Annotated in this window: 111 protein-coding genes, 2 tRNA genes, 1 other RNA gene and 1 pseudogene (2 of these 115 only partly in view); 68 read left to right on the top strand and 47 right to left on the bottom strand. The window is 54.4% G+C overall.

All coding sequences use genetic code 11. The annotated features are described in order from the left end of the window. Window positions 1-658, top strand: the 3' end of a protein-coding gene (locus GJ746_RS21680; protein WP_154682043.1) for an SLC13 family permease. It extends 731 nt beyond the left edge of the window; 658 of the gene's 1,389 nt are visible here — the last part of the coding sequence; the start codon falls outside the window, past its left edge; the stop codon is at window positions 656-658. 166 nt (window positions 659-824) lie between these two features. On the opposite strand, the gene GJ746_RS21675 is transcribed toward GJ746_RS21680, so the two are convergent. From GJ746_RS21675 to GJ746_RS21665, 3 genes are all read right to left on the bottom strand, one after another. After that, entirely contained in the window at window positions 825-992 is a 168-nt protein-coding gene (locus GJ746_RS21675) for a DUF4223 family protein (RefSeq protein WP_154682042.1), read from the bottom strand. A 737-nt stretch (window positions 993-1,729) separates the two neighbouring features. Beyond that, window positions 1,730-2,197, bottom strand: coding sequence for a lipocalin-like domain-containing protein (locus GJ746_RS21670; protein WP_154682041.1), 468 nt, complete (start codon window positions 2,195-2,197; stop codon window positions 1,730-1,732). Between the two features lie 45 nt (window positions 2,198-2,242). Further along, window positions 2,243-3,460, bottom strand: coding sequence for an alpha/beta fold hydrolase (locus GJ746_RS21665; RefSeq protein WP_195908767.1), 1,218 nt, complete (start codon window positions 3,458-3,460; stop codon window positions 2,243-2,245). Between the two features lie 492 nt (window positions 3,461-3,952). Here GJ746_RS21665 and GJ746_RS21660 point away from each other — a divergent pair, with 492 nt between their 5' ends. The 7 genes from GJ746_RS21660 (at window position 3,953) to GJ746_RS21630 (ending at window position 11,327) form a co-directional block, all read left to right on the top strand. Continuing rightward, on the top strand, window positions 3,953-4,372 hold the full coding sequence (locus GJ746_RS21660) for a winged helix-turn-helix domain-containing protein (RefSeq protein ID WP_195908766.1): 420 nt from the start codon (window positions 3,953-3,955) through the stop codon (window positions 4,370-4,372). A 245-nt stretch (window positions 4,373-4,617) separates the two neighbouring features. After that, window positions 4,618-5,178, top strand: a complete 561-nt coding sequence (locus GJ746_RS21655; protein WP_154682038.1) for a fimbrial protein — start codon at window positions 4,618-4,620, stop codon at window positions 5,176-5,178. Between the two features lie 48 nt (window positions 5,179-5,226). Further along, window positions 5,227-5,958, top strand: coding sequence for a molecular chaperone (locus GJ746_RS21650; protein WP_154682037.1), 732 nt, complete (start codon window positions 5,227-5,229; stop codon window positions 5,956-5,958). Between the two features lie 43 nt (window positions 5,959-6,001). Beyond that, window positions 6,002-8,512 carry a fimbria/pilus outer membrane usher protein gene (locus GJ746_RS21645; RefSeq protein ID WP_154682036.1) on the top strand — a complete coding sequence of 837 codons (2,511 nt, stop codon included), beginning with the start codon at window positions 6,002-6,004 and terminating at the stop codon, window positions 8,510-8,512. 112 nt (window positions 8,513-8,624) lie between these two features. Continuing rightward, window positions 8,625-9,323: a helix-turn-helix transcriptional regulator gene (locus GJ746_RS21640; protein ID WP_154682035.1), complete on the top strand. Its 699-nt coding sequence runs from the start codon at window positions 8,625-8,627 to the stop codon at window positions 9,321-9,323. Window positions 9,324-9,344: 21 nt separating this feature from the next. Continuing rightward, a complete protein-coding gene (locus GJ746_RS21635; protein WP_154682034.1) occupies window positions 9,345-10,517 on the top strand; it encodes a fimbrial protein in 1,173 nt (390 codons plus the stop codon). 108 nt (window positions 10,518-10,625) lie between these two features. Then, on the top strand, window positions 10,626-11,327 hold the full coding sequence (locus GJ746_RS21630; RefSeq protein WP_154682033.1) for a molecular chaperone: 702 nt from the start codon (window positions 10,626-10,628) through the stop codon (window positions 11,325-11,327). A gap of 659 nt (window positions 11,328-11,986) precedes the next feature. Here the strand turns inward: GJ746_RS21630 and GJ746_RS21625 are convergent. Together GJ746_RS21625 and GJ746_RS21620 are read right to left on the bottom strand one after the other, a co-directional pair. Then, window positions 11,987-12,916: a nucleotidyl transferase AbiEii/AbiGii toxin family protein gene (locus tag GJ746_RS21625; protein WP_154682032.1), complete on the bottom strand. Its 930-nt coding sequence runs from the start codon at window positions 12,914-12,916 to the stop codon at window positions 11,987-11,989. Next, complete coding sequence (locus tag GJ746_RS21620; protein WP_195908765.1) at window positions 12,903-13,685, bottom strand: type IV toxin-antitoxin system AbiEi family antitoxin domain-containing protein; 783 nt, start codon at window positions 13,683-13,685, stop codon at window positions 12,903-12,905. The genes GJ746_RS21625 and GJ746_RS21620 overlap by 14 nt, the downstream gene beginning before the upstream one ends. 400 nt (window positions 13,686-14,085) lie before the next feature. On the opposite strand from GJ746_RS21620, the gene GJ746_RS21615 reads away from it, so the two are divergent. After that, window positions 14,086-14,313, top strand: a complete 228-nt coding sequence (locus GJ746_RS21615) for a hypothetical protein (protein ID WP_413773420.1) — start codon at window positions 14,086-14,088, stop codon at window positions 14,311-14,313. Beyond that, window positions 14,310-14,516 carry a helix-turn-helix domain-containing protein gene (locus tag GJ746_RS21610; protein ID WP_154682031.1) on the top strand — a complete coding sequence of 69 codons (207 nt, stop codon included), beginning with the start codon at window positions 14,310-14,312 and terminating at the stop codon, window positions 14,514-14,516. The genes GJ746_RS21615 and GJ746_RS21610 overlap by 4 nt, the downstream gene beginning before the upstream one ends. Window positions 14,517-14,759: 243 nt before the next feature. Here the strand turns inward: GJ746_RS21610 and GJ746_RS21605 are convergent. Next, window positions 14,760-14,835, bottom strand: a tRNA-Phe gene (locus tag GJ746_RS21605). Between the two features lie 105 nt (window positions 14,836-14,940). After that, entirely contained in the window at window positions 14,941-15,657 is a 717-nt protein-coding gene (locus GJ746_RS21600) for a DUF554 domain-containing protein (RefSeq protein WP_154682030.1), read from the bottom strand. A gap of 431 nt (window positions 15,658-16,088) precedes the next feature. On the opposite strand from GJ746_RS21600, the gene GJ746_RS21595 reads away from it, so the two are divergent. Continuing rightward, entirely contained in the window at window positions 16,089-18,227 is a 2,139-nt protein-coding gene (locus GJ746_RS21595) for an ornithine decarboxylase (RefSeq protein ID WP_154682029.1), read from the top strand. 55 nt (window positions 18,228-18,282) lie between these two features. Here GJ746_RS21595 and GJ746_RS21590 read toward each other — a convergent pair whose 3' ends face one another. From GJ746_RS21590 to mutY, 4 genes are all read right to left on the bottom strand, one after another. Beyond that, a complete protein-coding gene (locus GJ746_RS21590; protein ID WP_154682028.1) occupies window positions 18,283-19,539 on the bottom strand; it encodes a nucleoside permease in 1,257 nt (418 codons plus the stop codon). Window positions 19,540-19,817: 278 nt separating this feature from the next. Next, window positions 19,818-20,900 (bottom strand): membrane-bound lytic murein transglycosylase MltC, encoded by a 1,083-nt coding sequence (gene mltC / locus GJ746_RS21585; protein ID WP_154682797.1) that lies wholly within the window; start codon window positions 20,898-20,900, stop codon window positions 19,818-19,820. A 50-nt stretch (window positions 20,901-20,950) separates the two neighbouring features. Continuing rightward, complete coding sequence (locus GJ746_RS21580) at window positions 20,951-21,226, bottom strand: oxidative damage protection protein (RefSeq protein WP_004105744.1); 276 nt, start codon at window positions 21,224-21,226, stop codon at window positions 20,951-20,953. A gap of 27 nt (window positions 21,227-21,253) precedes the next feature. Beyond that, window positions 21,254-22,312, bottom strand: coding sequence for an A/G-specific adenine glycosylase (gene mutY / locus GJ746_RS21575; RefSeq protein ID WP_154682027.1), 1,059 nt, complete (start codon window positions 22,310-22,312; stop codon window positions 21,254-21,256). A gap of 137 nt (window positions 22,313-22,449) precedes the next feature. Here mutY and trmB point away from each other — a divergent pair, with 137 nt between their 5' ends. Genes trmB through GJ746_RS21560 form a run of 3 tightly spaced genes read left to right on the top strand, consistent with a single transcriptional unit; the run spans window position 22,450 to window position 24,265 of the window. After that, a complete protein-coding gene (trmB, locus tag GJ746_RS21570) occupies window positions 22,450-23,169 on the top strand; it encodes a tRNA (guanosine(46)-N7)-methyltransferase TrmB (protein ID WP_154682026.1) in 720 nt (239 codons plus the stop codon). Then, window positions 23,169-23,495, top strand: coding sequence for a YggL family protein (locus GJ746_RS21565; RefSeq protein WP_154682025.1), 327 nt, complete (start codon window positions 23,169-23,171; stop codon window positions 23,493-23,495). The genes trmB and GJ746_RS21565 overlap by 1 nt, the downstream gene beginning before the upstream one ends. Window positions 23,496-23,545: 50 nt before the next feature. After that, window positions 23,546-24,265, top strand: coding sequence for a DUF2884 domain-containing protein (locus tag GJ746_RS21560; protein ID WP_154682024.1), 720 nt, complete (start codon window positions 23,546-23,548; stop codon window positions 24,263-24,265). Window positions 24,266-24,313: 48 nt separating this feature from the next. Here the strand turns inward: GJ746_RS21560 and GJ746_RS21555 are convergent, their stop codons facing one another. The 8 genes from GJ746_RS21555 to GJ746_RS21520 form a co-directional block, all read right to left on the bottom strand. Then, entirely contained in the window at window positions 24,314-25,615 is a 1,302-nt protein-coding gene (locus GJ746_RS21555) for a TRAP transporter large permease (protein WP_154682023.1), read from the bottom strand. Then, entirely contained in the window at window positions 25,615-26,118 is a 504-nt protein-coding gene (locus GJ746_RS21550; protein ID WP_154682796.1) for a TRAP transporter small permease, read from the bottom strand. Before GJ746_RS21550 ends, GJ746_RS21555 begins: the two co-directional genes overlap by 1 nt. A gap of 46 nt (window positions 26,119-26,164) precedes the next feature. Continuing rightward, window positions 26,165-27,151 carry a TRAP transporter substrate-binding protein gene (locus GJ746_RS21545; RefSeq protein ID WP_154682022.1) on the bottom strand — a complete coding sequence of 329 codons (987 nt, stop codon included), beginning with the start codon at window positions 27,149-27,151 and terminating at the stop codon, window positions 26,165-26,167. A 304-nt stretch (window positions 27,152-27,455) separates the two neighbouring features. Beyond that, window positions 27,456-28,592 carry a radical SAM family heme chaperone HemW gene (gene hemW / locus GJ746_RS21540; RefSeq protein WP_154682021.1) on the bottom strand — a complete coding sequence of 379 codons (1,137 nt, stop codon included), beginning with the start codon at window positions 28,590-28,592 and terminating at the stop codon, window positions 27,456-27,458. Continuing rightward, window positions 28,585-29,178: an XTP/dITP diphosphatase gene (locus tag GJ746_RS21535; protein ID WP_154682020.1), complete on the bottom strand. Its 594-nt coding sequence runs from the start codon at window positions 29,176-29,178 to the stop codon at window positions 28,585-28,587. Before GJ746_RS21535 ends, hemW begins: the two co-directional genes overlap by 8 nt. A gap of 12 nt (window positions 29,179-29,190) precedes the next feature. Next, window positions 29,191-29,481, bottom strand: coding sequence for a DUF167 family protein YggU (gene yggU, locus GJ746_RS21530; protein ID WP_154682019.1), 291 nt, complete (start codon window positions 29,479-29,481; stop codon window positions 29,191-29,193). Beyond that, a complete protein-coding gene (locus GJ746_RS21525; RefSeq protein WP_004105714.1) occupies window positions 29,478-30,044 on the bottom strand; it encodes a YggT family protein in 567 nt (188 codons plus the stop codon). The genes yggU and GJ746_RS21525 overlap by 4 nt, the downstream gene beginning before the upstream one ends. Window positions 30,045-30,061: 17 nt before the next feature. After that, window positions 30,062-30,766: a YggS family pyridoxal phosphate-dependent enzyme gene (locus GJ746_RS21520; RefSeq protein WP_154682018.1), complete on the bottom strand. Its 705-nt coding sequence runs from the start codon at window positions 30,764-30,766 to the stop codon at window positions 30,062-30,064. Between the two features lie 16 nt (window positions 30,767-30,782). Between GJ746_RS21520 and GJ746_RS21515 the strand changes: the two genes are divergently transcribed. Then, complete coding sequence (locus GJ746_RS21515; RefSeq protein ID WP_154682017.1) at window positions 30,783-31,763, top strand: type IV pilus twitching motility protein PilT; 981 nt, start codon at window positions 30,783-30,785, stop codon at window positions 31,761-31,763. Window positions 31,764-32,113: 350 nt separating this feature from the next. Beyond that, window positions 32,114-32,767, top strand: a complete 654-nt coding sequence (locus tag GJ746_RS21510; RefSeq protein WP_154682016.1) for a LuxR C-terminal-related transcriptional regulator — start codon at window positions 32,114-32,116, stop codon at window positions 32,765-32,767. A gap of 56 nt (window positions 32,768-32,823) precedes the next feature. Here GJ746_RS21510 and ruvX read toward each other — a convergent pair whose 3' ends face one another. The 8 genes from ruvX to metK all read right to left on the bottom strand — a co-directional run bounded on the left by ruvX (window position 32,824) and on the right by metK (window position 40,073). Then, window positions 32,824-33,240 carry a Holliday junction resolvase RuvX gene (ruvX, locus tag GJ746_RS21505; RefSeq protein WP_154682015.1) on the bottom strand — a complete coding sequence of 139 codons (417 nt, stop codon included), beginning with the start codon at window positions 33,238-33,240 and terminating at the stop codon, window positions 32,824-32,826. Further along, window positions 33,240-33,803 carry a YqgE/AlgH family protein gene (locus GJ746_RS21500; protein ID WP_154682014.1) on the bottom strand — a complete coding sequence of 188 codons (564 nt, stop codon included), beginning with the start codon at window positions 33,801-33,803 and terminating at the stop codon, window positions 33,240-33,242. The genes ruvX and GJ746_RS21500 overlap by 1 nt, the downstream gene beginning before the upstream one ends. Before the next feature lie 176 nt (window positions 33,804-33,979). Then, window positions 33,980-34,927 carry a glutathione synthase gene (gene gshB / locus GJ746_RS21495; protein WP_154682013.1) on the bottom strand — a complete coding sequence of 316 codons (948 nt, stop codon included), beginning with the start codon at window positions 34,925-34,927 and terminating at the stop codon, window positions 33,980-33,982. Window positions 34,928-34,947: 20 nt separating this feature from the next. Then, on the bottom strand, window positions 34,948-35,679 hold the full coding sequence (gene rsmE / locus GJ746_RS21490; RefSeq protein ID WP_154682012.1) for a 16S rRNA (uracil(1498)-N(3))-methyltransferase: 732 nt from the start codon (window positions 35,677-35,679) through the stop codon (window positions 34,948-34,950). 91 nt (window positions 35,680-35,770) lie between these two features. After that, entirely contained in the window at window positions 35,771-36,478 is a 708-nt protein-coding gene (gene endA / locus GJ746_RS21485; protein ID WP_154682011.1) for a deoxyribonuclease I, read from the bottom strand. 94 nt (window positions 36,479-36,572) lie between these two features. After that, complete coding sequence (locus GJ746_RS21480) at window positions 36,573-37,073, bottom strand: SprT family zinc-dependent metalloprotease (RefSeq protein ID WP_154682010.1); 501 nt, start codon at window positions 37,071-37,073, stop codon at window positions 36,573-36,575. A gap of 75 nt (window positions 37,074-37,148) precedes the next feature. Then, window positions 37,149-38,543, bottom strand: coding sequence for a sugar porter family MFS transporter (locus GJ746_RS21475; RefSeq protein WP_154682009.1), 1,395 nt, complete (start codon window positions 38,541-38,543; stop codon window positions 37,149-37,151). A gap of 375 nt (window positions 38,544-38,918) precedes the next feature. Further along, window positions 38,919-40,073 (bottom strand): methionine adenosyltransferase, encoded by a 1,155-nt coding sequence (gene metK / locus GJ746_RS21470; protein WP_154682008.1) that lies wholly within the window; start codon window positions 40,071-40,073, stop codon window positions 38,919-38,921. Window positions 40,074-40,775: 702 nt separating this feature from the next. Here metK and yqgB point away from each other — a divergent pair. The 4 genes from yqgB to speB all read left to right on the top strand — a co-directional run bounded on the left by yqgB (window position 40,776) and on the right by speB (window position 45,003). Beyond that, the gene (gene yqgB / locus GJ746_RS21465; RefSeq protein WP_075210876.1) at window positions 40,776-40,907 is read left to right on the top strand and encodes an acid stress response protein YqgB; all 132 of its coding nucleotides are present in this window, start codon (window positions 40,776-40,778) and stop codon (window positions 40,905-40,907) included. Window positions 40,908-40,915: 8 nt separating this feature from the next. Continuing rightward, on the top strand, window positions 40,916-42,892 hold the full coding sequence (speA, locus tag GJ746_RS21460) for a biosynthetic arginine decarboxylase (protein ID WP_154682007.1): 1,977 nt from the start codon (window positions 40,916-40,918) through the stop codon (window positions 42,890-42,892). Window positions 42,893-43,043: 151 nt separating this feature from the next. After that, window positions 43,044-43,775 (top strand): hypothetical protein, encoded by a 732-nt coding sequence (locus GJ746_RS21455; protein WP_154682006.1) that lies wholly within the window; start codon window positions 43,044-43,046, stop codon window positions 43,773-43,775. Window positions 43,776-44,082: 307 nt separating this feature from the next. Further along, on the top strand, window positions 44,083-45,003 hold the full coding sequence (gene speB / locus GJ746_RS21450) for an agmatinase (protein ID WP_004205166.1): 921 nt from the start codon (window positions 44,083-44,085) through the stop codon (window positions 45,001-45,003). Window positions 45,004-45,181: 178 nt separating this feature from the next. On the opposite strand, the gene GJ746_RS21445 is transcribed toward speB, so the two are convergent. After that, window positions 45,182-46,402: an MFS transporter gene (locus GJ746_RS21445; protein WP_154682795.1), complete on the bottom strand. Its 1,221-nt coding sequence runs from the start codon at window positions 46,400-46,402 to the stop codon at window positions 45,182-45,184. A 427-nt stretch (window positions 46,403-46,829) separates the two neighbouring features. Here GJ746_RS21445 and GJ746_RS21440 point away from each other — a divergent pair, with 427 nt between their 5' ends. The 14 genes from GJ746_RS21440 (at window position 46,830) to GJ746_RS21375 (ending at window position 59,545) form a co-directional block, all read left to right on the top strand. Then, on the top strand, window positions 46,830-47,153 hold the full coding sequence (locus GJ746_RS21440) for a Rieske (2Fe-2S) protein (RefSeq protein WP_004151769.1): 324 nt from the start codon (window positions 46,830-46,832) through the stop codon (window positions 47,151-47,153). Beyond that, complete coding sequence (locus tag GJ746_RS21435) at window positions 47,150-47,458, top strand: recombinase-like helix-turn-helix domain-containing protein (RefSeq protein WP_154682005.1); 309 nt, start codon at window positions 47,150-47,152, stop codon at window positions 47,456-47,458. Before GJ746_RS21440 ends, GJ746_RS21435 begins: the two co-directional genes overlap by 4 nt. 10 nt (window positions 47,459-47,468) lie before the next feature. Then, window positions 47,469-48,491, top strand: a complete 1,023-nt coding sequence (locus tag GJ746_RS21430; protein ID WP_154682004.1) for an aromatic ring-hydroxylating oxygenase subunit alpha — start codon at window positions 47,469-47,471, stop codon at window positions 48,489-48,491. Then, complete coding sequence (locus tag GJ746_RS21425) at window positions 48,491-49,240, top strand: SDR family oxidoreductase (RefSeq protein ID WP_154682003.1); 750 nt, start codon at window positions 48,491-48,493, stop codon at window positions 49,238-49,240. Before GJ746_RS21430 ends, GJ746_RS21425 begins: the two co-directional genes overlap by 1 nt. A gap of 13 nt (window positions 49,241-49,253) precedes the next feature. Continuing rightward, entirely contained in the window at window positions 49,254-50,042 is a 789-nt protein-coding gene (locus GJ746_RS21420; RefSeq protein WP_154682002.1) for an IclR family transcriptional regulator, read from the top strand. A gap of 87 nt (window positions 50,043-50,129) precedes the next feature. Further along, a complete protein-coding gene (locus GJ746_RS21415) occupies window positions 50,130-51,056 on the top strand; it encodes a VOC family protein (RefSeq protein ID WP_154682001.1) in 927 nt (308 codons plus the stop codon). Further along, the gene (locus GJ746_RS21410; protein WP_154682000.1) at window positions 51,053-52,249 is read left to right on the top strand and encodes an NAD(P)/FAD-dependent oxidoreductase; all 1,197 of its coding nucleotides are present in this window, start codon (window positions 51,053-51,055) and stop codon (window positions 52,247-52,249) included. Before GJ746_RS21415 ends, GJ746_RS21410 begins: the two co-directional genes overlap by 4 nt. Before the next feature lie 26 nt (window positions 52,250-52,275). Next, entirely contained in the window at window positions 52,276-53,532 is a 1,257-nt protein-coding gene (locus GJ746_RS21405) for an MFS transporter (protein WP_154681999.1), read from the top strand. A 10-nt stretch (window positions 53,533-53,542) separates the two neighbouring features. After that, window positions 53,543-54,073: a cupin domain-containing protein gene (locus GJ746_RS21400; protein ID WP_154681998.1), complete on the top strand. Its 531-nt coding sequence runs from the start codon at window positions 53,543-53,545 to the stop codon at window positions 54,071-54,073. A 9-nt stretch (window positions 54,074-54,082) separates the two neighbouring features. Beyond that, window positions 54,083-54,853, top strand: coding sequence for an alpha/beta fold hydrolase (locus GJ746_RS21395; RefSeq protein ID WP_154682794.1), 771 nt, complete (start codon window positions 54,083-54,085; stop codon window positions 54,851-54,853). Further along, entirely contained in the window at window positions 54,837-55,631 is a 795-nt protein-coding gene (locus tag GJ746_RS21390) for an SDR family oxidoreductase (protein ID WP_154681997.1), read from the top strand. Before GJ746_RS21395 ends, GJ746_RS21390 begins: the two co-directional genes overlap by 17 nt. A gap of 9 nt (window positions 55,632-55,640) precedes the next feature. Continuing rightward, window positions 55,641-56,405 (top strand): aspartate dehydrogenase, encoded by a 765-nt coding sequence (locus GJ746_RS21385; RefSeq protein WP_154681996.1) that lies wholly within the window; start codon window positions 55,641-55,643, stop codon window positions 56,403-56,405. A gap of 15 nt (window positions 56,406-56,420) precedes the next feature. Then, the gene (locus GJ746_RS21380; RefSeq protein ID WP_154681995.1) at window positions 56,421-57,890 is read left to right on the top strand and encodes an aldehyde dehydrogenase; all 1,470 of its coding nucleotides are present in this window, start codon (window positions 56,421-56,423) and stop codon (window positions 57,888-57,890) included. Window positions 57,891-57,904: 14 nt separating this feature from the next. Continuing rightward, window positions 57,905-59,545 (top strand): thiamine pyrophosphate-binding protein, encoded by a 1,641-nt coding sequence (locus tag GJ746_RS21375; protein WP_154681994.1) that lies wholly within the window; start codon window positions 57,905-57,907, stop codon window positions 59,543-59,545. A gap of 226 nt (window positions 59,546-59,771) precedes the next feature. Here the strand turns inward: GJ746_RS21375 and GJ746_RS21370 are convergent, their stop codons facing one another. Beyond that, window positions 59,772-61,040: an OprD family outer membrane porin gene (locus tag GJ746_RS21370; protein WP_154681993.1), complete on the bottom strand. Its 1,269-nt coding sequence runs from the start codon at window positions 61,038-61,040 to the stop codon at window positions 59,772-59,774. Window positions 61,041-61,419: 379 nt separating this feature from the next. Continuing rightward, window positions 61,420-62,178 (bottom strand): M48 family metallopeptidase, encoded by a 759-nt coding sequence (locus tag GJ746_RS21365; RefSeq protein ID WP_154681992.1) that lies wholly within the window; start codon window positions 62,176-62,178, stop codon window positions 61,420-61,422. A 278-nt stretch (window positions 62,179-62,456) separates the two neighbouring features. Here GJ746_RS21365 and tkt point away from each other — a divergent pair, with 278 nt between their 5' ends. From tkt to GJ746_RS21330, 7 genes are all read left to right on the top strand, one after another. Then, window positions 62,457-64,448: a transketolase gene (gene tkt, locus GJ746_RS21360; RefSeq protein WP_154681991.1), complete on the top strand. Its 1,992-nt coding sequence runs from the start codon at window positions 62,457-62,459 to the stop codon at window positions 64,446-64,448. Between the two features lie 499 nt (window positions 64,449-64,947). Next, complete coding sequence (gene epd / locus GJ746_RS21355) at window positions 64,948-65,967, top strand: erythrose-4-phosphate dehydrogenase (RefSeq protein ID WP_154681990.1); 1,020 nt, start codon at window positions 64,948-64,950, stop codon at window positions 65,965-65,967. Window positions 65,968-66,018: 51 nt separating this feature from the next. Then, window positions 66,019-67,182: a phosphoglycerate kinase gene (pgk, locus tag GJ746_RS21350; protein WP_154681989.1), complete on the top strand. Its 1,164-nt coding sequence runs from the start codon at window positions 66,019-66,021 to the stop codon at window positions 67,180-67,182. Between the two features lie 110 nt (window positions 67,183-67,292). Next, complete coding sequence (fbaA, locus tag GJ746_RS21345) at window positions 67,293-68,372, top strand: class II fructose-bisphosphate aldolase (RefSeq protein ID WP_008806452.1); 1,080 nt, start codon at window positions 67,293-67,295, stop codon at window positions 68,370-68,372. Between the two features lie 188 nt (window positions 68,373-68,560). After that, a complete protein-coding gene (locus tag GJ746_RS21340; protein WP_154681988.1) occupies window positions 68,561-69,418 on the top strand; it encodes a small-conductance mechanosensitive channel MscS in 858 nt (285 codons plus the stop codon). Between the two features lie 154 nt (window positions 69,419-69,572). Beyond that, complete coding sequence (argO, locus tag GJ746_RS21335; protein WP_154681987.1) at window positions 69,573-70,208, top strand: arginine exporter ArgO; 636 nt, start codon at window positions 69,573-69,575, stop codon at window positions 70,206-70,208. A 90-nt stretch (window positions 70,209-70,298) separates the two neighbouring features. Continuing rightward, window positions 70,299-71,066 (top strand): oxidative stress defense protein, encoded by a 768-nt coding sequence (locus GJ746_RS21330; RefSeq protein ID WP_154681986.1) that lies wholly within the window; start codon window positions 70,299-70,301, stop codon window positions 71,064-71,066. A gap of 54 nt (window positions 71,067-71,120) precedes the next feature. On the opposite strand, the gene argP is transcribed toward GJ746_RS21330, so the two are convergent. Continuing rightward, window positions 71,121-72,014 carry a DNA-binding transcriptional regulator ArgP gene (gene argP / locus GJ746_RS21325; protein ID WP_154681985.1) on the bottom strand — a complete coding sequence of 298 codons (894 nt, stop codon included), beginning with the start codon at window positions 72,012-72,014 and terminating at the stop codon, window positions 71,121-71,123. Window positions 72,015-72,182: 168 nt separating this feature from the next. Here argP and rpiA point away from each other — a divergent pair, with 168 nt between their 5' ends. Together rpiA and serA are read left to right on the top strand one after the other, a co-directional pair. Further along, complete coding sequence (gene rpiA / locus GJ746_RS21320; protein WP_004125006.1) at window positions 72,183-72,842, top strand: ribose-5-phosphate isomerase RpiA; 660 nt, start codon at window positions 72,183-72,185, stop codon at window positions 72,840-72,842. Window positions 72,843-73,111: 269 nt separating this feature from the next. Continuing rightward, window positions 73,112-74,344, top strand: coding sequence for a phosphoglycerate dehydrogenase (gene serA, locus GJ746_RS21315; RefSeq protein ID WP_154681984.1), 1,233 nt, complete (start codon window positions 73,112-73,114; stop codon window positions 74,342-74,344). 381 nt (window positions 74,345-74,725) lie between these two features. On the opposite strand, the gene GJ746_RS21310 is transcribed toward serA, so the two are convergent. From GJ746_RS21310 to zapA, 3 genes are all read right to left on the bottom strand, one after another. Further along, a complete protein-coding gene (locus tag GJ746_RS21310) occupies window positions 74,726-75,322 on the bottom strand; it encodes a 5-formyltetrahydrofolate cyclo-ligase (RefSeq protein WP_154681983.1) in 597 nt (198 codons plus the stop codon). A gap of 112 nt (window positions 75,323-75,434) precedes the next feature. After that, window positions 75,435-75,618, bottom strand: a non-coding RNA gene (ssrS, locus tag GJ746_RS21305) — 6S RNA. Window positions 75,619-75,659: 41 nt separating this feature from the next. Then, window positions 75,660-75,989: a cell division protein ZapA gene (gene zapA, locus GJ746_RS21300; protein WP_154681982.1), complete on the bottom strand. Its 330-nt coding sequence runs from the start codon at window positions 75,987-75,989 to the stop codon at window positions 75,660-75,662. Window positions 75,990-76,154: 165 nt separating this feature from the next. Between zapA and GJ746_RS21295 the strand changes: the two genes are divergently transcribed. From GJ746_RS21295 to GJ746_RS21260, 8 genes are all read left to right on the top strand, one after another. After that, window positions 76,155-76,733, top strand: a complete 579-nt coding sequence (locus GJ746_RS21295) for a YecA family protein (RefSeq protein WP_154681981.1) — start codon at window positions 76,155-76,157, stop codon at window positions 76,731-76,733. A 28-nt stretch (window positions 76,734-76,761) separates the two neighbouring features. Next, window positions 76,762-78,078, top strand: coding sequence for a Xaa-Pro aminopeptidase (gene pepP / locus GJ746_RS21290; protein ID WP_154681980.1), 1,317 nt, complete (start codon window positions 76,762-76,764; stop codon window positions 78,076-78,078). Then, the gene (gene ubiH / locus GJ746_RS21285) at window positions 78,075-79,253 is read left to right on the top strand and encodes a 2-octaprenyl-6-methoxyphenyl hydroxylase (protein WP_154681979.1); all 1,179 of its coding nucleotides are present in this window, start codon (window positions 78,075-78,077) and stop codon (window positions 79,251-79,253) included. Before pepP ends, ubiH begins: the two co-directional genes overlap by 4 nt. 10 nt (window positions 79,254-79,263) lie before the next feature. Next, on the top strand, window positions 79,264-80,466 hold the full coding sequence (ubiI, locus tag GJ746_RS21280; protein ID WP_154681978.1) for an FAD-dependent 2-octaprenylphenol hydroxylase: 1,203 nt from the start codon (window positions 79,264-79,266) through the stop codon (window positions 80,464-80,466). Window positions 80,467-80,886: 420 nt separating this feature from the next. Next, entirely contained in the window at window positions 80,887-81,981 is a 1,095-nt protein-coding gene (gene gcvT / locus GJ746_RS21275; protein WP_154681977.1) for a glycine cleavage system aminomethyltransferase GcvT, read from the top strand. A 22-nt stretch (window positions 81,982-82,003) separates the two neighbouring features. Next, entirely contained in the window at window positions 82,004-82,393 is a 390-nt protein-coding gene (gcvH, locus tag GJ746_RS21270; protein WP_154681976.1) for a glycine cleavage system protein GcvH, read from the top strand. 144 nt (window positions 82,394-82,537) lie between these two features. Continuing rightward, window positions 82,538-85,411: an aminomethyl-transferring glycine dehydrogenase gene (gene gcvP / locus GJ746_RS21265; protein ID WP_154681975.1), complete on the top strand. Its 2,874-nt coding sequence runs from the start codon at window positions 82,538-82,540 to the stop codon at window positions 85,409-85,411. Between the two features lie 60 nt (window positions 85,412-85,471). Beyond that, the gene (locus GJ746_RS21260; RefSeq protein WP_154681974.1) at window positions 85,472-86,215 is read left to right on the top strand and encodes an SDR family oxidoreductase; all 744 of its coding nucleotides are present in this window, start codon (window positions 85,472-85,474) and stop codon (window positions 86,213-86,215) included. Window positions 86,216-86,313: 98 nt separating this feature from the next. Here the strand turns inward: GJ746_RS21260 and GJ746_RS21255 are convergent, their stop codons facing one another. From GJ746_RS21255 to GJ746_RS21245, 3 genes are all read right to left on the bottom strand, one after another. Then, the gene (locus GJ746_RS21255; RefSeq protein ID WP_227852717.1) at window positions 86,314-86,802 is read right to left on the bottom strand and encodes a protein disulfide oxidoreductase; all 489 of its coding nucleotides are present in this window, start codon (window positions 86,800-86,802) and stop codon (window positions 86,314-86,316) included. Window positions 86,803-86,995: 193 nt separating this feature from the next. Continuing rightward, window positions 86,996-88,429, bottom strand: coding sequence for a 6-phospho-beta-glucosidase BglA (gene bglA, locus GJ746_RS21250; RefSeq protein WP_154682793.1), 1,434 nt, complete (start codon window positions 88,427-88,429; stop codon window positions 86,996-86,998). A gap of 121 nt (window positions 88,430-88,550) precedes the next feature. Beyond that, complete coding sequence (locus tag GJ746_RS21245; protein ID WP_154682792.1) at window positions 88,551-89,279, bottom strand: MurR/RpiR family transcriptional regulator; 729 nt, start codon at window positions 89,277-89,279, stop codon at window positions 88,551-88,553. Between the two features lie 50 nt (window positions 89,280-89,329). On the opposite strand from GJ746_RS21245, the gene yqfB reads away from it, so the two are divergent. Together yqfB and trhA are read left to right on the top strand one after the other, a co-directional pair. Next, the gene (gene yqfB, locus GJ746_RS21240) at window positions 89,330-89,641 is read left to right on the top strand and encodes a N(4)-acetylcytidine aminohydrolase (RefSeq protein WP_154681972.1); all 312 of its coding nucleotides are present in this window, start codon (window positions 89,330-89,332) and stop codon (window positions 89,639-89,641) included. A 162-nt stretch (window positions 89,642-89,803) separates the two neighbouring features. Continuing rightward, window positions 89,804-90,463, top strand: a complete 660-nt coding sequence (gene trhA / locus GJ746_RS21235; protein WP_154681971.1) for a PAQR family membrane homeostasis protein TrhA — start codon at window positions 89,804-89,806, stop codon at window positions 90,461-90,463. A 111-nt stretch (window positions 90,464-90,574) separates the two neighbouring features. Here the strand turns inward: trhA and ygfZ are convergent, their stop codons facing one another. After that, window positions 90,575-91,558, bottom strand: coding sequence for a tRNA-modifying protein YgfZ (ygfZ, locus tag GJ746_RS21230; RefSeq protein ID WP_154681970.1), 984 nt, complete (start codon window positions 91,556-91,558; stop codon window positions 90,575-90,577). Between the two features lie 244 nt (window positions 91,559-91,802). Between ygfZ and sdhE the strand changes: the two genes are divergently transcribed. Both sdhE and GJ746_RS21220 read left to right on the top strand, forming a co-directional pair. Beyond that, window positions 91,803-92,069, top strand: a complete 267-nt coding sequence (sdhE, locus tag GJ746_RS21225; RefSeq protein WP_154681969.1) for an FAD assembly factor SdhE — start codon at window positions 91,803-91,805, stop codon at window positions 92,067-92,069. Further along, a complete protein-coding gene (locus GJ746_RS21220; protein ID WP_154681968.1) occupies window positions 92,050-92,460 on the top strand; it encodes a protein YgfX in 411 nt (136 codons plus the stop codon). The genes sdhE and GJ746_RS21220 overlap by 20 nt, the downstream gene beginning before the upstream one ends. Window positions 92,461-92,468: 8 nt before the next feature. On the opposite strand, the gene fldB is transcribed toward GJ746_RS21220, so the two are convergent. Continuing rightward, the gene (gene fldB, locus GJ746_RS21215) at window positions 92,469-92,990 is read right to left on the bottom strand and encodes a flavodoxin FldB (protein WP_154681967.1); all 522 of its coding nucleotides are present in this window, start codon (window positions 92,988-92,990) and stop codon (window positions 92,469-92,471) included. Between the two features lie 121 nt (window positions 92,991-93,111). Between fldB and xerD the strand changes: the two genes are divergently transcribed. The 5 genes from xerD to lysS all read left to right on the top strand — a co-directional run bounded on the left by xerD (window position 93,112) and on the right by lysS (window position 99,194). Further along, complete coding sequence (gene xerD, locus GJ746_RS21210) at window positions 93,112-94,008, top strand: site-specific tyrosine recombinase XerD (protein ID WP_154681966.1); 897 nt, start codon at window positions 93,112-93,114, stop codon at window positions 94,006-94,008. A gap of 22 nt (window positions 94,009-94,030) precedes the next feature. Then, window positions 94,031-94,744 carry a bifunctional protein-disulfide isomerase/oxidoreductase DsbC gene (dsbC, locus tag GJ746_RS21205; protein WP_154681965.1) on the top strand — a complete coding sequence of 238 codons (714 nt, stop codon included), beginning with the start codon at window positions 94,031-94,033 and terminating at the stop codon, window positions 94,742-94,744. Window positions 94,745-94,749: 5 nt separating this feature from the next. Then, window positions 94,750-96,483, top strand: a complete 1,734-nt coding sequence (recJ, locus tag GJ746_RS21200; protein WP_154681964.1) for a single-stranded-DNA-specific exonuclease RecJ — start codon at window positions 94,750-94,752, stop codon at window positions 96,481-96,483. 85 nt (window positions 96,484-96,568) lie between these two features. After that, window positions 96,569-97,667, top strand: a protein-coding gene (gene prfB, locus GJ746_RS21195; RefSeq protein WP_154681963.1) for a peptide chain release factor 2 whose coding sequence is annotated in 2 segments (ribosomal slippage) — window positions 96,569-96,643 and window positions 96,645-97,667 — 1,098 coding nt in all. Because the reading frame shifts where the segments join, the coding sequence is not laid out codon by codon here. A 9-nt stretch (window positions 97,668-97,676) separates the two neighbouring features. Then, window positions 97,677-99,194, top strand: a complete 1,518-nt coding sequence (gene lysS, locus GJ746_RS21190) for a lysine--tRNA ligase (protein ID WP_154681962.1) — start codon at window positions 97,677-97,679, stop codon at window positions 99,192-99,194. Between the two features lie 106 nt (window positions 99,195-99,300). Here lysS and idi read toward each other — a convergent pair whose 3' ends face one another. Then, entirely contained in the window at window positions 99,301-99,849 is a 549-nt protein-coding gene (gene idi / locus GJ746_RS21185) for an isopentenyl-diphosphate Delta-isomerase (protein WP_154681961.1), read from the bottom strand. 419 nt (window positions 99,850-100,268) lie between these two features. Between idi and actS the strand changes: the two genes are divergently transcribed. From actS to GJ746_RS21165, 4 genes are all read left to right on the top strand, one after another. Then, on the top strand, window positions 100,269-100,994 hold the full coding sequence (gene actS, locus GJ746_RS21180) for an amidase activator ActS (protein ID WP_154681960.1): 726 nt from the start codon (window positions 100,269-100,271) through the stop codon (window positions 100,992-100,994). A gap of 80 nt (window positions 100,995-101,074) precedes the next feature. Further along, a tRNA-Gly gene (locus tag GJ746_RS21175) sits at window positions 101,075-101,148 on the top strand. A gap of 290 nt (window positions 101,149-101,438) precedes the next feature. After that, on the top strand, window positions 101,439-101,693 hold the full coding sequence (locus GJ746_RS21170) for a hypothetical protein (protein ID WP_154681959.1): 255 nt from the start codon (window positions 101,439-101,441) through the stop codon (window positions 101,691-101,693). Window positions 101,694-101,695: 2 nt separating this feature from the next. Beyond that, the gene (locus GJ746_RS21165) at window positions 101,696-102,316 is read left to right on the top strand and encodes a class I SAM-dependent methyltransferase (protein WP_154681958.1); all 621 of its coding nucleotides are present in this window, start codon (window positions 101,696-101,698) and stop codon (window positions 102,314-102,316) included. 233 nt (window positions 102,317-102,549) lie between these two features. On the opposite strand, the gene GJ746_RS21160 is transcribed toward GJ746_RS21165, so the two are convergent. Next, window positions 102,550-103,470, bottom strand: coding sequence for a LysR family transcriptional regulator (locus GJ746_RS21160; protein ID WP_154681957.1), 921 nt, complete (start codon window positions 103,468-103,470; stop codon window positions 102,550-102,552). A gap of 205 nt (window positions 103,471-103,675) precedes the next feature. On the opposite strand from GJ746_RS21160, the gene GJ746_RS21155 reads away from it, so the two are divergent. After that, on the top strand, window positions 103,676-104,650 hold the full coding sequence (locus GJ746_RS21155; protein ID WP_227852715.1) for an arylamine N-acetyltransferase family protein: 975 nt from the start codon (window positions 103,676-103,678) through the stop codon (window positions 104,648-104,650). 79 nt (window positions 104,651-104,729) lie between these two features. On the opposite strand, the gene GJ746_RS21150 is transcribed toward GJ746_RS21155, so the two are convergent. The 4 genes from GJ746_RS21150 to GJ746_RS21135 all read right to left on the bottom strand — a co-directional run bounded on the left by GJ746_RS21150 (window position 104,730) and on the right by GJ746_RS21135 (window position 109,379). After that, entirely contained in the window at window positions 104,730-105,521 is a 792-nt protein-coding gene (locus GJ746_RS21150) for a MoaF C-terminal domain-containing protein (protein ID WP_154681956.1), read from the bottom strand. Between the two features lie 25 nt (window positions 105,522-105,546). Next, window positions 105,547-106,323 carry an SDR family NAD(P)-dependent oxidoreductase gene (locus GJ746_RS21145; RefSeq protein ID WP_154681955.1) on the bottom strand — a complete coding sequence of 259 codons (777 nt, stop codon included), beginning with the start codon at window positions 106,321-106,323 and terminating at the stop codon, window positions 105,547-105,549. A gap of 88 nt (window positions 106,324-106,411) precedes the next feature. Further along, the gene (locus GJ746_RS21140; RefSeq protein ID WP_154681954.1) at window positions 106,412-108,145 is read right to left on the bottom strand and encodes an arylsulfatase; all 1,734 of its coding nucleotides are present in this window, start codon (window positions 108,143-108,145) and stop codon (window positions 106,412-106,414) included. Between the two features lie 46 nt (window positions 108,146-108,191). Beyond that, on the bottom strand, window positions 108,192-109,379 hold the full coding sequence (locus GJ746_RS21135; RefSeq protein WP_154681953.1) for an anaerobic sulfatase maturase: 1,188 nt from the start codon (window positions 109,377-109,379) through the stop codon (window positions 108,192-108,194). A gap of 538 nt (window positions 109,380-109,917) precedes the next feature. Between GJ746_RS21135 and GJ746_RS21130 the strand changes: the two genes are divergently transcribed. The 3 genes from GJ746_RS21130 to GJ746_RS21120 all read left to right on the top strand — a co-directional run bounded on the left by GJ746_RS21130 (window position 109,918) and on the right by GJ746_RS21120 (window position 113,024). Continuing rightward, the gene (locus GJ746_RS21130; RefSeq protein WP_154681952.1) at window positions 109,918-110,601 is read left to right on the top strand and encodes a LuxR C-terminal-related transcriptional regulator; all 684 of its coding nucleotides are present in this window, start codon (window positions 109,918-109,920) and stop codon (window positions 110,599-110,601) included. A gap of 117 nt (window positions 110,602-110,718) precedes the next feature. Continuing rightward, entirely contained in the window at window positions 110,719-111,912 is a 1,194-nt protein-coding gene (locus GJ746_RS21125; protein WP_154681951.1) for an MFS transporter, read from the top strand. Continuing rightward, entirely contained in the window at window positions 111,909-113,024 is a 1,116-nt protein-coding gene (locus GJ746_RS21120) for a class II histone deacetylase (RefSeq protein ID WP_154681950.1), read from the top strand. Before GJ746_RS21125 ends, GJ746_RS21120 begins: the two co-directional genes overlap by 4 nt. A 6-nt stretch (window positions 113,025-113,030) precedes the next feature. Here the strand turns inward: GJ746_RS21120 and GJ746_RS21115 are convergent. After that, a pseudogene (locus GJ746_RS21115) lies at window positions 113,031-113,623 on the bottom strand (DUF3156 family protein). After that, window positions 113,601-113,780 carry the 3' end of an APC family permease gene (locus GJ746_RS21110; RefSeq protein ID WP_154681948.1) on the bottom strand. 1,320 nt of this gene lie beyond the right edge of the window, so 180 of the gene's 1,500 nt are visible here — the last part of the coding sequence; the start codon falls outside the window, past its right edge — the gene reads right to left on this strand; the stop codon is at window positions 113,601-113,603. The pseudogene GJ746_RS21115 and the gene GJ746_RS21110 overlap by 23 nt, the downstream one beginning before the upstream one ends.

Below are 113,780 nucleotides of genomic sequence, written 5' to 3'. Positions count from 1 at the left end.
CAAAGGGACCTTTGAGATTAGTACTGAACAGGTCAACTGGGATAAAGGAAAAATAGTCACATCGGCTATTTTTGGACTGACAGTATTCTTTTGGATATTCAGCGGCCCAATTAATGAGCTGCTGGGCGGATTTAAGTCTTTTGATACTATTGTGGCCCTGGGCGCCATTATTTTAGTGAATTTTGCGCGAGTTGTTCACTGGAAGGATATAGAAAAAACGGCTGACTGGGGTGTGCTGTTATTATTCGGCGGCGGCATCTGTTTAAGTAATGTCCTCAAGGAAACCGGCACCAGCCTGTTCCTGGCGAATCAAATCAGCTCGATGGTCGCTCATATGGGGATATTTATCATTATTCTGGTCATTGTCGCATTCGTGGTATTTCTAACGGAATTTGCCAGTAATACGGCCAGTGCCGCTTTGTTAATTCCGGTGTTTGCCTCGGTTGCCGAAGCTTTCGGACTGTCGCCAGTGATTCTGTCGGTGTTAATTGCCATCGCTGCGTCGTGCGCTTTTATGCTGCCCGTAGCGACTCCACCAAACGCTATTGTTTTCGCTACCGGCCATATCAAACAGCATGAAATGATGCGTGCAGGCCTGTTTTTGAACATCGCTTGTATCATCGTACTGACCGGGTTCAGTATGCTGTTCTGGGTATGATTTTCGAAAGTTGAGCTTACATGCAGCACGGCGGTCATAGTTGACCGTCGTGCTGTATATAATAGATAGCACAATATTTTAATGTGATTAGCTACAGGTAACTCATTAATATGAGAAGGTTTTTTGGGAGCAGGGACCAGCATAATACCAGTTCCCTGACCTGATATTACTTATCTGCCGGGCCGCAACCACCGATCACTTTTGAAATCGAAACTGCCGGATGTAATAAGTAATCATAGTTGCAGTTTTTTTCTTTGTTATAAACGCTGCCGGTACAGCCGGTAACGGTAGCAACGAAGAAAGCAATCGCGATAATTTTTAACGAACTAAACATAATGGCTCCTTGGTAGAAAATAAACAGCATTAATCCTGGGTAAAACGATAGATTGCAATACACCTGCTTAAAAAGGCTCACGTAAATAACATGGCTTTTACATCATTTTTAGATACGGGTATTTGGGTTTTTATTGAAATAAGCGATGCTAATCAATATTTATCATACTGATTTTTAAAGTATTTTTTTATATTGGAAGTGAAAACAATGAATTCCATTTCCTTGTTATTCCCGTCTGATTCGTTCTGTAGAACGTCAGGTATAAATCCCCTATACGTTTTAGATAGTACCTTTATTTGAAATGAGAGATCAATAATCCTGTTTGCTAAGAATTTAAGGCTTTGATTTTGGTTTTTACTGAATATTAAATCTGGCTTTGAATTTATTTTTAGTTGAAAACTCTATTTTTGTCTGATTTTAGGATTTTTGTTTCTTTTAAATTGCGCATAAAACAATGAAGTTTAAAACTTTTATTTTTTATAATATGCAAGGATAATCTATTTCAATTTATACAAATTTCATTTGTATGATATTACAGAGTAGTGAATATGGCGCTGTTTAGCGGAATGATATGGCGCCATAGTTTTACGGCCCTGAAGAAGAGGTTGATAAACAATAAAATTCACAGAGGGATTATTTTAATTTATTGATCTACATAGCAAATGTGTTTTAGATGCATCAGGCCGAGCTCAGGAATTTGAGCCAACCTGACGCGACAGAGGAAATCTGAACGCCAGTTAATCTTGTTCAGGCTCGGTATGGCTCGGGTTTGCCACTCTTGCCCAGACCAGGGTGCCGGTTTGCGTAACGTCGTTCATCACGAAAGGTGGGGTGGATAAAAACAGCTTCTCATCCTCAAAGTGGAAATAACGCAGCTGCTTACCGCCAATCCAGTTAGGGAAAAGGCTTCCTTCGACAAAATGGATAATCGTCTGATTTTCCAGATCCAGCGTATATCGGCCAAAATAACATACCGATGATATGAAGGCGTCTTTGATCTCATTAGCAGTGGCTGCTGTCTGATCGTCATGAATAAAATTCTGCCGGTCGGCACGATAGAGCTGGGCACTCATGTTTCCGTGCGCATCATAGTTCAGCCTGCCAACGACTTCTTTACCTAACGGATAGCGTTTACTGCCATCGCTGAGTTTAAATTCGGCTGATACCAACCGCCAGGCGCCTAAAAAATGGGTTGTCTCGATCATTGGAGCCTCTACTGAAATGAAGAATGTCACCGAAGCATATATATACTAGCAAGTCTCCAGCCACTGCCGGATTTGCGCGGCGGTAATATCGCTATATTGATGAATCATGGAGAAATGATCTCCTGGAACATCGACCGTTATGGCTGCATTCGGCCATTGTGTTTGCCATGCGTTGCTATCAGACGTTTGCAAAGAAGGTAGAGGATCCCGACAGCGTATTAACATGGCTGGAGTACTAATTGGCGGCAGGCTCTGACCGGCCAGCAGCTGTTGATACCACGCGCTGGCTATCATCTGTTGATCGGCCGGCGGCATCGTCGACCACAGCGCGCCGAGGCTAAGCATTAGCGAATTCCTGAACTCAGGCGTCATGCTCCCGGAGGGATAACTGTCTATCAGAACCAGGGCGACAGGCTGAATGCTCTGAGACTCAAGGTGAGCGGCAAGAAGATGCGCCAGCACGCCGCCGCCGCTGTGTCCGACCAAAACGAAGGGGTGATGGTGCGAACTTTGCGCAATCGCATTCTGGTAATAGTCGAGCACCTGCTTGATTTGGCCCGGTAGCCTTTGTTCTGCGGCAAAACCGGGGTTAGGGAGTACCCAGACGTTTCTTTGCTGTTGAAACTGCGCCGCAAAATCTGCGTATTCAAATATCCCCATCGGTAAAAATGGCGCAACGCAATAAAGCTCCGGTTGATCCGGGCCGGTTGCTAGTTTGACGGCCGGGCTTCCCGCAAGCGGCAGACTGTCATGGGTGAGCCTGCCCGCCATAGCACCGATGATATCCAGCAATTGCTGACCATGCTCAAATTGCCGGGCGTTGAAGGCCCGGGCAACCTGTTGTGAAAGCATCCCTGCCTCAGGCGTCGGTATCCCGGTATCTTTCGTTGGCGTCGGGCGTTGGCTATCCGACGCAACCGGAGCGTGGTGCTTACCGGCAGCAGCTTGCCCGGTCTGCTGATAGAGATAGGCGATCAACGCATTCGGGGTTGGATAATCAAACAGCAGGGTTGGCGGCAATTCCAGATGGGTAACGGCCGCCAGGCGTTGTCGCAATATTACCGCCATCATCGAGTCCAGGCCTATTTCCTGTAACGAGCGGTCCGGGTCTATCGCGTGGCTGCTCTCAAGGTGCATGATTTTTGCGATGCCGCTATTTACGCTATCGGTTAATACCGCCCGGCGTTGTTCATCCGTTAATCCAGAGCGCCATGTGCTGCCATTCAGGATGAATATCAGCAGTACATCCTCCAGATATCTCATCTGGCTCGCCATCCTTCGGTGTCTGGCCTCTTTTTTAGTTTGTTATTCTTTTAATCTTATTTGTAATGGTTAATTAAACTGGTTTTTTAAATTTATTAGATTTCCATATTGGTTCTTGTCGACGGGTGTGGGGACTGAGCGTGGCTTAAACAAGGCAAAACGGATGATTCCTGAAACATTTATAGAGATTGCATTAAACAACTAATTAACAATCAGTCTAAGATTTTTCTTTATGAAGATAAAAAAAATTTACATCTTCATTGGGATTGGTCTTATTTTTCTGGAATTTTATTGAAATCAACCCGATTTTATTGAAGTTTTATTTTTTGTTTAAGATATTCAATGGAGTTTTATTTTGTTGCGGTTTGCTTTTTTGGCTTTTTTTACTTCACATATGTTTTTTTTATGACTTGGGTTCAATCAGAGTAACAAAAAGATATGATAAATATACAAAACGGAGCATCTGAATATGGAGCAGTTACGGACATGCATATGAATAAACTGTATGGATATCTTATCGATTCCTCTGTTCTTTATTTACCATTTCAACAGCAGCTTATTAGCCATAAGGGTAGCTCGTGCCAGCTAAGAAACACTATGGGCGAGCTGCTTTTTTATCTTATACAGCATGCTGGTAAAGGTGTTGTGACAGACGATGAAATCATTCTTAACGTTTGGGAAAAGAACGATCTCTCAGGTACCTATAATCGTCTGTGGCAGGTGATGCAGAATTTAAATAAAAAATTGAATAAGCTTGGTATTAAAAGCGAGTTATTTATGCGCGTCAGAGGGAAAGGGTACTACCTGATAAATGACAAGATAACGCCGCTGTATACGCGAAGCACCACAATAGATCGCGTTATTAATTTAACGGATGGTAAAAAGCAATTTAGTTATCGTAATGGTATTTAATTGCGCGTTTGATAGTTCATTAGGGTATTTTATCGATTAATGATAGATGTCAATATTATTTGACGCTGGGAACTATGGGGTGAGTTTTACTCCCGAAGCGTACCTGATATCGATAATAATACAGGGATGTCTTTAATTTAAATATGACCATCCACCATTTTTTGTATCAGCATTCATGATGCTGAGGCAGGGTTCTCTTTGCCTGAATCATGTAAAACCAAAAGTAATCAATTAAGGATAATTTTATGAAAAAGTCAGTCGTCAGTACCTCCCTCTTTGCTGTTTTCGCTCTCGCAGCATTTTCCGCCCAGGCAGCTTCCACCGGGACCATTACTTTTAACGGTGAGCTGACCGACACCACCTGCGAAGTGGATATTAACGGCCAGGGCTCCGACGCGACCGTCATCCTGCCGACCGTCGGCGTAAACCAGCTGACCGCCAGCGGCGACACCACCGGCCGTACTTCCTTCAACATGAACATCTCCGACTGCGTGATTGGCACCGAAGGCGGCCACTCTAAAGTCTCGGCGTTCTTCCAGCCGGGTAACACCGTTGATCTGAGCACCGGTCGTCTGAAAAACGTCGGCGGCAGCGCCACTAACGTTGACCTGCGCCTGCTGGATGCTTCCAACAGCTATGCGCCGATTAACGTAGGTAACACCGATCAGGTTGATGGCATGGCCTATGTCGACATCAACGCTGACGGTACCGCACTGCTGCCGTACGCCGTTGAATACTTCGCGAATGCCCAGACCACCCCGGGCACCGTCACCAGCAGCGTTGTTTACAACCTGCAGTACAAGTAATCCGTACCTCGGGGGGAGTCCGCTCCCCCCGCCATTCAGGAGTCCCGTATGGCCTTTTCAGCCCTTATCCGCACCCTTCCTGCCTCAGCCTGCCTGCTGGCTGCGGCCGTGTCCCTGCCAGCGTCGGCCAGCGTTATTATCAACGGCACTCGCGTGGTCTATGCCGGCCAGGAACGGGAAGTCGCCGTCCGTCTCACCAACACCGGAACTCTGCCGGTGCTGGTCCAGAGCTGGATAGACGACGGGGATATGAACGCCAGCCCCGACCGTATCCGTACCCCGTTCACCCTGATGCCTCCGGTGAATCGCATCAACGCCGACAAGAGCCAGACCCTGCGCATCAGCTACACCGGCGTCCCGGCCCTGGCACAGGACAAGGAATCGGTCTACTGGCTGAATGTCCTCGAAGTCCCGGCCCTGAAAAAAAATGAAAAAGATAACCGGCTTCAGGTCGCGTTTCGCACCCGTATCAAATTCTTTTACCGTCCTGCGGCCCTGGCCGATCGCGCTAAAGCCAGCGAGGCCGCCGATCGCCTGACCTGGTCCGTGTCGGGCAATAAGCTGACCGCCATCAATTCCTCTCCCTACTTTGTGTCGCTGGTCTCAATCTCCCTGAAAGGCGTCGGGAGTAAAGGCTCTGTGGAAGGCGAGATGGTGCCCCCGACGGGCCGCTACACCTTCACTCTGCCTGCCAACGTGCGCGCCGGGGCCGGCTCTGTCCTGACGTACGAGTACGTCAACGACTGGGGTGCCCTCAAGAAGGTCGATTACACCCTGTAACCCCGACAACCGTTTTATGGATCAGTCACAAGGAAAAAGCGTCATGCGTCTTCAGTGCGGATATTCATTTATTGCCCTTGCGGTCATGGCGGCCGTGATGAGCCCGACCCGGGCCGCTTTCGGGAGCGAGGACCTGACGTTCGATCCGGTCTTTCTGAACACCTCCGGTGAGGAGAAAATCGATCTGTCCCGTTTTGAAAACGGCGGCTCCGCCACGCCCGGAACCTGGTCAACGGATATTTTCGTTAACGGTGAATCCGTCACTCAGAGCCCGGTGTTATTTGCCGAACAGGCGGATAAAAAAGTGCGCCCCTGTATCACCGCGGACCTGATTAAAAATCTGAATATCAATTTCGATAAAGTCCCGGCCTCGTTTACCACCGCTCTCCGGGAGAACCGTGAGTGCTATAACCTTGAAGCATTATTACCCGGCGTCAGCATCATCTATGACTCCTCCACCCAGCGGCTGGATGTTGAAATCCCGCAGGCATTATTGCGTAATACCGCGCGGGGGTATGTCAGCCCGGCTTTATGGGATACCGGTATTCCGGCCGCCTTACTGGGCTACAACGCCAGCACCTACACCACCCGCTCACACGGCAGGGATTACACCTCTTCCTATATTGGCCTCAACGGCGGGCTGAATATCGGCGGCTGGTATTTCCGCCACGACGGTAACTACAGCCGTCAGCAGGGCAGCGGCGGCCACTATCAGTCCATCAACAATTACGTGCAAAAGGATATCTCATCCATCCTCGGCCGGGTGCTGCTGGGCGAAACCTCCACCGGCGGGCAGCTCTTTGACACGTTACCTTTTCGCGGCGTTGAGCTGGTCAGCGACGACCGGATGCTGCCGCAGTCCCGCCGCGGCTATGCGCCGGACATCCGCGGTATCGCGCGCACCAACGCCCGGGTCACCGTCCGCCAGAACGACCGCATTATCTATGAAACCACCGTGCCGCCCGGGGCCTTCGCGATTGAGGATTTATACCCCACCGGTTACGGCGGCAACCTGGATGTGACGGTCACGGAAGCCGACGGCAGCGTGCAGAGCTTCCGGGTGCCCTACGCGTCGGTGACCCAGCTGCTGCGTCCGGGCGCCCACCGCTATGACGTGGTGGCAGGACGACTGAACGACCCCGGCCTTTCCTTTAACCCGACGCTGTATCAGGCGACCTATCAGCGCGGGCTGTCGAATATCCTGACCGGCTACGCCGGTATTCAGGGCAGCGGCGCTGCCTACTATGCGGTGCAGCTGGGGATGGCTATCAGCACGGCTGTCGGGGCGTTTTCCGTCGATGTCACCCAGGCGCGGGTGCACCTGAATACCACGGAGGACACGGCGAACGGCGGCCAGAGCTACCAGGTCAGCTACAGCAAATATCTGCCCGATACCGACAGCAACCTGACTATCGCGGCGTACCGGTTCTCCACCGCCGGGTATTACGACTTCCAGACCGCCATGCGCGCCATTGATGAAGAGAAACGCGGTGGCCTGGCCTCCGGAATATGGCGTCCGAAAAACCGCCTGAACATCACCATGAACCAGGGGCTGGGGCCGGGACGGGGGCAGCTGTATCTCACCGGGTACACCCAGGATTACTGGAACAACGGCAAGTCTGACATTCAGTACCAGATGGGCTACAGCAATAACTTCGGCCGGGTGAACTATAACCTCAGCGCCGGACGCGTCAGAAACTACAGCGGGAAAATGGAAAACAACTTTCTGCTGAATATTTCCACCCCGCTGGGCGGATACGATAAGAAGCATGTGCCAATGCTGACCGCCAGTCTGAACAAAAGCGGCAACGGCCGCATGGGGGAGCAGCTGGGCCTTTCCGGCACCTACGGGGAAGACAACCAGTATAACTACGGTCTGACGGCGGCGAACTATAACCAGGGCACCGGCAGCAGCATGACCGCCAGCGGCGGATGGCGCACGCCTTACAGCCATCTGACGGCCAGCTATGGCGCCGGTCAGCATTACCAGAACAGCAGCCTGGCGGCCAGCGGGACGGTGATTGCCTGGCAGAACGGCGTGGTGGCCACGCCTTATACGGGGGACACCTTTGCCGTGGTCGAGGCGAAGGATGCGAAAGGCGCCAGAGTCGGCGGCTATCCGGGGCTGAAAATTGACCGCTTCGGGCACGCGGCTATTCCGTACCTGACCCCGTATGAAATGAACGAAGTCAGTATCGACCCGAAAGGGCTGTCACAGGACATAGAGCTCAGCAATACCACCGAGAAAGTCGCCCCGCACTGGGGCGCGGTCAGCAAGGTTGTCTTTAATACCCGCAAAGGGATACCGCTGCTGATTAACGCGCAGAATGCAAAAGGCGAACCGTTACCGTTCGGTGCAGAGGTGTTTGATGCCGCCGGCGCTAATGTCGGCAGCGTCGGGCAGATGGGGCAGATATATGCGCTGACGGAAGCCGCCGCCGGGCAGCTGACCGTCAGGTGGGGCAGCGGGGATAATGAACAGTGCCGGATAACCTATCGGGTTAACGAGGAGAAACCGTCCGGGTTCAGAAAGCTGACCGAAACGTGCAAATAAAAAGAAATGAAAAATCAGGGCCACGCTGCCAGGCCTGACTGTCACGGCGCCGGGCTCCTTGTTCATTCGCGCATAACGGTACGGCCGTTTAATTTCCGACAGGGATGACATTATGATTATCAATCACCTTACACAGACCACCGAAGTGAATATTCTGACCCTGAATATCTACCTGAAAAAGGCCCTCGAGTCGCTCATAGCGGAATGCCCGGCGGATGAAAAGCAGGCGCGCTCAGGGCCTCACCCTGCTTTTATTAACCAGCCTGAACATTTCAGGGTGGCCCTTATTGATACCGAATACATTTATACCCAAAGAGGGGCCTGGTATAAAATTTATAAAGAAATCATCAGGGCAGATTATTACGTTTTTATTTCCTTAACCGACATGAAGTTTGGCCGGGTTCCTTTCCTGCCGCTGTGCGGCCCGGTCGGTAAAATAAAGAAAGCGCTGCGGTATATTATCCACAGCGCCGGGCAGAAAAAGCACCCGTTAACCCGGAATAACCCGCTGGCCTCCCTGAGCCTTTCTGAAAAGGAGCTGTTCTTTTTTTTAATCTCGGGATACGACATGGATGAAATTTTTCTCGCGCTGGGCAAAAGCAAAAAAACGGTCTATCAGTCGAGAACCAGTTTAATGAAGAAGATGAGATTAACGAATAAAAAGGATTTGCATATGATGCTGAAGTTTTGTGAATTCGTTGAGTATTACACTTTCAGGGAAAGCACTCATGCCGCAGGCGATAATGCCTCTCTGGTTAACAATGGACGTTTACCGTTTCTCCCGAATCCGGTTGAACATGATATGCACTGACAGTAATTTATGAGGGTTTAAATGAAAGTGTCATTAACTATCACTCGTTTTTTTAATGCAAAAATACGACTAATAACGTGTCTGGGCATCGGTCTGGCCTGCCTGTTCACCTCTCAGGCCCGGGCTCTTCATTGTGAATTCACAGACCTTTTCACTGAGAACGTTTCAATTCCTGTTGTTGGTATTGGAATATCCACAGTCGGTGAAGATGTACCTGTAGGGAAAATTCTGTATAGTCAAGATTATTCTCCAATTCCCAGATACACAAATTATGCATGTACTGTAACCGTAGAAGATATAAGTAATGGCCCATATATGATGAACACCTATGCAACGGCGGAGGTTATGAGCACGCCTTCAGGGCCAGCAAATCGAGTTAATGGAAAGGATGTCTTTCCGACTAATGTTCCTGGAATAGGGGTGATTTTTTATACAAATGGTTCAAATTTTGACGTTAGCTCGTTTCCTGATACCTGGGAGCGCACTACGTCACTAGGTTATGGAACTCTGACTCAGGGGTTAGGTCAATTCAGTGCAGTAAAGATAGAACTTATAAAAACAGGGCCAATTCCGGTCGGCACACAGCAAGTCCAGGGGGCTTCATTTCCTTCATTCCGGTTTTCATCCGGGTCTAACTCCCCTTTTGTAGTAAATCATGTTTTTGTTAATCTTAATTTCACAGGAACGACAACCGTACATACAAAAACATGCCAGCTGGCAACATCGAATATTGAGGTAAATCTCGGCAACCATGCGGTCAGCGATTTTACTGGTCCAGGTACCGTTACTGAATGGAAAGATTTTGATATTGTATTAAAAGATTGCCCGCCGTTCTATGGTTATAGCAGTTATAGATACATGGAAAGTATCGACTATTTGAGCGGCTCAAATAGTAAAAACACTGTAGCAATTGGATTTAGAAGCGCTAACGGAGTTATTGAAGGTAACCCTGACCTGGCTAAGCTTGATAGTGGTATTGGTTCAGCTACTGGTGTCGGTATTGAATTATCACAAAGAAATGTATCCGGCAGCATACCGCTGGATGGTTCCGGCGAGTTTAACCTACCTAATCTTCTGCAGGAAGATAACGCCACCTATACCATCCCGCTGAAAGCTCGCTATGTTCAGTCTGATACCAGCGTCACGGCAGGGCCCGCGAACGGCTCCGTCGTTTTTACTATCACCTATCTGTGACCACGAGTTTATGAATATACCGTCATTTTATATGCAAATGAATTGAGTGGCTGGCTTATTAAACGTTCAGCCTGCCTGACCAGCGGGCCGACAAGGGAGAAATATACGATGCCTCGCAGCATATTTTACAGGCATATTGCCGTAGCGATTTTCGCTTTTTCTATGGTGTCTTCTGCTTTCGCGGATATCGTCATCACCGGAACCCGCTTCGTCTACCCGGAAAAAGAGCGCGAAGTAACGGTAAAAATTGATAATGTCGGAGATAAACCGGCTCTCGCGCAGGTCTGGATTGACGCCGGGGACCCTGATGCCACGCCGGAGACGGCCAGGGCGCCCTTTACGATTACTCCGCCGATTAACCGCATCAACGGCGGTAAAGGCCAGACGCTGCGCATGATATATACGGGAGAAAAACTGCCCGGCGATAAAGAATCCTTATTCTGGCTAAACGTGCTGGAAATTCCGGCGACAAAAAAAGAAAATAAAAACCAGCTGAAAATGGCGGTGCGTTCAAGAATTAAAATTTTTTACCGCCCCCAGGGACTTACTGGCAGCGCCAACCAGGCTGGAAAGTCAGTCGTCTGGAAAAAGGTCAATGGTGGAATTGAAGGCTCAAATCCTACCCCCTACTTTGTCTCCCTGGCGAATATCACTGAGGATAAAGAAGGGAAAACCGTGGTTGCCAACGGGGGAATGATTGCACCGGGAGGGAAGAGCGTTTTTCCCATGAAGAAGCGCCTTACGACGATTTATCCGTCCTATATAAACGACGAGGGCGCTATAGTGCCCGTAGCGCAGCAGATTAATTAGTCCCTGATAAAGGGCGATGATTAGCTTGAGCCCAGAATCCCTCATGTTGACGATGTAACTTGTATTGATGTCCGGTAACGACGAAGTTGAGGGCCGCATACGCGGCTTTAGCAGATACAGGAAGGGATAAAGCCGCTGTGCGGCGAATAATCGAACGTAGTGCGATGGAGAGTCCGGTCGCAGAAAAGCAAAAACCCAGCCATAGGCTGGGTTCTCTGAATAAGTGGTGCCGGACTTGGAATTATATCCACGATTAACGTACTGTTTGTATTTGGTTTTATTCACATTTCTCGTAAACAGCGCCCCCACGAAGGACCCCACAAAAAATCGCTTTGATTTTGTGAGGGTCATCGCGAAAAAAACGTCATTTTGAGAATGGGGGGGCGTTATATGTGGAGTCAAGTCCACATATAACGATTCGAGGTCCGCATATAACGGCGTGAAAAACATACTTACCTCACTCATGGGGTGTTGATTCGTTACCCCTGCACTGAGCTGTAAGTTGATATGTCGGATTAGGCACTTTTGAGATAATATTTGACAGTGTTAACTATTATTTATTGAATTACATAAATATTTTCATCAGTTTTTGAGATATAGCCATGAGGCCGTTGAGATAACCAAACATCATGGCTCAATCCATTCCCTCAGAACCAGAGCTAAAGGTACTGCTCCAGAACTCTCTCCAGCTTATTCACCGCCGCTGCATACTTGGCCGGATTCTTATCCTTCAGCACCTCCAGGTTACGCGACTTCCAGCGAATCGCTGGTAGGTGTTGAATTTCAGGATAGCGATACAGCGACCAGGCAGGGGTATTTTGCTTATAGCTGAGCAAGAACTGGCGATCTCTGTCCGTAAGATGCGATTTCAGCGCTTGTGGCAGCAAAGTCGTTACTGATAAAAGAGATTCCAGCGATGTTTCCTGCTGTGTCATGCCTGAAAATTCCTGTGCGTACAGGGTAGTGATCCGCGCTGTATCCCAGTTTGGTGCCAGCAGCTCGGTAATGGGGCGGGGATGCCCTGCCAGATAGCAAAGAAAACCGTCAAAGATCTCGCGCGTCAGGCCCGGCTTTTCCAGCATATTCAGCACGTCAAACAGATCGCGCGGATGCTGGCGGTCAAGCGCGGCGCAGATTTTACCGCCGTAAAGATCCGCCAGCGAGACGACATTCATGGTGGTGAAGCCATATTCCATTTCCACCTGTTCACATACCGGCATTTCTGTTGGTGGCAACAGTAGCCCACGCCAGACCGGACTCACCTCAATCTTTATCTTCGCATCGGCGGTATTGACGATGATGCGCTTTTCATCCGCTTTATTCTCCTGCCGGATCGCAGTGATCCCCGGTCTGCCGTTCAGCGATCCAGTAATACGCATCAAGGCGTCATTGATGGCAGCCAGATCGGTATCGCGATCCGCATAGGTCTTATACGCCAGATCGATATCTACAGACAGGCGAGGGAAATCCTGCACAAACAAATTGATTGCCGTGCCGCCTTTCAGCGCGAAGCAGGACTCCTTTGCCACATGCGGCAGGGCAGTCATTAATAGTCTGACCTGTCGGGCATAACTATCATGCAGATCCATCTTCGACTCCTTCCGGTTTAAATGCGCGGGGAACGGTGATTTGATAATCCGGCTCCAGCCAGCCGCCGGGAACGATTTGCCGCTTTCCCGAGCCTGTTTCTATACTGCTTTGATCGAGGTACTGAAAGTAAGGATGCTCATTGCGTCGGGCAAGATAGAGCATCACCCGGTTGGTTTTAACTGAATGGCTGGCACACAGCAAAGCCTGTAATTTTCGCGGGCTGAGAAGGTTCATCCCCTGAAACAGGGCGTCGGCATGTTCGAACGAGATTAGCGAAGGAACGCCGCAGGCGATCTCATACGCGGCCAGTTCAGGGACACTGCCTGCTAACAGTCGGTCACCGATTTTAAGTTGTGTCGTGAATGACGGTATATCAACGGTGAGGCCAGAGGTATACAACGTGACAAACGTCGCGGATTGTTCAAAGGTGACAAACCATCCCGGCAGTTTGACGTAAGCCGAGAGTGCGAGCCAGATTTGTTGTTTGCCCGGTTCGATATAGTGAGCGTGACCTTGTAGCACAAGGCTGGTCAGCCCCGCCACGCGAACCGGTTTTTCCCATTGCGTTTGCAGGCAGTAAACTGCATCCACCCAGTCCGGCTCACGGCCCGTCCTACAGTATACGCCGTGTGCGATCCGCCTGAGCCAGCCATTCTGGACATAGAGGTAAGAGAGCTTACGATCTATGCCGTTGCGGGCGAGCCATGACTGGAGCAACACCTGACCAGGTAGGGTATTCTGCATCAGCCAGTTTAGATAGTTTGGCAAATGTCGCCTCTTGATGGACAATTTTGAAAATTATTAAACCATTTTAAAATCATCAATCCAGCTTAGCAATATTAGGTTTGATTATTCTGTGATATGTCGCTTTTAAATCGACATATTCGTGAGAATATAAACTTCTGGTCGCGACAGGCAAGCGGACTCAAATGTATTCGGTCAGTTTAAGCGAAACGTGTAGCATAGACGCAAAGCTAAACAATAATCCCCCTACGGTTTTGCGAGGCGAATTCCAGATTAACATCACGCCTCGCTTGCCGTAATAAAACTGCTTACGGCCTGTAATTGATAGCGGTATCTTTTACCCGCACCTGCAAGTTCAGGTACCGGGTTTGAGGGCCTGACTATCAACGCAGACAGCCGCCGTTTTCCATAGTGCGGTTTTTTTGTGTCCTTCATACGCCCATATTATGGTGGGGCGTGTTCCGAATTACTTTGCGACTGCCCACTCACGCTGGCGCTGATTCTGACGGGGCGGGCGCTACTGCTGAAAATGGATCAGACGCTGACCGAATTAAAGTGTGAGCTGGTCTGGTGCTTTGCCGCTGAACTCAAGGCCCCGCGCTGGCTGCGTACCGCCAGCGGCGTAAAGTTTATTGATGGGGAGGGGGCATGATTCAACCAGACTGGCATTCCGCTGACATTATCGCTGGGCTGAGAAAACAGGGTACCTCGCTGGCCGCGCTGTCCCGTCAGGCTGGGTTGGCATCTTCCACATTGGCAAACGCCCTTAACCGCCATTGGCCCAAAGGGGAAAGGCTGATCGTCGAAGAGTTGGGCGTTGCGCCAGAGCAAATCTGGCCTTCACGCTATAACTAGCCAGATCAGGAATGGAAGCTCCATATTTCCATTCCTCAAAAAGCAAAAACCCAGCCATAGGCTGGGTTCTCTGAATAAGTGGTGCCCGGACTCGGACTAACGCCGGAGGCGTTGAACAGCGCGCTTGCCGCGCTGGCCCCGAAGGGGTGAGCCGCTGTGCGGCGAATAATCGAACGGAGTTCGATGGAGAGTCCGGTCGCAGAAAAGCAAAAACCCAGCCATAGGCTGGGTTCTCTGAATAAGTGGTGCCCGGACTCGGAATCGAACCAAGGACACGGGGATTTTCAATCCCCTGCTCTACCGACTGAGCTATCCGGGCAACGGGGCGCATTAAACCTGATTCACCGCACCTCGTCAACGAAATTTATTTTTTTCGCAGCAGACTGAGCAATCTATCACCACATTGAATCAAAAGCACGCATCTTCAGGCGAAAAATGCCGTCCAGGCCACTGAAATCGGCATGGCCAGCACCAGAGCCGGCAGCATATTTACCACGGCGAACATTTTAATTCCGCAGATGCGTAAACCGGTCGCGACCAGCAGCATTCCGCCTACGGAGCTGAAATCCGCCATCATCACCGGCGTGGTTAAAGGCATTATCAGCGATGAGCAGGCCACCAGCGTCAGCTGGATAGCCAGCATCGGCACGCAAATAGCGGAGACGGCCAGCCCCAGGGTGCAGGCGAAAATGATGGCGGTGAAGAAGTCGAGAAACGCTTTGGCAATAAGGATGCTGGGGTCGCCGGTCATCCCTTCGCGCATTGCGCCGAAAATTCCGGTTCCGCTGGCGCAGAACAGCACAATAATCGCGACGTAGCTTTGAATATAAGATTCATGTACCGAGGCCTTTTTCTGGCCCTTTTTTGGTGAAAGCAGCTGCTGGAGTTTACTGACCAGCGTATTAATGCCTTTTTCCATGTTGCACACTTCGCCAAGCAGCGCACCCACCAGCGTTGAAAGTACCATTACCGGCAGGTTAGCGCATTTGATCACCAGCAGAATGCCGATACCCAACGATGCCAGACCAAAAATAGAAGTCATTGATGTACGAATCCGTTCCGGCAATCTTTGACTTAAGAGTGCGCCGAGCAGGCCCCCCAAAAGGACCGCGCTGGCGTTAATAAATGGCCCTGTAACCAAAGCAAAACTCCTGTTAATTATCCCTAACGACTGCATTATTATGACGCCAAACAGGCTAAAAGGCTTGCGAATCCGTGGTATGGCTGCATAGGGAATTCATCTTGCGCGGTACATTTAAAGGTGACATGATTGCGCGAATTTTCTTCTCTCCTGAATGAGGCCGCCGGGATGACGACATCATCGCTACATAGCCGCTGCGAACAGATGCGCAGGCAGCCTCGTCTTGCTACCCTTACTTTGCCACTTCAGCCCGCCATGCGGTGAGCGTAACGCAGGCTCACTGCAGGACATCAGTAAGATCGGACGCGGTCTGCTTTTACTGATGTCTGGCGGTCGGAGCTGGGATCCAGCCAGACCCTGACATTTCGTTGGCCAGAGCCCATATGCCCTGGCCGAAGCCTTTTACTCTCCGGAAACGGGTATTCGCGCTCATGAAATCAATGCACATTGCCGCCAGCCGCGAGCTGGTATCCCGCCTGTCAACCCACCGTCGCGTGGTGGCCCTGGACAGTACTGATTTTACCGATGTGGCGGCAGTCGTCATTACCGTAGCGGACAGCCGCAGCGGCATCCTTGCGTTGCTGAAGCGCACGGGCTTCAATCTGCCGGTTTATCTGTTCAGTGAAGCTGACCCGCAAAAACCAGAAGGCGTGACGGCGATTGTTCGCGGCAAGGACCAGGAGTGGCTGGAGCTGGAAGCCGCCGCCTGCGCCTACGAAGAGAACCTGCTGCCGCCGTTCTTCGACACGCTGACCCAGTACGTCGAGATGGATAACAGCACTTTTGCGTGCCCCGGCCATCAGCACGGCGCGTTCTTCAGGAAGCATCCGGCGGGAAGGCAGTTCTTCGACTTCTTCGGCGAGAACGTCTTTCGCGCCGACATGTGCAACGCCGACGTTAAGCTTGGCGATCTGCTGATTCACGAAGGGTCAGCCAAACACGCGCAGAAGTTTGCGGCGAAGGTCTTCAATGCTGATAAAACCTATTTTGTTCTCAACGGCACTTCGGCGGCGAACAAAGTAGTGACCAACGCGCTGCTGACGCGGGGCGATCTGGTGCTGTTTGACCGCAACAACCATAAATCAAATCATCATGGTGCGCTGATTCAGGCGGGAGCGACGCCGGTTTATCTCGAAGCTTCGCGCAACCCGTTCGGTTTTATCGGCGGTATCGACGAACGCTGCTTTGATGAACAATACCTGCGCGATTTGCTTCGCGAGACCGCGCCGGACAAAGCCGATGCGCCGCGGCCGTTCCGCCTGGCGGTGATCCAGCTTGGCACCTATGACGGAACGATTTACAACGCCCGTCAGGTGGTCGATAAAATCGGCGGCCTGTGCGACTACATCCTGTTTGATTCCGCGTGGGTAGGCTACGAGCAGTTTATTCCGATGATGGCCGACTGTTCGCCGCTGTTGCTCGAGCTGACGCCGGAGGATCCGGGTATTTTTGTCACTCAGTCGGTGCATAAACAGCAGGCCGGTTTTTCGCAAACCTCGCAAATCCACAAGAAGGATGACCATATCCGTGGGCAGGCGCGCTTTTGCCCGCATAAGCGGTTGAATAACGCATTTATGCTCCATGCCTCGACCAGCCCGTTTTATCCGCTGTTCGCCGCGCTGGACGTCAACGCCAAAATTCACGAAGGGGAGAGCGGGCGCCGCCTGTGGGCGGAGTGCGTGGCGCTGGGTATCGAAGCACGTAAAGCGATTATCGCCAACTGCAAAATGCTCCAGCCGTTTATTCCGCCCGTGGTGGCGGGGCGTCCGTGGCAGGATCATCCCACTGAAGCTATCGCCCGCGAGCGGCGTTTCTTTAGCTTTGAACCGGGCGCGAGCTGGCACGGCTTTGAAGGCTATGCCAGCGACCAGTATTTCGTTGACCCATGCAAGCTGCTGCTGACGACGCCAGGGATCGATGCGGAGAGCGGTGAGTATACCGATTTTGGCATTCCGGCGACCATCCTCGCCCATTATCTGCGCGAAAACGGTATCGTGCCGGAGAAGTGCGATCTGAACTCTATTCTGTTCCTGCTAACGCCCGCGGAGAGCGCAGAGAAGCTGGCGCAGCTGGTGGCGATGCTTGCCCGGTTTGAGCAGCATATCGAATCTGATACGCCGCTGGCCGACGTCCTGCCGACCATCTTTAACAAGTATCCGGTGCGCTATCGGGATTACACCATTCGCGAGCTGTGTCAGGAAATGCATAACCTGTACGTCAGCTTTGACGTGAAGGATCTGCAAAAAGAGATGTTCCGCAAGAAGAGCTTCCCGCGTGCGGTAATGAACCCGCAGGACGCTAACCGCGAGTTTATCCGCGGCAACGTTGAACTGGTGCGCTTAAGCGAAGCCGAAGGGCGGATTGCTGCAGAAGGCGCGCTGCCGTATCCACCCGGCGTGCTGTGCGTCGTGCCGGGCGAGATCTGGGGCGGGGCGGTGCTGCGCTATTTCCTGGCGCTGGAGGAGGGGGTCAATATGCTACCGGGCTTCTCGCCGGAGCTGCAGGGGGTTTACAGTGAAACGGACTCTGATGGTATCAAGCGGCTATACGGCTACGTGCTGAAAGAATAAAAAAAGCGCCCCGTTAATAACCCGGGGCGCCTCGTTGCGCGGCAAATTCCGTTTATTAATGGGCGATGGTTTGCGTACCCGCAGGTACGCGGACATGCTTGTACTTAAACAGCGCAATGAAGGCAAAAGCCAGAACCAGCGAATAGCCCGCGAAAATCAGCCACACGGATTGCCAGTCGGTAACCCCTTCGACGGTAAAGTGCTCGACCACTTTGCCGCTCACCATTCCGCCAAGAATGCAGCCAAAACCGTTGGTCATCATCAGGAACATTCCCTGAGCGCTGGCGCGAATTTCTGGACGCACCTCTTTTTCTACAAACACGGAACCAGAGATGTTAAAGAAGTCGAAGGCGCAGCCGTAAACAATCATCGACAGTACCAGCAGGATGGTGCCGAACGGCGTCGGATCGCCGTAGGCGAACAGGCCGAAGCGTAGCATCCACGCTACGATACTGATGAGCATCACGTTCTTAATACCGTAGCGGCTGAGGAAGAACGGAATGGTCAGAATGAACAGCGTTTCTGAGATTTGTGAAATCGACATCATCACTGAGGCGTGCTGCACGATAAAGCTGCTGGCGAACAAGGGATCTTTATCAAAGCTGTGCAGGAAGGTGTTGCCAAACATATTGGTGATTTGCAGCTCGGCGCCCAACATCATTGAGAAAATAAAGAAGATCGCCATGCGCTTGTTTTTAAACAGCGCGAAGGCATCAAGTCCCAGCATGGTGGTCCAGCTCTGGTTTTTCTGCTGATTAGCCACCGGAATATGCGGCAGCGTCAGGGTGAAGAGGACCAGCAGCACGGAGAGCGCCGCGCCGATATAAAGCTGCATATGGCTCAGCTCGAAACCGGAGAAGCTAACGCCCCACATGGCGAGGATAAAACCAATGGTGCCCCAGATACGAATCGGCGGGAAATCGGTCACGATATCCATGCCCGCAGACTGCAGGCGGTAGTACGAAATGGTGTTAATCAGCCCCAGGGTTGGCATATAGGCCAGCGAATTGAGCAGGATGACGAGGAACATCTCACCCGGCGTGGTGACCTGGGCGGCGAGCCACAGCGTCAGCGCGCCGACCACGTGGCAAATGGCATAAACCCATTTGGCGCTGATCCATTTATCGGCAACGATACCGAGCAGCGTTGGCATAAACACGGCAGCGATACCGAGCGAACTATAGACCGCCCCGATCGCCGCACCGTCAAATTTGAGGGTAACGAACATATATGAGCCGAGTGTGGTCAGCCAGCTTCCCCAGAGGCAGAACTGCAGGAAAGAGAGTATTTTGAGCTGCAGCTTAAGATTCATGTTTTGATCCTCACGGATATGGAATTATTTTTGTGTATTAAATAACATTTTTGCCGTTATTTTGGTTGGATTCTATCATTTATGCGATGGATGCTTTTGTTAACTGCCGCAGAAAATCGCAAAAGAGTTGCGCAACAATAGCGGGTATATACGTAAAAATAATTCGAGTTGCTTAAAGGCTGCCAGGGAGTGAGTCCCCAGGCCAGGACATAAGCAACTTGAAGTATGACGGGTATAGCAGAAGAGAAACGCCCCTGGAGCGACAGGGGCGTTTGAAATTACTTGCGGCGGTAGCCTTTTTGCGCGGTGTTTACTTTGTACAGGTAACGGCGCGATTCGGCCGATGGGTGACGGCTGGTGATGGTTTGATAAACGTCGCCCGGCGTCATGTTGTTGATGATATTCGCCGCCTGGACTTTATCACTGGAGAAGACCCGCAGCACGCTGCCCGCGCCGCCGTTATAGGCGGTAATCACCGCATAGCGACGCGAGGTAGGGTTAGTGATACCGGCGAGGTAGACGTTGTTCAGCATCGCCAGATAGGCGGTACCGGTGTCGATATTATTGACCGGATCGAACAGGTAGCTGCGGCTTGGCAGGCCCGATTTCCCCTGCGAGCGGAACACATCTTTCCCGGCGCTGTGCTGCACAACCTGCATGAGCCCAAGAGCATCGGCATGGCTGACCGCGTAGGGGTTAAAGGACGATTCGGTTTGCATAATCGCCAGGATCAGCGATTCATCAACACCATATTTGCGCGACGCCTGACGCACCATGCCAATATATTTATGCGCACGTTTGTCGAGATGGTTTGGCACCAGGTTGATGGTGATGCTGTAGATCATCCGCGGGCCGTTGCTGCGGCTTTTCAGGTGGGTTTGCAGCAGATAATCGGCAAAACGTGAGGCTCGCCACTCCCAGCGAATCGACTCGCCGGTGTTATCCACCACCTGGCCATAAAGGAACGGCTCTTTTGAAATCTGAATATCATCGACATCGGAATAGAGGTCGATAGAGTTAGGATCGTCGCCCATTAGCAGGGTTTTAACGATCGCCTGACGCAGACGTCCTGCCGGATCGGTCCCGGCGATAGTTTCAACGGTGATGGTACCGGCATCAAAGTTGATGTGGCTGCGGGTTTGATACTGGTCAGTGTATTTTACGTAATCTTTCGGCCCGGCAAGCAGAACTTCGTTATAACCCCAAATATTCTCGACGTTATGGGCGAACTGGCCCATCAGAATGTCAAAGCCGTTAGTGTCCTTCACCCACGCCTCGTTATACTCGGCGCCTTTTTTGGTTGGGCTGGAACACGAAACGAGCAAGGGTGCAATCAGCGCTAGCGCTAAGTATTTTTTCATCATTCCGGGAGTGCGTGTTGTGTTTGTGGTGGTAAAGGGCCGTCAGGCCCTTACTGTTTTTCTGGCGGCGTATAGCCTTCGATGTGTACGTCTTTACCTTCAAACAGGAACTGAACCATCTCCTGCTCCAGCAGTTTGCGGTGCTCGGGGTTCATCATGCTGAGTTTTTTCTCGTTAATTAGCATCGTCTGCTTATGCTGCCATTGGGCCCAGGCTTCTTTGGAGATTTCGTTATAGATACGTTTGCCCAGCTCGCCCGGGTACAGCTGAAAATCCTGGCCGTCGGCTTCACGCTGCAGGAAAGTACAAAAAATCGTTCTACTCATTCTTAATCCTCTTTAATCGCCAGAAAGCTAAACCGGTGCTCCGGCTTTTAACTGTTGCAACAAGCGCTCCACGGGGGCCGCCAGACCGACGGACGGCGGCTGCGCTAAGTTATACCAGAGTGCGCCCCCTTCATCCATGCATGCGCCGGATGAGTGCACTGTAAGCCACATCGGCACAATATCCAGATGGAAATGGCTGAAAGTGTGGCGGAACGCGGTTAATTGCGTCAGATTATCGGCCTTAATCTGACGCTGTGCCAGCCACTCTCGCAGCGTATCTTCATCTTCAAACTGCGGGAAGCAGAATAATCCACCCCATAATCCCACCGGCGGACGTTGGGAGAGAAACACCTCGTCGCCGTGCTGCATCAGCAGGAAATAGCCGGTACGCTCGGGGATTGTCTGTTTCGGCTTTTTGCCCGGATATTGAGTCCATGAATCATTGGTGTAGGCCACGCAGCCGTTATTCAGCGGACAAAGCTCGCATTTTGGTTTCGAGCGGGTGCAAACCATGGCGCCGAGGTCCATCATGGCCTGGTTAAAACGCTCGACTCCTTTAGCCGGTGTGACCTTTTCGCTGATATCCCAAAGGCGCTTTTCCACCTCTTTCTTTCCCGGCCAGCCGCTGACAGCATAGCAGCGCGCGAGCACGCGTTTCACGTTACCGTCGAGAATCGGAAAATGCTGACCAAGAGAAAGGGACAAAATCGCGCCGGCGGTGGAGCGGCCCACGCCCGGCAGGGCGGCGACTTCATCAAAGGTCTGCGGGAATATTCCGCCGTGCAGGGTGGCTACCTGCTGCGCCGCTTTATGTAAATTGCGCGCGCGGGCGTAGTAGCCCAGACCGGTCCACAGATGCAGAACTTCATCAAGAGGGGCGTCAGCCAGGTCGGTAATCGTTGGGAAACGCGTCATAAAGCGTTCAAAATAGGGAATGACCGTGGTCACCTGCGTTTGTTGCAACATCACCTCGGAGAGCCATACTTTGTAGGGCGTCTTGGCGATTTGCCAGGGCAGGGTTTTACGCCCGTATTTGTCGTACCAGTCCAGCACCTGGGCTGAAAATTGCGCGGCGAGAAAAGTCAAAGCTATGGCTCCGGGAAAGCGATTAGAAGGTGGCAGATTGCAGCACAAGGGCGAGAGGCTGTAAACCCTTGCATCCGCCGGGTAACTTTGGATAATGCCCGTTTTCCGAACACATCTCACAAGCAGACTTAACTTTTATGAAAAACGACGTCATATCTCCGGAATTCGATGAAAACGGCCGCCCGCTGCGCCGTATTCGCAGCTTCGTCCGTCGTCAGGGCCGCCTGACCAAGGGGCAGCAGCACGCGCTGGACACTATTTGGCCGGTGATGGGCGTTGAATTCAACGATGCGCCGCTTGATTTTACCGCGCTGTTTGGCCGTGAAGCGCCGGTTACGCTGGAGATTGGTTTTGGGATGGGGGCGTCGCTGGTGGCGATGGCGAAAGAGAAGCCGCAGCAGAATTTCCTCGGTATTGAAGTGCACTCTCCGGGCGTCGGCGCTTGTCTGGCGTCTGCTGAAGAAGAGGGCGTGCAAAACCTGCGCGTCATGTGCCACGATGCGGTGGAAGTGCTGCATACGATGATCCCGGATAACTCCCTTAACATGGTGCAGCTGTTTTTCCCTGACCCGTGGCACAAAGCGCGTCATAATAAGCGCCGTATCGTTCAGCCGCCTTTCGCCGAGCTGGTAAAAAGCAAGCTGAAGCTGGGCGGCGTCTTCCACATGGCGACCGACTGGGAGCCATACGCCGAGCATATGCTGGAGGTGATGTCTTCGCTGGAAGGGTATCGCAACCGCTCTGAAAGCAACGACTATGTGCCGCGCCCGGAATCGCGCCCGGTAACCAAATTTGAACAACGTGGCCATCGTCTTGGCCACGGCGTATGGGACTTAATGTTCGAGAGGGTGAAATAATGGCAACGAATCGTAGCCGTCGTCTGCGTAAAAAAATGCATATCGACGAGTTTCAGGAAGTGGGATTTTCCGTCGCGTGGCGTTTCGCGGAAGGAACCAGTGAAGAGCAGATTGACCAGACCGTTAACGATCTGATTGATGAAGCGATCGAACCTAATAAGCTGGCCTTTGACGGCAGCGGCTACCTCTCCTGGGAAGGTCTGATCTGCCTGCAGGAAATCGGTAAATGCACCGAGGAGCACCAGGCCATCGTGCGTAAATGGCTCGAAGCGCGCGGGCTTGCCGATGTACGCACCAGCGAACTTTTTGATATCTGGTGGGACTAAGTTTGACAAGGGTCGGCAACTGCCGGCCCGTTTTGTCTGAAGGGAGTTAAATGATGCGCAAAACGCTGCTGGCGGTGGCGCTTTCCGTTACCGCTTTGTCCGCCCATGCGGACTACCAGTGTAGCGTCACCCCGCGTGACGATGTGATTCTCAGCCCGCAGCAGGTGCAGGTAAAAGGCGAAAACGGCGATCTGGTGATTAAACCGGATGGCAACCTGACCTACAACGGTAAAGCCTATGCGCTGAACGCCGCACAGCGCGAACAGGCGCAGGATTACCAGGCCGGTCTGCGCAGCAGTCTGCCGTGGATTGATGACGGCGCGCGCTCGCGAGTCGAAAAAGGCCGTAAGGCGCTGGATAAAATCATCACCGAACAGGTTGGGGCCAGCAGCAGTATGCATAGCCGCCTGACCAAACTTGATGCGCAGCTGAAAGCGCAAATGGGCCGCATTATTGAACATCGCAACGATGGGCTGACCTTCCACTATAAAGCCATCGATCAGGTGCGCGCCGACGGCCAGCAGCTGGTAAACCAGGCGATGGGCGGTATTCTGCAGGATAGCATCAACGAGATAGGCGCGAAGGCGGTGCTAAAAGGCGGCGGTAACCCGCTGCAGGGGATCCTCGGCAGCCTTGGTGGTCTGCAAACCGCCATTCAGGACGAATGGAAAAACCAGGAGGCGGATTTCCAGCAGTTTGGGAAGGATGTCTGCAACCGCGTGGTTTCCCTTGAGGAGAGCCGTAAAGCGCTGGTGGGGTCGTTAAAGTAAGTTTTAATTCGCTACCTGCGGGCGCAGGTAGCGATTATGGTCAGTCGGTCACATCAGCCCCAGCAGCTGCGGAATAAACAGCGAGATCTGCGGGATATAAACAATCATCATCAGCGCTATCAGCAGAGCGGCGTAGAACGGCAGCAGCGGTTTGATGAGCTGCTGAATTTTAACGCCGGAAATTGAGCAACCAACGAACAGCGCGCTACCCACCGGCGGCGTCAGCAGACCAATGCACAGGTTGGCGACCATCATGATGCCAAAATGCACCGGGTCCATGCCTAAATCCTGAGCGATTGGCAGGAATATCGGCGTGAAAATCAGCACCGCTGGGGTCATATCCATAAAGATCCCGACGATTAGCAGCACGATATTAATCAGCAGCAGGATCACTACCGGGTTTTCAGAAACGCCCATCAGCGCATCGCTAATCATGTAAGGTATATCGGCGTTGGTCATTGCCCACGACATCCCGACGGAAAAACCGATCAGCAGCAGCACGATAGAGGTCATCACCACTGATTCAAGGATCAGCTTCGGCAGATCGCGCCATTTCACTTCCCGATAAATCAGCACCGACAGGATAAAGGTATAGACCACGGCAATAGCGGAAGCTTCGGTAGCGGTGAAAATACCGCCGAGGATCCCGCCCATGACGATAATGACCAGCAGCAGGCTGGGCAGGGCGTCAAAAAACGCTTTTGCCGCCTGGGCGCAGGTCGAACGTTCAGAAACCGGGTAGCCGCGACGCTTAGCGATGATGGCGCAGACCACCATAATGGCCAGGCCCATCAGGATGCCCGGCAGATAACCGGCCATAAACAGCGAGGCTACCGACACGCCGCCTGCCGTCAGGGAAAAGACGATAAGCACGTTTGACGGCGGGATGAGCAGGCCCGTGATGCACGACGAGACGTTAACCGCCGTAGAGAATGCCGGATCGTAGCCTTTTTTTGTCTGAATGGGGTTAAGCGTTCCGCCTACCGCCGCCGCTGCCGCGACCGCCGAACCTGAAATCGAGCCGAACATCATGTTGGCCAGCACGTTGACGTGGCCCAGAGAGCCCGGAACGCGTCCGACCATCACCTGTGCCAGATTGATCAAGCGTATGGCAATCCCGCCGCTGTTCATCAGGGTACCGGCAAAGATAAAGAATGGAATAGCCAGCAGAGCGAAGTTATCGAGCCCGTTCGCCAGGCGCTGAGAAACGGTAATTACCGCGATATCCCAGGGGAACATCAGCAGCATCGAACCAACGGTAGCGATCCCAATGGAGAAGGAGATAGGTACGCCAATAAAAACCAGAATAAAGAAAGAGCCAAATAGCATCAGTGCAATATAGCTTTCCATTAGTTTGCCCCCGCTTCAGATTGCTTCATGTTTTGCAGTCCGTTACTGATAAAACACAGCGCGTAAAACATCATAATGATGCCGGTTAGCGGCAGGATCAGATACACGTAGCCCATGGGGATCTGCATCGCCGCCGAGACCTGGGCCGTTGACAGCGTTTTTTCAATCAGCTTCACGCCGCCGGTAACAATTACTGAACCGGCAAAAATAAAGATCAGCAGATTAATGATGACGCTGAGAAGCGCCTGTCTGCGAGGAGGAAGCGTCATCGCGAGTAAATCGATAGCCAGATGGCGCTGAGCGCCAACGGTGTAGGCCGCACCCAGCAGACCGACCCAGATCATTAAAAAGCGCGCCAGCTCGTCGGTCAGAGTGCTTGGCTGGTTTAGCACGTAGCGGCTGAATACCTGCCAGACGACGCAGACAACCAGCGCGACCATAACGGCGACAGAGAATGCGGCGATCGTGCGGTCCACCGCCAGCTTTATGCGGTTAAGTATCATCATTGATTTCCCGGTGAAAGCGGGCCAGCGGCTGGCCCGCTAAGTGTTATTCAGCAGCAGCTTCAAACTTGGCCAGCAGGGCGGCCTGTTTCGGATCTTTTTTGAAGTCATCAAACAGGGGCTGTACGGCGGCGCGGAACGGCGCTTTATCAACTTTGACAATTTCGCCGCCCAGGGCTTTTGCCTGCTCCCGGGTATCGGCGTCGATCTTGTCCCACAGTTTTTGCTGGTACACTTCTGAGGCTTTAGCCGCTCTGGTCAGGATTTGCTGCTGTTCCGGCGTAAGTTTGTCCCAGGTTTTACTGGAGATAACGAGGAAGTCCGGAATTGAGGCGTGTTCATCTTCAGAGAAAACTTTAGCGATTTCGATATGGCGAGTTTGAACCCAGGAGGGGACGTTATTTTCTGCGCCGTCCACCACGCCCTGCTGCATGGCGGTATAGACTTCACCAAATGAAATTGGCGTTGGCGAACCGCCCATTAATTCGATCATCTTTAAGGTGGTTGGGCTGGCCTGAACGCGGATCTTCAGTCCTTTTAAATCTTCCGGTTTAGTAATTGGCTTTTTGGCGTAAAAACTTCGGGTACCGGCAACGTAAGCGGAAAGCGCAAAGAATCCTTTATCTTTGGTCGACTCCATTATTTCTTTGCCCACTTCACCGAAAACGACTTTATTGAAGTGATTCTGATCGTTAAATAAGAACGGTAGATTATATATTGCGTAGACGTTATCGAATGATTCCAGATCGCTGGCAGAACCTTTCGTCATATCAAGGGCACCGTTTTGTAATAACTCCATGGTTTCACGCGCGCTGCCCATTTGGCTGCTGGGATAAATACGAATTTTCATATTACCATTGGAGAGTTGGTTAACCTCTTTCGACATCTCCTCAAACGCCTGATGAACCACGTGGCTACGTTCAAGGTTATGTGCCAGTTTTAACGTAACTTTTTCAGCAGCGCTGGCGCCAGCAGAGAGGAGGGCAAGCAAAGATACACACACCAGAGAACGAGAAAAAGAGACTTTTTTCATGAGTCGGCTCCATGCACTTAGGTTAATTGGTCAATATCTAAAGAGTCATTCTTTGTTTCTGTATGACATATTATCCTGGTTGTCAGACATCTTTAAGCTGTCTGACTCACACTTTTTCCCAATGAAGTGATGAAATGCGTATTTTTGTGCGTTGGATTATATTTATTCTCAATAAATGAATTTGAATTTATCTTTATTGACAATGCTGGAATGAAATTGCTCGGAAATAACGGTATTAATATATCGGTAAAATCGAATAATTAATTATCCCGTTAGATAAATAACGGGATAAGCGTGAAGATATTTATTCGCTAAGGAAGAGTTCGAGAAGCGAATTTAAAAAGAGCTTACCGTGATCGGTAATTTGCCAGCAGCGGGCATCTTCCGTCAGGTAGCCCTGGGCAATGGCCGCATCGATTTGCGGGCGGATAGTATCTTCATCAAGACCGGTATAGCGGCTGAATTCATCACGCGGCGCCGCTTCCAGAAGCCGGAAACGGTTCATAAAGAATTCAAATGGTTTATCCGCCTCTTCCACATCATGCTGGCGCTCAAGATAACGGCCTTCCATATAGCCGCGCGGATGACGGGTTTTCGCCGTTCGCAGAATGCGCCCATCCGGGAACGTCACTTTACCATGCGCGCCGCAGCCAATGCCCAGGTAGTCGCCAAAGCGCCAGTAGTTGAGGTTATGCTGGCACTGATAGCCCGCTTTTGCGTAGGCGGAGGTTTCATACTGCTGATAGCCCGCTGCGCTGAGCAGGCGATGCCCCTGTTCATAAATATCCCACAGCGCGTCGTCATCCGGGAGGACCGGCGGACGCGAGCCAAACAGGGTGTTTGGCTCAATGGTCAGCTGATACCAGGAGAGATGGGGCGGGTTGAGCGCTATCGCCTGACGCAGGTCGTCCAGCGCCTCTTCCAGCGACTGATCCGGCAGGCCGTGCATCAAATCGAGGTTAAAGCTGCGTAGCCCCAGCGAGCTTGCCAGATTGGCCGCGCGTTTAGCCTCCTGTGGCCCGTGAATGCGGCCCAAACGCTGCAGCTTTGATTCGCTAAAGCTCTGGACGCCGATGGAGATGCGATTAATACCTGCGCGCTGATACTCCACGAAGCGATCTGCTTCTACGGTGCCAGGATTGGCCTCCATGGTGATTTCAGCATCGGCCGCCAGCGGAAGTGATTCGCGCACGCCGTCGAGCAGGGTTTGCATTGCCGGACCGGAGAGCAGGCTCGGCGTTCCGCCGCCAATGAAAATAGTCCCGATTTCACGTCCCTGCGCATAATGAGCGTCGGCTCGCAGATCGTTCAGCAGATGCTGAACGTAGTCGTCATGCGGCACTTCGCCTTTCAACGCATGCGAATTGAAATCGCAGTACGGGCATTTCTGCACGCACCACGGGATGTGAATATAGAGGCTCAGGGGCGGCAAATTAGCCATTACGTAAGGCTTCCAGTAACAGTTTAAGCGCGCGTCCACGGTGGGAAATAGCGCTCTTTTCTTCACGGCTCAGCTCCGCTGCGGTTTTACCTTCCGTCGGAACAAAGAAAATCGGATCGTAGCCAAAGCCGCCGCTGCCTGCGGCTTCGCGAGCGATGACGCCCGGCCAGCTACCGTGGCAAACCAGCGGGGTCGGATCTTCTGCGTGGCGCAGATAAACCAGTACGCAGTGAAATTGCGCCTGACGCTTATCGTCCGGCACGTCCTGCAGGGCATCAAGCAGCTTTTCCAGATTACGTTGGTCGGTTGCGCCTTCACCGGAATACCGGGCGGAATAGATGCCAGGCGCGCCGCCTAACGCATCGACGGCCAGCCCGGAGTCATCGGCGATGGCCGGAAGTCCGGTGATCTGCGCGGCATGGCGGGCTTTCAAAATGGCGTTTTCAATAAACGTCAGGCCGGTTTCCTCTGCGGAATCGACACCGAGTTCGGTCTGGGCCACGATATCGAGCCCAAAATCAGCCAGCAGCGAGGCCAGCTCGCGCACTTTTCCGGGGTTGCCGGTAGCGAGAACAACTTTTTGCATGAAGGATCCTGTTTACTCTGTCAGCGCGGCGACCCCGTCCGGGATCTGCTGCGGATGAATGATTTTTATCTGTTTGTGGCGGCCCAGCTCGCCTTTCTCAATCAGCACCTGGCTTTTTGCTACGCGAAACTGTTTGGCGAGGAATTTTACCAGATGGGCGTTGGCCTGGCCGTCAACGGGTGGCGCGGTAATGGCGACTTTAAGCTCGTCGCCATGTAAACCAACGATGCTGTCGCGGCTGGCCTTAGGCTGAATATACAGCCGTAAAACCAGCCCATCAGCGCAGGTTTCGACGGCACTCATAGCGCCATCCACAGCCCCGGAAGCAGAACGTTGCCGGTAGCCTGCAACAGTTCGGCGATCCCCATATTGATAACGTACAGCAGCAGAACCAGCACCATCGGCGAGAAATCAATTCCGCCCATTGATGGCAGCAATCTGCGGATCGGACGCAGCAGCGGGTCGGCCAGCTGCATCAGAACGTATTCCACCGGGCTGCGGCCCTGGCTTACCCAGCTCATGATTGCCATGAGCAGGAGGACCCAGAAGATCAGCGAACCGACGGTTTTAATGAGGATCAGCAGCGCGGAGATCCAGATAATCGGCTGGAAAGTCACCACCATGAACAGCACGATAGCTTTCACGACGCAAAGAATAAATGCCACCAGCAGGGAAGCGCTGTCGAGCGGCCCCATCGCCGGGATAATACGGCGCAGCGGCCCGACAACAGGCTGCGTAGCCTTGACCACGAACTGCGAAAATGGGTTATAAAAGTCGCAGCGCGCCCACTGCATCCAGACGCGTAACAACACGACCATTGTGTAAAGCTCAATGACCGTTGAGAGCAGGAAAGTCAACGTCTTCATGGCGTTCCTCAGATTCCTTATTTTTTGCTGTAGTCGCGCGCGCCGAAAATTGCGGTTCCGATGCGCACCATAGTGCTTCCCGCCGCGATGGCGGCTTCCATATCATCCGACATTCCCAGCGACAACGTATCGACCGAAGGGTAGTGCGTTTTTAGTCGCGCAAATGCTACCGCCATTTGTTGGGCGACGGCAAACTGCCTTACATATTCTGACTCTGGAGCCGGGATAGCCATCAATCCACGTAGCTGCAGGCCCGGCAGCTCAGCGATTTCCGCCGCCAGCGCGTCCAGTTCATCAACCTGAATGCCCGACTTACTTTGCTCATCGCTAATGTTGATTTGGATCAGCACGTTGAGCGGCGGCATTTGCGCTGGCCGCTGTTCGCTAAGGCGCAAGGCGATTTTCAGACGATCGACGGTATGGCACCAGTCAAAATGCTCGGCCACCAGACGGCTTTTGTTGGACTGTAGCGGGCCAATAAAGTGCCATTGTAGCCCGGTTGCGCCTTTTTCCTGAAAGTAGCGGATTTTCTCCACCCCTTCCTGAACATAGTTTTCGCCAAACGCGACCTGACCTGCGGCCATCGCTTCTTCGATAGCGCTCGCAGGTTTCGTTTTACTGACTGCAAGCAACGTAACTTCTTCTGGAGCACGGCCGCAGCGTACGGCTGCGGCTGAGATTTTGTCCCGGACCTGTGCCAGGTTATGCGCAATATCGTTCATATACCGAGGATGAGTTATGGAACTGGAAGAAATAGTGGCCCTTAGTGTAAAGCATAACGTCTCCGATCTACACCTGTGCAATGCTTCAGCGCCGCGCTGGCGTCGCCAGGGCAAGCTGGAGCCTGCGCCTTTTACCTCCCCTGATATCAGCAAAATACTCCATGACTGGCTCAACGCCGAGCAGCTCGCGCAGTGGCAGGCCAGCGGGCAGGTCGATTTCGCTTTAGCGCCGGTTGGTGGGCCGCGCCTTCGCGCCAGCGCATTTGCCCACAGCCGCGGCCTGTCGCTGGCGCTGCGTCTGCTGGCGGAAACCTGCCCGCAGCTGGAGGCGCTCGGTGTACCAACCGCCTTAAGCGAACTGCTCAATGAGGAGAACGGGCTTATTCTCGTCACGGGTGCAACCGGTAGCGGTAAATCAACTACCCTGGCGGCGATGGTGGGCTATCTGAATCAGCGTCTTAATGGTCATATCCTGACGCTGGAAGATCCGGTTGAGTTTATTCACCATAGCGAGCGTTGCCTGATTCAGCAGCGGGAAATCGGTCGCCACTGCCCCTCTTATGCCGCTGCTTTACGCGCTGCGCTGCGTCAGGATCCGGATGTCATCCTGTTAGGAGAGCTACGGGATAGCGAAACGATCCGTCTGGCATTAACGGCTGCGGAAACCGGACATCTGGTAATGGCGACATTACACACGCGCGGCGCGGCGCAGGCGGTGGAAAGGCTGGTGGATGTCTTTCCGGCACAGGAAAAAGAGCAGGTTCGCAGCCAGCTGGCGGGAAGCTTATGCGCGGTACTGGCACAAAAACTGTATCCAGATGCAACGGGCGGAAGAGTTGCGCTATACGAGCTTTTAGTTAATACCCCGGCAGTGGCGAATTTGATCCGGGAAGGAAAAACTCATCAGTTGCCAGGCGTAATACAAACCGGGCAGCTATCTGGTATGCAAACATTTACGCAAAGCTTTCAGCAACGTACGGCTGCGGGTCTTTTATAGCTGTATTTTTTATATTCAGACGTCTTACCAATGGCTTGTTATAATAATGTTTTATTAATGTTTGGTATCATTATTTAATATTACAAATAAGCACATGAAATTAAACCGAGCAATGTATTCTATGAAAAACGAATTGACATAAACCTCCCATATCCAGGAAAAAAGTTTGATAATCTTTTGACTCTCTTAAGGCATTCGATTTATGCTGTTTACAGGGATAGGAAAATTCCCAATGAATATTGTATCAAAGTGTAAATTTAGTTTGTATATATATAAATATGCACGCGATCGTATTCTTGTTAATTCATTTAACCGCTATGAAGGCGGGAGTCAACTAAGGAGAGTTTTAAGTGATTAATTTATCTGAGGATTCAGTTCTTTCTCATCAGGTTACTTTTATTACTCACCCCTCTATTCAAAGCAAAGCATTTGCCACGTGGCTGGCTGACAGGTTATCCGTGTCGGTGGTCCTGCAAAATATTAACAAACCTCTCGCGCAACGTCTTGTGAAAGATTCTGTAATATTATTTGATATTGCAGTTTCAAATAAAAAGTTGAATAGCGTGTGGCGTGATATTATTCGCCTGCAGGTAGATAATCCGCGTTTGCTGATTATAAATAGCGCGCAAAAGTATGAACTCTACGAAATGGCTCAGTGGCCGGCGCTTTATGGCGTTTTCCGTCACGACGATGATGAATCGCGCTTAATTGAGGGCGTTAAAGCTGTGCTGAACGGCGAGCAGACGGCTGAATTGAGCGTGATGCACCCGGCTATGTATTCGGCCAGTCAGGTATCATCACCCGCGGAAAACTCGCCGCTGACCGAGCGCGAATGTGAAATTCTTAATGAACTTCGCTGTGGCGCGACCAATATGGATATCGCTCGCGCGCTGTTTATCAGTGAGAACACGGTGCGTACCCATCTGTATAACGTGTTCCGCAAGCTGAGCGTTAAGAATCGTACTCAGGCGGTCAGCTGGGCGAATGAGCATCTGCGCCACTAAAGAGTAAAACATAATGATGGCGCCTGCCGTCGTTTGTATGGCGCCATCATTGAGGTTCAGTAACCCTGCTCGAAATAGCTTTCCAGAATAATGACAGCTGAAGCTGAATCAACGCTGCCTTTATTCAGCGCGCGGAATCCGCCGTGTTCGAATAACCCGGCCCTGGCTTCAACCGTGCTCAGGCGTTCATCGTGCAGAACGATCTGCACGCCAAAACGGCCATGGATTTTATTCGCGAAATTACGCGCCCGCGCGGTTAGCGGTTGTTCCGTACCGTCCATATTAAGCGGCAGGCCGACAATTACCGCTTCAGGCTGCCACTCTTTGAGTAGTTTCTCGATAACGTTCCAGTCGGGCTTACCGTCCTGGGCTTTAAGCGCGGTGAGAGGACGGGCGGTACCGGTGATGCGCTGCCCAACGGCGACGCCAATACTTTTGGTTCCGAAATCAAAGCCTAAAAAAGTGCCGCTCATTATGCATGCCCCGCTTCGGCCGGCATGGTCACAATATCGATACCAATGAGCTTCGCGGCATCGCGCCAGCGGTCGGCTATCGGCGTGCTGAACAAGATATTCTGGTCGGCAGGCGCGGTGAGCCAGGCGTTATCCAGTATTTCTTGCTCCAGCTGGCCTTTTTCCCATGAGGCGTAGCCCAGGGCAACCAGTACGTTGGCCGGCTGCTTATCCGTACCCAGCGTTTCCAGAACGTCACGGGAGGTTGTAATCACCGTATTGTCGGAAATACGAATACTGGAAGAAAAGTCAGACGGCGGCGAATGCAGTATAAAACCCCGGTCCTCGGCCAGCGGGCCGCCAACCATCACCGGTTTATCCAGGCGGATCTCGGGATTGCGCGGCTCAGGCGTGATTTTTAACTTCTCCAGAATCCCTTCAACCTGCAGATTTTCCATCGGCTTATTGATAATGATGCCCATGGCGCCGTCGTCATTATACTCGCAGATATAGACGACCGAGCGGCGGAACATCGGATCCTGGAGAGCAGGCATGGCAATTAGAAAGTGATGCTGTAAATTCATTGTCAGAGGTTCTGTTCCTGGTTCAAAAAAGCAGCACCCAGTATGCGGGTAAAGCAAGAGAGTGTCGATTCACTTTATCTTGCAGGCAGCATGGGCGCAGCCTGTCTGAATCCGAAAGTGAATTTTCTGAGCTCGCTGCAGGCTACAGGTGCTTAACCCGTAGCCTGATGAGCGCTTTATTTATTGAGGCGCTTCTCGATGGCGTCCATCAGCATCCCGGTGATGGAAATCGGGAAGGCGGCTTCGATTTCACGAACGCAGGTTGGGCTGGTGACGTTAATTTCCGTCAGGCGATCGCCGATGATATCCAGCCCGACGAAGATTAAGCCTTTGGCCTTCAGGGTCGGGCCAACCCGGCGAGCGATGGCCCAGTCGCTTTCGGTCAGCGGACGCGCTTCGCCGCGACCGCCGGCCGCAAGGTTACCGCGGGTTTCACCGCCCTGCGGGATACGGGCCAGGCAGTAAGGAACCGGCTCGCCGTCCACCACCAGCACGCGCTTATCACCGTCTTTAATGGCGGGCAGATAGTTCTGCGCCATACAGTAGCGGCTACCCAGCTCGGTCAGGGTCTCGGTAATCACGCCGAGGTTCGGGTCACCTTCCTTAACGCGGAAAATTGACGCGCCACCCATACCGTCCAGCGGCTTGAGGATGATATCGCCATGTTTTTCCCAGAAGGTTTTCAGCTGGGCTTTGTTGCGGGTAACCAGCGTCTCCGGAGTCAGATCGGAGAACCAGGCGGTAAACAGCTTTTCGTTACAATCGCGCAGGCTCTGCGGTTTGTTGACGATAAGCGTGCCTTTCTCTTCGGCGCGCTCAAGGATGTAGGTCGCGTAGATAAACTCGGTATCGAATGGCGGATCCTTGCGCATCAAAATAACGTCGAGGTCCGCCAGCGGCAGATCCTGCTCGCCGGTGAATTCGTACCATTTGTCGTAGTTCTGCTCGACGCTCAGCTTACGCGTATGGGCGCGGGCTTCACCGTTGATTAAGTACAGATCGTTCATCTCCATGTAATGGAGTTCATAGCCGCGACGCTGCGCTTCCAGCAACATGGCGAAGCTGGTGTCTTTCTTGATGTTGATGGTTGCGATGGGGTCCATCACGATGCCGAGCTTAATCATTGTTCTTCTCCGTTAACGCTTCAACCTAAGTCGCCAAAACGCACCTGCAGGGCGGTAATGGCAGTGAGCGCAGTTGTTTCTGTACGCAGAACGCGCGGGCCCAACAGAATATCAGTAAACTGGTAGCGAGCGGTCATTGCAATCTCTTCCGCAGACAGACCGCCTTCCGGGCCAATCAGCAGCCGGATACGTTCGACCGGCAGCGGCAGCGTGTTGATGCTGGCGCTGGCGCGTGGGTGTAAATTGAGCTTCAGCCCCTCGTCTTGTTCCGCGCACCAGGCTTCGAGCTGCATTGCCGGACGAATTTCTGGCACCACGTTGCGGCCGCTTTGCTCGCAGGCGGCAATAGCGATTTTTTGCCACTGCTGGATCTTCTTCTGCAAACGCTCAGCATCCAGTTTAACGCCACAGCGCTCGGAAAACAGTGGCGTTATGAGGCTTACACCAAGTTCGATCGATTTCTGGATGGTGAATTCCATTTTTTCGCCACGGGACATCACCTGGCCTAAATGGATATGCAGGGGGGACTCACGGTTATCAATTTTGCTGCTCTGTACTTCAACCAGAACATTTTTCTTACCTGCTTCGACAATGACCGCCTCAAAGACCTGATTGCTGCCGTCAAAAAGCTCAATTGCCTGGCCTTTCCCCATACGTAAAACGCGACCGACATGATTGGCCGCGTCGTCAGAGAGAGCTATCTGGCTACCCGTTGTAATAGGCTCCGGGTGATGGATACGAGGAATGCGCATACTTGATATTCCGTTCTTCGCGCAGATACTGTCTTCCCCCATCGTTGGGGGAAGAACGAAACTGCAAATTAACAATTGCCGCTAGTGTAGGTTAGCTCTTTTGCGCCTGGCAAGCCTGGAGGACGTAAGGATTATGGTTGCCCTGGATTTTGGCGATACGCGCGTCGCGTTCGCACTCCCAGGTCGTTACCGGGTAAAGTTTATCCCAGGCGTTAAACAGCTGGGTTTGCTGGCGGGAAAGATTGAGCTGGTAGCGGTCGCGCATATAGAAGTAGGTGCGGGCGATAGAACCCCGGGCGCGAATTGGCGGCTCAGCGACCTTTTCTTTGAAATCGACTTTCATCGCGCACTGGCCGTACTGACCTTCACCGCCGTTCCACTGGCTGTACATAAAGTTAGCGCGATCGCCGTTAACCTCGCCGACCGCCGGCTGCAGGTTATGCATATCGCTTTCCATTTTGCGGTACTCCGGATCCTTGGCGCAGTTTTTCCGCCCGCCATCCTGCCAGCACTGGCGCTGATGGCCAAACTGCCATGCCGGAACCACGTGTTCCCACTCAACCCGGCTGGCGCGGTTTTCATTTTTACGCACTTTATAGCCACAAGATTCCAGGTCGATAACCCCCTTTTTTCCCTGCCAGTTGATTTTACAGCCGCAGTAAAAATCGCCGGGGGCGTCGGCATTGACCTTGACGCCAGCGGTCTTGGCCTGGGAAAAACTGTTGATTCCTTCCGCTGCAAGCGGGGCGCACGCCGTCATGCTGAGAAACGCGGCAGCAAAAATATAAATTCGGGACATCGTTAACTCCGTGTCAAAACGAGCCCGCAACGTAACGAATGTGGTTGTCCGACGCAATCAGTCAGATCAGAAAATTTCCAATTATTTCCGCAGATTACTTTTCTGCCACCAGAACATCGCCGCAGCGCACGCAGCGATAGGTGGCCTCACCGCGCACTACGCGATTGTGACGGCGGACGGTAAGCTGGTGCTGCTGACACTGGCAGCGGTAAGGGAAGGTATTTTTACGTACTGAATCGAGTTCGAAGCGATGGGTACGCAGCGCCGGAACGCCCAGCACGCTTTCCATCATCCATTTCCACTCTTTACCGTGGGGTGGGACGCGGCCAAAGTGTTTCCATACCAGCAGATGGGCAAGCTCATGCGGCACGACCTCATCGATAAAAGCCTGCTGGTTTTCCTGCAGCAGTACCGGATTAAGGCGGATCTCATTTTTTTCCAGCCAGGCGGTACCGGCGGAGGTTCCCCGCTGCTGATAAACCAGCGCCGGTTCCGGGTAATTTCGTCCCAGCTTGAGGTTCGCTTTGGCCAGATTCTCGCGCAGGCTGCGCATAACGGCCTGTTGAAGGGCAATAGGAATTCGGGGTGTTTTCATAGCGCCAGAGAATAGTGCGCCAGGATGAGGAGAGCAAGAAGAAGCTTCCTCCCGGGAGGGAGGAAGCGCGTCAGTCTAGTCGCGCGCGCCGATTTCGCGCAGCTTGCGGCCTTTCATCAGATTACGTTCGATATGCTCCAGCGAAACGTTTTTGGTTTCCGGAATCAGCCACAGGGTCAGGAAGATGAACAGGACGTTCAGGCCGCCATAGACCCAGAAGGTGTTGGCGCTGCCCAGCGAGTTCAGCATCGTAAGGAACGTTGCGCCGACGATCATATTGGCAATCCAGTTGGTGGCCGTCGAGCAGGTGATACCAAAATCACGTCCTTTCAGCGGCTGGATTTCCGAGCACAGCACCCAAATCAGCGGACCGGCGCTCATCGCAAAGCCGACGATAAACATCAGCAGCATCAGCACGGCAAAGTACTGCGCCGCCGCGGAGTGAATGCCGATATGCATCATGCTGCCCAGAACGCCCATGCCGAGCGCCATGACGATAAAGCCAAGGATCAGCGTCGGCTTACGACCCCAGCGGTCGACCAGCCCGATGGCGATAAAGGTCGCCAGAACGTTGGTCAAACCAACGATAACGGTACCCCACATCTGTTCGGTGGTGTTGGCATAGCCCGCCAGTTCAAAAATCTTCGGCGCGTAGTACATGATGACGTTCATACCGGTGAACTGTTGCATCACCTGCAGCAGGATGCCGAGGAATACCGCGCGGCGGAAGTTGCTATTTTCTTTAAATAGCGACCAGCCGGACTGCTTAACTTTCAGGCTTTCGCGAATCTCATCCAGCTCGCGTTTCGCTTCGGCGCTGGTGTCACGCAGACGCAGCAGGACGCGTTCAGCATCGACAAAGCGACGCTTAGCGGCAAACCAGCGCGGGCTGTCCGGGAGGAAGACAACGCCAATCAGCAGCAGGACCGCCGGGATAATAATCACTCCCAGCATCCAGCGCCATGCGCCGCTGTAGCTGAAAGCCGTATCGGAAAGATAGGCGCCGAGAATCCCAATGGTGATCATCAGCTGATACATCGAAATCATGCTGCCGCGAATTTTTTCTGGCGCAATTTCAGACAGATATAGCGGGGCGGTGTAGGAAGCGACACCAACGGCCAGGCCAAGCAGCACGCGCGAAATCAGCAGGACCTCAACGTTCGGTGCGGCCGCGGAAAACAGCGAACCGGCAACGAACAGGATGGCGCCAATCATCAGGCTTTTTTTACGCCCGAGTTTGAAGGAGAGCCAGCCGCTGCCGACCGCGCCGACGGCGGCGCCGAACATCATGGAGCTGACGACCCATTCCTGGGTGTGGGCACTAATTTGAAATTCGTCAGCAATAAAGGGTAAGGCACCCGCAATAACACCGATATCCAGGCCGAAAAGCAGGCCAGCCAGTGCGGCGAGGAAGCAGACAAAAAACGTCATTGTCTTGTTAGAACACCCTTGTTTTTTGTTGTCAGGCATAACGCCTCCGGTTGAATTATTGATTTTGTCGATGCTTAGGGTAGGTAAATACGTAATAAAAAAATGTGATAACAATCACGACTGTGTAATCGGTTACACTAGAGTAAAGAAACGTAATTGCTATAATCCTATTTAAATCAGGCTATTAATTGATTTTAGTTGAGTAAATGAAAAGCGCTAATCAGACTTTACTGAAATGTTGTGTAACAAAGTGAGGGGTTATTACATTTTGTGCGTATAAGAAGGGCATGTTTGCTCTGCATGCTATGTAATCGCTTCCATTAAGCGTTTTTGGTGAAAGAGACGGGAGAAACTGACGGACATGAAAAGCAAAAGGCCAGCATTAAGCTGGCCTTGAAAGCGGGGAGAGGGAGTTTACTTCAGGCCGGCCGCTTCGCGCAGCTGGGCTGCTTTGTCGGTTTTTTCCCATGGGAAATGTTCGCGACCAAAGTGACCGTAAGCCGCCGTCTCTTTGTAGATCGGGTGCAGCAGATCCAGCATCTGAATCAGGCCATACGGACGCAGGTCAAAGAACTCACGCACCAGCAGGGTTAGCTGTTCGGAAGGGACTTTTTCGGTGCCGAAGGTTTCAACCATGATTGACGTTGGCTCCGCGACGCCGATGGCGTAGGAAACCTGAATTTCACAACGGTCAGCCAGGCCAGCAGCTACGATGTTTTTCGCTACATAGCGCGCCGCGTAGGCCGCTGAACGGTCCACTTTAGACGGATCTTTACCAGAGAACGCGCCGCCGCCGTGACGAGCCATGCCGCCGTAGGTATCAACGATGATTTTACGTCCGGTCAGGCCGCAGTCGCCCATTGGCCCGCCGATAACAAAACGGCCGGTCGGGTTGATAAAGAATTTTGTTGCGCTGTTCAGCCACTCGGTCGGCAGAACCGGCTTGATGATCTCTTCCATCACCGCTTCCTGCAGTGATTTCTGGTCAATATTCTCAGCGTGCTGGGTCGACAGGACTACCGCGTCAATACCCACGATTTTGCCGTCATCATACTGGAAAGTAACCTGGCTTTTCGCATCCGGACGCAGCCACGGCAGGGTGCCGTTTTTACGCACTTCAGCCTGACGCTGCACCAGGCGGTGAGCATAGGTGATAGGTGCAGGCATCAGCACGTCGGTTTCATTGGTGGCATAGCCAAACATCAGGCCCTGGTCGCCCGCGCCCTGTTCCAACGGGTCGGCACGGTCAACGCCCTGGTTGATGTCCGGAGACTGTTTACCGATGGCGCTCAGCACCGCGCAGGAGTTGGCATCAAAGCCCATATCGGAATGCACGTAGCCAATTTCACGGACCGTATTACGGGTGATCTCTTCGATATCAACCCATGCGCTGGTGGTGATCTCACCGCCAACAAGAACCATGCCGGTTTTGACATAGGTTTCACATGCTACGCGCGCTTTCGGATCCTGTTCGAGGATTGCATCCAGCACGGCGTCGGAGATTTGGTCAGCAATTTTGTCGGGATGCCCTTCTGATACGGACTCTGACGTAAAGAGGTGTTTTGCCATGTTTTATTTCACCTGTGGACGATTCGGGTAGCTCATACTGTTGTGTAGAATGGCTTTGACGGATGACTCTACCAAAGCTTGCAGGTAGTGACACGAGCAGTCTGAGTGTTAATCAGTATAGATGGATTAACTTCTGGACGGCTATTTTATGGCAGTTCTTGATACCATTTCCAGCCTTTTTTGATATTCGTCGCATTTATGGAAAAGAGGTGGTGGCAATTTTTCCTGACAACGTGCGGCAACACGCATATTTTTATTTTGCTTTTTAACCTGCTTATCGGTATAAAACGCCGCGCGCGGCTCATTAAAAAAGCGCACGGGCTTGCACCTCGTGACGCCACTTCCAGCCGGGTTAAGCAGTCTGTATTTACAGAATCCCGCGGCGGCATTTTTGCTGGCTGTTCGGAATGTATAGCTTTGGCTTGTCGCTGGCCCGTACCGGGGCAGTGTGGAGGTGATACCAGATAATGAACCCACGTTTTTCGCCTGATTCGTCGCGTCGTTCCGTCGCGCGTCACTATCCCACAACCTGCATCTCTCTCATGCACGCCAGCCGATGTTCTACCCATCTCGGCGCTTCTCAGGATTCCCGGGCCGGCAGGCGACTGGAAAACTGAACAAGGGCGCTCTTGCCATCGCAAGGGTTTTCTCGTGGTTTCTCCGGGCTGTCATACTCCGCTCGGGTACGTGTTTTACGATGATATGAATAAGAAACCGGTCGCGCAGCCGCAAGATCAGCACTATCTGCTGGGATTTCGGACTGTTTATGGGTTGTTATCGCTTCTTCGGATTGCGATAGTAGTCAACTGTTTTACACTTGTTACTAAAATTTGAGGTTCGCTATGTCTGACGACATGTCTTTGTCTTCGCCTTCGTCAGCAGGCGATCACGGTGTACTACGTTCCATGCAGGAGGTTGCGATGAGCTCCCAGGAAGCCAGCAAGATGCTACGTACTTACAATATTGCCTGGTGGGGTAATAACTACTACGACGTTAACGAACTGGGCCATATCAGCGTCTGCCCGGATCCTGACGTTCCGGAAGCGCGCGTTGACCTTGCCGAGCTGGTGAAAGCGCGTGAAGCTCAGGGGCAGCGTCTGCCCGCACTGTTCTGCTTCCCGCAGATTTTGCAGCACCGCCTGCGTTCAATTAACGCCGCCTTTAAACGCGCGCGTGAGTCTTATGGTTATAACGGCGACTACTTCCTGGTGTATCCAATTAAGGTTAACCAGCATCGCCGGGTGATTGAGTCTCTTATCCATTCCGGCGAGCCGCTGGGTCTGGAGGCTGGTTCTAAGGCGGAGCTGATGGCGGTACTGGCGCACGCCGGTATGACCCGCAGCGTGATTGTGTGTAACGGCTATAAAGACCGTGAATATATCCGCCTGGCGCTGGTGGGTGAAAAGATGGGCCATAAGGTCTATCTGGTCATCGAGAAAATGTCGGAAATCGCCATCGTACTGGAAGAAGCCGAGCGGCTGAACGTGGTGCCGCGTCTTGGCGTGCGCGCGCGTCTGGCTTCGCAGGGCTCCGGTAAGTGGCAGTCCTCCGGCGGCGAGAAATCAAAATTTGGCCTCGCGGCAACGCAGGTTTTACAACTGGTTGAAATTCTTCGCTCCGCCGGGCATCTGGATAGCCTGCAGCTGTTGCACTTCCACCTTGGCTCACAGATGGCCAATATTCGCGATATCGCCACCGGCGTACGTGAATCCGCGCGTTTCTACGTTGAACTGCATAAGCTGGGCGTGAACATTCAGTGCTTCGACGTTGGCGGTGGTCTTGGCGTTGACTACGAAGGCACGCGTTCGCAGTCAGATTGTTCGGTGAACTACGGCCTGAATGAATACGCCAACAACATTATCTGGGCGATTGGCGATGCCTGCGAAGAGAACGGCCTACCGCATCCAACGGTGATTACCGAGTCCGGACGCGCGGTTACTGCGCACCACACCGTACTGGTATCGAATATTATCGGCGTTGAGCGTAACGAATATACCGAAGCGACGCCGCCAGCGGAGGACGCCGCGCGTCCGCTGCAAAGCATGTGGGAAACCTGGCTGGAGATGCAGGAAACCGGCAACCGCCGTTCGCTGCGCGAATGGCTGCACGACAGCCAGATGGATCTTCACGATATTCACATTGGCTACTCTTCCGGCATCTTTAATCTTCAGGAGCGGGCCTGGGCCGAGCAGCTGTACCTGAATATGTGTCATGAAGTGCAGAAACAGCTCGATCCGAGCAACCGCGCGCATCGTCCGATTATCGATGAACTGCAGGAGCGCATGGCGGACAAGATTTATGTCAACTTCTCGCTGTTCCAGTCGATGCCGGATGCATGGGGTATCGATCAGCTATTCCCGGTGATGCCGCTGGAAGGGCTGAATATGGTGCCGGAACGCCGCGCGGTGCTGCTGGATATCACCTGCGACTCCGATGGCGCGATTGATCACTATGTAGACGGCGATGGTATTGCCACCACCATGCCGATGCCGGAATACGATCCCGAAAATCCGCCGATGCTGGGCTTCTTTATGGTGGGTGCCTACCAGGAGATCCTCGGCAACATGCATAATCTGTTCGGCGATACGGAAGCTGTGGATGTGTTTGTGTTCCCTGACGGCAGCGTCGAAGTTGAGCTGTCGGATGAAGGGGACACCGTTGCGGATATGCTGCAGTATGTACAGCTGGATCCGAACACGCTGCTGACCCAGTTCCGCGATCAGGTGAAAAAGACGGATCTGGATGCAGCCCTGCAGCAGCAGTTCCTTGAAGAGTTCGAAGCGGGTTTATACGGATATACTTATCTCGAAGATGAGTAATTAAGAGTATTCTGCTTGAGAGCCGATTTATTGATATAAGTCGGCTCTTTTTTTATTACCTGAATCTGAAATATGATAAATCACGCTTCTTAATTTTAAATATACCTTTACTATCTCTGACAGCTTATCCCGCAGCAGAGAAGGAGCAAAGATGAAAGGATTTAAGATTAACAGCGTAATTGCCGGAGTACTGTTATTACTGGGCGGTTGTTCAAGCTCAATGCACAACAGTAATGTAACAGCTTCAGAAGTAGGGACCGCCTGGGGCGGCGATGTACACTCAACGGTGCAAGGCGTTTCGGCTGAGCGTGCCGGGCGCGATCCCTCCGAAATAGTAGTGATAAACTATTCAGCTCGTTATCAGTCGGGATATGACAAGGTATACAGTGTTCGTATTAACGAACTGGAATATGCGGTTCGTGACGCTAATTTTAACTCTCTTCCGATTACTCGTCGTTATAGCCGCCAGACGCAACAATGGCAATATTTTATTCCAGCGAAGGTTGGCGCTAATTATCAATTGTATGTGCGTAACTATAGTCGTGATACGAATTATGAAATTGTTACAACCGTCGATGGGCTCGACGTGCTGAACGGCAAACCGGGCACTCTAAACAACAACGGTTACATTGTTAACGCGGGCGAGTCGCTGACGATCAAAGGCTTCAGAAAAGATAAGCATACGGAAGCGGCATTTCAGTTCTCTGATGTTGCTGATTCCTATGCGGCTAACTCTGCACACGGAGACGTACGCAATACCGGCGTCATTGGTTTTGCGGCATTTGCATTACAGGGGCCGGCCGCAAAAACGTTGCCGCCGTGCTCCGCTCAGGCCTTCCCGGCAGACAGCAACGGCTTCGCGCCGCCGCCCTGCCGCAAATAAACGCTTCGCTTGAAGCCGGGTAGTTTTAGGGCGATAATTACGCTCAATACGTTATATGTATACCCAAAGTAATTCGAGTTGTTGGAAGCCGGCAAGGAAGTGAGTCCCCGGGAGCTGATTTGAACGCCGTGTAACGGCGGCCCGTTAGGGTGAGGCTCATGGATGGGCCGAGTAGCCCGTAGCCAACGCGCAAGCAGCTTGAAGTATGACGGGTATAAATCAAACCCTTTCTCGTCGGGCCTAACGACGCGAAAGGGTTTTTTTATATCTTTTTTCAAATACAACGACGGTAAAAGAGGTCATACCCATGAGTACCTTAGGTCATCAATACGATAACTCCCTGGTATCCAACGCATTTGGTTTTCTGCGTCTACCGATGAATTTCATGCCGTATGACAGCGATGCGGACTGGGTCATCACCGGCGTACCGTTTGATATGGCGACCTCCGGACGCGCGGGCGGCCGTCATGGTCCGGCGGCGATCCGTCAGGTCTCTACTAATCTTGCGTGGGAACACAACCGTTTCCCGTGGAACTTTGACATGCGTGAACGCCTGAACGTGGTGGACTGCGGCGATCTGGTTTATGCCTTCGGCGACGCGCGTGAAATGAGTGAAAAGCTGCAGGCCCACGCGGAAAAACTGCTGGCCGCAGGGAAACGCATGCTCTCCTTCGGCGGCGATCACTTTGTGACTCTGCCGCTGCTGCGCGCGCATGCTAAGCATTTCGGCAAAATGGCGCTGGTGCATTTTGATGCGCATACCGACACCTACGCCAACGGCTGCGAATTTGACCATGGCACCATGTTCTACACTGCGCCGAACGAGGGCCTGATCGATCCGAATCATTCGGTGCAGATCGGTATCCGTACCGAGTTTGATAAAGACAACGGTTTTACGGTGCTTGATGCGGGCCAGGTCAACGATCGCAGTGTCGATGACGTGATCGCTCAGGTGAAGCAGATCGTCGGCGATATGCCGGTGTATCTGACCTTTGATATCGACTGTCTCGATCCGGCGTTTGCTCCGGGCACCGGTACGCCGGTGATCGGCGGCCTGACTTCGGATCGCGCTATTAAGCTGGTGCGTGGCCTGAAGGATCTGAACATCGTCGGCATGGACGTGGTGGAAGTCGCGCCGGCCTATGACCAGTCCGAAATCACCGCCCTGGCGGCGGCGACGCTGGCGCTGGAAATGCTCTACATTCAGGCGGCGAAAAAAGGCGAATAAGCCTATCCCCGTCATACTTCAGGTTGCATTTTCCTCGCTCACCCCAGTCACTTACTTGGGTAAGCTCCTGGGGATTCTCTGCGTCGCCGCGTGACTCGGGCCTTCGGCCTCGCCCCTACGGGGCCAGCGCAAGCGCTGTTCAAAACGGCTAGCCGTTTTGTCCTGCAACTCGAATTATTTAGGGGATAGAGGTGTTTACTGCTGCTGCGCGACGCATGCGCAGCAGCAGTACGCCTCCGGCACAGAGCGTAACCAGCTGTGATACCACCAGCACCGAAAAACCCGAACTCACCGAGCCCACCGATTTCATCACCATTCCCATCAGCAGTGGAATAAACGCCGCGCAGATATTGCCGATACCGTTAATGATCCCATAGGCGCTGCCCACCGCTTCACGCGGCGCATGGTGCTGTATGACCGCGGGAATTGCTGCGCCCTGCAATCCCCAGAAAACGTTCGCCGCCAGCATAAAAAGCGCCAGCATCGCCGTTTGCTGACTGAGCATGAGCGCCAGTACCGAAAGGGCAGTCAGCAGGCCGCCGAAAATAAACAGCACTGGCGCTTGCTCCGGTCGCATCTTATCGAGGAGCACCCCGCCGAGAAATTTTGATCCCAGGCTCAGCAGGAAGGGGAGCGCTGCCAGCATGCCGGTAGCCTGGAGCGAAAAGTGATGTTCGTCGCGCAGCCAGGCAGGCAGCCAGGCGCTGCTGCCCCACAGATAGCTGAGGGTGGCTATCTCCACCAGCAGGATCCAGCCGAGCAGAGGCGTGCGCCACGCGAGAGTAAAGGTTTTGATGATGCCTGGTTTCGCGCGGCGTTCATTAGCGGCGGGGGCGGGCAAAAAGCGCAAGATCACTCCACCTCCAAGCGCCAGGTTCAGCACCGCCAGGGCGTAAAACGACCCCATCCAGCCGACGTGGGCCATCAACCAGGTGACCAGCGGGAAGCCTACGGCCAGGCCAAGCGAGACGCCAAGAGCGGTCACGGCGTTGGGTTTGCCAACCTCATCGGCGGCGAAATTATCGTTGATAAAGCGGGTTTTTAGCGAAAAGAGCGGCCCCTCGGCGACGCCGAGCACAATGCGCGCGATTAACATTCCCAGCAGCGAACCCAAAAGCGGTGAGATTGCGCACACTAATGCCCATATGGTAACGCTGCCTAACAGTCCCTGACGGTAATTTAGCTTACTTTCTATAAGCGGAGTTAATAACAAAGCCGAGAATCCATAACCCAGAAGAAAGCATGTCATCAGCATGCCTTGTAACATTCTGTTTTCATTTAAATGAAAGTGAGCGGCGAAATCGGGGTTGATTATCATTACTGAGATATTTACCCGATCGACATAAGAAATAATTATTAACAAAAGTAATGCCAGAGTTCCTTGCCATCTTGCCGTCATCATTTGCCTCTTTGCCTAATTTCATCAATGCTGATTGTTATTTTTTAAACGTGCGAAATAGTCACTTAATGAAAATGGTTCATCTATGAAACTTGATGTTTTTAAAGGTAAAAATTATTGTTTGTTTCATCTGTGAAACCCGACTATTTGCCGTGGAGTTCATTTTTAATGATCACCATGAAAAGAAGTCAATAGCCAGGTTTCAAATTTGAAGAGGTAGTAATATTTATAATGAAACCACGCTTTAAATATCATCATTTCATCTGGCTGCAATTTTTCGTGATCAATTCCACACTTAGCTAATTAAAAAGCCTTTTGTTAACAATTCAATCACATTAACGCTTGACGAAATATTAGTCGCTTTTATATTGACCGTATTACATAAGAAACAAAGTTTCATATATGAAACAAAGCCTGGAGGATTGCGATGAGCTGGATAGGCGTATGTGACGCGGAGCAAGTACAGGAAGATTTTCCTTATAGCGGCAATATCGACGGTAAAGAAATCGGTATTTATTTGATTGATGGCGAATATTACGCGCTGGAAGACGTTTGCCCTCATGCCTATGCGCTATTGAGCCAGGGATTTGTTGAAGATGGCAAAGTGGAATGCCCGCTGCATGAAGCGGTATTCGACGTCAAAACTGGCCAGTGCCTGCATGGCCCCGGTGGCCGCAACCTTAATCGTTACCCGGTACGGGTATACGACAATCAGATCCAGATTACTTTTATCGAGGAGAACGTGGCATGAGCGAATCCCTGGACTTCAACCCGGCGCTGCCGGAAAACCGTCAGTTTACGCCGCCGGCGGAGGGTGGTAATGGCAATATCCATCAGCCTGGCGACTACCATAATTTGATTTGGCAGACCCGTAGCCGGGTGCCGGAAAACTGGGAGCTTCAGCTTATCGCAACGCTGGAAACCCTTTTCGAACAGGGCGCGGAAACGCTGAGCGAACTGGTGAATGGTCTTAACGGCATCAGAATGTACGACCAGCAGGGCGAACCGTGGAACGAAAGCAGCTTTGAGGCATTTTTGCAGGTTAACGGATACTGAGGACACAGCGATGACAACAACGGTACAAAACTATCTTGATAAAGGACTACGCGGTCTGTGGTATCCGGTACTGGCGAGCTGGGAAGTGCAATCAGCGCCGGTAGGCATTACCCGTCTCGGCGAGCAGATTGTTATCTGGCGTAATAAAGACGGTCAGGTACAAGCGCTGGAAGACCGCTGCCCGCACCGCGGCGCGCGCCTGTCGATGGGCTGGAACCTGGGCGATCGTATCGCCTGCTGGTATCACGGCGTGGAAGTGGCCGGTGACGGTGAAGTGAAAGATGTTCCGGCGGTTGACCGCTGCCCGCTGGTCGGCCAGAAGTGCGTTCGCAGCTACAACGTCCAGGAAGTTCATGGCGCTATTTTCTTGTGGTTCGGCGTTACGGAAGACCAGCAGCCGGAAGAACTGAGCTTTCCCGAAGAGCTGGCTAATAGTGACAAATACAGCAACTTTCTGTGTACCGCAGCGTGGAAATGTAACTACCAGTACGCGCTGGAAAACGTCATGGACCCGATGCACGGCACCTATCTGCACTCCTCATCACACTCGATGGCGGAAGGCGATCGCAAAGCCGATATGGTCCTGCAGCCGACGGAAACCGGCTTTATCTTCGAGAAAAAAGGACAGGTCGGCGTCAACTTCGACTGGGTTGAGCTGGGCCACAGCGGAACCTACTGGATGCGTCTCTCTATCCCGTATCAGAAACGCTTTGGACCAGGCGGCCACTTCTGGATCGTGGGTATGGTGGTTCCGGAAGATAACGACAACTGCCGCGTCTTCTTCTGGCGTATCCGCGGCGTACAAGGTTGGCAGCGCGATCTGTGGCGTTTCATGTACCGCAACCGTCTGGAAAAACTGCACTGGGAAGTACTTGAACAGGATCGCGTGGTGCTGGAAAGCCTGGCGCCGAATGCTCGCGATCATGAATACCTTTATCAGCACGACGTTGGTCTTTCCCGTCTGCGCCGCATGATGCAGAAAGCGGCGAAGGAACAGCTGGCCATCCGTGAAGAGCAGAAGGGTGCAGCCTGATGAACGGCCTGCTGAACGGTAAACGCATTGTTGTTACCGGTGCGGCGCGTGGCCTGGGCTACCATTTTGCCGCCGCCTGCGCCGAACAGGGCGCGTCGGTGGTGATGTGCGACATTCTGCAAGGCGAGCTGGCGGAAAGCGCCCATCGTCTCCAGGAAAACGGTCACCGCATCGAAGCCCACGTCATCGATCTTGCTGACGGTGATTCGATCGACCGGGTATTCCACGCTATCGGTGAGCGGGGGCCAATTGACGGGTTAGTGAATAACGCCGCGATGGCCACCGGCGTCGGCGGTAAAAATATGCTCGATTACGATCCGGATCTCTGGGATCGGGTGATGACGGTTAACGTCAAAGGCACCTGGCTGGTAACTCGCGCGGCGGTGCCGCTGCTGCGCGAAGGGGCTGGGATCGTCAACGTCGCCTCGGATACCGCGCTGTGGGGCGCTCCGCGACTGATGGCCTATGTCGCCAGTAAGGGCGCGGTGATTGCGATGACCCGTTCAATGGCCCGCGAACTGGGTGAAAAACGGATCCGTATTAATGCCATCGCGCCGGGGCTAACCCGCGTCGAGGCGACGGAATACGTTCCCGCCGAGCGCCATCAGCTGTATGAGAATGGCCGTGCGCTCAGCGGCGCGCAGCAGCCTGAGGATGTCACCGGTAGCGTGGTCTGGCTGCTCAGCGATCTGTCGCGATTTATCACCGGTCAGCTAATCCCGGTCAACGGCGGTTTTGTTTTTAACTAATAAGCGAGGCGGTATGGCGAACGATCAGGAAGTGAAGTATCTGGTGCCCGGTCTTGAGCGCGGTTTACAGCTGCTGCTGGCCTTCGGCGAACAGCATCGCGAACTGACCTTCGCCGAGCTGCATCGGCTGGTGGATATGCCGAAAGCAACCGCCTATCGCGTGGTGCAGACGCTTGAGTATATGGGTTTTCTTGAGCGCAACGCGCGTACCAACACCTTTTCGCTGGGGATGAACGTGCTGCGGCTGGGCTTTGAATATATCGCCTCGCTGGATATTGCGCAGGTGGGCCAGCCGGTTATCGAGCAGCTTCGCGATGTCAGCCAGTGCAGCAGCCATCTGGCGATCCGCGACGGCCGGGACATTATCTATATCGCCCGCGTCAGCGCTGCCGGTTCGCGGATAAACCAGGTCAGCGTCGGCACGCGGCTGCCGGTGCACTGTACTTCGCTGGGCCGCATGCTGCTGACCGATGTTCCACGCAGCGAGTTCGAACAGCTGTTCCCCGACGAGCGGCTGCCGGGCAATACCCCGGGCCAGCTGCACGATCGCGAAGCGCTGTGGCAGATGGTGCAGCAGGATAAAGCCCGCGGGTACGTAATCGGCGAATCGTTCTTCCGCCACGGTATCTCATCGATTGTCTATCCGGTGTATGACCGCAGCGGCCGGGTGGCCGGGGTGGTAAGTATTCTGGTGCCATCCGATGAGATCCCGCAAAGCGATCGCGAACGGTTACAGAACGACGTCAGCATAGCGGCGGACAGAATTTCCGGTTTCCTGGGATATTTGTCGCAGGCTAGTTAAATCAAACACTTAACAGCAGGCGCTTGAATGCGTCGGGCATGTTTTACGCCCAAATTCGGGCGACTGAACGGTAAAGAGGCGATCACAATGAGTATTACCGGAATTGAAAAGCTGGAATTTGGCGTAGACGACCTTCAGCATTGCGCTAAATTTATGCAGGATTTTGGCCTGACTGGCGATGCCAGCGGCCGCGTGTTTACTACCCTCAGCGGCGCGCGCGTCGAACTTAACCCGACGGACGCCGCGGACCTGCCGCCGGCCTTTGAAGCGGGCAATACGCTGCGTCGTATGACCTGGGGCGTGGCGGACCAGGCGGCGCTGGATGCGCTGCGACCGAAGCTTGAGCGTCAACCCGGTTTTCGTGAAATCGACGGCGCGCTGGAGTGTCGCGATCCCAACGGCATGACCCTACGCGTTCAGGTAAGCCAGCAGACGCCGGTGGAACTGAACGTTGAACCAATCAACCAGTGGGGCGATATTCGCCGCATCGACACGCCAAGCCCGGTTTACGATCGCGCGCAGCCGATCAACGTAGGCCACGTGGTGTTCTTCGTCGAAGAGCTGGCGGCCGTGGAGAGCTTCTATCGTGAGATCCTCGGTTTCCAGGTTTCAGACCGCTACATTAATCGCGCGGTATTCTTGCGCTGCGGCGTGCACGGCGGCCACCACAATCTCTTTCTGCTGCAGCTACCTGGCCGCAAGCCCGGATTAAACCATGTTGCTTTTACCGTTCGCGATATTCACGAGGTGATCGGCGGCGGCATCGCGATGAATAAAAATGCCTGGAGCACCTTTATCGGCCCAGGCCGTCATCCGGTCTCTTCGGCCTACTTCTGGTACGTCAACAGCCCGACCGGCGGCGCCTTCGAGTATTACACCAACGATGATTATCTGACGGAAAACTGGCAGCCGCGCGAACTGGAGCACTCGCTCGTTTCCTTTACCGAATGGGCGGTGGAGGGCGGTATCGACCACGATACTCGCCGCCAGCAGAAAAAGCCGGAGGCAGTATGACGGCGCGGATAGTCATTATCGGCGGCGGCCAGGCGGGCGGCTGGGCGGCGAAAACGCTGCGCGACGAAGGATTCAGCGGAGAGATTTGCGTGGTCGCTGAAGAGCAATGGGACTTTTACGAGCGCCCGCCGCTGTCGAAAGCGGCATTGCTGGAGGCTGAACCGGCGCTGCCGCGATTATTCAGCGAAGAAGCGCAGCAGGCGCTGGATCTTAAGTGGTATCGCCCGCTACGCGCCGAATCAATCGATCGCGCGAATAAAACGGTGGCTCTGAGCAACGGTGAAACGCTGGCCTATGACCAGCTGCTGATCGCCACCGGTGGACGCGCGCGCCTGCCTTCTGAAGCCTGGGCACGGCATCCGCAGGTATATACCCTGCGCCACTGGCAGGATGCGCAGCGCCTGAAACAGCGGCTGGCGTCGGCAACCCGGCTGGCAATTGTCGGCGGTGGCTGGATTGGCCTGGAGATTGCCGCCTCGGCGCGTAAAAGCGGCGTAGCCGTGACTCTTTATGAACAGCAGCCGGCTTTATGTATGCGCTCGGTGAGCGCGGAAGTTTCGCAGGCGCTGGCGCAGCTGCACCGCGAGCAGGGCGTGGATATTCGCTGCGGCTGCGGCGCGCTGGAACTGGAAGACGATAACGGCCTGCCAACGCTGCACTGCGACGGTCAGCGGGAAACCTTCGACGCGGTGGTGGTAGGGATCGGCGTCGATCTGAATCTCGAACTGGCGCGCGATGCCGGGCTGGAGATTGAGCGCGGAATTATCGTTGATTCCCAGGGACGCAGCAGCGATCCGGCGATTTACGCCGCCGGCGATGTCGCTCAGCACCATCAGTACGGACTGTGTATTCAGTCATGGGCTTTCGCGCAAAACCAGGCGGTGGCGACGGCGAAAGCGATGCTCAATCCGCAGGCCGACGGCTACGACGAGGCCCCGTGGCTTTGGTCGGATCAGTACGATCGCAATATTCAGATCCTCGGTATTCCGCAGGCGGGCAGCCGTACCATCGTCCGCGACGATCCCAAGGGTGCGCTCTATTTCTCCCTTAAGGAGGATGGAAGGTTAAGCCAACTGGTGGCGTTTAACGATGCGCGCACCGTCAAGCTGGCAAAACGCTGGATGGCGGCGGGGAGGGATCTTGCAGAAGTCCCGCTCGGCGATCTGACTTTCTCGTTGATGTCATTGCGATAAACCACGCGAACCCTTAAGGGGGAGAGATGACCACATTAGAGACTAACGCCGCGCCCGTTGAGGCGAACGGCGAGGGCGTTCACACGCCTGAAAAAGCGGTTCGCTGGGCCATTCCGCTGTCGCTGTTGGCCTGCGTACTGCTGGCGTTCTTCGACAAAATCAGCATTGCCGCGCTGTTTTCCGATAGTCACTTCCAGCAGGCGATGGGGATGGACTTTGATACCACCCGGCTGGGGATCCTGATGAGCGCTTTTCTGCTTAGCTACGGCTTCTCCTCGGTGCTGTTAAGCGGGCTGGGCGATCGTATTGCGCCGCTGCGCCTGCTTACCGGGATGATGGTGGTGTGGTGCGTTTTAATGCTGGTAATGGGCTTTACCCACAACTATACGCTGATGGTGACGCTGCGTATTTTGCTGGGGATCGCTGAAGGACCGCTGTTCCCGCTGGCGTTCGCTATTGTACGCCATACCTTCCCGCAACATCTGCAGGCGCGGGCCACCATGCTGTGGCTGCTCGGCACGCCGGTTGGCGCGGCGATTGGTTTCCCGCTGTCAATTTGGTTGCTTAACAACTTCGGCTGGCAGAGCACCTTTTTTGTGATGGCGATGCTGACGGTGCCGGTACTGATCTTTGTCCGTATCGGGCTGCGCGGCGTGAAGCTGGAGGTGAAAGCCAGCGATGATAAAACGTCGAAGGAATCGCGCCGCAGCGCGCGCCGGGAGCTGTTCGTCAGCCCGCACTTCTGGATGATTTGCGTTTTTAACATCGCTTTTCTCGCCTACCTGTGGGGAATCAACGGCTGGCTGCCGGGCTACCTGATTAAAGGCAAGGGGATCCATCTGGAACACGCCGGCTGGCTGTCGTCGATGCCGTTTATCGCCATGCTGCTCGGTGAAATCATCGGCGCCTGGCTTTCTGACCGCGTCGATAAGCGTGCCGCCGCCTGCTTTATCTCTCTGGCGGGGGCGGGGATTGGTCTGGCAGCGGTGATGCATTTCACCACGCCGCTGACGGTGATCGCGGCGATGAGCTTTAGCACCTTTATGTGGGGTACCGGCGCGCCGAATATCTTCGCGCTGCTGGCCAAGGCAACTCATCCGCGGGTTAGCGCCACGGCGGGTGGCATTTTCAACGGGCTGGGAAACTTTGCCGGGGCGTTATCGCCGGCGGTGATGGGCGCGCTTATCGCCTTCACCCATAGCATGGATTCCGGGCTGATCTTTCTGGCGGTGATGGCAGCTGTGGGCTGTCTCCTGTTACTGCCGCTGCTAAAACGTTACTGAGGATAAAACGATGACTGATTCAACCGTAACCGCAAAAACGAGTCTGAAACCTGAACATCTGACCATGGAAGAGTGGGTCGAGTCGCGTATCGCGCGCTTTGAAGGTCGCAAATACGACTGGAATGCGCTGAAGTTCCAGGCGGATTTCGACCCGAAATATCGCCGCGCGCAAATGCGCTATATCGGTACCGGCGCAACCGGCGTCGCCAGCGACAACAATACCGTCCAGGCGGAACACTTTACGTTCTCTACCATGGTACTGCCGTCCAAATGCGAAGGTCCTCTGCATCTGCATGATGATGTGGAAGAGGTGTTCTTCATGCTCAAAGGGCAGATCACCCTGATGGTTCGGGATGGCGACAACTATACCGAGACCGTACTGCGCGAACGCGATCTGATTTCCGTACCGGCCGGTATCTACCGCGGGTTGTTCAACCACGGCGAGGAAGAGGCGCTTATGTGCGTAATGCTCGGTACGCCGAAGCCGAATATTCCGACCTATCCGGAAGATCATCCTCTGTCAAAAGTGAAGCGTAACTAAGGAGCGATGATGACGGGTTTTCGTGAACAAGGAAGCGGTATACCCCTGACGTTGCTACACGGTATCAGCTCCGGGGCGGCCTCCTGGCATAAACAAATGGCGCTTCCCGGCTACCGCGTTGTGGCCTGGGATATGCCCGGTTATGGCGAAAGCCCGATGCTCCCGACGGCGCAGGCGGATGCCGGCGACTATGCCGACGCGCTGGCGCTGATGCTGGATCGCGCTGGGGTAGGGCAAACCGTACTGGTTGGCCACTCGCTGGGCGCGCTGGTGGCGGCCGCCTTTGCCGCCAAATACCCGCAGCGGGTGCTTTATCTGGTGCTCGCCGACGTTGCTCAGGGATACGGCCAGGCGCAGGCCGCGCAGCGGGAAAAGGTCTGGCAGGGACGTCAGCAGCAGATGGCGCAGGGCGGTGAAGCGATGGCTCAGGAGCGGGCGGCGAAGCTGCTGCGTCCCGGCGCGCGCGAAGCCGACGTGGCGACGGTGGCGGCAGGCATGCGCAGGCTGCGCAGCGAAGGCTATCTCGCGGCCGCCTGGATGCTGGCGCACGATGATATTCACCGCTGGCTTGCCGACTATCACGGTCGCTTTGCCGTGTGGTGCGGCGAACAGGATGCCATTACCCCGCCGGATAGGGTACAGGAACTGGCGCTGCGCTACCGCATGCCTTACACCGCCATCCCGCAGGCCGGGCATGCCAGCTATCTCGATAACGAAACGTTTTTTAACCAACAGCTTTTACGCATAGGGGAAGAGGTGCGCGATGAATGCACAAATTGAAGGACGCGTCGCGGTGGTCACCGGCGGTTCGTCAGGGATCGGCTTCGAAACGCTGCGTCTGCTGCTGGGCGAAGGGGCGAAAGTCGCCTTTTGCGGCCGCAACCCGGACCGTCTGGCCAGCGCTCATGCGGCACTGCTAAACGAATATCCCACAGGCGAAGTATTTTCATGGCGCTGTGACGTCATGAAGGAAGAAGAGGTTCAGGCCTTTGCCGCAGCGGTGAAGACGCATTTCGGCGGCGCGGACATGCTGATCAACAACGCGGGCCAGGGCTACGTCGCCCATTTTGCCGATACGCCGCGCGAGGCCTGGCTACACGAAGCCGAACTGAAGCTGTTCGGCGTAATTAACCCGGTAAAGGCGTTCCAGCCGCAGCTTGAGCAGTCGGACATTGCATCGATTACCTGCGTGAACTCGCTGCTGGCGCTGCAGCCGGAAGAGCACATGATCGCCACCTCCGCCGCCCGCGCCGCATTGCTCAATATGACGCTCACGCTGTCGAAAGAGCTGGTCGGCAAAGGCATCCGCGTGAATTCGATTCTGCTGGGCATGGTTGAGTCCGGGCAGTGGCAGCGCCGTTTTGAAAACCGCAGCGATAAGAGCCAGAGCTGGCCGCAGTGGACCGCCGATATCGCCCACAAACGCGGGATCCCGATGGCGCGCCTCGGCAAACCGCAGGAACCGGCACGGGCGCTGCTGTTCCTCGCCTCACCGCTGGCTTCATTTACCACCGGCGCGGCGCTGGATGTTTCCGGCGGCTTCTGCCGTCACCTGTAAGGAAAACGCATGAAAAAGGTGATGTTAATCGGCTATGGCGCGATGGCGCAGGCGGTCATTGAACGTCTGCCGCCGCAGGTGTCGTTGGGCTGGATCGTAGCGCGTGAACCGCATCATGAGGCGATCCGTCAGCAGTTTGCCAACGCGGTCGTTGCCCTGAGCGATCCGCAGCAATGCGATGAAACGCCGGATCTGGTGCTTGAGTGCGCCAGCCAGCAGGCGGTGGCCCAGTACGGCGAAGCGGTGCTGGCCCGCGGCTGGCATCTGGCGGTGATCTCCACCGGGGCGCTGGCGGACAGCGAACTGGAACAGCGCTTACGCCAGGCGGGCGGCAAGCTGACGCTGCTGAGCGGAGCGATAGCCGGTATTGATGGTCTGGCAGCGGCGAAAGAGGGGGGACTTGAGCGCGTGACCTATCAATCGCGTAAAAGTCCGGCCAGCTGGCGCGGCAGCTATGCCGAGCAGCTTATTGACCTTAATGCGGTGAATGAAACGCAAATCTTCTTCGAGGGCAGCGCCCGCGAAGCGGCGCGGCTGTTCCCGGCTAACGCCAACGTGGCGGCGACCGTTGCGCTGGGCGGTATTGGTCTGGATGCGACCCGGGTGCAGCTGATGGTGGATCCGGCGACCCAGCGCAATACCCATACGCTGCACGCCGAAGGGCTGTTCGGCGAATTTCATCTGGAGTTAAGCGGTCTGCCGCTTGCCAGCAATCCAAAAACTTCGACCCTGGCGGCACTGAGCGCGGTACGCGCCTGCTGTGAACTGGCATAACGCAGAGAGGCTAAGATGGACGAATTAGACATTTTTATCGGCGGCCAGTGGCGTCGCGGCGGCGGCAACCTGATGCACAGCCAGTTCCCGGCGGATGGAACGATTAATGCAGCGCTGTATGCGGCAAGCCTGGACGATCTGCAGGAAGCGATCGACTGTGCCGATCGCGCCTGGCGGGAACCGGCGTGGCGCACGATGCTGCCACACCAGCGGGCAAAGATCCTGCATAAAGTCGCCGATCTGATTGAAGCACAGCTTGATGAGCTCACTCAAAAGCAGAGCCGCGACAACGGTAAACCGCTGGCGGAAGCGCGCGGGCTGGTGATGAGCGCCGCGGGCACCGCACGCTATTTTGCCGCCGCCTGCGAACTGCTGGAAGGGGAGCTGCCGACGCCGCGTCAGGCGGATCTTTTGACTCTGAGCCGCTATGAACCGCTGGGCGTAGTGGCGGCGATCACGCCGTGGAACTCGCCGATCGCCAGCGAAATGCAGAAGGTCGCTCCGGCGATCGCCGCCGGTAACGCGGTGATCCTCAAACCCGCGGAAGCGACGCCGCTGATGGCGCTGGATCTGGCGAAGATCTTTGAGCAGGCCGGTTTACCAGCCGGGCTGCTGAGCGTCCTGCCGGGGAAAGGATCGGTTATCGGCGATGCGCTGGCTCGCCATCCTAAGGTGCGCAAAATTTCCTTTACCGGCGGCACCACTACCGGACGTCATCTGGCGCACGTGGCGGCGGAAAAGCTGATCCCGGCTTCGCTGGAGCTGGGCGGTAAATCGCCGACCATCGTGCTGGAAGATGCCGATATCGAGCAGGCGGCGCGGGGCATCTGCTACGGCATTTTCAGCTCCGGCGGCCAGGCATGTATTGCCGGCTCGCGGCTGTTTGTTCATGAAAAAGTGTATCCACAATTAATGGCCCGCCTGCTGGAATTAACCCGCGGGCTGCGGGTAGGTCATCCGTTTAGCGCCGACACTCACGTCGGACCGCTGATTAGCGATAAGCACCGCCAGAGCGTGCTGGAGTATGTCGAACTGGCGAAGCGTGAAGGCGGCAGCGTGCTGTGCGGCGGCGAGATCCCGGCGGATCCGACGCTGGCGGCGGGCAGCTATTTCCTGCCGACGATCGTTGAGGGACTGAACAATCAGGCCCGCGTCTGCCAGGAAGAGATCTTTGGGCCGGTGCTGGTGGCGATGCGCTTTAGCGATGAAGAGGCGCTGATCCGCGAGGCCAATGACTCGGTCTTCGGGCTGGCGGCAGGGATCTGGACGCGCGATACCGGCCGGGCGTTACGCCTGAGCGAACAGCTGGAAGCCGGTACGGTGTGGATCAACACCTACAAGGTTTTCTCCATTTCGACCCCGTTCGGGGGCTTTAAAGAGAGCGGTCTGGGCCGCGAAAAAGGTATCCAGGGTCTGAAAGCCTGGATGCAGCAAAAGAGCATTTATCTGGCGACGGGTAATAGCGTCAACCACTGGTGCGACTGAGAGAAGGGTGAGTAATGAGCGAGATGATAACCGTCGGCGACGCCATCGCCAGAACGCTGGAGCAGTATCACGTTGAAGCCATTTATGGCGTCATTTCTATCCATAACCTGCCGATCGCCGATGCCGTCGGCCAGCGGGATAAAATCCGCTTTGTCCCGGCGCGCGGGGAGGCGGGCTCGGTGACGATGGCCGACGCGCACGGGCGTTTTTCCGGACTTGGCGTGGCGCTGACCAGCACCGGCGCAGGGGCGGGTAACGCCGTCGGCGCGCTGGTTGAGGCGATGAACGCCTGTACTCCGCTGCTGCACCTCACCGGTCAGGTGGAAAAAGCCTGGCTGGACGCCGATACCGGCTTTATTCATGAAACCCGCGATCAGCTGACCTTTCTGAAAGCCAGCTCGAAGCGCGCTTACCGCATCAGCAACGCTAATCAGGCGGTGGCTATTCTGCATAAGGCGATTCAGGAAGCGCAAACGCCGCCGTGCGGTCCGGTATCGGTGGAGATCCCAATTGATATTCAGGGCGCTAAAATTCCGCTGTCGCTGCTGACCGCGCCGCTAAAAACGGCACCGGTGGCGGAAGCTGAAGAGGCAATGGTTGATGCGCTGTGGGCGCAGCTTAAGCAGGCGAAGCAGCCGCTGCTGTGGCTCGGCGGCGGTGCTTTAGAGTGCGGCGAGGCGGTGAAGATGCTGGCCGATGCCGGGGTGACGGTGATTTCCAGTACTCACGGGCGCGGTATTCTGGCGGACAGCCATCGCGGCAGTCTGCGCGCATTTCATAATTCCCCGTCGGTAGAAACGTTGATTTCACAATGTGATTTCACACTTGTGGCCGGTTCACGTCTGCGCAGCAACGAAACGCGCTCGTGGACGCTGGAACTGCCAACGCCGCGGGTGCAGATTGATATTGACCCGGCGGCTGCCAGCCGTAACTACCTGATGGACAATACGCTGGTGGCGGACTGCCGCGCTTTATTGGACGCGCTGGCGAAGCGAGTACAGGGTCGGATGTGGGGCGATACGCGCTGGGATAATCAGCTTAAAGCGGCGGTAGCGGCGGCAGAGCAGGGGCTACGTGAACAGTGCGGCGCTTACGCTAAATTGAATGACGCGATTGCGCAGGCCCTGCCGGATGACGGCATTCTGGTGCGCGATATTACCGTTTCCGGCAGCCTGTGGGGCAGCCGTCTGTTCCGCGCTCACGGTCCGCTGATGAATATTCACTCGCTGGCCGGGGCTATCGGAATGGGGCTACCGATGGCGATTGGTACCGCGATTGCCAACCCGCAGCGTAAAGTGGTGGGGCTGGTGGGCGACGGCGGCCTGAGCCTGAACCTCGGCGAACTGGCGACGCTTGCTCAGGAAAAGGCCAATGTCACTCTGCTGATTATGAACGACGGCGGCTACGGCGTGATGCGCGGCATTCAGGATAAGTATTTTGGCGGCCGCCAGTATTACAACGAGCTGCATACCCCGGACTTTACCCTACTGGCGCAGGCTATCGGTCTGCAGGCGTGGAGCGTGGAGCGGGCGGAGGATTTTCAGGCGGTGATGACCGAAGCGCTGGCGATGCCGGGGCCGTCGGTAGTGGAAGTTAAAATGGGCCAGATAGGCGCGCTGCGCTTTGCCGGCCCGCCGCAGAAGACGTTGTATTAACTCTCATCGCTAGCGCTTTTTCCGAAGAAAAGCCCGGCTTATATCGCGTTCAGCCGGGCTAAATATTGCCCCGATCTTTCGGGAAAGGTTTGCGGTTCCGTGACCCAAAACCCTCTCCCTTCCATGGAGAGGGTACCGCACGGCACAGGGGGTTAATCAAGGCGTCGGGCGGTCGCTCCTGCGCGCCGGGAGAGGGCCTGGCGGCAGGGCAGGGTTCATAACAGGGTTAAAATACGTTAAACGGATATTCGACGTAAAAACGCACTTCGTTGCCGCTGACGTTATAGTCGCTGGCGTTGCTGGAAACCCGCAGTACCGAGTAGCGCAATCTGAACTTCAAATCTTTCGCCACGCCGTTCTGAACCTGATATTGCAGCTGGTTGAACCATTCGTGTTCTTTGCCGTTACTGGTTTCTGCGGTTTTAATATTATCGCCGCGCACGTAGGCGGTAGTCCAGGTGAGCCCCGGCAAACCCAGTCCGGCAAAATCCAGCCCGTAAGACGCCTGCCAGGAACGTTCATCTTCGCCATTAAAATCAGACCAGTAGGAGTTGGCCAGCCAGATGGTATTGCCGCCGTCGCCAACGCCGCCCTGATTGCGGTAGCCGCCGTAGTGGTAGCCGGTGCTGCCGCTGCTTTGCTGGTAGGCAACTTTAAAGGTGTGGATATCCCAGATATAGCTGGCAGCCAGACTCCAGATGCTGTTGCTGCGTCCGGTGTCCTGGGCATCGGCGTATTCTTGCTCCAGGCGTGAGTTATAGCCGTTGAAATCGAGAACCAGCTGCTGCCCGGTGGCGAACGGCTGCTTATAGTTAAGGCCGAGATATTGCTTATTCAGCACGTCCTCGACGTGCGAAGCGTAGAGCGCGCCGCTGAGCTGGTCGCTGAACTGATAGCTGGCGCCGCCGAAAGTCAGGCTTTTCAAACCGCTGTCATGGCTGTCGTCGCTTTTACGCTGTTGATCGGTTAAATAGCCAGCGTTGATTTCCAGACCGTCAATTTCTTTCGAAGTTAGCATGGTACCGGTATAGCTCTCGTACAGTAGACGAGAATCGTCGGCGTAGACGATAGGCAGCATGGGGCGTTGGTTGCCGTAGCTGAGCACGGTATCAGAGAAGCGCATTTTGGCGGTGGCGCCGAATTTAGCGAGATCGGATTTTGCCCGGCCGTCGTTGTCCTGGGCGAAAAAGTCGATACCGCCCGCGCCGCTGCGCCCACGGCCACCGTCAAGCCTCACGCCATACTGGGCGATGCCGTCCACGCCGAAGCCGACCGGTCCCTGAGTAAAGCCGGACTCGAAGGTGGCGATAATCCCCTGTCCCCATTCGGCTTTATCCGCCAGCCCATCGCGATAATCACGTTTGATATAAGCGTTGCGTAAAAACAGATCCAGATGACTGTCTTCGATAAAGCCTTGGCTCGTTGATTGTTGACTGGCAAAGGTCGGAGCGGCGGCAATAATGCCTAGTGCGATTAACGATAATTCTTTTTTCACTGGTGGGACTTCTCTGTCTGTCGATATATTCAAGGGGATTACTACAGCCCGGATATTCTCCTGAAATAATGTTGAAAGCAATCATTGTATGAACAGGTGTGTCGGCAGGAAACGAACTGTATACCCCATGTTGCCAGCCCTGAGGGCATAAGGGGTAGACTATTTATTATTTGGTAGAAAGGGCCTCTCAAAGAGAGATAAGGCGCCGTGATTTTCATTTGCGAAATAATATTTTCCTGAGTGAATAGACAGAAAATAATTGGCTGTAATGAGCGTTAAAAATAATTAACGGTTTGTGCGCTTAAGTTATCAATTAATGCGGCTAAATATTTTTTGCTGATATATAAAAAAGGGAGGCGATAAAGCCTCCCGCTGTCGATTATTTAATCCCGTCGGCCTTCATGCGATCGCGGATATGCTGAGCGCGTTCCTCTGATGCCGGATGGTCATCGAACATTGAGCTTTGGCGTCCGGCCTCCAGCTTCGCCAGTTTTTCAAAGCTGGTCGCGAGACCGGCAGGATTAATCCCGCGTTTGCGCAGCAGATCGTAAGAGTAGTCGTCTGCTTCAGACTCCTGACGCTGGGAGAACTGCGAGTTCACCAGTTTTTCGCCCAGATCTCCTAACTGCGATTGCGACAGGCTGCCAACGATGCCGCCGGCAGAGGCCGCCGCAGCGCGAACGGCATTAGTACCTAAGGCGACCTGCATGCCTTTTTTCACGTGGCCCAGCGCGACGTGACCCATCTCATGGCCAATTACCGCTTCAACTTCATTATCATTCATGAGATCCATCAAGCCGCTGTAAACGCGGATGCAGCCGTTCGCCATGGCGAAGGCGTTAACGTCTTTGGTCTGATATACCTTGTAGTTCACCGGCTGACCGTTGATGTTGTCCCCCAGCGCGGCGGCGATTTTACTCAGTCGTTTACTGTATTCACTGCTGGCTGGCGCAATAGTGGCTTTCGCATCCATCTCCTGACAGGCTTTATCACTTAACGCTTTGACCTGCTCGTCGCTGAGCGAGTAAGCCTGGAAAGCTTCCGCGCCGGAGCTCAACAGGCCGTTGGAGTCCATGTTCTGGCATCCGGTAAGCGTTGCTGCGATCCCAAGGGCAAGAATAGCTGAGCGAATTTTCATTTTTTATCTTCCACACTCTTATGGTTCTTTATCCGAAAAAACGGCGATAGCTGCCTGCCGTATCCTGTGCAAATTATAAATACTATATGAGAATGCGGGCGAGAGGATTACGCCGTAGCACAACGTGTTCCAGAGATTTCTTAAATGGTAAAAGGATGCTCCATGTACATGCTTTGCCGCTTAGGTTACATTGTTCACACTTTTTTCCGGCGTAGCCCAAAACGCGCTGTCGTCAAGTCGTTGCGGGCATGGCCTTCATTATCCGATCTGGAGTCAAAATGTCCTCACGTAAAGAGCTTGCTAACGCTATTCGTGCGCTGAGCATGGACGCAGTACAGAAAGCCAAATCCGGTCACCCGGGTGCCCCGATGGGTATGGCTGACATTGCCGAAGTCCTGTGGCGTGATTTCCTGAATCATAACCCGCAGAACCCGTCCTGGGCCGACCGTGACCGCTTCGTGCTGTCCAACGGCCACGGCTCAATGCTGATTTACAGCCTGCTGCACCTCACCGGTTATGATCTGCCGATTGAAGAACTGAAAAACTTCCGTCAGCTGCACTCCAGAACGCCGGGTCACCCGGAAGTTGGCTATACCGCTGGTGTTGAAACCACCACCGGGCCGCTGGGTCAGGGTATTGCGAATGCGGTCGGTATGGCGATTGCGGAGAAAACTCTGGCGGCGCAGTTCAACCGTCCGGGCCACGACATTGTTGACCACTTCACTTACGCGTTCATGGGCGACGGCTGCATGATGGAAGGTATCTCTCACGAGGTATGTTCCCTGGCCGGTACTCTGAAGCTGGGTAAACTGGTGGCGTTCTATGACGACAACGGCATCTCCATCGACGGCCACGTTGAAGGCTGGTTCACCGATGACACCGCGAAGCGTTTCGAAGCCTACGGCTGGCACGTGGTGCGCGGCGTTGATGGTCACGACGCTGACTCAATTAAACGCGCGGTAGAAGAAGCGCGCTCCGTTACCGACAAACCGTCCCTGCTGATGTGCAAAACCATCATCGGTTTCGGTTCGCCAAATAAAGCCGGTACCCACGACTCCCACGGCGCGCCGCTGGGCGACGCAGAAATCGCGCTGACCCGCGAAGCGCTCGGCTGGAAATACCCGGCGTTTGAAATCCCGTCTGAAATTTATGCCCAGTGGGATGCGAAAGAAGCTGGTCAGGCGAAAGAATCTGCGTGGAACGACAAGTTTGCAGCCTACGCGAAAGCCTTCCCGCAGGAAGCCGCAGAGTTTACCCGCCGTATGAAAGGCGATATGCCGGCTGACTTCGACGCGAAAGCGAACGAATTCATCGCTAAGCTGCAGGCTAACCCGGCGAAAATCGCCAGCCGTAAGGCTTCTCAGAACGCTATTGAAGCCTTTGGCCCGCTGCTGCCAGAATTCCTCGGCGGCTCCGCTGACCTGGCTCCGTCTAACCTGACCCTGTGGTCCGGTTCTAAAGCCATCAACGAAGACACCGCTGGTAACTACATCCATTATGGCGTGCGTGAATTCGGTATGACCGCCATTGCCAACGGTATTTCACTGCACGGTGGTTTCCTGCCGTACACCTCTACCTTCCTGATGTTCGTCGAATACGCGCGTAATGCGGTACGTATGGCAGCGCTGATGAAACAGCGCCAGGTGATGGTCTATACCCACGACTCCATCGGCCTGGGCGAAGACGGCCCGACTCACCAGCCGGTTGAGCAGGTGGCTTCCCTGCGCGTGACGCCAAACATGAGCACATGGCGCCCGTGCGACCAGGTTGAATCCGCCATTGCGTGGAAATATGGCGTTGAACGTCATGACGGCCCGACCGCGCTGATTCTGTCCCGTCAGAACCTGGCGCAGCAGGAGCGTACCGAAGAGCAGCTGGCGAACGTTGCCCGCGGCGGCTACGTGCTGAAAGATTGCGCTGGCCAGCCGGAGCTGATCTTTATCGCCACCGGTTCCGAAGTTGAGCTGGCGGTTGCCGCGTGGGAAAAACTGACTGCCGAAGGCGTGAAGGCGCGCGTGGTTTCCATGCCGTCCACCGACGCGTTCGACAAGCAGGATGCCGCCTACCGTGAAGCCGTACTGCCGAAAGCCGTTTCTGCCCGCGTGGCGGTTGAAGCGGGTATCGCTGACTACTGGTTCAAATACGTGGGCCTGAACGGCGCCATCGTCGGCATGACCACCTTCGGTGAGTCCGCGCCGGCTGAGCAGCTGTTTGAAGAGTTCGGTTTCACCGTGGATAACGTGGTCGCCAAAGCGAAAGCGCTGCTGTAATTATTGTCACAGCGTAAAAACGGGTCGCTCAGGCGGCCCGTTTCTTTTTCAGGGCATACAAAGCAGCCTGTTGTGGCCAGCCATCCGGCAACCAAAGCGACCGGCGTGAAAGCTGCGCCAGCGGATCCGTCAACGACTCCTACCGAAGATGTGCCAGTAAACAGACCAGCATGTAGGGTGTACCGCTCCTGATTCAAAAGGGATATTCGCAGCCCTGACAGCGGGGCGCTAGCAGGCTTATTCGTAATTCTGCAATATGGAATAAATTCTGCGGCAGACCTGGTGAAAGTGTGATGTAAGTCAGATAAATGGTTTCTTCAGCTGGACAATCATTCCTTTTATTCCTCGTTTCGCTTATTCTAGCTGAAGCGTTTCAGTCGTCTAAATGTTCGACAATTAATCAATCAGTCGCAGTTTGCGACAGGTGAGGTTTCCCTTAGAGCGTTGCTGCATTACTCTGTCAGCCACCTCATATCATGGATAGCCTTGCAGGAGACCTATGACCATACGCATTGCGATTAATGGCTTCGGTCGCATCGGGCGTAACGTGGTTCGTGCTTTGTATGAATCCGGGCGTCGTGCGGAAATCACCGTGGTGGCAATCAATGAACTGGCGGATGCAGCCGGCATCGCGCATTTATTGAAATATGACACCAGCCATGGGCGCTTTGCCTGGGATGTGCGCCAGGAGAGAGAGCAGCTGTTTGTTGGCGATGATGCCATTCGTCTGCTGCATGAACCTACCCTGAAGGCGCTGCCCTGGCGGGAACTGGCGGTTGATGTGGTACTAGACTGCACCGGCGTTTACGGCAGCCGCGAGCATGGTGAAGCACACCTTGAGGCTGGCGCTAAGAAAGTGCTCTTTTCACATCCTGGCGGTAACGATCTCGACGCGACGATCGTTTTTGGCGTAAACCACGATGAGCTACGAACCGAACATCGTATTGTCTCCAACGCCTCCTGCACTACCAACTGCATTATTCCGGTCATTAAGCTGTTAGATGATGCCTACGGAATAGAGTCAGGGACGGTAACGACGATCCACTCATCAATGAACGATCAGCAGGTCATCGATTCCTGGCATCCGGACTTACGCCGGACGCGAGCGGCCAGTCAGTCGATCATCCCGGTTGATACTAAGCTTGCTGCGGGGATCACGCGTATTTTCCCTCAGTTTAACGATCGTTTTGAAGCGATTGCGGTCCGCGTACCGACGATTAATGTGACGGCAATCGACCTTAGCGTGACGGTGAAAAAACCAGTAAAAGCGAATGAAGTCAACCAGTTGCTGCAAAAAGCAGCACAGGGTGCATTTCATGGTATAGTTGACTATACGGAATTACCGTTAGTCTCGATAGATTTTAACCACGATCCGCACAGCGCCATCGTTGATGGCACACAAACGCGGGTGAGTGGTGCGCATTTGATCAAAACGCTGGTCTGGTGCGATAACGAATGGGGCTTTGCTAACCGAATGCTCGACACGACGTTAGCGATGGCCGCACAAGGTTTCAGGTAAGGCGCCTGGGCGCCTGCAAAACTTTATCAAGAATCAACGAGAGGATTCACCATGTCTGTAATTAAGATGACCGATCTGGATCTGGCTGGTAAACGCGTTTTTATCCGTGCGGATCTGAACGTACCGGTTAAAGACGGGAAAGTAACCAGCGACGCGCGTATCCGTGCTTCTCTGCCGACCATCGAACTGGCCCTGAAACAGGGTGCGAAAGTGATGGTAACTTCCCACCTGGGTCGTCCTACCGAAGGCGAGTACAACGAAGAATTCTCTCTGCTGCCGGTTGTTAACTACCTGAAAGACAAACTGTCCAGCCCGGTACGTCTGGTTAAAGATTATCTGGACGGCGTTGAAGTGGCTGCCGGTGAACTGGTGGTTCTGGAAAACGTTCGCTTCAACAAAGGCGAGAAGAAAGACGACGAAGCGCTGTCTAAGAAATACGCTGCGCTGTGCGACGTATTTGTGATGGACGCATTCGGTACTGCGCACCGCGCGCAGGCTTCTACTCACGGTATCGGTAAATTCGCTGACGTTGCTTGCGCAGGCCCGCTGCTGGCCGCCGAGCTGGACGCGCTGGGTAAAGCGCTGAAAGAACCGGCTCGTCCGATGGTTGCTATCGTTGGTGGTTCTAAAGTGTCCACCAAACTGACCGTACTGGATTCCCTGTCTAAAATCGCTGACCAGCTGATTGTCGGCGGCGGTATCGCTAACACCTTCGTTGCCGCTCAGGGCCACAACGTAGGTAAATCCCTGTACGAAGCGGATCTGGTTGACGAAGCCAAACGCCTGCTGACTACCTGCGATATCCCGGTTCCGACTGACGTGCGTGTGGCTACCGAGTTCTCTGAAACCGCAACCGCCACCCTGAAATCTGTTAACGACATCAAAGATGACGAGCAGATTCTGGACCTCGGCGACGTTTCCGCACAGAAACTGGCTGATATCCTGAAAAACGCCAAAACTATCCTGTGGAACGGCCCGGTTGGCGTATTCGAGTTCCCGAACTTCCGTAAAGGGACTGAAATCGTCGCGAATGCTATCGCAGACAGCGAAGGTTTCTCTATCGCCGGCGGCGGTGACACCCTGGCAGCGATTGACCTGTTTGGCATCGCTGACAAAATCTCCTACATCTCCACTGGCGGCGGCGCATTCCTCGAATTCGTGGAAGGCAAAGTTCTGCCGGCAGTAGCCATGCTCGAAGAGCGCGCTAAGAAGTAATTTAGTTCAGGCGGGGAAACCCGCCTGTTTTTCAGCGCGCTAACGTACAATTTTGTACAGCTCGCGAACCTTCTTCAACGGTCGAAGATACAGATACAGGACTACGTAACATGTCTAAAATTTTTGATTTCGTAAAACCGGGCGTCATCACTGGCGACGACGTTCAGAAAGTGTTCCAGGTAGCTAAAGAAAACAACTTTGCTCTGCCGGCGGTAAACTGCGTGGGCACCGATTCCATTAACGCCGTTCTGGAAGCAGCTGCAAAAGTTCGCTCTCCGGTTATCGTTCAGTTCTCTAACGGCGGCGCTGCGTTTATCGCGGGCAAAGGCGTGAAAACTGACGTTCCTCAGGGCGCTGCAATTCTCGGTGCTATCTCCGGCGCACATCACGTTCACCAGATGGCTGAACACTACGGCGTGCCGGTTATCCTGCATACCGACCACTGCGCGAAGAAACTGCTGCCGTGGATCGACGGCCTGCTGGACGCGGGTGAAAAACACTTCGCTGCTACCGGCAAACCGCTGTTCTCTTCTCACATGATTGACCTGTCTGAAGAGTCCCTGCACGAAAACATCGAGATCTGTTCTAAGTACCTGGCTCGTATGGCCAAAATGGACATGACTCTGGAAATCGAACTGGGCTGCACCGGCGGCGAAGAAGACGGCGTGGACAACAGCCACATGGACGCTTCTGCTCTGTACACCCAGCCGGAAGACGTTGATTACGCATACACCGAGCTGAGCAAAATCAGCCCGCGCTTCACCATCGCGGCCTCTTTCGGTAACGTACATGGCGTTTACAAGCCGGGTAACGTGGTTCTGACCCCGACTATCCTGCGCGACTCTCAGGAATACGTTTCTAAGAAACACAACCTGCCGCATAACAGCCTGAACTTCGTCTTCCACGGCGGTTCCGGTTCTTCCGCTCAGGAAATCAAAGACTCCGTAAGCTACGGCGTAGTGAAAATGAACATCGATACCGACACCCAATGGGCAACCTGGGACGGTATCCTGCAGTACTACAAAACTAACGAAGCTTACCTGCAGGGCCAGCTGGGCAACCCGAAAGGCGAAGACCAGCCGAACAAGAAATACTACGATCCGCGCGTATGGCTGCGCGCTGCACAGACTTCCATGGTGACTCGTCTGGAGCAGGCATTTAAAGAGCTGAACGCGATCGACGTTCTGTAAGAAAATTTCGTTTCTTACCCGGAAGCCCGCAGAAATGCGGGCTTTTTTGTTGTCTGAACAACATGAAATGTTGCTAAAAAAATGTGATCAATTTGGCAAAACGCGCTGTTATTGTTTACCCTTAACCAGGTTGGAGCTACAGGTTTGGCTATTTTATTTCCCGTCAGGGTATCCATAAGGAAAGTTGAATGGAAGATTTGAACGTTGTCGATAGCATAAATAACGCCGGTTCGTGGCTGGTGCGCAATCAGGCATTACTGCTGAGCTATGCCGTCAACATCGTCGCGGCTATCGCGATTATTATTGTTGGTCTGATTGTGGCGCGAATTGTTTCCAATACCGTGAATCGCCTGATGCGGGCGCGTCACATTGATGCCACCGTTGCCGATTTTCTTTCTGCACTGGTACGCTATGCCATTATTGCTTTTACGCTGATAGCCGCTCTGGGTCGCGTGGGCGTGCAAACCGCTTCGGTTATTGCAGTCCTCGGCGCCGCAGGTTTAGCCGTCGGTCTGGCGCTGCAGGGGTCGCTGTCTAACCTTGCCGCTGGCGTCCTGCTGGTGGTATTCCGTCCATTCCGTGCCGGTGAATACGTTGACCTTGGCGGTATTGCGGGAACCGTACTGAACGTGCAGATTTTCTCCACCACTCTGCGCAGTGCGGATGGCAAAATTGTGGTAGTGCCAAACGGTAAAATTATCGCGGGAAATATTATTAACTTTTCTCGCGAACCCGTTCGTCGTAACGAGTTTATCATCGGCGTAGCTTACGATGCCGATATTGATAAGGTGAAGCAGCTGCTCACCAGTATCATCGAGTCTGATGAGCGTATCCTTAAAGATCGTGAAATGACCGTTCGTCTGAATGAACTGGGCGCTTCATCAGTGAACTACGTGGTACGCGTGTGGAGTAAAAGCAGCGATTTGCAAAACGTTTACTGGGATGTTCTGGAGCGTATTAAGCGTGATTTTGACGCCAACGGTATTAGCTTCCCGTACCCGCAGATGGATGTTCATGTGATTCGTCCGCAGGAAAAAGCAGAATAACGTTGTGCTTTATTTAACTGGCCGGTGCATCCGGCCTTTATTTTGCCTTTTGTTATTAGTTTTACTTATTGCTGATTAAAATTTTCAATTTCCTCTAATGATGCCTGCGCGCTATATTCCCCGTCATTGACTCTCATAATGGAACTCACTTCCGATGTTATCGTATTACTTTCAGGGCCTTGCCCTGGGTGCGGCAATGATTTTGCCGCTCGGCCCGCAAAACGCTTTTGTGATGAATCAGGGCATTCGCCGTCAATACCATCTGATGATTGCCTTGCTGTGCGCCATCAGCGATCTGCTGCTGATTTGTGCCGGGATATTTGGCGGCAGCGCGCTGCTGATGCAGTCGCCGTGGCTGCTGGCGCTGGTGACCTGGGGCGGGGTCGCTTTTTTATTGTGGTACGGCTTTGGCGCCCTGAAGACGGCCTTTAGCAGTAATCTGGAGCTGGCCAGCGCGGAAGTGATGAAGCAGGGGCGCTGGAAAATTATCGTCACCATGCTGGCTGTCACGTGGCTGAATCCTCACGTTTATCTCGATACATTTGTTGTTCTCGGTAGTCTCGGCGGGCAGCTGGCGATGGAGCCGAAGCGCTGGTTTGCTTTGGGCACAATTAGTGCCTCATTCTTATGGTTTTTCGGCCTGGCTCTGCTGGCCGCTTGGCTGGCTCCGCGTCTGCGTACGGCGAAAGCGCAGCGAATTATCAACGTGCTGGTCGGCGTGGTTATGTGGGTAATTGCGCTGCAGCTGGCGAAAGACGGTTTCTCACATGTGCAGGCGCTGCTTAACTAAGTCTTGTCCGATGGACTTTCTCCGCGTACGCGCTAAGCTTGCAGGCATGCGTCTGTGTATAGACGACCAATGTAATATGGAGAAACGACAGTGAAGTTAAAAGTCATGGCCCTGGCGGCGGCACTCGGATTTAGCGCAATGGCGGCTCAGGCAAGCGAATTGCCGAACGGCCCGCATATTGTTACTTCAGGAACCGCCAGCGTCGCTGCGGTTCCTGATATTGCCACTCTGGCGATTGAAGTTAACGTTTCCGCAAAAGATGCGGCATCCGCTAAGAAACAGGCTGACGAACGCGTGGCTCAGTATCTGTCATTCCTGGAGAAGAGCGGCATTGCGAAGAAAGACATTAATTCAGCCAACCTGCGTACCCAGCCTGATTACGACTATCAGAACGGCAAAAGCATCCTCAAGGGCTACCGCGCGGTGCGTAGCGTTGAAGTCACGCTGCGCCAGCTGGATAAACTCAACGGTCTGTTAGATGGGGCGTTAAAAGCCGGTCTGAACGAGATCCGTTCAGTATCGCTGGGCGTTGCGCAACCGGACGCTTATAAAGATAAGGCGCGCAAAGCGGCGATTGATGATGCGATTCACCAGGCTCAGGAACTGGCTACAGGGTTCCACGGCAAACTGGGTCCAGTCTATAGCGTGCGCTATCATGTCTCGAACTACCAGCCAAGTCCGATGGTACGGATGATGAAAGCCGATGCGGCGCCGGTTTCAGCCCAGGAAACCTACGAGCAGGCAACCATTCAGTTTGATGATCAGGTGGATGTGGTGTTTGAGCTGCAGCCGACCCAGCCAGCGCCAGCATCTGCGGCGCCGGCGAAACCCGCTGAAGAACCAAAAGCCGCAGAGTAATCCGCAGCGATAAAAAAGCCACTTCACTGAAGTGGCTTTTTTTATGCTCGCGATTTAATCCTGACGAAGCACTTTGTGGCCGTAATCAATCAGCGCATCGGTCACCCGGCGCATCATGCGGCTTTCCGGCGCAAAACGGTGCCAGTAGAGCATCCGGCGCTGGAACAGGCCTGGCGTGAGGTTGATAAGCTCGCCGCTGTTCAGCTCTCGCTCAATTTGCAGGTGCGGGATCATACAGCAGGTCGTTCCCTGACGCGCCAGCTGCACAAAGGCTTCAGAAGAGTTGACGATATGACATGGTACGCTGCCCGGCGGTAAGTCGAAGTTTTGCTGCAAAAACGCCTGGTGCATATCATCGAGGTGGTCGAATGCCACCACCGGCGCTTTGAGCAGCGCCGAGCGGGTCACCCCGTTGGGGAAATAGCGTTTCGCAAATTCCTTTGAGGCAACGAACAGATAGTCCAGCGCTCCAAGCTGATCGACCAGGCAGCTTGGCAGCGCCTGTGGCTGGATACTGACCGCGCCGACTACTTCGCCACGGCGCAGGCGTTCCTGGGTCCGGGTTTCGTCCTCCACCTGCAGATTCAGGCGAATAGGGGAGTCGGAAAGCACGCTGGAGAGCGCGGGCAGCAGCCAGGTAGCCAGACTGTCGGCGTTAACCGCCAGCGACAGCAGCAGCGGCGTAGATCCGGTTTGCTCGTCACCCAGCCACTCCTCTTCCAGCAGCTCAACCTGACGCAGCAGGGCCAGCAGTTTTTGCCCTTGTTCGGTGGGACGCGGCGGTACGGTACGTACCAGCAGAGGTTGGCCAAACATGTTTTCCAGCTGTTTGATGCGCTGAGAGACGGCGGACTGCGTAATACAAAGCTTCTGCGCGGCGCGCTCAAACCCTCGTTCCCTGATTACCGCGTCCAGCGCTTGTAGTGTTCTGTAGTCCGGTCGTTTCATTGTTCTGGCGTGCCCCTATTACTTTTCGTTAACCCGCACTATGACATAAATTTGTTTTTGATGAAGATGAAAAGTTGGTGACTGCGTTGTGTGATCTCCATCGCAGGGACAATAGCCCCCCTGATGTTCTATAATGCGCCACAGGAATTCACATCTCGGACCACGATCATGACGCAAGATGAACTGAAAAAAGCAGTAGGCTGGGCGGCACTGCAGTATGTACAACCGGGCACCATCGTCGGAGTAGGCACGGGCTCAACGGCGGCGCATTTTATTGATGCTCTGGGCACCATGAAAGGGCAGATTGAAGGGGCGGTTTCCAGCTCTGATGCCTCTACCGAAAAACTGAAAAGCCTTGGGATTACGGTTTTTGATCTGAATAGCGTTGACCGTCTGGGTATCTATGTGGACGGTGCCGATGAAATCAACGGCCATATGCAGATGATTAAAGGCGGCGGCGCAGCGCTGACGCGCGAGAAAATTATTGCCTCGGTCGCCGACAAATTTATCTGTATCGCTGATGCTTCCAAGCAGGTTGATATTCTGGGTAAATTCCCGCTGCCGGTGGAAGTGATTCCGATGGCGCGTAGCGCCGTGGCTCGTCAACTGGTCAAACTGGGTGGCCGCCCTGAGTACCGTCAGGGCGTAGTGACCGATAACGGCAACGTGATCCTGGATGTGTTTGGTCTGGAAATTCTGGATGCTATCGCACTGGAAAATACTATCAACGGTATTCCGGGCGTGGTGACCGTCGGTCTGTTTGCGAATCGTGGCGCAGATGTCGCGCTGATCGGGACCGCGGATGGTGTAAAAACTATCACCAAATAGTTCGATCTGAGGGAGCGAATAGCTCCCTCGCCAATATTTTTTCTCCAGGCGTATTTTGGTGACTTCTGTCACATTTACGCGCCTTGTCTTAGTAACAATCTACCTTTCTTTTACTTTCTGGTGTTTTGTCCTGCTATTTCCCTCTGATTGATATTTCTTCAGGTAGCCGACGCAAACGTTCATATTGCCGCAATAGTTTTTTTTGATATGTTGCTGAGAAGAACTTTCGTTCCGCACGACATCAGTTAAGACAAAAACAGGACGGGGAAATGGCTAAGGTATCACTGGAAAAAGACAAGATTAAATTTCTGCTGGTTGAAGGTGTGCATCAAAAGGCGGTGGACAGCCTCCGCGCAGCAGGCTACACCAATATCGAATTTCACAAAGGCGCTCTGGACAGCGAAGAGCTGAAAGCGTCCATCCGTGATGCCCATTTCATCGGCCTGCGCTCCCGTACTCATCTGACTGAAGAGATTTTCGCGGCGGCGGAAAAACTGGTGGCGGTAGGTTGCTTCTGTATCGGTACCAATCAGGTTGATTTAAACGCCGCGGCAAAGCGCGGTATTCCTGTCTTTAACGCGCCATTCTCCAATACTCGTTCCGTTGCTGAGCTGGTGATCGGCGAGCTGCTGCTTATGCTGCGCGGCGTACCGGCGGCGAACGCCAAAGCGCACCGTGGCGTGTGGAACAAACTGGCGGTAGGCAGCTTTGAAGCGCGTGGTAAAAAGCTGGGTATTATCGGCTATGGTCATATCGGCACCCAGCTGGGCATCCTGGCCGAATCGTTGGGAATGCACGTCTATTTCTATGATATTGAAAGCAAACTGCCGTTAGGTAATGCGACTCAGGTTCAGCATCTCTCTGATTTGTTAAACATGAGCGATGTGGTGAGCCTGCACGTGCCGGAAAACGCCTCCACTAAGAATATGATTGGCGCGGAAGAGCTGGCGCTGATGAAGCCCGGCGCGCTGCTGATTAACGCTTCCCGTGGTACCGTGGTTGATATCCCGGCGCTGTGCGATGTGCTGGCGAGCAAACATCTGGCGGGCGCGGCGATCGACGTATTCCCGACGGAACCGGCGACCAACAGCGATCCGTTTAACTCTCCGCTGTGCGAGTTCGACAACGTTATCCTGACCCCGCACATTGGCGGCTCTACTCAGGAAGCGCAGGAAAACATCGGTCTGGAAGTGGCGGGCAAGCTGGCGAAGTACTCTGATAACGGTTCAACGCTCTCTGCGGTTAACTTCCCGGAAGTGTCGCTGCCGCTGCACGGCGGACGACGTCTGCTGCATATCCATGAAAACCGTCCTGGCGTGCTGACCGCGCTTAACCAGATCTTCGCCGCCCAGGGCATTAACATTGCGGCGCAGTATCTGCAGACCACTCCGCAGATGGGCTACGTGGTGATTGATATTGAAGCCGAAGAAGATGTAGCGCAGTCTGCGCTGCAGGCGATGAAGGCTATCCCTGGGACTATTCGCGCACGTCTGCTGTACTAATCCCCTTTAATGCCAGCGGGCAGGTCATCGACCTGCCCCTTTTCTCCTGAAAAAACCTCGCTGAAATTTCCTGTAGTACATACAAATGCTTTGCGAGGCTTGCCGCAAACGGTGATGAAAGCCGATTGATGTCGTTGTGCCTGAAAGAAAGGGATTTACGATAAGGGCTCAGCGCGGGGCTGAAACGGGAAAGCCCCTACCGTAGCAGGGGCTTTAAAAAGGAAAGGGACGATGATGATACTCTTCATCATGCTGCTTATCCTGTTAATCATCGCCTGGCCAGCATATTAACAGAGAGGAAGCAGGAGGGAGGTTCGCCTCCCTCACCCTTTACTCGAGAATTTAGGTGAAAAAAACAGCAATGTCAATTGGTCGGGCGTTCTACCAGACCCAGGTTTTTTCCGGCGTGATGATTGCGGGCAGCGGGATATCCCATTGTTCTGCCGGTAACGCATCGACCTGCTGACAATCATGAGCGTAGCCGACCGGCTGCAGGCGATACTGCTGCCAGTTTTGCAGCGTCCTGTCATAAAATCCGCCGCCCATGCCTAGTCGTCGCCCGGCAGTATCAAACGCCACCAGCGGCGTAATCAGTACATCCAGTTGGCTAAGTGGGAGAACATCGCGGACATCCAGTTTTGGTTCGCGGATTTTCAGACGATTCACCACCAGGTCACTGCCCGGATGATAATGTAGAAACAGCAGATTGCCCGGGCTGAAAGGGTGAAGAACCGGAAGATAAACCCGTTTGCCTGCCCGCCAGAGCTGGTCAATCAGCGGTTGCGTATCCAGTTCTCCATCAAATGAAAGAAAAGCCGCGACCGTATGGGCGAGCAGAACCGGCGGGTACGCCATCATTCTGCCTGCCGCCTGGAGGGCAAACTGCGTTTGCTGTTCGGGCGTTAACGCGCGTCGGCGCTGGCGGATCTGCTGGCGAATTTGCTGTCTGGTAAATGGGGTATCTGACATTACAGCCATACCTGAGTCTCATTGGTGAGCAAACGATACAAACAGGCGTAGTCTAATACACGACAGCAAAAGGCGAAAATTAACTTATGGGGTATGGAGCGAAGTTGAAACCAGAAGGAAGGGAATCTCCGAGATGCCGCCGCAGGCTGTAACCCTTGAACCCTTGGTTCAAGGTGAATGTGTCGTCACAGTTTTAAGGCTTCTCGGACGGACCGAGCATGCTCACCAACCGTGGATCGCCACATTCTTGTGGTATGAAATATCGGCTCAGGGGACTGGCCCGCTTGCAAACATCTCAGAGAAATTTTGTTCTTGCGATTACTCTAACACAGTTAAATGCAAAGTGTTATTCAAACTTCTGCCCGGGTCTTTCGCTTATGCGACCTTGCTCAAGCAATGCTTGTTCGATGGTCTGCTGAAGCATCCGAATACGCTGCTCCATGCTGGCGGCGTATTCGCGGGTTTTCGCTTTTTCCTGAGTCAACTCATAGCTGATGTTCAACGCGGCGATGAAAACCAGCTGCTCAGTATTTGTGACTCTAGTGCGTTCTTTTAAATCTTGCAACCGCTGATTCAGGTCGTCAGCTGCCTGATTCAAGGCATCCCTTTGTTCAGGCGGGCAATTCACTCGTAGTGAACGGCCAAAAATTTGGAGATCTACGGGTTGTGCAGACATGCCACCTTCCTGCTGATTGACTGCGCGGCCTTCACGCCCTGGGCGGGTCTGCGAAGGGGCGACACTATAGCTACCCTGGTTCTAAGATACAAGCCCTATTCTGGTTCACCAGGGTCCAAAGTGGTAGCATATCATGAATATTCCTCCCAACGATGACGAATGCGCATGTCTATACAGAACGAAATGCCTGGTTACAACGATGTAGACCAGTTACTGAACCAACAGGGGGTGGGATTAACCCCTGCCGAAATGCACGGTTTGATCAGCGGGATCCTGTGCGGCGGCAATAAAGACAGCAGCTGGCAGCCGTTGGTGCACGACCTGACCAACGAAGGCCTGGCATTTGGCCATGAGCTGGCGCAGTCGCTGCGTAACATGCATTCGGCCACCAGCGATTCGCTGGAGGATGACGGCTTCTTATTCCAGCTCTACTTGCCGGATGGCGATGAAGTGAGCGTGTTCGATCGCGCCGATGCGCTGGCGGGTTGGGTAAACCATTTTCTGCTTGGGCTGGGCGTGACGCAGCCCAAGCTGGATAAAGTCAAAGACGAAACTGGCGAAGCTATTGACGATCTGCGCAACATTGCCCAGCTCGGTTACGACGAAGACGAGGATCAAGAAGAGCTCGAAATGTCGCTGGAGGAGATTATCGAATACGTGCGCGTCGCCGCGCTGCTGTGCCACGATACCTTCTCGCTTCAGAAACCCACTGCGCCGGAAGTTCAAAAGCCGACATTACACTAATTATTGATTTAATCGTTCAGGGGGCGTCATGACTCAGCAGGAATTTCTCTCTCGTCGCCAGGCACTACTGGCGCAGATGCAGCCGGGCAGCGCAGCGCTAATTTTCGCCGCGCCGGAAGCGGTGCGTAGCGCAGATTCGGAATATCCCTACCGCCAGAGCAGCGATTTTTGGTATTTCACCGGCTTTAATGAGCCGGAGGCGCTGCTGGTATTGATTAAAAGCGATGAGACGCATAATCACAGCGTGCTGTTTAATCGCGTGCGCGATCTGACCGCTGAAATCTGGTTTGGTCGTCGTCTTGGGCAGGATGCCGCCCCCGCTAAGCTGGGCGTCGATCGCGCTCTGGCCTTTAGTGAAATCAATCAGCAGTTGTTCCAGCTACTCAACGGCCTTGATGCTATCTACTTTGCGCAGGGCGAATATGCCTACGCGGACGAGATCGTATTTAACGCGCTGGAAAAGCTGCGCAAAGGCGTGCGTCAGAATTTGCAGGCGCCGAACTCGGTGATCGACTGGCGGCCAATGGTGCATGAAATGCGCCTGTTTAAGTCCCCTGAAGAGCTGGAGGTCATGCGCCGCGCCGGGGAGATTTCCGCGCTGGCCCATACCCGCGCCATGGAAAAATGCCGTCCGGGGATGTTCGAATATCATCTGGAAGGTGAAATCCTGCATGAATTCAACCGTCACGGCGCGCGCTTCCCTTCATATAACACGATTGTCGGCGGTGGCGAAAATGGCTGCATCCTGCACTACACCGAAAACGAATGTGTACTGCGCGACGGCGATCTGGTGCTGATTGACGCAGGCTGCGAATATCAAGGCTATGCGGGGGATATTACCCGAACCTTCCCGGTTAACGGCAAGTTTAGCCCGGCGCAGCGCGAGATTTACGATATCGTCCTCGAATCTCTGGAAACCTCGCTGAAGCTCTATCGCCCCGGTACCTCAATCAATGAGGTTAACCAGCAGGTGGTGCGGATTATGATTACCGGCCTGGTGCGCCTGGGGATTCTGCAAGGCGAAATTGATGAACTGATTGCTAATAACGCCCATCGTCCTTTCTTTATGCATGGCCTGAGCCACTGGCTGGGACTCGACGTTCATGATGTCGGCAGCTATGACGTTGACCGCTCGCGTATTCTTGAGCCGGGAATGGTGCTGACCGTTGAACCTGGGCTCTATATTGCGACGGATGCCGACGTTCCGGCCCAGTATCGCGGCATCGGGATTCGTATTGAAGATGACATCGTCATAACTGAAGACGGCAACGAGAACCTCACCGCCGGGGTTGTGAAAAAGGCGGATGATATTGAGGCGCTGATGGCGGCGGCGCGGCAGCTATGAGCGTGCTAATCGTTGGCGGTGGAATGACCGGCGCAACGCTGGCGTTAGCGATATCTCGCTTAACCGGCGGTCAGCTGCCGGTGCACCTGATTGAAGCATCCGCGCCAGAATCCGCCCGGCATCCGGGCTTCGACGCTCGCGCTATCGCTCTGGCTGCCGGTACCTGCCAGCAGCTGGCTCGCATCGATATCTGGCAAGAGATTGCCGACTGCGCCACGGCTATCCAGCGCGTTCACGTCAGCGATCGCGGTCATGCGGGGTTTGTGACGTTAGAAACTCAGGACTACGGGCTGACGGCGCTGGGGCAGGTGGTGGAACTGCACGATGTCGGCCAGCGCTTGTTTGCCCAGCTGCGCAAAGCGCCGGGCGTGACGCTACACTGTCCGGCAAAAGTGGAGAATGTTAGCCGCAGCGAAGAGAGCGTAAGCCTGGTTCTGGACAACGGTGAGACGCTCAGCGGTAAATTGCTGGTCGCCGCTGACGGTTCGCGCTCAACTTTAGGTGCTCAATGCGGTATCAGCTGGCAGCAACAGCCCTATGAACAGCTGGCGGTTATTGCCAACGTCAGTACTAATCTGCCGCATAACGGGCGCGCATTTGAGCGCTTTACCCCGCACGGTCCGCTGGCGATGTTGCCAATGTCGCAGGGCCGCTGCTCGCTGGTGTGGTGTCATCCGCAGGCGCGGCAAGAGGAGGTTCTGAGCTGGTCCGACGAACGTTTCTGCCATGAGCTGCAGCAGGCGTTTGGCTGGCGTCTGGGGCGGATTACTCATGCCGGAAAGCGCAGCGCGTATCCGCTCTCGCTAACCCGAGCCACCCGTACGGTTACGCATCGGCTGGCGCTGGTCGGTAACGCGGCGCAAACGCTGCATCCTATTGCCGGGCAGGGGTTTAATCTTGGTCTGCGTGACGTCATGAGCATGGCGGAAATGCTGGCCCAGGCGCATGCCGAAGGAGAGGATCCGGGTAGCTATGCGCTTCTGAGCCGCTATCAGGCCCGGCGCGCCGAAGATAAAGCCGCCACCGTCAGCGTGACCGACGGGCTGGTGCATCTATTCGCCAATCGTTGGGCGCCGCTGGTTGTGGGGCGCAACGCAGGGCTGATGGCGATGGAATTATTTAGCCCGGCGCGCGATGCGCTGGCGCAGCGTACCCTCGGTTGGGTCCCCCGTTAAGGAGTGAAACGTGCAAAGTGTTGATGTCGCTATTGTTGGCGGTGGAATGGTGGGGCTGGCGGTTGCCTGTGGTTTACAGGGCAGCGGGTTGCGCGTTGCGGTGCTGGAACAGGCCGCTCCCCAGCCGCTGAGCGCAGATGCGCCGCCGGCGCTGAGGGTGTCGGCGATTAATGCCGCCAGCGAGAAGCTGCTGGCTAAACTGGGCGTCTGGCAGGATATTATCGCCCAGCGCGCCAGCTGCTACCACGGTATGGAAGTGTGGGACAAAGACAGTTTTGGCCGCATCAGCTTTGATGACCAGAGCATGGGCCTGAGCCATCTTGGGCATATTATTGAAAACGCCGTGGTGCACCATGCGCTGTGGCAAAAAGCGCAGAGCTGTGCTGACGTCACGCTACTGGCCCCGGCGCAGCTGCAGCAGGTCGCGTGGGGCGAGAATGAGGCCTTTCTTAGCCTGCAGGACGGCAGCATGTTAACCGCCAGATTGGTGGTTGGCGCCGATGGCGCTAATTCGTGGTTGCGCAACAAAGCGGATATTCCGCTGACTTACTGGGATTATCGCCACCATGCGCTGGTCGCCACTATTCGCACCGAAGAGCCGCACGAAGCGGTGGCGCGCCAGGCGTTTCACGGTGAAGGTATTCTGGCGTTCCTGCCGTTGAGCGACCCGCACCTCTGCTCTATTGTCTGGTCTCTGCCTCCAGAGGCGGCGGAACGGATGCGGCAGGCTGATAATTCCGTTTTTAACCGGGAACTGAATATTGCTTTCGATAACCGCCTGGGGCTGTGCGCTGTGGAGAGCGAGCGTCAGGTATTCCCACTAACTGGCCGTTACGCGCGTCAGTTTGCCGCCCACCGTCTGGCGCTGGTTGGCGATGCCGCCCACACCATTCATCCGCTGGCGGGGCAGGGCGTCAATCTTGGTTTTATGGATGCCGCCGAGCTTATTGATGAGCTGAGGCGCCTGCATGCGCAGGGTAAGGATATTGGTCAGCATCTGTATCTGCGTCGCTATGAGCGCAGCCGCAAGCATAGCGCTGCGCTGATGCTGGCGGGAATGCAGGGTTTTCGTGAAATGTTCTCCGGTAGCAACCCCGCGAAGAAACTGCTGCGCGATATCGGCCTTAAACTGGCGGATACTTTACCCGGCGTGAAGCCGCAGCTTATTCGTCAGGCTATGGGGTTAAACGATCTCCCTGCCTGGTTACGTTAAGTTCGTCACACTTCTCCCTCCCGGCCTTCGCGCCGGGTTTCCCCTCTCATTTGAAATAATCTAATTTCACCTCTTTTTTCGCATTAGTTTTATTAATGTCACCTTTTTTTTGTTATAGAAATTAGGCTCATCTTTTCGCAGAAAATATCATCATGCTCTGCTTTCATTCGGGGTTAATTAATGTTTATGCGGGTTAACTCGCTTTATTGTAGTTAAAAACTCTGTAGGCTTTTCGGCGGATTTTAGTCATAAGCTAATGTGATGTCCTAGCCGGGCTTATGGTTTAGTGCGGATATCGGTGGTAAGTTCAGGCCAAAGAGAACGTTTGCGTTGGCGTCCGTTTGCGATGCTGGCGGTGGGTTTCGCGGCGCAAATACGCCAAAAATAGTGGCTGGTTCCGTTTTATTCGATGAGGAAAAGATGGCTCAACAGACTCCGTTGTTCGAACAACACACGCTATGCGGCGCTCGCATGGTGGATTTCCATGGCTGGATGATGCCGCTGCATTATGGATCCCAGATTGATGAGCATCATGCGGTGCGCGGTGATGCCGGGATGTTCGATGTATCGCATATGACCATCGTCGATTTTCACGGCAGCAGAATCCGCGAATTCTTGCGCTATTTGCTGGCCAACGACGTAGCGAAGCTTACCGTTCCTGGCAAAGCCCTGTATAGCGGCATGCTCACCGCTTCCGGCGGCGTTATTGACGACCTGATTGTTTATTTCCTTTCTGAAGACTATTTCCGCCTCGTTGTTAACTCCGCCACCCGTGAAAAAGACCTCGCCTGGATAACTCAGCAATCCGAATCTTATGGCCTTGAAATGACCGTGCGTGACGATCTCTCCCTGATCGCCGTTCAGGGGCCAAAGGCAAAAGAAAAAGCCGCGACGCTGCTTACCGACGCGCAGCGCCAGGCCGTGGAAGGAATGAAGCCGTTCTTTGGCGTGCAGGCGGGGGACCTGTTTATTGCGACTACCGGCTATACCGGCGAAGCGGGTTATGAAATTGCGCTGCCGAACGAGCAGGCGGTGGATTTCTGGCGCGGCCTGCTGGAGGCGGGCGTGAAGCCGTGCGGCCTTGGCGCGCGCGATACTCTGCGTCTGGAAGCGGGAATGAATCTGTATGGCCAGGAGATGGACGAAGGCGTCTCCCCGCTGGCGGCGAACATGGGCTGGACCATTGCCTGGGAGCCAGCTGACCGTGACTTTATCGGGCGTGAAGCGCTGGAAGTGCAGCGAGAAAAAGGTACCGAGCAGCTGGTGGGGCTGGTGATGACCGAAAAAGGCGTTCTGCGCGGCGGCCTGCCGGTGCGCTTTAGCGATGCCGATGGTAACCAGAAAGAAGGCATTATCACCAGCGGCACCTTCTCCCCAACGCTGGGCTACAGTATTGCATTAGCACGGGTACCGGAAGGCATCGGCGAAACCGCCGTGGTGCAGATTCGCAACCGCGAAATGCCGGTAAAAGTGACTAAACCTGTTTTTGTACGCAACGGCAAAGCCGTAGTGTGATTTTCCTTTTGGAGATGAATTGATGAGCAACGTACCAGCAGAACTGAAATACAGCAAAGAACACGAATGGCTGCGTAAAGAAGCGGACGGCACTTATACCGTCGGCATCACCGAGCACGCGCAGGAGCTGCTTGGCGATATGGTTTTCGTCGATCTGCCGGAAGTGGGTGCCGCCGTTGAAGCGGGCGCCGACTGCGCGGTTGCCGAATCCGTTAAAGCGGCTTCTGATATTTATGCGCCTATCAGCGGTGAAATCGTTGCCGTCAATGAAGAGCTGAGCGACTCCCCGGAGCTGGTTAACAGCGATCCGTACACCGATGGCTGGATCTTTAAAATCAAAGCCAGCGATGAAGCTCAGGTTGCTGCGCTGCTGGATGCAACCGCATACGAAGCTCTGTTAGAAGACGAATAAATACGCTTCATTCTTTACGTTGCAGGTGCGTTGGCTTCCTGCAACGCGAATGATTTTGCATATTCTGGCCCGGTAAGCGTCAGCGCTCGCCGGGCAAACCAGTCAGATAATCACGATTCACCGCACGTTCAGGAACCATCGCTCATGACCCAGACTTTAGGCCAGCTTGAAAACCGTGACGCCTTTATTGAACGTCACATCGGCCCGGATGCCCGACAGCAGCAGGAGATGCTGAAAACCGTTGGCGCCGATTCGCTTAACAACCTGATTGGCCAGATTGTGCCGCAGGATATTCAGCTGGCGACGCCGCCGCAGGTGGGCGAAGCAACCACGGAATTCGCCGCGCTGGCGGAGCTGAAGGCGATTGCCGGTCGTAACAAGCGCTTCAAGTCGTACATTGGTATGGGCTACACCGCCGTGCAGCTGCCGCCGGTGATTCAGCGCAATATGCTGGAAAATCCGGGCTGGTATACCGCCTATACGCCTTATCAGCCGGAGGTTTCTCAGGGCCGTCTGGAATCGCTGCTCAACTTCCAGCAGGTGACCCTCGACCTGACCGGTCTCGATATCGCCTCGGCCTCGCTGCTGGACGAAGCCACTGCCGCAGCGGAAGCGATGGCAATGGCCAAACGCGTAAGCAAACTGAAAAATGCCATCCGTTTCTTCGTTGCCGCCGATGTTCATCCGCAGACTCTGGACGTGGTACGTACCCGCGCGGAAACTTTTGGTTTCGATGTGATTGTCGATGAGGCTGAAAAAGCCCTCGATCATCAGGATGTCTTTGGCGTGCTGCTGCAGCAGGTAGGGACTACCGGCGAAGTTCATGATTACAGCAAACTGATTGCTGACCTGAAAGCGCGTAAAGTGGTTGTCAGCGTCGCGGCCGATTTTATGGCGCTGGTTCTGCTAACCGCACCTGGCAAGCAGGGCGCGGACATTGTTTTTGGCTCCGCCCAGCGCTTCGGTGTGCCCATGGGCTACGGCGGCCCGCACGCGGCGTTTTTTGCTGCAAAAGATGAATTCAAACGCTCCATGCCGGGCCGTATCATCGGCGTATCGAAAGATGCGGCGGGTAATACCGCGCTGCGCATGGCGATGCAGACTCGTGAGCAGCATATTCGCCGCGAGAAAGCGAACTCCAATATCTGTACCTCCCAGGTTCTGCTGGCCAATATTGCCAGCCTGTACGCCGTGTTCCACGGTCCGGTCGGCCTGAAGCGTATCGCCAGCCGCATCCATCGCCTGACCGATATTCTGGCCGATGGTCTGCAGAAAAAAGGCCTTAAGCTCCGTCATGCGCACTATTTCGATACCCTGTGCGTGGAAGTTGCTGATAAAGCGGCGGTGCTGGCGCGGGCAGAAGCGCTGTGCATCAACCTGCGCAGCGATATTCATCATGCCGTCGGGATCACGCTCGACGAAGCCACGACGCGTGAAGACGTACAAAACCTGTTCCGCGCGATAGTGGGCGACGATCATGGTCTGGATATCGATACCTTGGATAAAGACGTGGCTCTCGATAGCCGTTCGATTCCTGCCAGCATGCTGCGTGACGATGCGATCCTCACTCATCCGGTGTTCAACCGCTACCACAGCGAAACCGAGATGATGCGCTATATGCATGCGCTTGAGCGTAAGGATCTGGCGCTGAACCAGGCGATGATCCCGCTGGGCTCCTGCACCATGAAGCTGAATGCCGCCGCCGAGATGATCCCGATCACCTGGCCGGAGTTTGCCGAACTGCACCCGTTCTGCCCGGTCGAGCAGGCTGAAGGCTATCATCAGATGATCGCTCAGCTCTCCGACTGGCTGGTTAAGCTGACCGGCTATGATGCGGTCTGCATGCAGCCGAACTCCGGCGCGCAGGGTGAATACGCGGGCCTGCTGGCAATTCGTCATTTTCATGAGAGCCGCAACGAAGGACACCGCGATATCTGCCTGATCCCAAGCTCCGCGCACGGTACCAACCCGGCTTCCGCGCAGATGGCGGGGATGCAGGTAGTCGTGGTGGCCTGTGATAAAAACGGCAACATCGATCTTGCGGACCTGCGGGCTAAAGCCGAGCAGCATGCGGCGAATCTCTCCTGCATCATGGTCACCTATCCGTCCACCCACGGCGTTTATGAAGAAACCATCCGCGAAGTGTGTGAAGTGGTGCATCAGTTTGGCGGCCAGGTTTACCTTGACGGCGCGAACATGAACGCTCAGGTCGGTATTACCTCTCCGGGCTTTATCGGCGCGGACGTATCGCACCTCAACCTGCATAAAACCTTCTGTATTCCGCACGGCGGCGGCGGCCCGGGTATGGGGCCTATCGGCGTCAAATCACACCTGGCGCCGTTTGTTCCGGGCCACAGCGTGGTGCAAATTGAAGGCATGCTGACCCGTCAGGGCGCGGTTTCCGCCGCACCGTTCGGCAGCGCCTCCATTCTGCCGATCAGCTGGATGTATATCCGTATGATGGGCGCAGAAGGGCTGAAACAGGCGAGCCAGATGGCGATTCTGAATGCCAACTATATCGCTACCCGCCTGAAAGACGCGTTTCCGGTGCTGTATACCGGCCGCGACGGTCGCGTGGCGCACGAATGTATTCTGGATATTCGTCCGCTGAAAGAAGAGACCGGGATCAGCGAACTGGATATTGCTAAGCGACTGATTGATTTCGGCTTCCATGCCCCAACCATGTCCTTCCCGGTAGCCGGTACGCTGATGGTTGAACCTACTGAATCGGAAAGCAAAGTTGAGCTGGACCGCTTTATCGATGCGATGCTGGCGATTCGTGCCGAGATCGACCGCGTGAAAGCCGGTGAGTGGCCGCTGGAAGATAACCCGCTGGTGAATGCTCCGCACACCCAGGGTGAACTGGTAAGCGAGTGGAACCATCCGTACACCCGCGAGCTGGCGGTATTCCCGGCAGGTCTGAACAACAAATACTGGCCGACCGTGAAGCGTCTGGACGATGTGTACGGCGACCGTAACCTGTTCTGCTCCTGCGTACCAATGAGCGAATACCAGTAATCTGCTGATTAGACTATCTTTTAAAGGCGCTGCGGCGCCTTTATTTTTTGGGAGAATGGCATGGCGATAGCATTGGTGACGGGCGGAAGCCGTGGGATAGGTAAAGCGACGGCGCTGCTGCTGGCGCTGGAAGGCTATACCGTGGTGGTGAATTACCATCAGAATAGCGCCGCCGCGACCGGCGTGGTGAATGAGATTAACGCCAGCGGTGGCAAAGCCGTTGCGCTACAGGCGGATGTCAGCGATGAAGCGCAGGTGATGGCGATGTTCGCCGCTATCGACCGTCTCGGCGAACCGCTCTGCGCGCTGGTCAATAACGCCGGGATTTTATTTACCCAGGGGACGATTGAAAGCCTTTGCGCCGAGCGAATTAACCGGGTGCTGGCCACCAATGTGACCGGGTACTTCCTCTGCTGCCGGGAGGCGGTAAAGCGGATGTCGCACAAGCACGGTGGCAAAGGTGGAGCGATTGTGAATGTGTCGTCCGCGGCATCACGCCTTGGGGCGCCGGGGGAGTATGTGGATTATGCCGCTTCAAAAGGCGCGGTTGATACCCTGACTACCGGCCTGTCGCTGGAGGTCGCGGCGCAGGGGATCCGGGTTAACGGCGTGCGCCCCGGATTAATCTATACCGATATGCACGCCAGCGGCGGCGAGCCGGGACGCGTGGATCGCGTCAAGTCGATGCTGCCGATGCAACGCGGCGGTCAGCCGGAGGAGGTGGCTCAGGCCATCGTCTGGCTGCTGAGCGACAAAGCATCCTACGTTACCGGCAGTTTCCTCGAACTGGCAGGCGGGAGATAATATACCGTCCGTTTTCCGGGTCGCGGCTAACGCCTTACCCGAGTTATACCGCACTGAATCCGTAGCTCTGCTAAGCGCAGCGCGAGCAGGGAAAGACGCTATGACGCCAGCCATAGCCGCAGGCGCATCCCCCAGCCGCTGGTCCAGCCGGTGGTGACTGACTTCACCTCACCGCGCGAGATAACGACCACGGTTGGCGTAACCTGTACCTCCCACCGTTGGGAGAGCTGGCCGTTAGCGTCGTTGATCGTCGGCAGCGCCAATTTTTTATGCGTCAGCCATCTCGTAAGGGTGGCGTTATCGCCGGAGCGGAGCGCTACCGTCATGACATTGCCGTCATCGTTGGCTAAAGCTGCCACCGCAGGAGTGGTATATCGACATATGCTGCACCAGGTGGCCCAGACGTACAGTAACAAGGGGCGCTCGTGGCTCATTGCCGCCAGATCCACCGTCTGCCCCTCAAGCGTTTGCAGCGGCGTAGTAGAGAAATTCTGCGGTAGTGCTGGTTTGCGCAGGTAATCCACCGCCAGGCTTATCGCGGCAGCAACCAGCAGCCAGGTCAGAATCTGTCTGAATACTTTAAGCATTATTTTTCTACATTGTTGTTCGCCGGAATGGCCAGCAGCGTACGATGTTGCTTCATCAGCTAAGCGACGACGCCTTAAATATTGATGTGTTTTATCTTATCGGACGCAAGTGTATTAGCAACGCTAACGCTGTAAAGAAGTGTCTGTTTTATGGGAAGTTTTGCCCCCTCCAGGCCCGGAGGGGGCAAAGTGATTACAGTTTCTCGCCGTTGCTGGCGATAACCTCTTTGTACCAGCCGAAGCTCTTCTTACGCGAGCGGGACATATCGCCGGTACCGTCGTCATGCTTGTTGACGTAGATAAATCCGTAGCGCTTGCTGTACTGGCCGGTAGTGAAGGAGACGCAGTCAATGCAGCCCCACGGGGTGTAGCCCATCAGCTCAACGCCATCGTAAGTCACCGCTTTGATCATCTCTTCGATGTGGGCGCGCAGGTAGTCGATACGGTAATCATCGTTGATGCTACCGTCCTCTTCGACTTTATCGTACGCGCCAAAGCCGTTTTCGACGATAAACAGCGGTTTCTGATAGCGTTCGTACAGTTCACACAGCGCGTAGCGCAGACCCACCGGGTCAATCTGCCAGCCCCAGTCGGAGGCTTTAACGTGCGGGTTCGGCACGCTGCCTTCAAAGCCGGAAATCGCGTCGCCGGTGCCGCCTTCCGCTTTCACCGCGTTGGTCATGTAGTAGCTGAAGCCGAGATAGGCACAGGTGCCTTCACGCAGGATTTGCGTATCGCCGTCTTCCATTTTGATATTAAAGCCGCGGCGTTCCCATTCGTTCAGAACGTAGCTCGGGTAGTAGCCGCGCAGCTGGACGTCGGTAAAGACATAGCGTTCGCGCATTGATTCCTGGGCAAACATCACGTCCTCCGGCTTGCAGGAGAACGGATACAGAGGAACCATCGCCAGCATGCAGCCAACCTGCATTTCCGGGTTTATCTGCCGCGCCGCTTTCACCGCCAGCGCGCTGGCGACAAATTGATGGTGCAGCACCTGGTACATGGTCTCTTCCGGGTTTTCATGATCGGTATAGACCACGCCGGAGCAGCAGTAGCCAAACAGCGGCGCGCGCCAGTTACGCTGATTGTTGATTTCGTTAAAGGTCATCCAGTATTTCACTTTGTGCTTATAGCGCTCGAAGACCACTTCGGCAAAGCGCACAAAGAAATCGACCACTTTGCGATTAGTCCAGCTGCCGTACTGCTGGACCAGATGCAGCGGCATTTCAAAGTGGGATAGGGTAATAACCGGTTCGATGTTGTATTTCAGTAGTTCATCGAACATATCATCGTAGAATTTCAGCCCTTCTTCATTCGGCTGGGTTTCGTCGCCCAGCGGGAAGATGCGCGTCCAGGCGATGGAGGTACGGAAGCACTTGAAGCCCATTTCGGCGAACAGCTTGATGTCTTCTTTATAACGACCGTGGAAGTCGATGGCTTCGTGGTTCGGGTAGTATTTACCCGGTTCAACCTGTTGGGTTATCTCGCGGGGTACGCCGTGCGCGCCGCCGGTCAGAACGTCGCAGATGCTGGGACCTTTGCCGTCTTTATTCCAGCCGCCTTCAACCTGGTGCGCGGCGACGGCACCACCCCATAAAAAGTCTTTCGGTAAAGGAATTTTCTTCATCTTTGCTAATCTCGTCATAATTACTTGTTGGTTTCGAGTCTAACAAAGGAAATATAAATGTCACGATATAACAATTTACTCTTGATGGAACTTGTTACATCGAAAAAACATCCTGTTATTTTCAGCTGAGCTTACGCGCTAATTTACGCCCAAGGGTTTCAAGAATATAAATGACCGGGATCTGGGTGGTAATATCGTAAACGCCGCCGATGCGCGTTTGCGGAACGTGCCAGGAAAGGTTAAAGTCGGCAAGCTTTGCCAGCCGCGAGTGTTCGTGGCTGGTAATGGACATCACCTTACAGCGATGCAGGCTAAACTGGCTGGCGAAGCGCAGGATCTCCTCAGTTTCACCGGATACCGAAAGTACAATGGCCAGCGCATTGCGTGCCATATCATTGCTCACTGGAAAATAAGGATCGTCGATATGGTTGCTGAATTTTCCAACGTTAGAAAAGAAACGCGCACCATATTTTGCCAGCGCGCCGGAGGTTCCGGCACCGACAAAAATAATTCTTTCCGAAGAGACAATAATATCTACCGCCTGCTCAAGTAAACGATCGAATTCATCGTTATTCACGCTTTTAAAAAAGCTCATTATTTCGCTGGCGCCGATATTTGCCTGTTGAGGCTCGTTCTGCTCCAGATATAATTTAAAGCGTACGCGAAACTCCGAGTAGCCTTCGCACTGCAGCTTGCGGCAGAAGCGCAGGACGGTGGTCGTTGAGACCCCGGCCGCTTCCGCCAGCTCACGGATGGTCATGTACATCACTTTGTCGCGATTTTTAATGACGTAGTGATAGACCATCATCTCAAGATTATTGAGACTGGCAATCGCTGCGTGGGAGAAGATACTCACAGTGGCAAACTCACAATTCATAATAACCAGGACGGAATTATATCATGCAGCTAAATGACATTACCTTTTTTCAGCGCTTTCAGGATGACATCCTGGCCGGACGTAAAACAATTACCATCCGCGATGCAGCTGAATCGCACTTTAAAACCGGCGATGTACTGCGCGTTGGCCGCTATGAAGATGACGGTTATTTTTGCACCATTCGCGTGGTGGCGACGTCTACGGTAACGCTGGATACCCTGACTGAACTGCATGCGCAGCAGGAGAATATGACGCTGGCGCAGCTGCGTGAAGTGATTGCGGAGATCTATCCTGAAGAGAAGCAGTTTTATGTCATTGAATTCGAAAGGCTTTAATAAAATAGTGAACGGTTGTTAGTTGAAATAGTTATGTAACTGTATGATTTTAAACTGTTCATAAATATTCATCTTTTTATTTTAGCTAACAGGTGTTCACTGGAATCATTCTCAGTTAACCTAAGTGTGCTATTGAAAGCGTACTTGTTTTCGGAGTCAAATATGGTTCGCAAATCGTTAATCACTCAGGGATATTCTCTGGCAGAGGAAATTGCCAACAGTATTAGCCACGGAATTGGGCTGGTGTTTGGTATTGTCGGTCTGGTGCTGTTACTGGTGCAGGCGGTGGATACCAACGCCAGCGCAACGGCCATCACCAGCTATAGCCTTTACGGCGGCAGCATGATTTTGCTGTTTCTCGCCTCGACTCTCTATCACGCCATTCCGCATCAACGGGCTAAGCTGTGGCTGAAAAAATTTGACCACTGCGCCATTTATCTGCTGATTGCCGGGACCTATACGCCGTTTCTGCTGGTAGGACTAAATTCGCCGCTATCGCGCGGGCTGATGATCGTTATCTGGAGCCTGGCGCTGCTGGGAATTCTGTTTAAGCTGACGATTGCCCATCGTTTTAAGATCCTCTCTTTAGTGACCTACCTGACCATGGGCTGGCTGTCGCTGATCGTCGTTTATCAACTGGCGATTAAGCTGGCGATTGGCGGCGTGACGCTGCTTGCGGTGGGCGGGGTTGTCTATTCGCTGGGGGTTATTTTCTACGTCTGCAAGCGTATTCCGTATAACCACGCTATCTGGCACGGTTTTGTGCTGGGCGGCAGCGTATGCCACTTTCTGGCGATTTATTTATACGTCGGGCAGGTTTAAATAAATCCCCCGGCTCGCGCTGCGCTTAGCCGGGCTACCCGTTCACCGTCGTCTGCTGTTCTGTAGCCCGGCTAAGGCGTTTACGCCGCAAGCCGGGAAACTCATCGCAACTTAAGCTTCTTCCAGCGAATACGGCAGCGGCTCAATGCTCAGGCTGCCAGAGTCGTCGCGCACGCGAAATACGCTGTCCGGCTCCATATCATTATTCATCACTACCTGCACCAGAAGGCGGCCGTCATCCAGCTGCACGGCAGCCAGAACGGTGCCGGTACGACGCCAGTTTTCACCCATCTTCAGCTCCAGATCTTCCCCGGCTTCGGGCACGCGGCTGGCAGTTCCTGCCAGATACCACAGGGCGCGCTTATTGGCGCCGCGAAATTTAGCGCGGGCAACCATCTCCTGGCCGGTATAGCAGCCTTTTTTAAAGCTGATGCCGCCCAGCGCCTGCAGGTTGGTGGCTTGCGGAATAAACTGCGCGCTGTTGGCGCTATCGATTACCGGCAGACCGGCTTCAATATTCAGCGCCAGCCACTGCTGACTGTTATTCAGCTGCGCTTCGCCGCGCAGGGCATCAGTGATGCGGGTCGCGGTTTCCACATCGGTCACCAGCAGGAAGCGCTCGGCAGGGTGCTCAAACCACAGCACGCTGGTAACGCCTTCGCTGACAACCTGCTTATCGGCGTTTGGTAGTTCGCCAAACAGCGGCGCCAGAGCGGCGCGCGCCTGGAAACCGGCGACGCCCAACAACACGAGTTCATCAGCAGCAGCGATCGTTACTTTAGAGAATACCGCGTACTTTTTCAGTTCAGTCAGCTGAGCATCGCGCAGGCTGCGGCGTTCAATCCACGCAAACCCTTCGTTGCGGCGAAAAACGCGCAGGTTGCTCCACATTTTGCCTTTAGCATCACAGTGCGCGGCAAGCAGATGCTGCTCGTCTGTCAGATGGCTGACGTCGGCAGTAATCTGCCCCTGGAGATATTTCTCGCCATCCGGGCCGGTAATTGTCGCCAGAGCCCAATCGTCCAGCGTCATCAGCGTTAACGGCAGACGAGCGGAAGAAGAGGGCTGACGCGGAGGAAAAGGTGTAAAAGCCATAGTCATATCCTGAATAGCTTAACGCAGAGTGTATGACTAATGGTAAAAGAGCTATGGTGCAATGCAAGCGCTTTCGACAGGCCATTCGTGCCCTATAAAACCGGGAGCTAAAACGAGATAAATATTGAATAACCTGGTTATTTTAAGGTTTTCATGGAATAGCGCTCGTGAATCTTGATATTCCAGTGAAGTCGGTATCGAAAACGGGTTAAACTAAGCAATATCTTTATGCAGGAAGGACAACATGGACATTAATAATAAAGCCCGTATCCACTGGGCATGCCGTCGGGGTATGCGTGAACTCGATATCTCTATCATGCCGTTTTTCGAGCATGAGTACGATACGCTTAGCGATGACGACAAGCAGTTGTTTATCCGCTTGCTGGAGAACGACGATCCGGATTTATTTAACTGGTTGATGAACCATGGTGAGCCAGCTGATGCGGAACTGCAACGGATGGTAAAATTAATTCAGACTCGGAATCGGGAACGTGGTCCTGTGGCAATCTGATTTACGCATTTCGTGGCGATCGCAGTGGTTTTCACTGCTGATCCACGGCGTTGTAGCGGCTCTGGTGCTGCTGATGCCCTGGCCGCTGAGTTACACCCCGCTGTGGCTGATTCTGCTGTCGCTGGTAGTGTTCGACTGCGTGCGCAGCCAGCGGCGGATCCATGCCCGTCAGGGCGAAATAAAGCTATTAATTGATTCGCGCCTGCGCTGGCAAAAAGCGGAGTGGGATATTGTCGGCATCCCGTGGGTTATTAACAGCGGAATGCTGCTGCGACTGCGGCATACGGAAAACCATCGCACCCAGCATTTATGGGTTGCGGCGGATAGCATGGATGCGGGCGAGTGGCGTGACCTGCGTCGGCTGGTATTACAGAAACCGACGCAAGATTAAGCCAGGACTCAGGCGAACTGCTCAGCCATTTCGCCGAGGATTTGCTCGCACCAGCTCTGGATACGCTCGTCGCTCAGGTCGTACTGGTTGGTTTCATCGAGCGCCAGGCCAACAAACAGCTGACCGTCGGCGATAACCGGTTTCGGGCTGGTAAATTCATAGCCTTCGGTTGGCCAGTAGCCGATAAACTTAACGCCTTTAGTCGCCAGCTTGTCATGCAGCATACCGAGTGCGTCAAGGAACCATTCGCCGTAGCCGAGCTGGTCGCCCATGCCATAAAGCGCGACAATTTTATCCTGTAGATCCAGCGTATCAAGCTGCTGCCAGATTGCCTCCCAGTCTTCCTGGATCTCACCAAAATCCCAGGTAGGAATGCCGAGGATCAGGACGTCGTATTGCGTCATCAGGGTGGGAGAATCATCTTTCAGGTTATGCAGCGTCACCAGTTCAGGGCCGATGATATCGCGGATTTTCTCCGCCGCCATTTCGGTGTAGCAGGTGCTGGAACCGTAAAAAAGACCTATTTTCATCGCAAAAACGTCTCAATTCTTACTGTGACTTTGCGCTTAGTGTACCAGAAAGGCCGCGCCAGCCTGCAACTCGAATTATTTAGGGTATAATGGCGCCGTTTTAATAAGCAAAGAGGCCGCAGTGGAACAAGATCTCGCACAAATAGAGCAGTTTCTTGACGCCTTATGGCTCGAACGTAATCTGGCGGAAAACACGCTCAGCGCCTACCGCCGTGACCTGAACATGTTGGTTGAATGGCTGCATCATCGCGGTCTGTCGCTTGACCGCGTCAGCGGCGAAGATCTCCAGTCGCTGCTGGCGGAGCGGCAAACCGGCGGCTATAAAGCCACCAGCACCGCGCGCCTGCTAAGCGCCGTGCGTCGCTTCTTCCAGCACCTTTATCGGGAGAAAATTCGCCCGGACGATCCCAGCGCGCTGCTGGCATCGCCAAAGCTACCGCAGAGGCTGCCGAAGGATCTCAGCGAGGCTCAGGTTGAGCGTCTGCTCCAGGCGCCTTTGGTTGAACAACCGCTGGAGCTGCGCGATAAAGCGATGCTGGAAGTGCTGTACGCCACCGGTCTGCGCGTTTCGGAGCTGGTTGGTCTGACCATGAGCGATATCAGCCTGCGCCAGGGCGTACTGCGCGTGATCGGGAAAGGAAATAAAGAACGCCTGGTACCGTTAGGCGAAGAGGCGGTACTGTGGGTTGAAAATTACCTTGAGTACGGCCGTCCCTGGCTACTGAATGGCGTAGCGTCGGATGTGCTTTTTCCCAGCCAGCGCGCTCAGCAGATGACGCGCCAGACGTTCTGGCACCGAATTAAGCACTATGCCGTCCAGGCGGGGATAGACAGCGAAAAGCTCTCTCCGCACGTACTGCGCCATGCGTTCGCAACGCATTTACTTAACCATGGAGCCGACTTACGCGTGGTGCAGATGCTGTTAGGACACAGCGATCTCTCCACGACGCAAATCTACACCCATGTAGCGACCGAGCGTCTGCGACAACTCCATCAACAGCATCACCCGCGTGCGTGAGTGCTGAAAAAAAGGACTGATTATGAAAAAAGGTTTATTGATGTTCACTCTGCTGGCGACCACCCTATCCGGTGCGGCGCATGCCGATAGCGCGGCGATTAAGCAACTGCTGGCAAAGCTGGGTGTGCAGACTTCGGACGTTCAGCCTTCGCCGGTCAAAGGCATTAGTACCGTATTGACGGATGGCGGCGTGCTGTATGTTACTGACGACGGCAAGCATATTATCCAGGGGCCAATGTACGATGTCAGCGGCGCGCAGCCGGTAAACGTCACCAATGTCCTGCTGGCGGGGAAGCTGAACGCGCTGGAAAAAGAGATGATCGTCTATAAGGCGCCGCAGGAGAAACACGTCATCACCGTCTTCACCGACATTACCTGCGGCTATTGCCACAAACTCCACGAGCAGATGAGCGATTATAATGCTCTGGGGATCACCGTGCGCTATCTGGCCTTCCCGCGCCAGGGCCTGCAAAGCGAAGCCGAGCAGAATATGAAGGCTATCTGGTGTGCTAAAGACCGCAATAAAGCGCTGGATAACGCGATGAGCGGCAAGGCGGTTCAGCCGGCCAGCTGCGATGTTGATATCGCTAAACACTACACGCTCGGCGTGCAGCTTGGCGTCAACGGCACCCCGGCGATGGTGCTGAGCGATGGTACGCTCATGCCGGGATATCGCGATCCTAAAGACCTGAAAGCGCTCCTTGATGAGCATCAAAAACAGACAAGCGGTAACTGATTCGCGTGAAACAACAGATACAACTACGCCGTCGTGAGGCGGCTGACGGCGCCGATTTACCTTCAGATCTTCCTCCGCTGCTGCAACGGCTATACGCCAGCCGCGGCGTGCGCAGCGCGCAGGAGCTGGAGCGCGGCGTGAAAGGCATGCTGCCCTGGTCACAGCTGACAGGCGTAGAGAAAGCGGTAGAGATACTCTACGGCGCATTTAAGCAAGAGCTGCATATTGTCGTGGTCGGCGATTTTGACGCCGACGGCGCCACCAGCACTGCGTTGAGCGTTCTGGCTCTCCGCGCGCTGGGCTACGGTAACGTTTCGTACCTGGTGCCGAACCGTTTTGAAGACGGCTATGGCCTGAGTCCGGAAGTGGTCGATCAGGCGCACGCCCGCGGCGCGCAGATGATTATGACCGTTGATAACGGCATTTCATCGCATGCTGGCGTCGATCATGCCCATGCCTTAGGCATTCCGGTGCTGGTGACCGATCACCACCTGCCGGGGGATACGCTGCCGGCGGCGGAAGCGATAATTAACCCGAACCTGCGCGACTGTGAATTTCCGTCGAAATCCCTGGCCGGGGTTGGCGTGGCGTTTTATCTGATGCTGGCGCTGCGTACTTTTCTGCGTGATAAAGGCTGGTTTGATGAGCGCGGCATTGCGCCGCCAAACCTGGCGGATTTACTCGACCTGGTGGCGCTGGGGACCGTGGCGGACGTCGTACCGCTGGACGCCAACAACCGTATTCTGACCTGGCAGGGGCTGAGCCGTATTCGGGCGGGGAAATGCCGTCCGGGCATCAAGGCGCTGCTGGAGATAGCCAACCGCGATCCGCAAAAGCTGGCGGCGAGCGATCTCGGCTTTGCCCTTGGTCCGCGTCTGAATGCGGCGGGGCGGCTGGACGATATGTCCGTCGGCGTGGCGCTGCTGCTGTGTGATAACACCGGCGAAGCGCGGGTGCTGGCCAATGAACTGGATGCGCTCAATCAGACGCGTAAAGAGATAGAACAGGGAATGCAGGCGGAAGCACTGGCGCTTTGCGAGAAGCTGGAGCGCAGCAGCGAGGCGTTGCCCGGCGGGCTGGCGATGTACCATCCGCAGTGGCATCAGGGTGTCGTCGGCATTCTGGCTTCACGCATTAAAGAGCGCTTTCATCGTCCGGTCATCGCTTTTGCGCCCACCGGCGACGGGACGCTGAAAGGTTCCGGTCGGTCGATTCAGGGGCTGCATATGCGCGATGCTCTTGAGCGCCTGGATACGCTCTATCCGGGGCTGATTCTTAAGTTCGGCGGCCACGCTATGGCGGCAGGATTGTCGCTTGAAGAGGCGCGTTTTGACGAGTTCCAGCAACGCTTTGGCGAGCTGGTGACCGAGTGGCTCGACCCTGCGCTGCTGCAGGGGGAAGTGGTTTCCGATGGCCCGCTGGCGGCCTCTGAGATGAGCATGGAGATTGCGCAGATGCTGCGCGATGCCGGGCCGTGGGGGCAGATGTTCCCTGAGCCGCTGTTTGACGGGCGTTTTCGTCTGCTACAGCAGCGTCTGGTCGGCGAGCGTCATCTCAAGGTAATGGTTGAACCAGTAGGCGGCGGCCCGCTGCTGGACGGTATCGCGTTCAATGTTGATACTTCCATTTGGCCGGATAACGGCGTTCGCGAAGTCCAGCTTGCCTACAAGCTGGATATCAATGAATTCCGCGGCAACCGCAGCCTGCAGCTAATCATTGACCACCTCTGGCCAAATTGACAACAGTATATTAATGAGGGCGCGAATCCGGTAGAATTCCGCTCTTATCACCGCATTTTGACGAATCCATTAAAAGAAACCGACCATGTTTGAAATAAATCCGGTAAAAAACCGCATTCAGGACCTCACGGAGCGTTCGGACGTTCTTAGGGGGTATCTTTGACTATGATGCTAAGAAAGAGCGTCTCGAAGAAGTAAACGCCGAGCTGGAGCAGCCGGACGTATGGAACGAACCTGAGCGCGCGCAGGCGCTGGGTAAAGAGCGTTCCTCGCTGGAAGCCATCGTTGATACGCTGGATCAAATGTCCCAGGGGCTGGAAGATGTTTCCGGCCTGCTGGAGCTGGCCGTTGAAGCCGACGATGAAGAGACCTTCAACGAGGCCGTCGCTGAACTCGATGGGCTTGAAGAGAAGCTGGCGCAGCTTGAGTTCCGCCGCATGTTCTCCGGTGAATACGATAGCGCCGACTGCTACCTTGATATCCAGGCCGGTTCCGGCGGTACGGAAGCGCAGGACTGGGCCAGCATGCTGATGCGTATGTATTTACGCTGGGCTGAAGCGCGCGGCTTCAAAACCGAGATTATCGAAGAGTCTGAAGGCGAAGTGGCGGGCATTAAGTCCGTGACCATCAAGATTATTGGCGACTACGCCTACGGCTGGCTGCGGACCGAAACCGGCGTTCATCGCCTGGTGCGTAAGAGTCCGTTCGATTCCGGCGGCCGCCGCCACACCTCTTTCAGCTCCGCGTTTGTTTACCCGGAAGTGGATGAAGATATTGATATCGACATCAACCCGGCGGATCTGCGCATCGACGTTTATCGCGCATCCGGCGCGGGCGGTCAGCACGTTAACCGTACGGAATCCGCGGTGCGTATCACCCACATTCCGACCGGCTTAGTGACGCAGTGCCAGAACGACCGTTCTCAGCACAAGAACAAAGACCAGGCCATGAAGCAGATGAAAGCGAAGCTTTATGAGCTGGAAATGCAGAAGAAAAATGCCGAGAAGCAGGCGATGGAAGATAACAAATCCGACATCGGCTGGGGCAGCCAGATCCGTTCTTACGTGCTGGATGACTCCCGCATTAAAGATCTGCGCACCGGGGTGGAAACCCGCAACACTCAGGCGGTGCTGGACGGCAGCCTGGATCAATTTATCGAAGCAAGTTTGAAAGCAGGGTTATGAGGAACCAACATGTCTGAACAACAAGCACAGGGCGCTGACGCGGCAATTGACCTTAATAATGAACTGAAAGCCCGTCGTGAAAAGCTGGCTGCACTGCGTGAGCAGGGTATCCCGTTCCCGAATGATTTCCGTCGTGACCACACCTCTGACCAACTGCACGCTGACTTCGATAGCAAAGAAAATGAAGAGCTGGAAGCGCTGAACGTTGAAGTCGCCGTTGCTGGCCGTATGATGACCCGCCGTATCATGGGTAAAGCTTCTTTCGTTACGCTGCAGGACGTTGGCGGCCGCATTCAGCTGTACGTCGCCCGCGACGATCTGGCGGAAGGCGTATACAACGAGCAGTTCAAAAAATGGGACCTCGGAGACATCATCGCTGCGCGCGGTAAGCTGTTTAAAACCAAGACCGGCGAGCTCTCTATCCATTGCAGCGAACTGCGTCTGCTGACCAAAGCCCTGCGTCCGCTGCCGGACAAATTCCATGGCCTGCAGGATCAGGAAGCACGCTATCGTCAGCGCTACCTGGACCTCATTTCTAACGATGAATCCCGCAACACCTTTAAAGTGCGTTCACAGATTCTGGCTGGCATTCGTCAGTTCATGGTTGGCCGCGGCTTTATGGAAGTTGAAACCCCGATGATGCAGGTGATCCCCGGCGGCGCGTCCGCTCGTCCGTTTATCACCCATCACAACGCGCTGGACCTGGACATGTACCTGCGTATCGCGCCGGAACTGTACCTGAAACGTCTGGTGGTAGGCGGCTTTGAGCGCGTGTTCGAAATCAACCGTAACTTCCGTAACGAAGGCATCTCCGTTCGCCATAACCCAGAGTTCACTATGATGGAACTCTATATGGCCTATGCGGATTATAAAGATCTGATTGAGCTGACCGAATCCCTGTTCCGCACCCTGGCGCAGGACGTTCTGGGCCATACTGAAGTACCGTATGGCGATCAGACCTTCGACTTCGGTAAGCCGTTTGAAAAGCTGACCATGCGTGAAGCCATCAAGAAATACCGTCCGGAAACCGAGATGGCCGATCTGGATAACTTCGATTCTGCGAAAGCCATTGCTGAAAGCATCGGCGTTCACGTTGAGAAGAGCTGGGGCCTGGGGCGTATCGTGACCGAGATCTTCGAAGAAGTGGCGGAAGCGCACCTGATTCAGCCAACCTTTATTACCGAATATCCGGCAGAAGTCTCTCCGCTGGCGCGTCGTAACGACGAGAACCCGGAAATTACCGATCGTTTCGAATTCTTCATCGGCGGGCGCGAAATCGGTAACGGCTTCAGTGAGCTTAACGATGCGGAAGATCAGGCACAGCGCTTCCTGGATCAGGTTAACGCGAAAGCTGCAGGCGATGACGAAGCGATGTTCTATGACGAAGACTACGTTACTGCACTGGAGCACGGCCTGCCGCCGACCGCGGGTCTCGGTATCGGTATCGACCGTATGGTTATGCTGTTTACCAACAGCCACACTATCCGCGACGTGATCCTGTTCCCGGCGATGCGTCCGGTGAAATAAGTTCTGTACCCTGAATAGTTCGAGTTGCTGGAAAGCCAACGCACATGCAGCTTGAAGTATGACGGGTATACCGTAATAAACGAAACCCCAGCAGAGCTGGGGTTTTTTACGCCTGACGACTAAAGCTTATTAACGCGTTACGCGCATTATCGTCCGCAGCCTGCATCGCCATCCACGGGCTAAATGCCCATGGCGTTGCGCGGAGCCCGTTGAAGATATCCTCAAGATTGCTCCACTGAAAATCCATCGCTTCGTCGGGATTTATGCGTAAGGCGCTGGCTATCCGTGCGGCATAGACCGGACAGACCTCGTTTTCGACAATACCATTGGGGGCGACGGACCGATAACGGAATGCTGGAAAAACCGGAGTGATATCGGTGATTTCAACGCCTAGCTCAAAGCGGCAGCGGCGCTCAACGGCCTGTTCAAAGCTTTCTCCGGTTTGCGGGTGCCCACAAACCGAGTTCGTCCATACGCCAGGCCAGGCTTTTTTGCCCAGCGAGCGGCGCGTGACCAGCATTTGGCCTTGTTCATTAAATAGCCAGCAGGAGAACGCGAGATGCAAAGGGGTATTGAGGGTGTGGGCGGCATACTTCTCCAGCATACCTACGGGCTTATCTTGCTCATCCAGCAAAATGACATGTTCCCCGACCATGACAACTCCTGAAATAGAAAATGACCCGGCACAAACCTGCCTGGCCATGTACTCAGGCGACTAGGGTAGCCCATAAATGGGACAAAGGCATTACCAAAACAAGCCCAGGCAACATGTTGGCTAGCGGGAAGGGCGTCATGTTGTTAACGATGTATAACCCGGAGTGAGCGGTGGCCACGACTGACTGCGTTGCGCAGAGGCTGGAGGTCAACAGTTTGAGAATCATTTTGCAATACACAATCGCGTTCAGCTATCGCGCCGAAAAGGCCGGGACCTGTCTGGCGGGCAACGACGTCAGCCGGATACCTGGCTTTTAATACTTCTGTATGAAGGGTAGAGATTGGGGATTGCCCTGGGGACTGATATGATAATCGCCCCTGGTTGAGAGGTGAATGTTCGTGTTAAGCGCAGGACGCCTGATGAGAATACGCTTTGTTATTGCAATAATGTTGCTGAGCAGCCTGATCGTTGCGGGGTGTTCCAGCTCATCTGATTCCGGTTCCACCTACACCGTGAAGCGCGGCGACACGCTGTACGCTATTTCTCGCTCTACTGGCACCAGCGTCAGGGACCTTGCCCGTCTCAACAATATTTCACCGCCTTATACCATTGAAGTGGGACAAAAGCTGAAGCTGAACAGCGGCTCAGGGAGCACGGCGAAGGCGGGAACAACAGGCAAAAAATCGTCAACGAAGCGCACCGCCGCTGTGACGCCATCTTCGGCGGTGCCGCAATCCTCCTGGCCGCCGGTCGGGCAACGCTGCTGGCGCTGGCCAACCAGCGGCAAAGTGGTGCTGCCTTACTCCACCAGCGATGGTGGCAATAAAGGTATCGATATTGCCGGTAAGCGCGGCCAGCCGGTATATGCGGCAGGAGCGGGCAAAGTGGTGTACGTGGGCAACCAGCTGCGCGGCTACGGCAACCTGATTATGATTAAACATAATGAGGACTATATCAGCGCCTATGCGCACAACGACAAGCTGATGGTGAACAACGGCCAGAGCGTAAAAATTGGCCAGCAGATTGCCACCATGGGCAGCTCGGATGCGGACTCCGTACGGCTGCACTTCCAGATTCGTTATCGTGCGACGGCTATCGATCCGCTGCGTTATTTGCCGCCGCAGGGCAGTAAGCCCAAGTGCTAAAAGGTTATTTTATCGACAGTTAGCCCGGTTTGGGCTTGTCAGCGGGTGCGTAAGGTCTATAATGACCCACGCACTTCCCTGCGGGCGTAGTTCAATGGTAGAACGAGAGCTTCCCAAGCTCTATACGAGGGTTCGATTCCCTTCGCCCGCTCCAATTTCAAATCTCCCGAACTCCACTCAAGTCAACTACCTACTGATTTTACTCGGTTTTTTATCGAATTTTCGTCAACTCAATTCAACCTGACTTACACCAAATCAACACCTTATGTCGTATAGAAATGTGTATAGATTCTCCTGTACGCTCTGAAACTCTCCACAGGGTGATCTCAGAGGAGAAAACTATACATATTCCACTTCAATCGTCCTTAAAAAATCACTGCTTGCCTCATTAGTAAACAATGTATACATTGTTTACATCAACTGTGAATTGACGCTGAGGAAAAGATGAGCAGAAAAAGTAATGTAGTAACCGTAAGATTAACTGATGAGCAACTGAAGGTTTTCACCGACTGGAAGGAAAAATTAGAGGGTGAATTAGGGATCGATGTTCCTCTGGGGGCCGTTATCCGTAGGGCGTTAGATGGTGCTATTCAGATGTATAACCAGCGTACGGAGCATGAAGCCCAGTCGGAAGACGACCGCGCTGCACGAGCACAAGGTGCTAACGCATACATCAGTGACTACAAGGAAGGGGAATAACCATGACCATTATTGATAGTAAAGCGCATCACGCAGGGTTCAGAGAGCATTATGTCGATAATGCTGAGCCAGTGTGGGATATCGGTCGCCCGCAAAAACCTTTCATCGAAAACGCCTCTGATATACGTGGGCCAATCTTAGATATTGGCTGTGGCACAGGTACGCTTGCCGCTTATTTTGCTCAGCGTGGTGAGCACGTTACCGGTATTGATTTTGTCGAAGAGGCTGTCGAGCGTGCTACCGCGAAGGCGAAGGCTGCAGGTCTGGATATCGACTTTATGGTTAAAGATTTTTTCACTATTGGCAGTTGGGATCGGAAATTCCGAACCATTATTGACAGTGGACTGTTTCATATCTTTTCAGGCGATGAGGTGAGAAAGGCTGCATACCTGGATATCGTGGGTAAATTACTGAGCGATAATGGCCGACTTTATATTCTGGCTTGTAAAAAAGAAGCCGGGAGCGAGGTAGGTGTTAACGCGGATGAAATTTTTGAGACCTTCCGTGAACGCTTTAACGTTGAGTCATTGCATGAGTTCGAGGCCGAAACCGTAACTGACGCCGTGGAAAATGTCCCCGGCAAACAGTGGCTATGTTATTTTGCGGTGATTAAAAAACGCTAATGTTAAAGGGGGCTGCGTCCCCCACTTTCAGGGGCTCAGGTTCCAGGTTTTGTCTTTTATTCCCTGATCTTCACGAAGGTATGGAATGCTTCTTCATAGTTTCAAACCTGTACTTCAAAGTAGGATCTGTTATCGCGATCATGATGGCCAACAATGCCCTGCAGCAGTTATGGGCGATGCGGTCATCGCTTTATCTACATACTCCATCGGTTTTACTGACTGAAAATACATATTTACAGATACATATTTCCCTCATTTCTATCTGAGGGCACGCGGCTTATTTCCTTTAGTACGTGAATATTATCCTTACAAAATTCTATATAGGCTCTGGCAGCAGCAGAAACATGCCTGTGTTTTTTATAAACCAGATGCAATGATGAGTAGGGCAAGCGTGTTTGGGGTAAAACCTCAATCAATTTGCCACTGTGAATGTATTCAGCAGCAAAAAATGCAGGTAACTCGGTAATGTAGTCACCAGCAAGGGCTCCCGAACGCAAATGAAGATAATCATTGACTATGAAGGTGGCAGGAACATCGTAGGTATGTTCACCGAGCATCCATACCGGACGCGCTCCTATGACTGAACCCCAGGCAGCGCAGGGGTACTTCATGAGGTCTGAAGGCTCTCTGGGGTACTCGCCCCCCTGGAAAATAGCCGGGCTGGCGACCAGAATATGCCTGAAGTCCATAAGATGGCTCGCAACAACATCATCATCAGAGATACTCCCAACCCTTAACGCGACATCAATGCCTTCAGAAACTAAATCCACCCGGCGTTCAGTTGTGTAAACGTTAATGGCAATACCCGGATATAGACGCTGAAATTGCCTGATTATCTCCCACCAAGGTTCAAGTGATTGAGGCATAGTCAGGCGTAATCGACCTGTAATATGGGAGCCGGCTGTTGTGAGAGACTGCTCTACATCATTAAGCATATCGATGGCCGAACTGGCCTGATTCAGCAGTTTTTCCCCAGCCTCTGTTGCTCTGCAACCTTTCACCGTTCGTTCGAGCAGAACAACATCCAGTTCATGCTCAAGTTCAGCGATTCTGCGGCTTAGCGTCGGAAGCGGTATGTTGTTTTGACGCGCTGCTGCTGAAAGACTACCGCAGCGGGCTGTCAGAACAAACATTTTTAAGGCGTTAAGATCCATTGCATCCTCTCAAATATGAAAACATCATTCTCATTTCAGACTCTACAATGTACGGAATATGGATATTAAAATACAGTCACTTTCAGTCAGTAACTACAGAGAAAATGTACTGATAAAAGCAGATTTACAATATATCTGACCATGTCAGCTCTTTTAAAATTTAACACCTTTCTCGGTGATTAATTCTCATAAATGAAAAGGCAAAATGCACAGACTGCAAAACGATGGTCACGACGGTATGGCATCTGTTCAGGGTGGACATCTGTCTGACTCCTTAAGTCAATTTACACCTGATTTGGAATTTAAAAGTAAGATGAACAAGTTAGTAGAATCCTATCTGGCCCGTCTTGGTATTGACGTCGAAAAACCCTCCATCGAAGCGCTGACTCGTTTACATCAGGCTCATGTCGAACAGATTCCTTACGAAACATTTTGGATCCACCTTGGGCAGGATTGGGGCATCGACGCCATGGAAAGCTTCCAAAGAGCGGCAACCACCCGACGAGGTGGTTATTGTTTTCAGCTTAATGGCGGCTTCCACACACTTCTTACTCACCTTGGTTACCGCGTGAGCATCAACCCTGCAAACGTCCACGGAGCCGAAGGACCGCAACACATAAAACTGGAAAACCATGCGGCAATCATTGCCGAAGGGTTGCCGAGTGAAAGTAATCCCAACGGGAGATGGTGGGTGGATGTTGGCCTTGGTGATGCGCTCCATGAACAAATGCCGCTTATGAATACTGTCGTTAACCAGGACGCGATGCAGTTTGGCATGGAAGCGGTGGACGAGAACGGCGTTGGAGACTGGCATCTCATTACCGATCCATCGTGCTGGATCGCAGGTGTAAGTATGGCCGAGCAACCTGCTTCTATGAGTGATTTCGTAGACCAGCATCACTTTAATATGTGCTCGCCAGAATCCGGATATGCAAAAGTGGTTACGGCACAACTCCGGAAGCCATCTGGCAAAACGATTCTGCGAGGCTGCGTTTTGACAAAAACCAATGGCGAAGTCGTGACGACTCACACCTCAACATCTTTACCAGAGTGGCTGGAAGTGCTTGGGGATGAATTCGGTCTGACTTTCGAAAACGTTCCAGAGATAGCACTTAAAAAGCTTTGGGTTAAAGTACAGAAGATCCATGAAGAATGGCTGCAGGCGCGTGAAAGCGCGTAACGCAGCAAGTTGTTGACGCCCGGCCCGATACATACGTTGAGGTTATCGGCCGGAGCTGTATTGTTAATGAAAGCTGTATTTACGCCTGATGGCGGGTCACGTTGAGAATTTTAGCGCTCGCGCCGACCGGGAAATTGCTTAAGGCGCCAAAATCGCTGCCCTGATAGCCCATGATCTTGCCATCGGTGCGCATCTGCTGCAGATCGATCAGGATCACCCCCAGCGTCGGAATGATTTTCTCCCGCCAGACAAACAGATAGAGATCCTCCGCCACCTGCACATAATGGCAACGGTCGACATCCGCCAGCCCCTTTTCCACGCCGTCCAGACACTGCCAGGCGTAAAAATTATCGTTGAGATAGATATGCTCATAGCGTTCGGTCGGACTGTAGGTGTACTGATTGCGCATGCCGACCAGCGCATCGGTAAAGTCCGGTAGCGGTCCCGGCCGCGTATCCAGGCGAGCAAAGTCGAATCGCACCTCAACCGCGGTCAGCGGTAGTCCTTGCTCTACCCGGCTGAAGGCATCCAGCCGCGCGGCGGCCTCATCCGGTAGCTGGCCATACACCAGCGTGGCGTTGCGCTGCTTCAGGTTGCATATCGCGCTGATGCTGGCGTTATCGCGCTCCGGGTCAAGGAAATCGATAAACAGAATATCGGGGCGCAGGGCTGTCGCCCGCCAGGGCGCGCGCTTGCCGTTCCAGCGCAGCGTCTGGTCATTTTCGATAATCAGCTGCTGCGGCTCGCTCCCGGCGGCATAAAAGCTAAAGCGCTCGCCTGCGGGCAGGCTGGCGGCGGCCAACAAATTACCGTGCGGGGCAAAACCATCGGCCAGCGCGCCGACCTGGATAAATACGGCTTCTGAAGTCATGTAGGCTCCTGAGTTGAGTGGGATGTTAAGTAAACGCGAGCGTGGGAACATCGACGATACTGGAACCACCATCGGCCACCAGCGTGGCCCCGGTGATGATGTCGGCCCGCGGCGAGCAGAGAAACCGGCAGGCCTGCGCTATTTCCTCGGAGCTGGCGGCGCGGCGCAGCGGAACGTCGCGGCAAACCCGTTGATAAGCCTCGGCAAGTGACAGCCCTTCCGCCTGCATCAGTGGGATCATCTCTTCATCCGCCATCGGGGTAGTGACCCAGCCGGGGCAGAGGGCATTGGCGCGTACGCCATGCGGGCCGTAATCACGAGCGATGGATCGCATCAGGCCAATTAACGCGTGTTTAGCGGTGACATAGCCGCAGGCCTGCGGCCCGGCGGCGAGCGAGGCGATTGAAGCGACGAACAGCACGTTGCCGCGGCTGGCGATAAGCGCGGGTAAACAGGCGCGGACGCTGGCGAAAGCGCTGTTCAAATTAGCGTCCAGCGCCTCTCGCCACTGGCGATCGCTGGTCTCGGCGGCGGCGCTATTGCCCATTCCGCCGGCGCTGCAGATCAGCACGTCGATCTGCCCCGTCTGGTTAAGAATCGCTGGCAGCAGCCGCTCGCGCCAGGTATCGCCGTCGGCGGCATCGCCCGCCAGCGCCGTCGCGCCTGTCTCATCGGCGACAGCCTGTAGCGGCGCCTCGCGCCTGCCGGTAATAAATACCTGGTTTCTCGCCGCGCTCATCAGCCGCGCGCAGGCGGCACCGATCCCGGTTCCGCCGCCGGTAATCACCACCACTCTTGCCATTCGTTTGCTCCTGAAAAGAGGTTTTTGACTACCTTAAGAGGCTGATAAATTCCCGGCTATCGTCCGGAAGAACGAGAGCCGGGTTTGATTAGCGGCTCTCGCTCATGGGAATCGCCTGCGGCGCCGGAACCGGCTTCATGGTCGCGGGATCGACCGCCAGATAGCGACCGGTTTTGCTATCAATGCCGACGTAATCGATCATCTTGCCCTGCGCTTTGGTGACCATGGTTCGGCTGGCGAACGCCTCGTAGGCGTCGCTCATCGCTTTGACCCGCTCGGGGTGTTCGGCCGCGATATCATGCGTCTCCAGAGGATCGTCATGCAGATTAAACAACTGCCACGGCGCGTCGCCGACGCTGAGAGCACGAGGCAACAGGCGCCGCAGCTTCCATTCGCCGTCGACCCAGGCCGCCTGATTATGCAGTTCGACACCGTACTTCCCGCGCGGCGGCTCCTGTACTTCGCCGGTCAGATAGCGCTTAAAGCTGACGCCAATCATCGGGAGCACCGCTTTTTTCGCCAGTGATTTGTTTGGATCGATACCGGCGAATTCATACAGCGTTGGTGCGACGTCGTAGACAGCCATTGTTGAAGCGTCGATTTTACCGTGGCGTGCGATCCCCGGGCCGGAAATCATAAAATCGGTATTGATGCCGCCCTGGGCGCTGGTGGTTTTGTGGTAGTTGGCGTAAGGGGCGTTGCTGACGTTGGCCCACTGCGGGCCGTAGGAGACAAACGAGCCTTTGCGGCCAATGTTGTCATAGCTGTTATTGAACTGCTTCCAGAACTCCGGGGAGGATTTGTAATAGAAGCCCTGCGCCGGGTTGGCGCCGTTATCGGTTAAAAAGACCAGCAGGGTGTTTTTATCGCGTCCGGTTTGTTTCAATGTCTCCATCAGCGTGCCGATTTGCGCGTCCATATTGGCGATCATCGCCGCATACACCTGCATCACTTTCGCCGTATATTTCTGCTGCTCCGGCGTCAGCGCTTCCCACTCTTTATCCAGCTCCAGATGCGGTAGCGGGGTGTCGTCATGGATAATACCCAGCGCTTTCAGGCGGGCGATACGCTGGCGATAGACCTCGGCATAACCCTGCTCATACTGACCTTTGAAGCGTTCAATCCACTCGTCCGGCGCCTGCAGCGGATCATGCGGAGCGGTGAAGGCCAGCCAGGCGAAGACCGGCTGATCCTGCGGAGTCTCCTTAATCCAGCTGTTCATCTGGCGAGCGTAGGCTTCGCTGGAATAGAAGTCATCCGGCAGGGAGACGCGCTCGCCGTCACGGGTATAGTAGGTGTGGAACGCCTCCACGGTACCGAGCGGTATCGCATCGTTAAAGTGGCTGGTGCCGCCGCCCATAAAGGCGAAGGAGTGGTTAAAGCCGCGGTCCTTCGGCGTGGCGCCAGGGACAAAACCAAGATGCCATTTGCCGGCCATCAGCGTGTTATAGCCGGCATCCTTAAAACGCTCGGCCATGGTAGTGACGCGATCGGTCAACCGCAGCTCGTAACCCTCCTTACCTATCGTACTGTCGTACCACCACATGCCGCCCATCCCGGCCTGCTGATTGCTGTTGCCGGTCAGCAGCATCGAGCGCGCAGGGGCCGACATCGGCGAAGTGTAATACTGGCTCATGCGAATACTTTGCTCCGCCATCGCCTGTAGGTTAGGGGTAGGGATTTCGCCGCCGAAGGGGCTGATATCCGAATACCCCATATCATCGGCGATAATCAGGATAACGTTCGGGCGTTCATTTTGCGCGCCGTGCGCGCCGCCAGCGAGGATCATGCTGACCGCCGCGGCCATGGCTTTTTTATTCACAACTGACTCTCCTGTTCAGAGGGGGAATTATCATCAGAGTAAGGGGCTACGCGGGTTGCGCAGAGCCTACAAACGCGGCCCGCCAGGCTTTCAGGCCGTTAAGGTCGCGGGAAAAAGGGCGCAATGGCGAGAGAATTTCGCTAAAGAAACGGTAATAGCCACCGCAGAGCCGATTATTGCCAGCGGCGTTGAGATGCGCGGGACAGCCGCCCTGGCACACCATTTTTACCGAGCAGGAGTGACATTCGCGGCGCAGGCTTTTTTGCTGACCGAAAGAGAGCTGAACCGAAGCGTCGACCGCGGCGGCGAGCGTCTGCTCGTCAAGGCGGCCCAGCCGATGTTCGGCGTTGATCAGATGATCGCAGGCATAGAGTTGCCCGTCGGGCTCCATTACCAGATTGGTGCCGCAGCGGGCGCTATGAACGCAGCTGCTGCTGGTGTGGGTAAAATACTGCGCCCACGCCTGCTCGATATTGATAACGAACACCCGCCCCATATCGCAGCGCTTTTGCCACTGCCGCCAGATACCAACCATAAAGCGCCCCCAGCTATCGGCGCTGAGCTGATAGCCCTCGCGCAGCGCCGCGCCTTCGCTCATGAGCGGCTGGAACTGCAGATAGCGAGCGCCAAGACTGACCACCCGGTCATAAATCGCCGCCGCGTGCGCGGCCATTTCGTTATGCACCACGATCAGCAGGTTAAATTCAACCTGATGCTGGTGGAGCAGGGCGATACCGCGCAGCGCTGCCGGCCAGGTTGCCTGCCCGCGTTTATTCGGGCGATGGTGGTTTTGCAGAGCTTCGCTACCTTCGAGGCTGACCCCGATAACAAAGCGATGCTCACGAAACACTCGACACCAGGCGTCGTTGATTAACGTGCCGTTAGTCTGCAGGCTATTGCTGATGGTTACCCCTTCGGGGGCGTAGCGCTGCTGTAGCGCGAGCGCCTTCTTATAGAAACTCAACCCGGCCAGTAGCGGCTCGCCGCCCTGCCAGACGAAGTTGATTTCGCGCGCGCCAGCGGGCTGTGCGGCAATGTAGCGGCGGATAAACTGCTCCAGCCGCGCCTCGTCCATTTTCTTGACCGGCGTTTCATCCTGCGGGTAGTAACAGTAGCGGCAGGCAAGGTTGCAGGCGGGGCCGATTGGCTTCATCAGAATATGAAACGGCACCGGCGAGCGCGGCTCGATGGCCAGCGGAATTTGCTGCTGGCGTAGTGTAGCGATATTCAGCATCGGCTTATCCTCTATTAATTGCTGGTGCGGTTGGCCTTATTCAGGTAACAGCAAGCCAGGCATAATCAATTGATTAAGCCGCGGCGATAAATTAACTACATTCTTTTAGGATATAAATGAAAAAAAAGCGAAATTCTATCGTTCTTAAGGACGAGATCGGACCTGTTAATATATACCCATTATACTTCAAGGGATATTTGCTATAGCGACGTTAGTTCACTGCGGTCAATTACTTAAGTAAGCTCCCGGCGATGCCCCCTCCTGGCGCTCAAATTATTTAGCTATAAGGTTTTTTAATCCTTTCTTGAGGATAATGCGTAATGTTAATAACTTTTGTTTATGTTTTAACTTAGCTACGTTAACAAAGAGTGCAGTGATTTTTAAATTTCTTAAATAACAATTGGTTGCTGAAAATTTTGTAATCAGTATCACATTGTTAACATGTTAATAATTGTGTTACTTAAATGTGAAATGTATGCTTCATCTAACTCTGGTAATCCGCGTGTTACGCATCACTACCTCGACGGGAGGAAATATCATGTCTGCTTTATTAAAAGCCAGTCGTAATGATTCGATAATAGCCCGTTGTTTACAGACTATTTCACAGTTAATTCCACTGTCTTCAGCGGTATTTTATCGAGTAAATAATCGTTTAAAACCCGAAAACTATATATTGCATAATATTTCGGATAATACACACCAACAATACCTGGAGAGTTTCCAGCCACTGGACCCGCATTTGCCGGTGCACTTTAGCCACCAGAGCACCACCATGGCGGCAATGACGCCCCGGCTCTGTGACCGCAACCGGCACTATTATCATGAGTTTATGTTGCCGAATAACGTTCGCGACATGACCGAAATTTTCATTCGCCGCGAACAGCGGATTATTGCCGGTATCTCGCTGATGCGCGATGTGCCTTTTTCCAGCGAAGAGCGCCAGCGTGCCCAGGCGCTGCTGCCGCTGGTGGAGCTGGCTATTCGTGATTTTCTGCCGGAAGAAGATGAGCTACCGGCCATTCTGACGGCGAAAGAGCGCGAAATCGTCGGCATGGTGCGCGAAGGGGCCAGCAATAAGGTAATTGCTCGCCAGCTGGATATCTCGCTCTCTACGGTGAAGACCCACCTGCGCAACATTTTCGCCAAGACCGAAGTCGTCAATCGGACTGAACTCGTTTCCCGAACCAGGATGCCTGCCGCGCAGCGTACGCTGTATCTGTAATCTGACTATCGCATCCCGCGCGCGCCGTGGCAGCACGGCGTTTTCCTGATGCCTGAAGGTATCACTCTCTGGATAACCGTCCGGGGGGAGGCTTTTTTGACTGGAGCACGCCCTACGATGTCGAGTACCCCTGTTCTTAATAATACGCTTTCCCGGCCTGCAGGGCTGGTGGTGTCGCTGCGTTTGCTGGCGGCGATTGTCATTTTCGCCGCCATCGCGCCGGGGATTTTAATGACCGCGCCGGCGGTGGCGGCGCAGCTGGCCAGCGAATGGCACCTGAAGCCGGGACAGATCGGCTGGCTATTTTCGGCAGAGCTCGGCGCGATGAGTCTGGCGACGCTACCGGCGTGGTGGTGGATGAGCCGCCTGGACTGGCGGCGGGTCGCTTTCGTGGCGGGCGTGGTATTTCTTGTCGCTAACCTCGCCTCTGCGACGGTCACCCAGTATGAGTGGCTGCTGGTAGCGCGCTTTATCGCCTCGCTGGCGGGCGGCACGCTGATGATTCTGTGCATCAGCTGTGCGGCGGGGACGCCGAACCCGTCGCGGGTCTACGCCTTTTGGGTGCTCGGGCAACTGCTGCTGGGAATGCTCGGTCTGCTAGTGCTGCCCGGCCTGTTCGTGACCTTTGGCCTGAAGGTGGTTTATCTGATCCTCGCCGCCATCATGCTCTGCTGTTTGCCGCTGATTTCCGCCTTCCCGCCGCGTTTTCAACCGCTATCGGCTTCCCGCCGCCAGCCGTCAGCGGCGACGTGGCGTAAAGCGCTGGCGGTGCTGGCGGTTCTGACCTTCTACATTAGCCTCAGCGCGGTATGGACCTTTATCGGCACCATCGGTAGCGCGGCGGGGCTTAGCCCGTCCCACGTCGGCCTGGTGCTGGCGGCGGCGACGGTGTGCGGCATTATCGGCGCGGGCGCCGCTGCGCTGCGCGGTACCCAACGTCCGGACCGGCTGGCGGTGTGGCTAGGTTACGCGCTGCTGATTGCCAGCGTGCTGCTACTGATAGGCCATCCGCTGCTGGTGCGTTACGCCATTGCGGCGCTGCTGTTTAAGTTCACCTGGACCTTCGTGCTGCCCTTTATTCTCGCTCGCGTGGCCGGTCTCGATAACAACGGTCGGCTGATGAACAGCATCAATCTGGTGATCGGCGGCGGAATGGCGGTCGGTCCGGCGATAGCGGGCGCTTTACTGCAGCACTTTGCCAGTGCCGATCCGCTACTGGCGGCGGCAGGCGTCTGCGCGCTGCTGTCGCTGATTTTGATTGCGGCGGCGTCGTCCGCCGGGAAAGTTATAGCTAACGGGAGGATAGAGTGAAAAGAAAAACCGGTTTCTTCTTTGATGAACGTTGTTTCTGGCACAGTACCGGGCTGCACGCGGTGACGCTGCCGGTCGGTGGTTGGGTGCAGCCTCCCGCTGGCGGCGGCCATGCCGAGTCGCCGGAGACCAAACGGCGGATGAAAAACTTGATGGATGTTTCCGGGCTGACGCCGCAGCTGGAGCTACGCGGCGCGGCGGCGGCGAGCCTTGAAGATCTACGGCGGATCCACCCTGATAGCTATCTTGAGCGCTTCAAGACGATCAGCGATAACGGCGGCGGCATGCTCGGTAAAGAAGCGCCGCTGGGGCCGGGGAGCTATGAAATCGCCTGCCTTTCCGCCGGACTGGCCTGTGCCGCCGTCGAGGCGGTGCTCAGGGGAGAACTGGATAACGCCTATTCGCTGTCGCGACCGCCCGGACACCACTGCCTGCCGGATCAGTCGATGGGCTTCTGTTTCCTCGCCAATATTCCGATTGCCGTCGAGCGGGCGAAAGCGCTACTGGGGCTCGGCAAGGTGGCGATTATTGACTGGGACGTTCATCACGGCAACGGCACGCAGCATATCTATTTACAGCGCGATGACGTGCTGACGGTCTCATTGCATCAGGACGGGTGTTTTCCGCCGGGCTATTCGGGCGAGGAGGACCGCGGCGTTGGTGCGGGCGAAGGTTACAACATTAATATTCCGCTGCTGGCTGGAGCGGGCGACGATAGCTGGCGCTACGCGCTGGAAACCATCGTTATTCCTGCGCTGGCGCGTTTTGAGCCGGAGCTGATTATTATCGCCTGCGGCTATGACGCCAATGCAATGGACCCGCTGGCGCGGATGCAGCTGCATAGCGATAGTTTCCGCGCGATGACCGGGCTGGTACAGCAGGCGGCAGATCGCCTGTGTGATGGCAAACTGGTGATGGTGCATGAAGGCGGCTATGCCGAATCCTACGTGCCGTTCTGCGGCCTGGCGGTGATGGAGACGCTGAGCGGCATTCGTACCGAGGTTCAGGATCCGCTGCTGGAGTTTATTCAGCAGCAGCAGCCGCGCGCCGCGTTCGCACAGTTCCAGCGCCAGGCTATCGATCGACTGGCGCAACAGTTCGGTCTGCAATAAACCGGCTCAGCTTCCCCGCGGTGATGGCGGGGAAGTCAATGCTTTCTCTTCTGCGATTTCTCGACCATCCACTGGCTTACCGCCTGATTAATCATCGCCATCACGCTCAGCAGCAGCATCCGCTGCTGCGCTTCAAGCTTCAGATAACGCCGCAGCGGCGGCATTTTGCAGACCACCTCGCTGGCGGCCCACGGCTCAATGCAGCAGCGCCAGCCGGCGTTGCCTAATGTGAGTGAAAAACGACGATAGTCCAATTCACTTAACGTTTGCTGGAGATTAGGGAAGCCGTTGAGATAACGGGCGAGTTCATCGCTATCTTTGCTACCGATAAAGCGGATCGGCTGGCGTTTCAGCCAGCCGGACTGATGGGCGCGGATCTTACCGCGAGCGGGCCGGGTAACCGGCCCCTCGACGACAAATTCACAGCTGTGAATGCTGGCCATAAATAGCCGCTTCTGGCGCACGCTGAAGGTGACGGAGGTGGCGTCGTTAAGCCGCAGCAACGCGCTGCGTTCGCTCAGTTTTTCGCTTGGCCAGCCCGCTAAATCGCGCTGTACCGCATTCATTAATGGCGTATCAAACCAGGGGGCGGAGGGCATCAGGTATCATCTCCCCGCGAGTCTGTTTCGCGTAGTTGCCTATAGCGCGCTCGACCACCTCTTCTACCGCCAGCGGCTTGAACGGGTTGACGCGCTGCACGCACACCGTCCAGAACAGAGCGTAGGCGGCGGTCAGGCCGAGCATCATCCCGAACGG

This window comes from Klebsiella oxytoca (assembly GCF_009707385.1).
In the GTDB taxonomy this organism is placed as follows: domain Bacteria; phylum Pseudomonadota; class Gammaproteobacteria; order Enterobacterales; family Enterobacteriaceae; genus Klebsiella; species Klebsiella oxytoca_C.
Note: the sequence above shows the minus strand (reverse complement) of the source record. Positions and strands in the feature narration are given on the sequence as shown.

Excerpts from the sequence above, each read along its gene's own strand:
- GJ746_RS21380 (WP_154681995.1), top strand. The coding sequence starts at position 56,421 with ATGGACGAATTAGACATTTTTATCGGCGGCCAGTGGCGTCGCGGCGGC.
- GJ746_RS21675 (WP_154682042.1), bottom strand. The coding sequence starts at position 992 with ATGTTTAGTTCGTTAAAAATTATCGCGATTGCTTTCTTCGTTGCTACC.
- serA (WP_154681984.1), top strand. The coding sequence starts at position 73,112 with ATGGCTAAGGTATCACTGGAAAAAGACAAGATTAAATTTCTGCTGGTT.
- GJ746_RS21160 (WP_154681957.1), bottom strand. The coding sequence starts at position 103,470 with ATGGATCTTAACGCCTTAAAAATGTTTGTTCTGACAGCCCGCTGCGGT.
- actS (WP_154681960.1), top strand. The coding sequence starts at position 100,269 with ATGAGAATACGCTTTGTTATTGCAATAATGTTGCTGAGCAGCCTGATC.
- GJ746_RS21625 (WP_154682032.1), bottom strand. The coding sequence starts at position 12,916 with ATGGATCTGCATGATAGTTATGCCCGACAGGTCAGACTATTAATGACT.
- GJ746_RS21150 (WP_154681956.1), bottom strand. The coding sequence starts at position 105,521 with ATGACTTCAGAAGCCGTATTTATCCAGGTCGGCGCGCTGGCCGATGGT.
- GJ746_RS21590 (WP_154682028.1), bottom strand. The coding sequence starts at position 19,539 with ATGAATCTTAAGCTGCAGCTCAAAATACTCTCTTTCCTGCAGTTCTGC.
- ubiH (WP_154681979.1), top strand. The coding sequence starts at position 78,075 with ATGAGCGTGCTAATCGTTGGCGGTGGAATGACCGGCGCAACGCTGGCG.
- GJ746_RS21595 (WP_154682029.1), top strand. The coding sequence starts at position 16,089 with ATGAAATCAATGCACATTGCCGCCAGCCGCGAGCTGGTATCCCGCCTG.
- endA (WP_154682011.1), bottom strand. The coding sequence starts at position 36,478 with ATGTCCCGAATTTATATTTTTGCTGCCGCGTTTCTCAGCATGACGGCG.
- GJ746_RS21410 (WP_154682000.1), top strand. The coding sequence starts at position 51,053 with ATGACGGCGCGGATAGTCATTATCGGCGGCGGCCAGGCGGGCGGCTGG.
- GJ746_RS21395 (WP_154682794.1), top strand. The coding sequence starts at position 54,083 with ATGACGGGTTTTCGTGAACAAGGAAGCGGTATACCCCTGACGTTGCTA.
- hemW (WP_154682021.1), bottom strand. The coding sequence starts at position 28,592 with ATGGCTAATTTGCCGCCCCTGAGCCTCTATATTCACATCCCGTGGTGC.
- GJ746_RS21130 (WP_154681952.1), top strand. The coding sequence starts at position 109,918 with ATGTCTGCTTTATTAAAAGCCAGTCGTAATGATTCGATAATAGCCCGT.
- pepP (WP_154681980.1), top strand. The coding sequence starts at position 76,762 with ATGACTCAGCAGGAATTTCTCTCTCGTCGCCAGGCACTACTGGCGCAG.
- GJ746_RS21385 (WP_154681996.1), top strand. The coding sequence starts at position 55,641 with ATGAAAAAGGTGATGTTAATCGGCTATGGCGCGATGGCGCAGGCGGTC.
- GJ746_RS21310 (WP_154681983.1), bottom strand. The coding sequence starts at position 75,322 with ATGGCTGTAATGTCAGATACCCCATTTACCAGACAGCAAATTCGCCAG.
- GJ746_RS21375 (WP_154681994.1), top strand. The coding sequence starts at position 57,905 with ATGAGCGAGATGATAACCGTCGGCGACGCCATCGCCAGAACGCTGGAG.
- epd (WP_154681990.1), top strand. The coding sequence starts at position 64,948 with ATGACCATACGCATTGCGATTAATGGCTTCGGTCGCATCGGGCGTAAC.
- gcvT (WP_154681977.1), top strand. The coding sequence starts at position 80,887 with ATGGCTCAACAGACTCCGTTGTTCGAACAACACACGCTATGCGGCGCT.
- pgk (WP_154681989.1), top strand. The coding sequence starts at position 66,019 with ATGTCTGTAATTAAGATGACCGATCTGGATCTGGCTGGTAAACGCGTT.
- GJ746_RS21440 (WP_004151769.1), top strand. The coding sequence starts at position 46,830 with ATGAGCTGGATAGGCGTATGTGACGCGGAGCAAGTACAGGAAGATTTT.
- yqgB (WP_075210876.1), top strand. The coding sequence starts at position 40,776 with ATGAATAAGAAACCGGTCGCGCAGCCGCAAGATCAGCACTATCTGCTG.
- tkt (WP_154681991.1), top strand. The coding sequence starts at position 62,457 with ATGTCCTCACGTAAAGAGCTTGCTAACGCTATTCGTGCGCTGAGCATG.
- GJ746_RS21660 (WP_195908766.1), top strand. The coding sequence starts at position 3,953 with ATGAATAAACTGTATGGATATCTTATCGATTCCTCTGTTCTTTATTTA.
- GJ746_RS21390 (WP_154681997.1), top strand. The coding sequence starts at position 54,837 with ATGAATGCACAAATTGAAGGACGCGTCGCGGTGGTCACCGGCGGTTCG.
- GJ746_RS21640 (WP_154682035.1), top strand. The coding sequence starts at position 8,625 with ATGATTATCAATCACCTTACACAGACCACCGAAGTGAATATTCTGACC.
- GJ746_RS21645 (WP_154682036.1), top strand. The coding sequence starts at position 6,002 with ATGCGTCTTCAGTGCGGATATTCATTTATTGCCCTTGCGGTCATGGCG.
- GJ746_RS21480 (WP_154682010.1), bottom strand. The coding sequence starts at position 37,073 with ATGAAAACACCCCGAATTCCTATTGCCCTTCAACAGGCCGTTATGCGC.
- GJ746_RS21145 (WP_154681955.1), bottom strand. The coding sequence starts at position 106,323 with ATGGCAAGAGTGGTGGTGATTACCGGCGGCGGAACCGGGATCGGTGCC.
- rsmE (WP_154682012.1), bottom strand. The coding sequence starts at position 35,679 with ATGCGCATTCCTCGTATCCATCACCCGGAGCCTATTACAACGGGTAGC.
- GJ746_RS21580 (WP_004105744.1), bottom strand. The coding sequence starts at position 21,226 with ATGAGTAGAACGATTTTTTGTACTTTCCTGCAGCGTGAAGCCGACGGC.
- GJ746_RS21545 (WP_154682022.1), bottom strand. The coding sequence starts at position 27,151 with ATGAAAAAAGTCTCTTTTTCTCGTTCTCTGGTGTGTGTATCTTTGCTT.
- GJ746_RS21520 (WP_154682018.1), bottom strand. The coding sequence starts at position 30,766 with ATGAACGATATTGCGCATAACCTGGCACAGGTCCGGGACAAAATCTCA.
- GJ746_RS21295 (WP_154681981.1), top strand. The coding sequence starts at position 76,155 with ATGTCTATACAGAACGAAATGCCTGGTTACAACGATGTAGACCAGTTA.
- GJ746_RS21655 (WP_154682038.1), top strand. The coding sequence starts at position 4,618 with ATGAAAAAGTCAGTCGTCAGTACCTCCCTCTTTGCTGTTTTCGCTCTC.
- yggU (WP_154682019.1), bottom strand. The coding sequence starts at position 29,481 with ATGAGTGCCGTCGAAACCTGCGCTGATGGGCTGGTTTTACGGCTGTAT.
- GJ746_RS21340 (WP_154681988.1), top strand. The coding sequence starts at position 68,561 with ATGGAAGATTTGAACGTTGTCGATAGCATAAATAACGCCGGTTCGTGG.
- GJ746_RS21610 (WP_154682031.1), top strand. The coding sequence starts at position 14,310 with ATGATTCAACCAGACTGGCATTCCGCTGACATTATCGCTGGGCTGAGA.
- speB (WP_004205166.1), top strand. The coding sequence starts at position 44,083 with ATGAGTACCTTAGGTCATCAATACGATAACTCCCTGGTATCCAACGCA.
- GJ746_RS21430 (WP_154682004.1), top strand. The coding sequence starts at position 47,469 with ATGACAACAACGGTACAAAACTATCTTGATAAAGGACTACGCGGTCTG.
- GJ746_RS21170 (WP_154681959.1), top strand. The coding sequence starts at position 101,439 with ATGAGCAGAAAAAGTAATGTAGTAACCGTAAGATTAACTGATGAGCAA.
- GJ746_RS21500 (WP_154682014.1), bottom strand. The coding sequence starts at position 33,803 with ATGAATTTACAGCATCACTTTCTAATTGCCATGCCTGCTCTCCAGGAT.
- GJ746_RS21565 (WP_154682025.1), top strand. The coding sequence starts at position 23,169 with ATGGCAACGAATCGTAGCCGTCGTCTGCGTAAAAAAATGCATATCGAC.
- GJ746_RS21550 (WP_154682796.1), bottom strand. The coding sequence starts at position 26,118 with ATGATACTTAACCGCATAAAGCTGGCGGTGGACCGCACGATCGCCGCA.
- GJ746_RS21535 (WP_154682020.1), bottom strand. The coding sequence starts at position 29,178 with ATGCAAAAAGTTGTTCTCGCTACCGGCAACCCCGGAAAAGTGCGCGAG.
- argP (WP_154681985.1), bottom strand. The coding sequence starts at position 72,014 with ATGAAACGACCGGACTACAGAACACTACAAGCGCTGGACGCGGTAATC.
- dsbC (WP_154681965.1), top strand. The coding sequence starts at position 94,031 with ATGAAAAAAGGTTTATTGATGTTCACTCTGCTGGCGACCACCCTATCC.
- GJ746_RS21125 (WP_154681951.1), top strand. The coding sequence starts at position 110,719 with ATGTCGAGTACCCCTGTTCTTAATAATACGCTTTCCCGGCCTGCAGGG.
- GJ746_RS21155 (WP_227852715.1), top strand. The coding sequence starts at position 103,676 with ATGCACAGACTGCAAAACGATGGTCACGACGGTATGGCATCTGTTCAG.
- GJ746_RS21445 (WP_154682795.1), bottom strand. The coding sequence starts at position 46,402 with ATGACGGCAAGATGGCAAGGAACTCTGGCATTACTTTTGTTAATAATT.
- GJ746_RS21405 (WP_154681999.1), top strand. The coding sequence starts at position 52,276 with ATGACCACATTAGAGACTAACGCCGCGCCCGTTGAGGCGAACGGCGAG.
- metK (WP_154682008.1), bottom strand. The coding sequence starts at position 40,073 with ATGGCAAAACACCTCTTTACGTCAGAGTCCGTATCAGAAGGGCATCCC.
- GJ746_RS21135 (WP_154681953.1), bottom strand. The coding sequence starts at position 109,379 with ATGCTGAATATCGCTACACTACGCCAGCAGCAAATTCCGCTGGCCATC.
- GJ746_RS21435 (WP_154682005.1), top strand. The coding sequence starts at position 47,150 with ATGAGCGAATCCCTGGACTTCAACCCGGCGCTGCCGGAAAACCGTCAG.
- bglA (WP_154682793.1), bottom strand. The coding sequence starts at position 88,429 with ATGAAGAAAATTCCTTTACCGAAAGACTTTTTATGGGGTGGTGCCGTC.
- rpiA (WP_004125006.1), top strand. The coding sequence starts at position 72,183 with ATGACGCAAGATGAACTGAAAAAAGCAGTAGGCTGGGCGGCACTGCAG.
- trmB (WP_154682026.1), top strand. The coding sequence starts at position 22,450 with ATGAAAAACGACGTCATATCTCCGGAATTCGATGAAAACGGCCGCCCG.
- GJ746_RS21555 (WP_154682023.1), bottom strand. The coding sequence starts at position 25,615 with ATGGAAAGCTATATTGCACTGATGCTATTTGGCTCTTTCTTTATTCTG.
- fbaA (WP_008806452.1), top strand. The coding sequence starts at position 67,293 with ATGTCTAAAATTTTTGATTTCGTAAAACCGGGCGTCATCACTGGCGAC.
- GJ746_RS21415 (WP_154682001.1), top strand. The coding sequence starts at position 50,130 with ATGAGTATTACCGGAATTGAAAAGCTGGAATTTGGCGTAGACGACCTT.
- gshB (WP_154682013.1), bottom strand. The coding sequence starts at position 34,927 with ATGATTAAGCTCGGCATCGTGATGGACCCCATCGCAACCATCAACATC.
- argO (WP_154681987.1), top strand. The coding sequence starts at position 69,573 with ATGTTATCGTATTACTTTCAGGGCCTTGCCCTGGGTGCGGCAATGATT.
- sdhE (WP_154681969.1), top strand. The coding sequence starts at position 91,803 with ATGGACATTAATAATAAAGCCCGTATCCACTGGGCATGCCGTCGGGGT.
- GJ746_RS21525 (WP_004105714.1), bottom strand. The coding sequence starts at position 30,044 with ATGAAGACGTTGACTTTCCTGCTCTCAACGGTCATTGAGCTTTACACA.
- GJ746_RS21650 (WP_154682037.1), top strand. The coding sequence starts at position 5,227 with ATGGCCTTTTCAGCCCTTATCCGCACCCTTCCTGCCTCAGCCTGCCTG.
- zapA (WP_154681982.1), bottom strand. The coding sequence starts at position 75,989 with ATGTCTGCACAACCCGTAGATCTCCAAATTTTTGGCCGTTCACTACGA.
- GJ746_RS21475 (WP_154682009.1), bottom strand. The coding sequence starts at position 38,543 with ATGCCTGACAACAAAAAACAAGGGTGTTCTAACAAGACAATGACGTTT.
- GJ746_RS21455 (WP_154682006.1), top strand. The coding sequence starts at position 43,044 with ATGAAAGGATTTAAGATTAACAGCGTAATTGCCGGAGTACTGTTATTA.
- gcvH (WP_154681976.1), top strand. The coding sequence starts at position 82,004 with ATGAGCAACGTACCAGCAGAACTGAAATACAGCAAAGAACACGAATGG.
- speA (WP_154682007.1), top strand. The coding sequence starts at position 40,916 with ATGTCTGACGACATGTCTTTGTCTTCGCCTTCGTCAGCAGGCGATCAC.
- GJ746_RS21400 (WP_154681998.1), top strand. The coding sequence starts at position 53,543 with ATGACTGATTCAACCGTAACCGCAAAAACGAGTCTGAAACCTGAACAT.
- GJ746_RS21515 (WP_154682017.1), top strand. The coding sequence starts at position 30,783 with ATGGAACTGGAAGAAATAGTGGCCCTTAGTGTAAAGCATAACGTCTCC.
- gcvP (WP_154681975.1), top strand. The coding sequence starts at position 82,538 with ATGACCCAGACTTTAGGCCAGCTTGAAAACCGTGACGCCTTTATTGAA.
- trhA (WP_154681971.1), top strand. The coding sequence starts at position 89,804 with ATGGTTCGCAAATCGTTAATCACTCAGGGATATTCTCTGGCAGAGGAA.
- fldB (WP_154681967.1), bottom strand. The coding sequence starts at position 92,990 with ATGAAAATAGGTCTTTTTTACGGTTCCAGCACCTGCTACACCGAAATG.
- GJ746_RS21365 (WP_154681992.1), bottom strand. The coding sequence starts at position 62,178 with ATGAAAATTCGCTCAGCTATTCTTGCCCTTGGGATCGCAGCAACGCTT.
- ruvX (WP_154682015.1), bottom strand. The coding sequence starts at position 33,240 with ATGAGCGGCACTTTTTTAGGCTTTGATTTCGGAACCAAAAGTATTGGC.
- lysS (WP_154681962.1), top strand. The coding sequence starts at position 97,677 with ATGTCTGAACAACAAGCACAGGGCGCTGACGCGGCAATTGACCTTAAT.
- GJ746_RS21255 (WP_227852717.1), bottom strand. The coding sequence starts at position 86,802 with ATGCTTAAAGTATTCAGACAGATTCTGACCTGGCTGCTGGTTGCTGCC.
- yqfB (WP_154681972.1), top strand. The coding sequence starts at position 89,330 with ATGCAGCTAAATGACATTACCTTTTTTCAGCGCTTTCAGGATGACATC.
- GJ746_RS21425 (WP_154682003.1), top strand. The coding sequence starts at position 48,491 with ATGAACGGCCTGCTGAACGGTAAACGCATTGTTGTTACCGGTGCGGCG.
- GJ746_RS21560 (WP_154682024.1), top strand. The coding sequence starts at position 23,546 with ATGATGCGCAAAACGCTGCTGGCGGTGGCGCTTTCCGTTACCGCTTTG.
- GJ746_RS21670 (WP_154682041.1), bottom strand. The coding sequence starts at position 2,197 with ATGATCGAGACAACCCATTTTTTAGGCGCCTGGCGGTTGGTATCAGCC.
- mltC (WP_154682797.1), bottom strand. The coding sequence starts at position 20,900 with ATGAAAAAATACTTAGCGCTAGCGCTGATTGCACCCTTGCTCGTTTCG.
- GJ746_RS21165 (WP_154681958.1), top strand. The coding sequence starts at position 101,696 with ATGACCATTATTGATAGTAAAGCGCATCACGCAGGGTTCAGAGAGCAT.
- GJ746_RS21420 (WP_154682002.1), top strand. The coding sequence starts at position 49,254 with ATGGCGAACGATCAGGAAGTGAAGTATCTGGTGCCCGGTCTTGAGCGC.
- GJ746_RS21260 (WP_154681974.1), top strand. The coding sequence starts at position 85,472 with ATGGCGATAGCATTGGTGACGGGCGGAAGCCGTGGGATAGGTAAAGCG.
- GJ746_RS21635 (WP_154682034.1), top strand. The coding sequence starts at position 9,345 with ATGAAAGTGTCATTAACTATCACTCGTTTTTTTAATGCAAAAATACGA.
- ygfZ (WP_154681970.1), bottom strand. The coding sequence starts at position 91,558 with ATGGCTTTTACACCTTTTCCTCCGCGTCAGCCCTCTTCTTCCGCTCGT.
- idi (WP_154681961.1), bottom strand. The coding sequence starts at position 99,849 with ATGGTCGGGGAACATGTCATTTTGCTGGATGAGCAAGATAAGCCCGTA.
- GJ746_RS21665 (WP_195908767.1), bottom strand. The coding sequence starts at position 3,460 with ATGAGATATCTGGAGGATGTACTGCTGATATTCATCCTGAATGGCAGC.
- GJ746_RS21630 (WP_154682033.1), top strand. The coding sequence starts at position 10,626 with ATGCCTCGCAGCATATTTTACAGGCATATTGCCGTAGCGATTTTCGCT.